We start from the raw sequence: 115,343 nt of genomic DNA, 5'->3' as shown, positions 1-115,343 counted from the left end.
AAATCAAATACATTGTTCAGGTATCGATATTCTGTCGGTGTAATTTCACCACTACGAAACCCTTCAGATAACGCCAGTCGAAGCTCGGCTTCACTGAGTGCTGCATCTTCTTCGGATACTTTTTTTTAGCCCAAAAAGCCCCGTAATGACACGTGAAGAACGACTGAGCACCCAATTCAGAGGATACGTTATTTTATAGAATACCGTAATCGGACGGGCAAAAAACAATGCCATCGGTTCGGCAATTTGTATGGCGAAGGTTTTGGGTACCAGTTCCCCAACGACCACCTCGAAATAGGTCAAAATCAGAAAAGCCAGCAAAAAGGAGAGCACTCCCGTTAGTCCAGCTGGAATATGCGCCAACACAAACAGGGGATGTAGCAGCTTCTCAACTGTAGATTCCCCTAACCAGCCTAGCGCCATTGAAGTTAATGTGGTTCCAAGCTGACAAGCGGATAAATACTCGTCGAGCCGAGACAGAATATTTTTAACAGCTTTCGCATTTTTGTTGCCCTCTGAGGCCAATTGGTTGATACGAGATACCCGAACACGGATAATGGAATACTCTGAGGCCACAAAAAAAGCTGTTAAAGTGATAAGTAAAATAACTAGAATGATATTTATCGTTTCCATAGCCCTCTCTTGCTCCGTTGATGCCGAAGCAAGAAGCACCCCCTTTGACATTCATTTTTGGTTGGAACCATAACATAAGTAATGATGTCCATAATCGTGTATTACCCAAAAATGACAAGGAATAGACTATGTATGTCTTTGTTAACGAATCGCCAGCGGACTCTTTTGCACGATATCTATCCATTGATCAGCTATTAACTGGTGCCCGACCGCTGTCGGATGAACCCCGTCATGCAGCCAATAGGAAGCGTCCGCCTTGGTAGCGGCCTCGTTCAACATGCTCTGGAGCGGCACAAATACGGCCCCATATTTGTCGGCAAGTTGACGTACAATACGCTGGTAGCCCGTTATTTTTTCTTGCCAAATGTCCCAGCGCGCCTCGGTAGCTCCTGTTTTCAAAATAAACGGCTCACACAGCACCAGCCCGGTATCAGGCATCACTTCACGCGTCTCCTCCAGCAGGTGGCAATAGGCTCGTTCAAATCGGTCCGTCACCCCGGACGGCTCCTGCTCCACGATCCGCCAGGCATCGTTCACTCCGATTAGAATACTGAGCAGGTTCGGCTGTAGGCTAAACGTGTCTTCATTCCAACGAGCATACAAATCCGAAACCCGATCCCCCGAAACACCCCGGTTTACAAATTCCGGTTGTGTAGCAGTCAGTCGACTCCCGAGTGTCCCAGCGATCAGATACACATAGCTCTGACCCAGCCAATGGTTCGCGTCCTCATTCCGTCCCCTTCCTCCGTCTGTAATGGAATCTCCTTGAAAAAGAATACGTGTGTGTCCTGTACTCGGCATTTTTCCACTGTCCCCCTTCACAATTTCCAATAATACCCTTATCATACCTCGTATTCTCCGAATTGGAAAGCGGTTTCAGAATTTGAGAGAGTTATAGCCATTATGCAGGTGGATGGTGCTTCCCACCGCTATTGCTTGTGCAGCACCATTCCACCTACTCCGTTTTTATGTTAATTTCTCGATTTCAGACCGCGCGGTACTTACACACCTCGCGAAAATTACAGCCGCCGCAGACCCTGCGTGAAGGCATCGGGGTAAAGAAAGACTCGGGCTTGGGTCGATTATAGTAATCATCATCGAGGCAGGACTTCATTTCCTCGATGTAACGTCCTACATTGCCAACTACCTTGTCGATATCCTCTGGTGTGGGGCGATATACTTCATGCTCTCCTGTCATCAAATACTCTACCCGTACCTCAATCTTCTCCAAAGGAAGCTGATAATGCTCCTGCACATAGGAAGCATACAAAAATAACTGGTCGGAGAAGTCGCCTTCCTTACCTGTTTTCCAATCTACAATAACCATGTCTCCGTTGTCTCTACGATAGAGCAAATCCATTTTGACATATACTTTTGTCTCATGTAGGAGCATCGTATCCCATTTTTCCACCTCAACGATTCGGGCCTGGCCCAGTTGCAGCTCACGCCAAACTGCGGTACGGTACAAATTGTGTACCACCGCGTGCTGTCGCTCCTTAATCCGTGCAATCCGTTCCGGAAGCACTTCATCATCGTAGTAAATTTCGGCCAGCATGACCCGATTTTTGGGATCTTGCAGCCATAGCTCACGGTGTAAGGATTCCTTGTAGCTGTCATTCAACATGCTCTTCATAGCGGTCTCCAGAAATGCTGTGCGCGGGACAGCCCCTTTTTCCATCCACCCACGTATGACCGATTCACACATTTGGTGCGTAATATTCCCGAATAAAATATATAAGTTGCTCAGTTGCTTAAGCCGATACAACGTAACTTGTTCTTCAGTGCCCTGTGCCGAATTCCAGCCATTATGCGAGCCGTAATAATGATAATAGTATTTGCGTAAGCATTCGTCGAACGTTTGGGCCCTTGATTGTGAATAGGACCAGGACGGATATATTGCCATGACAGGCCCTCCTTCATTAGAACTTCCATCTCTCTATTATAACGCATGCCTAAGCTGTATCGGCCATAAAAAGAACAAAGACTTTAACCCCTAGGTTAAAGTCTTCGATTCGATTAGTTAGTACACTAGCTACGAGTCCGTTCAGCATTGATCAATTCACTTACATTAACAGCACCATCCTCACGGACGTTGACAACGAGCACCGGAGTTCCCAGTATTCCGCTGATCCACTCCTTGTAATCCTCCACATGATCATTGGGAAGAATCGTCAAGATCACACCAGCAAAACCGCCACCATGTACCCTGCATGCGCTATCACCAATTGATTTTAAATACATTTCTGTTAAAGCCAGTGCAACCGATACATCTTGTTCCCGATCAATCCCACTCCTATATACGTTCTGTAGCCATTTCCAGGAAGAGTTGCCAGATTCGGTGACCAGCCTTAAGAAATCAGAAAAGCGTCCTTCCTGCAGCGATTTCACTTGCTCATCTACACGCTTGTTTTCTTCAAAAAAATGCAAAGCACGGAGCACTGCCCGATCCCCCGCTTTTTCCCTAACCATTTTGAGATTGGCGTACAGATTCTCGGGCATTAAGTCACGGCAAACAGAAGCGCCTAAAGACTGAGCCACAGCACGCATTTCGTTCGGCACCGCTGCGTAGTCATCCGTTAAATCAGCGTGATTTCCACCTGTATTTACAATAACCAGGGAATAGCCGTTTTGTTCAAAATTCCAATGGACTGGATTAATGATCGGTTCCTTGGGATTTTCAAAATCAATGGAAATCAAGCCGCCATATGCGCAAGCCATCTGATCGAGCAGCCCCGAAGGCTTGTTCCAATAGACATTCTCCGCATACTGACCAATTTTGGATTTAGCAACAGTATCTAATGCTCCCTCGTTATAAAAATGATTTAATATTGTGCATATCAACATTTCAAACGAAGCGGAAGAGCTTAATCCTGAAGCAGAGAATACATTACTCGATATATAAGCCTGAAATCCTCCGATGCGATACCCGAATTCAAGTAAACCAGCTGCAATGCCACGGATCAGCAGCATCGTACCATCATCCTCCGGTTTTGGTACCAAGTCGTTTAAATCAATGACGTATTTCGTTTGGTAGCCTTCAGAAAAGAAGGTAATAACAGGTTCTTCCACTCTAGCTGCTACAGCGATCGTATCAAGTGTAATACTGCCTGCCAGCACCTTCCCGTGGTTGTGGTCTGTATGATTCCCTCCAATTTCGCATCTCCCTGGAGCACTAAATAATTCAATATCCCCTACACCAAAATGCTCCTGATACGCCTGTATAAGTGATTGATATCTAGAGGTTTGCTCGGAAACTTGTTGTTGACCGTACATTCGAGCAAGCACCATCTGTCCCTCGCTGGAATTCAATAGCTCCATATCTTTCATCGTATATCCCCCTACTTGTATGTGTTTTCCACTCAGAATGATGCTTTAATTATCTCAATTTTTCCTGTGTAAAAGTATGGCACAATTTTAATCTGTAAGCGCTTATTTTAATCGCTTTTATGAGCATTTTACCAATATAACTAAAAAAGAACCAGCCCCTAATCCGGACTGGTTCCTGTATTTATACCTGATTCATTCCATGTAATAACCGTTAAGAAGAAGAAGGTGTACTTTGATTTCTTTTTAATCGCGTTTCAGTACATATTCTCCAGCATTGTTACGAGTTACAGTAGCGCCAAGTACCTCTGCAACAGATTTGAAAGGAACATACAATGTGCCATATTCATCCGTGTATGGAGCTTGTGGCAACGTCAATGTGCTTCCTTCCAGTACAGCCTGCTTGGAGCCGCTTTTCAGCTTAATCGTTTTACCAGTAATATCATCAATTACAGTTGTTTGTTTTGCAGCTGCATCCCATTTTAGTTCTGAGCTCAATTCACCTGTCAGTTCACGCAGTGGGATGAAGGCCGTACCTCCACGATTCTCCAAAACGTAGTAATCGTCTTTAGGATCGAAAATTGTTTCTACTTTTGTAATTTCCAAATCATTTTTTAAAATATTGTAGATCGGAGAATTTGCTTCAAAATTGCGCAGCGTCGCTCCTGGAGTTAATTCAGCTTGTGTATTCAAGTCAATAACGCCGTTAGAAAGATCTACTTTATCGGCCGTTACACTACCATTGACGTTCCAGGCTTGAGTCTCGGTCAGAATGGTAAAGGACTTCACCGGAAGATCGTCCACATCTGGCAACGCGACTGTCAAGTCTGTCAGCGCTTTGCGAACATTTCCTTTTTCATCAAAATACATGTCGTTTTTCAGCACCGTGTTGGCACTCAGGACTGTTTTGATTTCAGGTGCCTGTGCATACATAGTGCTGACTCCTACATCATACTGTGCCACAGCCAGGTCCAAATACTTTTTAACCTCAGTGTAAGCCTCGTTGACCAGCTTTTCTTTGTTTTCATTTAGTTCTGTTGTTACTTTATCACTACCCTCAATAGCTACGCCGGAAGCGATGGTTTTAGTCACATCAATAGCTTGGCCGATCAATTCTTTTAAGCCAGCTTCATCCTTGGCCAGATTTGTCAGGAACGGTTTTACCAATGCAACCAGTTCATCACCGCGCAGTTCTGTATGGAGACGGGTCAGTTTCACCTTGTCTTTTTCACCGTATACTTCTTCGGTTACAGATGTTGCAGAAATGGTCGAAGGGTTAGGAGCATGCTTAAGCATAAGTGCAGCGGCTGTTTTGGTCAGATCTCTCACGTCTTTGGAATATGCATAAGGATCAAACCCAGCAGGCAGACCGCTCAAACGCTCTTGCGAGTTCAGAGATATGTAATAAGGCTTTTTGGCACCTTCCAGGTGAATAGCCATACCTTGGCGATCCAAAGCAAGCTCAAATGGCAAATTATACTTATCAATGTGTAAAGTACCCTTGGCGGAAGCAACTTCCTCCGATTGTACCTTAGCTTCATCTACAGTCACCGAAATCGAATTAATCAAATCTACGATTTGTTGATCTCCTTGCGTGATTCCTTCTTTTGGAGTTAATTTAAGAGAAATTTTCTCCGTTGTCTGCTGGGATTTCACATCAAGTGTTCCCAATAAATTTTTACTTACATCAAATCCGCCTACTGCCTGGCAACCTGTCAAAGCTACCATTAACAGAATAAGAGGGACGGCAATCCATTTTTTTATATTCATATTAATCCCCTTTCAAGATATTTCCGTTATCTCTTCTATTATCTCAGTGTTAACACGCATTGTAAATGAGTAGAATAGAAAATAGAACTAGTTATTTAGGATCAATTTTCAGCCTGAAGCATCCGGTAAGCCAGGAGTGCCATCTCCAGACAGCGACGTTTGTCAGGGTCTGCCAAATTTCCCTCTACGATTTCATTAATTTTATCCAGTCGATTATAAAGAGTCTGCCTATGAATATACAAAACTCCGGCGGTATCACGCTTGGAGCCATGACATTGAAAGTAGGCATCCAGCGTATCCAGAAGCTGCATATGATGCTCACGATCATGCGCAATCAGCTCGCCCAAATGGTCCTGTACAAATTCTTGTAGAAAAGGAATGCGAGGCACTGCTTTCAACAATTGATAGATTCCGATGCTGTCGTAAAATAGCTGATCCTGCATGACCGGGACGCTTCGCGCGACTTCAATGACCTGATATGCCTCTTCAAAACTGCGGTCCGTCCCGGTCATGCGGTGCCTTACCTTACCAAAGCCTGCATGAATGCGCACTTTATCAAGCTGTCCTGCGGCATAGTTCTGAATATATTGGACCGTATGGGCCAGCACTTTTTTCATCTGCGCTTCGGAACGCAGCGTTAATTCCTCCTTGGCACAAAGGATGTAGCATTGACTTCCTTTCATCATCAACAGATTGTGCAACGCTTCTTTTTTCAACAGAGAACGAAGCAGCACTAATACATCCTGATTGATGGATTCCTTGCGCACCTGACTTGCGTCCTTGTCCTGATGCTCTACCTCGATGACTCCTGCCCAAAATAAATACCGACCCTTCGTTAACAATCGCAGTCCCATCCGGGTCTGGGCCTGTTCTTCATTGGGAAGCTGGCCGTTCAATACATCCTGAATCAGTTCATTTTGATTACGTAGCAATCGGTCTTCAAGAAACTGTGTTCTCAGTACCAATGTAGCGGCCGCCTTGGCTGTGTAATCAATGAGCAGCGACATTTCTTCCGTCGGCATTTCATTATGCAGTACCACACCTACAGCGGAAAACACCTGACCGAAGCATACAACAGGCTGAAACAAGACGGCAGTGGATTCATTTAGGTGAAACAGCAGGTGCCCTTCACGATCGGCAGTCATACTGGATTCCACTTCATTGGCATAAAAATCCGCAATATGGTCTGCCACATCCGGCTGGACGGAAGGCACGAATCGATTGGTATCAATGGAGGACATGTAGATGACCTGCCGGGCAGCGTAGTCATGGAGCACACGCAAGAGGGCATTCATATCGGTGCTGCGTAGGGTTTCCTGCTGAAGCTGACGTGAAAATCGCTCCAGATCTTTTAATAGTTCATGATGTCGGTTAATAAGTAGGGAGTGAATATCTTGTGTAATTTCAACAAAACGCACCGGCTGCTCAAATATGATGACCGGGAAGTGATGCCGTTCCGCCAGCTCCAGTATTTCAGAGGGGATCTCATGGATGCTCGTGCCCAGCTCCACACACAATCCTGCGGCTTCCGAGCGGATCAGCTGCTCCATATACTCGGCGCGCTCTTCCCCCTTCCGGATTAACCACAGGCCGGTCGTCAAAATCAGGTCATGACGGCTCACAAAGGGGGATACATTGGTGATTTCTAGCACATGAACCCAACCCACACGGCGATTTACGCCCTGTTCCCCCGCTGCCAGCTTCGCCCGCCGGAAAACAGGACGTTCCAGCACATCCGCAATGGTAAATGTTTTTTTACCTTTCATCGGCATTCTCCCTATGTGTATGTCTTTATGTCATTTTATATGACATATATTCATCAAAAAGTCGAGCCTTTAAGTCAGATAATCCGACAAAATGTATGATGCGAAGGAGTCGCACCCCTTGTAAACTGTACCTAATCTAACATGAATTGCATTTATCGGCTTGAGTCCATGTAACTAATCAGCAGGCTGCTTACAAATGATAGTGCAATTTTCTAAGCTCGTTTGGTCGCATCCAACAGTAAACCATAGCAGGGGGAGCTGCCCTAAAACACGTTCAACAAACATTGATTCTGCAGCGTAGCTGCCCTAGTGAACATGATCAACAAACATTGATTCTGCAGCGTAGCTGCCCTAGTGAACATGATCAACAAACATTGATTCTGCAGCGTAGCTGCCCTAAAAACAATTATTTGCCGTTGGATAACAATTATTTTTAGGAGAGGTGAAACGAATGAGAATTGGGATTCCAAAAGAGATTAAAAACAATGAAAATCGTGTCGCTCTGACACCTGCGGGTGCTGCTCAAATGATTCAACACGGACATCAAGTGTTTGTAGAAAGCCATGCAGGGGTTGAAAGTGGCTATACAGACGGAGATTATGCCACTGCGGGTGCGATCCTTGTTCAGCAAGCGGCAGATGTGTGGTCCCAGGCGGATATGATTATCAAAGTAAAAGAGCCGCTCCCCTCTGAATACAGGTATTTTCGACCAGGTTTGATTTTGTTCACCTATCTGCATCTGGCTGCCGAGCCCGCACTGGCCCGGGCTTTAACAGACAACGGCGTGGCCGCCATTTCCTATGAAACGCTAAATGTGGAAGGAAGCCTACCGTTGCTTACCCCCATGAGCGAGGTTGCAGGCCGAATGGCTGTACAAATCGGAGCACAGCTGTTGGAAAAACCAAAAGGCGGTAAAGGCATCCTACTGGCAGGTGTGCCAGGGGTCAAACGCGGTAAAGTAACTATTATTGGCGGAGGGGTGGTCGGCACCAATGCTGCCAAGGTCGCTATCGGTCTCGGCGCAGATGTTACATTGATCGATCTAAGCCTGCAAAGATTGCGCCAACTGGACGATATTTTTGGCAATCAGCTCCATACATTGGTGTCCACCCCTTCCAACATTGCTGAAGCCGTGGCGCAAAGTGATTTGCTGATCGGTGCTGTCCTGATCACTGGTGCCAAAGCCCCGCGGCTCGTAACAGAGGCCATGGTGCAGACAATGCAACCCGGTTCAGTGATCGTCGATGTCGCCATTGACCAAGGTGGCATTGTTGAGACGATTGACCACATCACGACACATGATCAGCCAACCTATGTAAAGCATGGCGTCATTCACTATGCAGTAGCGAACATGCCTGGCGCAGTACCACAAACCTCCACGCTCGCTCTGACGAACGCGACGCTCCCCTTTGCTCTCCAACTTGCGGATCTCGGTGTGCTAGAGGCACTTCGCAGAAGCAAGCCGCTGCTTAGCGGTACCAATGTCCTGAACGGACATATCACCTACGAAGCAGTCGCCCGTGATCTGGGGTATCCTTATGTTCCTGTGGAACAGGCATGGCAGACCAAAACCCTACAATAGAAAAGAAGCAGCACAAAGAACCATACACTTTTCCCAGTAAGGATTAAAGTGTATGGTTCTTTGTATGCTGCATCTACCAAACGTAGCCGCATTTTAGACGGCTTCTGACGAAAGGAACGTTTGGAGACGGCGATAAATATCCGTGATTTCTTCCAGCGACATGCGCACCAGTCCACTAGACGAAGGTGCCACAAATTCATGCATTTCGGGGATTAGCGGTTCAGGCTGAAATCCCCAATCCGCTTTGGATTTTTTACTATATTCGGTGTACACGCCTTTGCCGACAAAGCAAGCGACCTTCGGGCGGTATTCCATTAGCTTCGCATGCAGCTTCAGACGTCCTTCGGCGTATTCCTCACGGGTAATGTCCTCCACTCCTCTGGTAGGACGGGAGACAATGTTGGTAAAACCGAAACCCAGCTTTAGCAGCTCCCGATCTTCCGATGGATCGTATAAGCGAAGGGTCAAGCCAGCCCCCTCCAGTATGCGCCAAAAGCGGTTGCGCGGATTAGCGTAATGATGTCCTACCTCGCCGGATTTCAGACTGGGATTAAAGCCGATAAATACAACGGATAATCCATAGTCGAGATGATCATCTACCTCGTGTAGTTCTGTCTCTGGTTCTGTCATCGGGCCCCTCCTTCCTCAAACCATATCCAGCGGCTGCTTCCTCGTTGGCGGAGGAAAAGCCTCGTCTATTTGTTGAAGTTGTTCAGGGGTGAGCCGAATGCTTGCTGCCGCTGCATTTTCTCGTACATGCGATTCTTGTACCGCCTTGGGGATTGCCCACACATCACCGTCCCGTATAACCCATGCGAGTGCGATTTGCGATGGAGTTACTCCGTGGCTGGCAGCAATGTCTACCATAACGGGATGCTCCAGTAGTCCTCGTCGCAGGCGTCCACCTTGGGCAATCGGGCAATAGGCCATTACAGGCACCCCATGCGTACGGCTCCAAGGAAGCAGATCATATTCGATACCTCGCGAAGCCGCGTGATACAGCACTTGGTTGACAGCACAGGCTTTGCCATTACTCAGGCTCCAAAGCTCCTCCATATCGGATTTGTCGAGATTGGACACGCCCCAGTTGCGGATTTTGCCTTGCTCACGCAGTTTTTCCATACCTTGTATTGTCTCTTCTAGTGGAATATTCCCGCGCCAATGCAGCAGATACATGTCCACGTGTTCGGTTCCCATTCGGGTTAGGCTTGCTTCGCAGGCTTGAGCCAATCCTTGACGGTCCGCATGATGAGGGTAGGCTTTGCTGACAAGATACACATCGTCCCGGCGGCCTCGAATGGCCTCCCCGACGATCTCTTCTGCGCCGCCCTCCGCATACATTTCAGCCGTGTCTACTAGCGTCATCCCCAGCTCGAAGCCAAGTTGAAGCGCACGCACCTCCTCCTGCCGAAGCGAGGCTTTTTCGCCCATATACCACGTGCCCTGCCCGATGAGTGGTACTTCACGACCGTCCGCCCATGTAATCGCACTTCTCTTATGTTGACTCAACTACATTCCCTCCTTAGGAGCCTGGTGTCACAGGCTTGTCAAATACATGACTCTGCGTCCAGTGCTGACCACCATCCGAGGTGGTATATAGGATCGGGGCCTGCTCTGAATCCGAGAAAATAGCCCAGCCTTCCTTGGCATTGGCCATCCCGATTTGCTGACCGCCATAACCATCAAAGCCTTGTTTGCCATTGTTCCACGTCTTGCCTCCGTCATTGGTCCAACCAATCGTATTAGGCTTGTCACACGGTGCACAGTAGCCACCCATCAAAGCGGTACTGATGTTAACCGCATAGAGCATGCCTGGTGCTGTCCCTTCATTTTTGGCAACCTGATTGTCTTGCTGGCTAACACCTGGTGCAGGACCGCCGCCGGCAGTAGAATTCGCCAGTACAGTACGCCAGCTTTGTCCGCTATCAGCCGTATGCCAAAGCGAATACGACGTCTGATTCATCCCCGTATCTCCAACCAGCTCAATCCATGCGTTGCCCCGTCCTACCGATCGAATAGTTACTCCGTTCAGAGGCCCCTCGGTTGTCCGCGACATGACAGGAGTCCAATCTTGACCACCGTTAACGGTGTGCAAAATCTGGATCGAGCGATCTGTTTTCTGGGTTACTGCCCAGCCGTTTTGCCGATCATGAAAATATGGCTGTCCTACCATGTGGCTAGGCACAAGGAGCGAAGACCAGCTTTGTCCACCATCCTTGGTATATTGGTTGCCACTAAATCCTTCCTTGGATGATACAAAGTGTAAAAAGTCCGCTTGTCCTTGCTCAGGTACAGTCCCGACAGCTTCCCAATGCTTGCCGCCATCGTGAGTTGCCAGCAGTGAACCACTATCTTCCATAACAGCCCAGGCCTGCTCTCCATTCAAGGCAAAAATCTGTTGAACCGTACCTTTGCCTTGATACTGCACATTCCAAGCTGAACCGACTGAACCGGATGGAGCCGCGTCTGTTCGGGCAATCCATCCATTACCGCCGATCCAGCCAGATTGGCCGTCGATTAATCGAAGCGCGGTAATATTGTCCATGCGGACGTTCGCTATACTAGCATCTGTCTTCGTTTGCCCTCCTGTCTCCACTGCTCTGTCAGTGCTGGACGGGGATGTGCTGCTTTTGCCGTCAGAAGCAGTCTGCTGTTCCGGTGTATCTACAGTGGCTCCCGAATCATTGACTTGTGTCGATGCAGAATCCTTTGGTTTATTCTGAGCCGTTTGTCCTGTTTGTGATCCTGTTTCACAACCTGCTGCTACTATGGCTACGGCGAGTAAAAGCACCCAAACCGATGTTTTTTTCTTCATTTTTGTTCATCCCCTTAAGTTGTTGATATACTTGCTGCGCGGGTATTGTATTCACAGCAAAGCATATTCTATGTATTACCCTGCTGTATTGGTTTCACTCTTGCGGTGAATATACGATACTGACTGTATTCGAATCGTTATAGGATTACGAGTTTACAGGAACAAAGCCGCCTTTTTCAATGGCCTGAGTTCCTGCTTCGCTTTGCAGCCATTCGAGTAATCGTTGCATCGAAGCACGTGGCTTTTCGCCTTCGCGTGTAACTACAAACAGTTGGGCTGTGAATGGATATTGTTTCGAACGAATGTGTTCTTTGTCGGGCTCCACTCCATTAATAGATAAAAATTTGACCTCTTGACGATTATGCATCACATTTGCGAAATAATAAAATGAATAACCGAGCGCGTTGTGATCCTTGTCAAAATCAGCAATTGCATTAATCATCTCACCCATTATACCAATTCGGAGTTCCCGAGGCGGTTCAGCCATGTCCTGACCTTTCATCACTTTCTTCTGCATATATGTTTGGCTTCCTGAGTTTTCCTCCCGCTGATAAGCAACGATCGGCTGATTCTTGCCCCCTACTTCACGCCAGTTACGAATAGATCCTTCATATATGCTGCGCACCTGCTCCGAAGAAAGTCCGTTAACCGGATTGCCTTTATGAACGAGAAAAATAAACGCATCCCACCCGATAGGTGTAAGCTTCATTTGAATTCCCCGACTTTTCGCCAGGCGCAATTCCTCATCGGATGGACCCGCCACCAGTATCAGATCCGCCTTCTTTTCAATCAGATTGACATAAGCCTGATGTGTTGTGTTGAATCTCAGTTCGTGAGCCGCACGAACCTTGTTCATTCCGGTCAATTCATGCAGCATATCCTGTGCGAATGGAATGGCCGCTGTAGCGCCATCTACTACCGGAAAATCCCTCTCCGCAATGTACGGACGCTGAGGAAGCATGAGCGTAATCGTCAGCACAATGATGAGCGCAGCAGATATTGCAGCTACAACCCATTGCCATCTATGGTCCACCTTTCCGTGCTGGTCGGTCACCGCTGGATAGCGATCTACCCCAACACCGACTACCATGCCAGCTATGGGCAGCAGTGCGGTCAGCAGAAACCAGATTCCACCGAGCTGTGTATATGACCCCAATACTTCCAGTATAGGTTCCGCCCAAGCGTGATAGAGTGAAAAAAGCTCCCACGCTCCTCCAGATACTTCGGCAAGTTGGCCGCCAGATCCTCGTAGTCCTATAATCCACAACCACAGCCCGCATAATAAGGATGCTAGCCCAGTCAGCATCAGCAGAAGCTTATGCATATTGGACATATGCGCACTCAAAGCACCATAAGCTGCAAAAATGAGACCGACCAGCCATACATATAGCAGCAATATTACAACCACGGTTATATCCGTCACACCTTCATGCCTCAGCAAATACTGCACTTGAGGTGCTACAACCATACTCCAAATAATATTAAACATGACTGAAAACAATCCAAACATAAACGTACCGACCAGCCATGGCCAAAACCATGCTATCCGCACAGAATTGCCCTCTTTCGGCTTGCTTATAACTTCCTTTGGTTCAGACATGTACATCCCCCTATATCTTATAAATGAAATGAGTCTGTAAGCTATTGCTTCTTCATTGTACAATTATGGTAAAGATTAGTATACGAAAGGGTAGTAAAAATGACAAAAAGGCCTCCCCTACAGGATAGGCCTCTTTGGTATCGAATCTTCTCTATATCGCTCTGGCATGGATTAAAAAACGATGCTGCTTCACGTCCCAATAACCATCACGTTTAATATCCAAATACAGACTATACAGCTGTTCTATATATTTCTCTGGCTGGAAGTCTGCAATCTGCCATTCAATAACTTTTAAGTAATAGACAATCGCTCCAATATCGTAAAAGCGCTGGATCGGAAACTGTTCCCGCTGCTCTACGATTTCAAAACCATTACTTTTCAAACCTGCAATTGCTTGAGGAAGAGTCCAGTCCGCATACACGTAATCAGGTGCTCCCAAGCGGGCGTTAAGGCCTGCACAATCCAAGCCTCCTGCCTGTTGAGTCAAAAACGTACCTCCTGAACGCAAAATACGGTGCACTTCCGCTGGCGAAAATGACTCATGCTTGTTCAGCACAAGGTCGAACCCAGCATCGTCAAACGGAAGGGAATCGTCATCATGAATAGCCATCACGCGCACACCCAGCGGCTCCAATCTTTGCTTGGCGATAGGTACGTTCGGTGCATATGCCTCTGTCGCACATATGATCTCTGGAAAAGGGCGCAACTGCGACAAGAACTCTCCCCCGCCTGTTCCCATATCCAGCATCGCCTTCGAGGCATGCATCAACGCCAAAGCCTTGCTGGCATAAGACCAGTCCAAAGGCTCGCTCGCCACTCGTCCCGTGTCCGAAATGAATGAAAAATCCCATCCGGAAAATGACTGTTTATGATGATCCAACAACTGTAGAAATTCACGATCTTCTGTATATTTCATATTTTTTTGCTCCTCCACTATTGGACTGTACAATATTGAACTCTTCTCTCTGTATGTTCTACGTTGTATCACTCTGGTCTCTATTTATGTCCGTTCTAATGTGGAGGAGCTCTTGCCCGTCGATGAGGTTGTTATATGTCGTGTCCGAACCATCCCATGTTCATCTACCTCCGTCCATATTCCCTCTAAACCAGATACTGTCCCTCGTAGGAGCTTAAGGAACTGCCGGTAATGCCTTGGCAAGCTCCGGTGTCATATCGTTCGGAGTAAAATAGTAATAGCGTGTATGGGGATCTGAACTAAATAAAGGTTTGATCTTGACTTGAACCAAGTAAGTGCCTTTCGCCATATCTGGAGTATAGCTATTAGATCTACGCTTTTCCAGTACAGTGCTCCACAGCTTCGGATCTTCAATCGTTATTGCTTTGTGCTTTTGTTGAATGCTTCTAAATATTTTATAGTCTTCAATATATTGATTGGGTTGATAAGGCTCCATTTCCTGAGAAATAATAGGAACAGCCCGTATCGAAAAAATATCCTTGGAATCAATGATGACCTTATCCGCATACCCTTTTTGCTCTAGCCAATCTGTAAGCTTGTGATATGAAGCCGGCCAATTAAATGAAATTTCACGATGCCAGCTCGGTTCGTTATTGGTAGAGGATGACTCTTTATTTGTAATAGAAACATTCCCCAGAGGGTATCGATGTGATTGCATTTCGCTATAACTCATATTTAATACTTCTTCTCTGAGTACAGCTTCAAATTCACGAGTTTCTTTGGGATTGGTTAAAACCACTCGTCTTTCATTATCATCTACGGATTCGATATTGATCGTCTCTGCTTTTCCTTGCAGCTTATCCAGCTTGTATCTCACCGTTTTATAAGGCTCTGCTTCCATCACTTTAGTCAGTTCTGTCCGGAAAGGCTTCTCCGGGAATGTATAGCGGCGAGTCATGGTGGAACCATCATCCAAACGGTAGACTATGAATGCCGATTCGACGGCCAGGTTTTTGGACAACATTTTCTCGCCAGCTGCATGTGCACGTACGAGTTCTCGATGTAAATTCAGTACAGAGGCGATATAGGCCCTATCTTGGGAGTAATAAGCTTCTTTTTCTGCATCTCCCCCTAGAGGCTCCTCTTGCCCGACATAAACTTTTTCTACGGAGTGTGCTGTTGGAATCCGTCCCTCATAACCCAACCAACCTGAAATCGGGATATACAGTACCAGCCCCATGATCACACCGTAAACGACCATTTCCACCAAAGCACGAACACGCACAATTTGCCACGTCTTGCGGACGACCATTTCTACAACGATATAGCCTAAAATAGCTCCAAGTGCATACCCGAAAATCGACCAATTAGCTCCTCTTGTACCTGCATTATAAAAATAATCGCCTAGTACAAGCATGGCGCATAGTATAACCCCTGCCTTGAACAAAGGTTGAAAGAAAGAAAACGCTATAGCCTGAGTCGCCTTTTCGACCAAGCGTTTACGATACAAACCATAACTCAAGGCGACAAACAGCACAGAGATACCTAGATAGGCGAGTAGCTCCATGTAAGAAAAGGCGCGCTGTGGCAAGTTGTCCATAATGCGTACAAACGGCGATAAGTTTTCCCAAACATTATTATTGCTGCGAAACTCCGAGCCGTTAATATATTGAACAACGGTTTCTCGCACCCGCACATATCCGTATAAATTACGTTCCAGAAAACGCCCTATCATCATGAATAGAAACTGAGGCAATAGCAGCAAAACATACACTACTACGGTCTGTAGCAACGATTGTCCCACACAAATCCCTACAAACACAGTAAAAGTAAACAAGAAAATCGTAAGGACGGACACAACCAAAGCCCACGATCCAACGTCATTAATTTGAAAAATATAAGGCAGTTCGACTGACGTGTTAACCCAAGCAGTTACTCCCGCAGTCAGCCATACAGGTACAAGTAAAAGAACAAGACCGCTAATTAAATGTGACGTTAATAGATGCTCTCTACGCAAAGGTAGGCTATGATACAAATCGGATGGCCCCTGTCGCTGAACAAAACGAAGCAGCATCACACCTGCCAGCACGGGTACGGTCATTAAAATTAATTTTTGCAATTCATTACCCGAGTTTGTGCTATCGAACAAGCTTTTTAAAACCACTCGCGGTTGTTCATCACCAGTGCTCATAAACAATGGCAGCGGTACTGTAAACAGCAATCCTGCCAAGTACAATAGACCGATCCAGCCATGCTGTCTCAGGCATTGGCGAATTACGCCGCCGCTACAGAAGAATCGGTTGGATGTCATAACCTGCGTCCTCCATTTCATAAATGAAAATTTCTTCAAGCGTCAACGGCAGCAAATCGAACACATGCGGCTCATACGCTTCAATCGTTTCTGCAATCCGCTCTCGCTCACCCCGGATGATAAGCAGCAGAACACTGCCCCTCCGCTCCTTATGTACAACCGAAAGTTGGCCACAGACAGCTTCCTCATGCATGCTGTCCCGAAAGGCAACCTGCACCTTATGCGTATCGGATTTAAGGTCATCCACCTCTTTTTCCAACAGCATCCGACCTTGGTGCATAATGCCGACATGATCACACATGTCTTCAATCTCACGCAAATTATGAGATGAGATCACGACGGTCATCTCACGTGCTGCGGTTTCTTGGAACAAGAGATTTTTGATCATTCTACGCATCACGGGGTCCAGACCATCAATGGGTTCATCCAAAACCAGCAGCTCTGGCATGCAGCTCAAGGCAAGCAAAAAAGCGGCTTGGCGCTTCATCCCCTTGGAAAAACGGTGAAGTTTGCGCTTCGGGTCCAGCTTGAAAATCTCCGTAAGCTGTGTGTAGCGTTCTTCACTCCAACTTGGATAAATGGAGCGGTAAAACCGGGCCATCTGACGAATTGTCGCTTGCGGGAAAAAATAAGGGGTATCCGGCAAAAACAGAATGTGCTGCTTGGCTTCAGGCTGCTCATACACCGGCTGTCCACCGATTAGCACCTTACCAGTATCCGGCCGGTAAATCCCGGCAATGATTTTGAGCAAGGTCGTTTTCCCTGCCCCGTTCGAGCCCAGCAGTCCAAAAATGGAGCCCTTCTTTACCGTCAGGGCGAGCTGATCGACAGCCTTTTCTTCCGTAAATGTCTTTGTGACTTCCCTTAATTCAATCAAGGGACATCCCCCTTTCCTTTGTTTGCATAGCTTCCACGTATATGTCGTCCACTTCCTGCTGTGTAAAACCGAAATGGACAGCTTCGATCATCAGTTTTAACAATGCCGCCCGAATCTCATCCCGCTTTATTTGTTGCGGCTGCTGCTGGGTAGGCGTGACAAAGCTGCCTTTGCCCTGAACGGAATAAATATATCCTTCGCGTTCCAGCTCGCGATACGCTTTCTGAATCGTATTCGGATTCACCGTAAGTTGAGCGGACAATGCCCGTACAGAAGGCAATTGCTCATCCGGCTGAAGCGATCCGTACACGATCATTTCCTTAACCTTCTCCATAAGCTGTTCGTAGATCGGCTTACGGCTGCGGATATCCAGCTCGAACATGGACTTCCTCCTTTCAACACTGGCTCAAATTCATGTATACATGTTCAACTGTTCTAACTGTACTATCATTAATAGTACAGTTAGAACAGTTTGTCAATCTTTTCTTTGGACATTTCTTACAAAAAATAGCCGCGATGCAGAATGCATCACGGCTATTTCTTTTTAGCCTTCCTTTGAATCATAAGGCTGATCACGGCTTATATTCGCAAGTGTGTGCCCTTCCGGCAGTTTTAGATCCAGTTGGAACCGGAATGTTGCTCCTCTGGCCTCGTCACTATCTACACCAATGGAACCCCCCATTAGCTTGACCAGGTTTTTGCAGATGGACAAGCCAAGACCTGTCCCTCCATATTTCCGGTTCAGTGCCGGATGAAGCTGGGAAAAAGGCTGAAACAACAAATGCTGACGGTCTGCCGGGATGCCGATTCCAGTATCCGTTACACTAAACTCAATCAGGCATTTCTTTTTACGGCGGCTGTAAGCCTTTCTCTCCACAAAAATATTTACACGCCCTCGCTCCGTAAATTTGATCGCATTGCTCACCAAGTTCACCAATATCTGTCGGATACGCACATGATCACCGACTAGCATCCCTGGCATTTCCTGATCTACATGCCATTCTAGCTGGATTCCTTTTTCCATAGCCTGCGTCATAAATAGGTCAGCTACACTGCCAACCACATCCTCCAGCACAAAAGACTCATGCAGCAACGACATTTTGCCAGCTTCGATTTTGCTCAAATCCAGTATCTCATTCAATATCTGCATCAAAGCGTTGCTACTGCTGGTAATAATATCGATATAGCTACGCTGCTCCTCATCTAATTCCGTGTCTGCCAGTAATCCTGCCATGCCTATAATGCCGTTCATCGGTGTACGAAGCTCATGACTCATCACAGACAGGAATTCTGACTTGGCTCGATCGGCGCGTTCGGCAGACTCCTTGGCCCGAATAATCTCCTTTTCATTCGTCCTGTCTACAAAAACCATCACCGCTCCTTTTCGTTCGCCGTTATCCATCAAAGGGCTGATTCGATAGGAGGCCAGAAAACTGGACCCGTCTTTTTTCCAAAATACAGCTTCCTCTGCCTGATAAGAAGCGCCGCTGCGAATCGCTTGGAGAATAGAAGCCTGCTCGTCCGGAAAATGGCTGCCTATTTCGTCAGCATGGCGAATGACGTCTATACATGAACCGTTCAGCGGGTTGGCTGATCCTATGCCGAACATCTCAACAGCTGCCGGGTTCATAAAGCGGACATGTCCTTCGGTATTCAAACCCACAATTCCTTCGGATACTGCATTCAAAATAAGCGAATGTTCGTTACTGAGCTTTTCAATCTGAGCAATGTAGTTTTTAAGAGGGGTAACATTCTCTATAATCCCGTAACAGCCTACAATTTCTTCTTGCACGAAAATCGGGATATTCGTCATCTTGATGAATAGACGCTCCCCCTCCTTATGTATGAATTCCGATTCATAGGTTTGTGTCTCCCCCTGTTTGGCCATTTCGATATGTCGTTTGATTTTGTCCTGTTCCTCAGAGGAAGCCATGACAAGTATTTCAGCTCCAAGAAGCTCATCCCTCGTATAACCCGTAAGCTTCTCCAAACTCGGATTCACGCTCAAAATATGACCTTCCATATTCATGGCGCATATCCCGAGTGGATTATGCTGAAATAGTGACTTATAACGGTTTTCACTTTCACGAAGACGTTGCTCGATTTCCCGGTGCTCTGTAACATCCTGTATCATCCCGACTACTTGAACAGGCTTGCCTGCATGCTCGTCCATCTCAGCTTCCCAGATCGAGCGCAGTACCTTCTGTTCCCCATTGGGCAATACAATCCGGTAAAAGGTTTCTTCGTGAATTCCCTTTAAGATCACGTTGTTGATAATTTGCTTCATCCGTTCAGTATCTTCGGGATGAACTGCCTTCATGAAAGCGTCAATACTTGTTTCAACCGGCTTGACACGATAGCCAAATATGCTGCGAAATTCCTTGGAAAAATGCATAACATTGTTGACCAGATCCCAGTCCCATGAGCCGAACATCGCCAACTGTTGAGCTTTTGCCAGGTTCTCCTCGCTCTTCTGGCGCTCTGTGATATTTCGTCCGATGGATAGAACTCGCTTGATCTTGCCCTGTTCATCCCGAATAATACGGTACGATACTTCCAGCCACAAATAATGCCCGTCCTTATGACGTACACGCCGCTTCATGATGCCTGTTTCCTTGAACATTCCATGTACACGCATGTAATCGGCATCTTCGATATGGTAAAATTGAAGCCGTTTTTTGCCGAGCATTTCCTGCTTCGTATAGCCAAGGAGTTTTTCCACCGAAGGAGAAATATATTGAAGTATGCCGTCTGCCGTGCTGTAAGAGATGACATCCGGCGTATTTTCGGTAATCAACATGTACAAATCCTCATTGTCCGAAAGCACCTGCTCCATGTCCTTTTTCTCCGTGACATCCATTGCATACGCAATCAAATAAGATTGTTCGGTAGCCTCATCATCAAATATGGTTAATTCCAGCGATAGCCAGACAGTTGTTCCCCGTTTATGCTTCAAACGCAGCTCTGTCTTGTAGACTTGATCCGTAGCCTTTAGCCAACCTGCATAGGCCTCCCTCAGCCCTTGCTGATCCTGAGCCTCATTATACAAGAGATGGTAATATCGGATATCCAGTAATTCCTCCTGCTCATATCCGACCATTTTGCAAAAGGCGGGATTGACATAAAGACACTTCCCCTCCCTCGACAAAATCACGATTCCTGTCGGGGCATGATTATACATATGTTCCAGCAAAGGCAGTCGTTGAGCAGCAGAAAACAAATGAATCTCCTCCTCTATATGAAAGACATTAAAACATGTATGCACAAAAGATTGCCGATGCAGGTTCATCGGCAATCTCTAGATTATTTTTTTATACCACCCGGCTAAGAAAATGACGCAAAAATCGCTCAGCAGTGAGTTGCAATTGCCTTCTCTACCGAGATGTTGCTAAAAGTGGTTGTTGACCCCCACAGTAGATTAGTATTCTTTCTTCATTATACACAATTTGAATGCTTATTCCCTTGGTCATCGAATTCTTTATTTGAAGACGTTAAAAAAAAGGCTACAGCAGTTGTGCCGCAGCCCTTTTTCAAACAATTATCAGTTATTCAAGTGTATATATTCACCTATTCCTAAGGCTCGATTCCCCATACCAGCTTATCGTTGTGGAACAATGTTACTTTGTTCCATTCAGCATAAGAGGTTTTGGTTGGATCGAAGGAATAGTCATTGGATTCGTTCAGATTAGACCAGTCGCTATTGTTCATGCGGATCTGAATATCACCTGTTTGCGCTCCAGCAGCAAGCGTGCCGGCAGCAGCACTGAATCCAATTTCAATATAGTTGTCTTTAATGGTACGCAGCACGTTATCATTACCTACTTGCGCCCAGTCTACCGCAGATTGCAGCTCTTGGCTGCCATCTTTCGTGAAGTAATAGCGGATTTTAAGCTCGCTCAACTTCACTGGTGTTGTCCCTTTATTTTTGAGGTTAAAGAAAGGCTTGGCAGCGTTATTCGCTGGATCCGTGTCCCCAGCACGATACATTACAACCAGATCACCTGTTGGATCTGTAGGATTCGTTGGATCTGTCGGTGTACCTTTTGGCTCAGCGCTTACCGTTGCGGAATCCTTACTTGTTCCTTTCGCATTCGTAGCACTTACAACATAGAAGTAAGTTGTTCCGTTCGTCAGCCCCTTATCCGTGTACTCTCTTTCCGTTACAAGAGGCGCAACGGTTGTAAAAGGACCTGCTTCGCTAGTCGCGCGTTTTACCGTGTAACTCTCGGCACCAGTAGACGCATTCCAAGTCAGCGTTACTTGAGCATTGCCCACAACAGCCTTTAAGCCTGACGGTACAGCTGGAGCAGTAGGCGCTGGGTCTACACCACCAGTGGAAGGCACGATTGCAGGGTACGCATTTTGTACCAGCATTACAAACTGATCATGGAACCATGCTCCTGAAATAGGTGCATTCGGCAAAGCATCTGTTAATGTGCCATCCTTGGTTGTATAGGTAGGATCACACATACGGTCAAAGCCTTTACCCTCATCGTTCGGGATGAGTGAGCTGGAACCATCGGAATCCCCTGGAGGTTTCGCCCAGACATAGGCATCGATATGACCAGCTGGAGCCGTTTGTGGCGGCGTTCCCATACCTGCTCCGCTGTTATTACACCAGTTACCACGGTGTGAGCGTTTGTCTACACGACCGGAGTTTACATAGGAGTTAATATCATTGCCGACTGCGGAAGTCGGACGGTTAGGTCCTCCCCATCCATTACGGCCTGTATCAATTAACATACCGAGTGAGCTCGGCCAGCCTGCGCTGACAAAATCTCTATGCAAGGACTCTGCAAAATCCGATTCATCGAAATTAGGATTCCATTCGTAGTACTTGGACGATTTGATAGGCTGCCCACCGATATTCAGGTTTGGATCAGGCAAATTAGGTTCTGTCAGCGGTGAAGTATTGGCTGTATTCGTGATAAAGCCATCTACACTGGACAGACCTTTGCTCGTGTCTTTGAAAATAGTTGTAAACAGGGATACCGTTGCTGAACGGTTGTTATCCCAGCCTAACCAACCAGAGTGACCGATATCTACGTATTTGTACACGTTAGGAATCTCGTTCAGCTTATTCATTGTGTATTTAACACCAGCTTCGTAAATCCCTGTGGACTTGGCTTGCGCACATTTCGGATCATCCAGATTGGTTACCAGATTTGGCAAGCTATCCGGTTCAATGATCGCAACGATACGAATATCCTTATATTTGGGATTTGCAAAAATAGAAGCTATTTTGTCAATATAATCCTTTTTATAAGTTTCCAGACCTGCCTGGGTCAGCGGCAATTCACCATTGGAAGCCAAGGCATGACAATCCCGTCCGGGCAGATCATACACAATGAACTCCGCCGTAATCGGTGTGTTGCCTTTCTTTTGCGCCAATACTTGGTCTAAATGTGCCTCCAAGCCAAGCTTGCCTCCACCGCCGTTAATAGCGGCGATACGATCAAGCCAAACGGCTGTCGGGAATGTTTTGACCGTTTGCATTTTTGCCTTCAGATTCGCATCCGTAACCTTGGCAATCGATGTGTCGACACTAGCCGCATAATCAGGGCTAACGTATTTTGTCGCCCCTTGGTAAGGATTATCGACATGGGATTCTGCATGTATTTTATCCGTAAATCCTGCACCTGGTAGAAAGCTGCTTGCGACGAGTGATAGCGCAAAAGCATACTTCATTCCTTTACGAAGCACTTGCTTTGTTTTCAATTGCTTCACCTATCTTTCCGTAGATTTTGTTGAATCTTCCTATGTCGGCACCTGATTGTTATATGATTAAATGTGTGTTACGCCTACTCTCTCCCTAGAAAAAGTAGCGTTCATAGTTGCGAAAGGTAAGCGCTTTCTATTTGTTCATGCGCTCACATTTTTCCCCTTTTTGTCACCTCCTATGTTAGATTATAGTGAGCTGGAAATCTGCTGTAAATTGAATAAATTAAGGACTACAATTATTAATTCGGCATATGAATTGCCACACCGACGGTTCGGCATGGTCTCTCTTTTTTTGAGATTGGTTCTATCATTTGTTGAACTTCCCTGCTATGACAAGCCCTCAGGAGATTCAGAGTCGACAGTAAAAGTGTGGATTCATAAAAAACAAGACTGTATTCTTTAATTTCCGTCAGCCCAAATCGACAAGGATAAACTTTAGGCTGCTATCTACGCCAATCGTTAACCTATCGACAGCAAAAAAAGGATGTTTCAGGCCTACGACCATGAAAACACCCTTTTATTGTTGTTCAATCCCTCTCTGCTCATTAGCAGGTCCATGGAATGAGCGTTACTGCAATTGTACCAAATAGTTGTTACGCATTGCTGTTCTGTACTTTTTCGCGATCCTTGCCTTTGTCAGATTGTCCTGCGTTTTTATTGGCAGCATCCCGATCCAGCTGCATTTCTTCAACCGTCTTCACCTTAAGCCGTGCTGCTCCCTCATAAGGTCGGGTTGGAATCAGATCGTCTGTAGCCAAGCGTTGGCGCGCCTCGGCAATCGCTGCCCCGTATTGCGGCAACCATGCTTCCTGTGCCACCAGCATCTCATCGACCAGCTGCCAAATTTCTTTCGGATTACACACCGCGCCCACTAACGGGTCCATCATAAACGCTTGGCGTAGCAGCTTATCGTCTCCATGTACAGCCGCTTCAACAGCCAAACGCTGAACGGAAATACTAACATTGCACACGGCAGCAGGACCCAGCGGCAGTTCTCCAACTTGCGGCATAGAAATACCGTTCCGATCCACATATCCAGGAGCTTCAATAATCGCATCGTCCGGCAAGTTGGAAATTACACCGTTATTCACGACATTAAAGTGCCCCCGGTACACACGTCCTGTTTCCAGGCTTTCAATAATGTATGAACCGTGCTCTTCACCTCGATGCTCTGCCTTGTACTCCAATGGATCTTCCTTCATCCAGTTAGGGAAATCTGTTTCAAACCAGTTACGTCCTTCCGTACATACACGCAAATAGCCGCCTGTTTCTCCGTTGATCCAGTTGCCCAGATCAATCCAGTCCAGAATTTCATTCGGACGCTTCCGATACCAAGGCACATATTCACTGAGATGACCATTCGACTCTGTGCTGTAATAGCCAAAACGACGAAGCATATCGATGCGTACCTTTTCGGTGCGGCTAAATTCAGGATGTTGTTCAAAAGCCTCCAGCAGTCCGGCTGTTAGATCCTTACCCTTATGCGAGGCCTGAATGTACCATGTTTGGTGATTGATTCCGGCGCATACAATGTCCACATCCTGCTTCTCCAGACCGTACGCCTCGGCAATTTGGTGATGCCCATTCTGGACGCCGTGACATAGACCAACCGTACGCACGCCACCGTACTTGTTGCAGGCCCAGGTCATCATCGCCATTGGGTTCGAGTAGTTCAGCAGCAGCACATCCGGTGCACTTAGCTCGCGGATATCTTTGCAAATCTCCAGCATTTCAGCGATACCACGCTGGCCATACATGATGCCTCCTGCACATAATGTATCGCCCACGCATTGATCCACACCGTATTTTAGCGGAATATCCACATCGGTCGCAAAGGCTTCCAGACCGCCGACGCGGATTGTACAAATGACGTATTTGGCATCCTTTAGAGCTACCTTTCGATCCGTAGAGGACTGTATTTGTATGGACAACCCATTCTCACGAATATCCCTCTGACACAGTTCAGTAACCATATCCAGATTGTGCTGACTGATGTCCGTAAAAGCCACTTCAATATCGTTAAACTCCGGTACTGATAACAGATCTCGCAAAATTCCACGGGTAAAACCGATGCTTCCTGCTCCAATAAAAGCTACTTTAAATGACACGGCATTCAACCTCCGGTAATTAGAATTGTAATATACCGTCATTGTAGCAATATGCCTGTAGAAAGCGTTATCAAAATCATGACCAGATTCGTACTTAGGTGTCAAAAATCCTAACTTTCGCATCAACAGATGCTACTTGCCGTTGACGAAGCTGCGTGTGCTTCTCTTGTTTACTGTATAATGATTTGTGTCTCTAAATATTCCCAAAGGAGCAAGACATGTCAAACCGTAAATGGACATTTATCCTTATTCCCGTATTCCTGCTATTTGCCTGGCTGTTGTTTCAGTTCACTCTGTCTTCTCTTCAAATTCACCAATTTGCAGAACAATTGAAGACGGTTTCACCAAACGACGGGGGTTCCGATACAAAAGTGGTATTGATATCACAAGAGCTGGACAATTATTATTGGCGGTCCATTGAACAAGGAGCTCGAAAGGAAGCAGAGCAGTACGGTATGAGGCTCGATTATATCGGACCGGACCGCATTAATCCGTCCGAGCAGATCAAACTGCTGGATAAAGCGATCGCCGCCAAGGCAGATGCGATTCTGGTTCAAGGGATAAATGATCCAGAGTATCGACGATTAATCAACAAGGCTGCCGCACTCGGCATACCTGTCATCACGATCGATACGGATGAGCCGGACTCCCGAAGGCTGGCTTACGTCGGAACGGATAACGAAGGAGCAGGAAAACAGATGGGCATGCTGTTGGCGAAGGCCTCTGGGGAGCATGGCGATATTGGAGTTATGATCAGCAGCGAGCGCGTCGAGAATCAGCGGCTCAGGCTTGCGGGATTTCGTTCTGTGATCAGCCGCTATCCCAAGCTCCGCATTGTGGAGATTCGCTCCTCAAATATTTCACGGCTTCAGGCAGCCCAGCAAGCTCAGAACATGCTCACCCATTATCCGCAGATTCACTACATGGTCGGATTCAGTGCGCTGGACGGCCTTGGCATTCTGGAAGCCTCGGAGCGGCGCGGCGTGCGGAATTTGCAGATTTTCGCTTTTGACGATATGGCCGAGACGTTGAAAGCTATCAAACATCGCAAAATCGAGCTCACCCTTGTTCAACAGCCAATGGAAATGGGGGCTAAGGCTATAAAATTGCTGAATGTTTATCTAAAGGGACATGATCCCCAGGAATTAACATACACCAGGGTATATGAAGTGCATGCGGACACTCCCGACAACATGTCTGGAGATGACAGACGATGACGATCAGAACGAAGTTGCTTCTGTTCATCCCTCTTCTAGTTGTGTTCGCCAATATCATCGCTTACTTTGTATTCCAAAGCGGGAAGGTCGTCCAACAGAGCTACGATGAAATGCTTGGCCGAATTCTTCTCATCGAGCAAACCTCCGAATCGGCGGAGAGCAACTTAAATCTCCTCTATACCTATCTGCTCAATCCAAGAGACGATACGGGTGTGCAGGGCCCGACGGAATACCAATTGAAACAGCTGAAAGGCAGAATCCAGGAAGTCTCTGACTCGACCGATCCTTCTTTTGCCGAGGAGGACTACATGAATCTGTTAGCCACATTTCTTGAACAGAAGCAAGCTGCAGTTCTGGATGCAAAGGCACAAGATCCTCAATCGGCTTTTGAGCATTACATTGAAGCGGAGAAAACCGTCGGCTATATTCATGAGGAGGGCCAGCGACTGATCGATGCTGAACTGGCTTATTACCGGCCGCTCATCGAGAACATTCGGAACAAGAATGAGCAAATGAACGGATTGGGAGTGGCGTTGTTCGGCATGAACGCGCTGATGGGGGTTTTGCTTGCCATCTGGGTCTCGCGCAGCATTACGGGCCCTGTCGGCAGACTGGTCGGACTGGCGAAGCGAATCGCCACAGGTGATCTGAATATCGAGCCCCAACCGCGGCGAGATGACGAGCTAGGCGTATTGGCAGACGCCATTTTGCAAATGTCCGCTGATTTGAGCATCCTTATCGAAAAGGATAAACAGAGTCTGGAAATGCGGCGGCTTGTGAAAGAGCTAGAGCTTTTGGCTCTGCAAAATCAAATTAACCCGCACTTTTTGTTCAATACCTTAAATGTGCTCTCCAAACTGGCGATCCTGGAAGGGGCGGAGAAGACCAGCGACCTGATCGTTTCGCTGTCCAATCTATTACGGTACAGTCTGCAAAAGCTGGACAAACCCGTAACGCTCCAGGAAGAACTAGACCATATAAGCGAATACGTAACCATCCAGCAGGCGCGTTTCCGGGACAGAATTCGCTTTGATCTTCACTTTGACGCTTCCGTACTTCAGCAGCAAATTCCAGCCTTGACGATCCAGCCATTTATTGAAAACGCCTTTCTTCATGGTGTAGCTGATATGGAAAACGGAGCCATTATCACATTGACGCTGTCGAGAGCGGGCGAGGATGTGCAAATTGAAATTTCAGACAACGGAAAGGGTATGACGGAGGAAACCCGACTGTCCGTGCTCCGTTTAGAAGGTGGAGCTGAAAGCAGCAGTTCAACAGGACTTGGAATGCAAAACGTGTTTAGGCGGCTGCAATTGTTCTACGAAAAGGAAGGAATGGTTGAAATCCGAAGCCATATCGGATTAGGTACTACCATAACAATACGAATTCCAGTCAAGAAGGAGAGTGAGCAGACGAATGTATCGGTTGTTGATCGCGGATGACGAAGCTTTGGAGAGGGAAGGACTGGAATTGATAGTGGAACGGGCAATGCCGGGGGTATTTCGGTTTATTCATGCCGACAACGGCCGCATGGCGATCGAATGTGCGGAAGAGCACCGGCCTCATATTGCCATTCTGGATATTAATATGCCCGGAATTGACGGGCTTGGGGCGCTTCGTGAATTAAAGGAGCGTCTTCCTGATACCCGTTTCGTGCTCGTCACCGCCTATGATTATTTTGCTTATGCACGTGAGGCGCTTTCTTTGGGCGTAAAAGAATACATTCTGAAGCCAGCGAAGCGAGAACTAATCATCAGTACACTGAAACGACTGATTGAAGAAATTGAATGCGAGAAGCGAGCACGCACGGAAGAATTGGAGCTTAGGCACAAAATCTCACAGCTGATGCCGCTCGCAGAAAATGAGCTGGCTTTAATGCTTATGGTCGACCAGACGGTGGATTCGAGCGCTTCTCAACTGTCGGAATGGCTGGACTTTCCTCTTGATCAGGGAAGCGCCATCATTGCTGCCTTTGAAGGATATGCAGACGAGCAGGACAAAAAGAAAATTTACGATCATTTCCGAAGCTATGTAAAAACACATGGCCCCAATTCCATTGTGAGCTCCCTGATCGACCATCATGTGGCCACTTTTTTACAAAAGCCGCCTGCCACCAGCGAAAACGACTGGCAACAGCGGATTAAGCATCTTGTTCAACAGCTCTCCGAGCTGGCCCAGCAGCAATTTGGCATAAAGACAGCTATTGGAATCGGCTCGCTTCATAGCGGCGAGGAAGGACTTCGCAAGTCCTATTTCGAAGCCGTTTTTGCCTCCACCCTACGCAAGCGCGATGGAGGTTACTGCCACTTTGATGAACTGAAGTCGTCAGAGGCTGGAAACGCCTCTGTGCTTGCCGTCAAAGAGGAGAATGGAATGCTTCAGCAGACGTACGTCATGTCAGCATTACAACGGATACGCGAACAGCGGGAGGTTCAAACACTGACTATGCTGGGCAGAGCAAAGATGTATATCGAGGAACGGTTCAACGATGACCTTTCACTGGAAGAAGTGGCTGATTTCGTCCACTTGAATCCTCACTACTTCAGTAAAATTTTCAAACAGGAATATGGAGAAACGTTCATCGACTTCGTAACCAGGTTAAGGATTGATAAAGCTATTGCTTTAATTAAGGAGGGCAACCTTGCCCTGAAGGAAATCAGCTTTGAAGTGGGTTATAAGGACCCGAACTATTTTAGCCGTGTCTTTAAGAAGATAACGGGCGTTCCTCCCACGGAGTTCAAAGGTCAAAAATCGTAGAGCTTCGTCCATGCCGACCATCGGCATGGATTTTTTTAAGCTCGAATGACAAGGTAATGCTAGATTTAGCCCCTCCGTCTCCAATTCGGGAACTGAAGCCAAAATCGTGCGTGAAAAGGTCCGTTTATTGAAGACGATCACCGGCCTTTCTTTTATAAGCGCATGTTATACTTCTCCTCGAAGAACGGAATGAGGTTCTAGGAATCTGGAGGGGAGATGATCATATGGGAGTAATCATCCATAATGAAAGCGCTCAACAGAAAGCGCTTCAATCAGAAAAACCCAATATGCTTTTTGTGACGTTGGTATCCATCGTAGCTGCGCTTGGAGGCATACTGTTCGGTTTTGATATCGCGGTAGTTTCGGGAGCAGTTGAATTCCTACAGCAGCGTTTTTCGCTGAGCGAATTTCAGGTCGGTTGGGCAGTGTCGAGTCTGATTGTAGGGAGCATCACGGGTGCGGCTCTCTCCGGCTACATGAGTGAAAGGATCGGCAGAAAAAAGGTATTGCTGGCCGCCGGATTTTTATTTGTCATCGGCTCGATCTGCTCTGCAATTCAAGATACGTTCACCGGGTATGTTATCTTTCGTATGATCGGCGGCGTCGGCATAGGAATCACTTCCACCATTTGTCCGGTGTATAACGCGGAGATCGCTCCCGCCAAATACCGTGGCCGTTTGGTTGCTTTAAATCAGCTGGCGATCGTAACGGGTATTTTCCTCGTTTATTTTCAGAATTCGTGGATCGTCAGCCTGGGGGATGAAGCCTGGGGTGTCTCAACAGCCTGGCGCTGGATGTTCGGAGTGGGAGCTGTTCCGGGACTGATCTTTATGCTCCTGATGCTCTTCATACCCGAAAGCCCGAGATGGCTTATCAAAAAGAATCGGCCTTATGAAGCGCTGCCAATTCTGCTGAAAATTCACGGTGAAGAAGCCGCTAAACAGGAAGTACTTGATATCAAGGAATCGTTCAAAAATGAGAATGACTCATTGAAACAATTGTTCGCTCCCGGTATTCGGGTCGCTCTCTTTATCGGTATCATGCTCGCCATTATGCAGCATATTACCGGCATCAATGCCATTTTGTATTATGCACCGGTCATCTTTAAAGGAATGGGGCTCGGTACGGACGCTTCTTTGACCCAGACCATCTGGATCGGGTTGATCAATGTGTTGTTTACCATCGTATCCGTATGGCTGATCGACAAAGCGGGACGAAAAGTTCTACTAATGATCGGTACCTCGTTGATGACCCTCTGCTTGATCATTATTGGAGCCGCATTCAAAATGGGTCTAACCACTGGACCGCTCGTGCTCATCATGATATTGATCTACGTGGCCTCCTACGCTATATCACTTGGGCCAATCGTATGGGTCATGATCTCGGAGATCTTTCCGAACCGTATTCGCGGCAAAGCTGTCGCCATTGCTTCGATGGCATTATGGGCCGGCGATTATCTGGTCTCCCAGGCATTCCCCCCTCTGCTGAGTTCAGCTGGTCCGTCCAATACCTTCTGGATATTCGGAGCCATCTCGTTGTTCGTCGTAGTCTTTATATGGCGCAAGGTTCCCGAAACCAAGGGGAGATCGCTTGAACAGATGGAAAATATGTGGCTCGAAAAATGATCCAAACTCTAGCTCTCAAGAAGCCCGATACGTTTTATAATGCTTGAAATCACACGACCTCTGAATTCATACCGACCTAAATCGGTAATGGTTCAGAGGCTTCTTTTTTAGCTTCCACCCTCCTCCGCATAATTCCTCACATCGCGCTCGACGGCGGTGCGGTATTCAACAGGAGTTTTGCCTGTATGCTTTTTAAACAACATGTGGAAATACTGTCTGCTGGCGACGCCAACATAATCGGCAATTTCCTGAATGGGAATGTCCGTTTGCTGAAGCAGCATACAGGCCTTGTCCATTCGCAGCATCGTTAAATACGCGGTAAGCGTGAGCCCCGTATGTTTTTTGAAAATTCGATGCAAATACCCTGGGTGCAGATTGACGGCTGCGGCCATGTCCTTGACTGCAATATCCCGGTCATAGTTCAGATGGAGAAATTCAATGCATCGCTTGACGTACATATCCGTTTGCTGCGTATTGCTGCGCTCTGCCTCTTCCCGTAAACGTGCAATTCGTACAAGCAATTGCATAAAAAGCATTTCTGCCATGGCACCCGGCTGTTCTTTACGTTGATCCAGCTCCAGCACGAGACTTTTGAGCGCATAATATACCTCTTCCGGGTCTGATAGCACCAGATATGGGAATGGACGCGACATAAAGGCTGTGACTTCCTGCTCCTCCGCTGCTATTTGTTGGATAGATGGTCCTACCCTCACCCCTTCCTTAAAGCCAAACTCTACATTCAGCATCCGGCACGGTTGTTCTCCTTCCACCACCAACCGATGCGGGACGCCTGCATCCAGCATAATAAACTCGCCTTTGCGCAGCGTAATGCTTTCTTCCGTATTCTTTCCGGTTTGTACATCTATCCTGCACAAGCCAGAAATCATATACATAATTTCAGTGGAATGATGATCGTGGTAAGACATCGTATAGTCACGCCATTGCTTGTAATAGTAAGCAAAAAAACGGGGAATATAATCCCCGTCCCGCAGTCCTGGCTCAAACAGACTTCCGTTCATCCCCGCACCTCCGCAAAATAAATCAGGCTAATATGGCAAAGTATATGTACCCGTTCTATTTTCACAGTTTAGCAGACTGAGCCTTGTTGTTCTATGGCGTCCACCTGTCTTAAATAGAGGATTCATCACTTTCTGAACTTAGATACTGAACCAGCATCCCTACAAATCGGTTAGCAATGTTTATATCCTGAATTTTGTTATTCGATTCGTCATTGGAAGTTAGACTCATTTTCTGGAGTAAACCCATCATAGAGGTAAAGACAAAATGAGCAGTCTGTAAAGGTTCAGCATCCGACTTTAAGGATCCATCTTGGATTCCAGCTTCCAGAGCATCTATCAGGAAATGTCGTTCCTTTCCTTGGTTAACAAAATGTTTATATCGTTCTTTGAGTTCTTCATTTGAATCATAACCTTCGTAATGCAGGTCGAATAACAGAATAAACTTGATATATTCCGGGTGTCGCCCCGCATAATCAATCCATGCATCAAGCATCGAAGTAAGCATCTGCTTACCATTCATTTCGGCTGTAGGTGCTCTTCTAACAAATTCAGTCATGCTCTCAAGGATCTCCATTTGGACCTCAAAAACTATTTCATTCATGGACTGAAAATGCTTATAGAATGTAACCCGACTCACACCAGCCACATGGCATACATCCTTAATATTCACTTTGAGAAAGCTCTGCTTCATAAAAAGTTCCTTCGCAGCCGCAATGAGTTCTTCCCGATTTTTGTTTTTCAAGTTCTGGTGCCAGTTCTCAGTCATTAGCAACCATCCGTTTCTCATTTTTTGATGTTTGAAAGGTTAAGAAAAGGGCAGATGCAAGGATAAGTGCACCAAAAATATAAGGAATATGAATGTGTTTGTCAAACAACAAACCCGCTAAAATAGGCCCCAATATACTGCCTAGGCTGGTATACGTCGTATTCAGTCCGGCGGCATATCCTTGACGATCTCCAGCCGAGTTGGCAATCATTGTACTTACTGTGGGCCTTAAGAAGGCATTAAAAGCAAAGAACAGAGCCGATACCACCAGCAGATAACCTAAATTGATCTTAATAAGCATGAACAGTAAAGCAATGGCTGTCATGATCAAAGAGAGGCGTATAAGCTTCATCTCGCCAAGTCTCTTGATGAGGTAATCAAGCAGCCATACCTGCACCACGATGCCTATTATGGCACCAACCGTAATGATCATTGAGATTTTAGTGGCATCAAAACCGTATTTTTGTTCCACAAAAAGAGCATACACCGTTTCGTAATTCATCAAGCCTAATGTCATGATCAATATAAGGAGAAGATAACGAAAATAGGACGTTCGAAATGAATTCAGAATTTGCTTTCGAATCGGCTCCCTACGGACCCGTTGGCCAACGGGTTTTCGTTGTTCCTTGGGCAGTGTCTCTGGCATATACAAGCTAAGCAGAGTTGCTACAAGTCCAAGTCCACCAGCAAAAAAATAAGGCACCCTAATGCCCAACTCAGCGATCATACCGCCTAACCCCGGACCAAGCACCATCCCCAAATTCATGGAAGCACCCAAGTACCCCATTCCTTTAGCGCGAGTTTCAGGAGTGGTAATATCAGCGACATAGGCCATATTGGAAGGAACCATTAATCCAATACCTATCCCTCCAATAAACCGAGCAATATATAGAAGGGGCAATGTCGTAGATACAGCAAACATGAGATCCGAAATGACGGTTAAAAACAGACCGGTGATGATCATTGATTTACGCCCGTATCTATCCGATAGCTGTCCACCTAGAGGTGAAAAAATAAACTGTGCTGCTCCAAAAGCGGCAATAAGATACCCCGCAGCAGCTCCCGCCGCATTAAATTGTTTCAAATATTCAGGCAGAATGGGAATCACCATGCCTTGACCCAATAAAGCAATAAACAGATTCAGCATCAAAATGAAAAGCGGAAATGTAGCAGACTTAGGTAAGCTGCTCATGTTTGTAACCCCCTCCAATGGTTTACATTTTGTAATCCTTTACTATGTGTAAACCATATTAGTTGAATTAGGGGGCTTTGTAAATAAAAATACACACCTAGTTGAGCCAAGCTAATATGGCATCTAATGCTGTGATTCCATCGTAAAGCATGATGGCGACCTTCATCATGACATCTCTCCTTTGATATGGCCTTTTATTCTTGCACTCCAATACTAACGTACATATACGGGGTATGGGTATATTTTAATGTTGCGTTTCCATACAAAAGACATACTTAAAAAGGCCACCCCACGGTAGCCCATTTTAAGTATGCCTGTAAATCTGTTGATCAAGCCAGCTTATGAGCTTTGTTTTCTCAACTGACCATAATATAAATTACTGTAAAAGCCTTTGTGAGCCAGCAACTCCTCATGAGAACCTTGCTCCTCCAAACGACCGTCCTTTAAGACCAAAATCCGGTCAGCCTGACGAATGGTATTCAACCGATGTGCAATGACGAAACTTGTTCGCCCCTGCATGAGCCGTTCCAGTCCTTCTTGAATTTTCATCTCGGTGATGGTGTCAATGCTGCTGGTCGCCTCGTCGAGTACCAGAATGGAAGGGTTGGCCAAAATCGCACGAGCAATCGCCAGCAACTGCTTTTGCCCTTGACTGATGCCGCTACCGTTCGCTTCCAGCACCTTGTCGTACCCGTCCTTCATCCGCATGATAAAGGAGTGGGCGTTGGCCAGTTTCGATGCTTGTTCAACCTCCTCATCAGTGGCATCCAGCCTGCCGAAGCGGATATTTTCACGAATGGTCCCCTGAAACAGGAAGGTGTCCTGTAGCACAAACGCCATACGGGAGCGCAAGCTTTCACGCTCTATGGTCGTAATGTCACGCCCGTCCAGCGTAATCGTTCCCTTGTCTGGGCTATAGAATCTGGAAAGGAGCTGGATCAGTGTCGTTTTTCCTGCCCCGGTCGGACCGACGAGCGCGATCATTTCACCAGGTTTAGCTTCAAAAGAGATGGCTTCCAGCGTAGCGTTTCCCTCATCATAACCGAAGAAAACATCCGTAAACTGTACAGCTCCCTCCACATGCTTCACCTTTACTGCGCCGCGTTCATCCTTGGACTCTTCGTCTTCGTCCAATATTTCAAATACGCGCTCAGCTCCGGCAATGGCGGACAACAGTGTATTCCACTGGTTAGCCAAATCGTTCAGCGGTCTAGTGAACTGACGAGCATATTCTACAAATACGATAATCGTCCCTATCGTAATCGAGCCGCGAATGGCTAAAATCCCGCCGATCCCTGCTACAATAGCAAAGCTGAGATTATTCAGTCCGTTCATCAGCTTGGGGATAAAGCCTGAAATCGTTTGTGCCCAGAAACCCGACAGCCGAATACGGTCATTACGCTCACGAAAACCACGGATGACTCTCTTCTCCTGTGAAAATGCCTTGATAATCTGCTGACCGGACAGGGTTTCTTCAATGTATCCGTTCAGTTCGCCCAAGTTCTTCTGCCGTTCCTTATATAAAGGCCCGGTGCGGCGTGTAATCCAGCGCATCCCGGCTGCCATTAATGGCACCACGATAAAGGTTAGCAGGGTCATCAGCGGGCTTAACCACAGCATCACAGTAAGTGTACCGATTAGCGTCAATATGCTCGAAAAAATCTGAATGGCCGAGCTGTTCAGCGTAGAACTGACATTTTCGATATCATTGGTCAGACGACTCATGATCTCTCCCTGCTGACGTTTGCCGTAGAAAGGAATGGGGAGTCGATGCAAATGTGAAAACAGATCGAAACGCATGCGGTACACCGTCTCTTGGGCAATCTCGATCATCCAGATATTTTGCAGCCAGGAGGTCAGCGAGTTCAGCAGATATACAGCCCCTAATCCGACGAGAAAATAAATCCACGTGCGTCCACCCGGCCCTTCGAGAAAATCATCCACCGCTACACCGACCAGATATGGAGCCAGCAGCGACAGCCCGGAGCTGAGCAACACCATGAACAGGACCAGCATTAGCTTGGCCTTACGACGGGCCAGATAAGCCCATATTCGCCCTACCGTGCCAGACCAGTTCTTCGCTTTGGCCTTGCGTCGTCCTTCAGCGCCAGCCGGGTTTCGCAGCACACCGGATTCCGGCGTAGGCTGACGGAACGGTTCAATGAGTTCCTTGAGCATGCGACTCCTCCTTTCCGTATTGTGATTCATAGATACGTCGATACAGTTCTGAGCTATTCATGAGATGTTCATGGTCTCCACTAGCTATCAGGCGCCCTTCATCCAGCAGTAATATCTGATCTGCTGATGCAGTTGAACTGATCTTCTGCGTGATGAGAAATGTCGTACAGGACAGGCCGTCGAGTGCATTCAATAATGCTGTTTCCGTCCCCACATCCAGCGCACTTGTGCTGTCGTCCAGAATCAGCACTGCCGGCTGGCGCACCAGTGCGCGGGCAATCGACAGCCGCTGCTTCTGTCCGCCGGACAGATTAACACCACGCTGTCCGAGCATGGTGTCATAGCCTTGTGGCAAGCGTTCAATCATAGGATGGATTTGTGCCATGCGCGCGGCTTCCTGAATCTGCTCCAGACTGGCATGCTCCAGCCCCCAGGCAATATTATCCCGAATCGAGCCGGTAAATAGCAGCACCTCTTGGGGGACATAGCCAATCGCCTCACGTAGTATGGAGCCATCCATTTGACGAGCGTCCTTTCCGTCAAAGCGTACATGACCTGCATCTTCTTCATATAGACGTGTAATCAACTGTACAAGTGAGGATTTGCCCGAACCAGTAGCTCCCATAATAGCGATTCGCTCACCCGGTCGTGCCTTAAAGGATATGTCCTTTAATACAGCCAAATCACTGCCCGGATAATGAAAGCTCACCCGATCCATTTCCACCTGTCCCTCAATCCGTGTATCCTGTGTTGGAACACCCTTCAGCTCTCTCCCCTCTTCATTAGGTGTTTCCAAAACCTCACGAATCCGCCCTGTAGATGCAGTAGCCCGGGAAAATACCACAACGATACCGGATAAAGCAGACAAAGCTCCAATCGTCCGCAGGGAATAATTAACGACTGCAACCACCTGTCCTACACTGGCATCTCCAGTGGAAATTTGACCGCGCCCAAACCAAAGTACTGCAATAATCCCTGCATTCATCGTAAACAAAATGAACGGCATCGTCGTTTCTGTCCAGCGTAGAGCGGACACCGTCCCTTTCATCAATTCACTTCCGTAATGCGCAAAACGTTCAATTTCATGTCGCATCCGTACAAAAACCCGGATAAGCCGAATGCCTGTCAGATTCTCCTGAATTACTCCATTAACGTCATCCAAGCGTCGCTGGACACTTTTAAACAAAGTGACAGTCCTCCGCATCATTACCAGCACAAATACGAACAGCACTGGGGCCATAACCGCCAGTAGCAGCCCAAGCCTAAAATGGACAACCAGAGCCATCACAATACTGCCGATCACCACCAGCGGAACTCGTGTCATAAATCGCAGGCTCATAAACACCGTATCTTGTACTTGCGTAACATCTCCCGTCAGGCGCGTAATCAGCGACGAAGTAGCAAACCGTTTGAACACCGGATAAGAAAAGGATTGCACCTTTTGATATAGCTTTTCCCGCACATCATAGCCAAAACCCTGACTTGCATGTGAAGCAAAAAAGGAGCTGGATATCCCTGCCATAAAAGCGATAACGGCACTGCCCACCAGTACACCGCCCCATAACCAGACGACGGGCAAATCCTGCTGTCGAATGCCCTCATCTATGATTTTGGAGATCAAATACGGCTGCGATAACTCTACCGTCAATTCCAGCAACATCATCACGAGCGCCGCGATAGCTGGAACCCGATATTTTCTTAGAAAAGTGAACATCATCCTCACAAGCATTCCTCCAATGGCCCATAGCCGTCCTTCCAGATCAGCATCTAATGGTTGTATGAATCCAAATCTGCTGTAACACCATGTATACGCACTTGATATAGCACTATATTTTATTATACCCCCCTGAAGGTTTTCGTTTAACCAGCAAATTGCAGGCTCCGGCTAAAAAAGACGCAAAAAAGAGAGCTCGTAAAATACAGCTCTCCTTCTGACATAAGAAATTCATATCACATTTTCTCGATCCTTACATGTTGGTAAAAAGCCTGCCCTCCAAATACATTGATACCAAAATGCCCTTCGGCAAATGTATCATCTTCCAAGTCCATTACCTGTTCGTTATCAATCTCTATACGAAGGCGTAATCCCTCTGCTTGGATTTTAATATGATAGGTTACTCCCGGCAGTACAAATCTTGGAACCTTGGCCAGCACTTGCTGCTCCTCAAATCGCCCCTCTTTTTTATAAAAAAGACGAATGGATTTCATGTTCGGGTCCAAATTCAAATAATAGCCACTCGCCCCGTCAGCATTGGCACGAAAAATCATGGACCCAGCGCTCCCATTTCCATACAGCTTCATATCAGCCTCATACGTAAAATCTTTCGCCTGCTCAGAAGCCATATAATTCGCATCGCTAATATAGCTTCCGCGCATACCATCCGTCGTCACCATCCAGCGGGATGCGGAGACATCCGGCACCCAACCTGAAAGGTTGGTATAAAACATCCCGCCATGCACAGTGACAGAGGTACTTGCTCTTACCGTATCTCCTGGGATGGAGGCTGTAACAACGGCTTCTCCAAGGGAAAGTGCCTCAACGATCGCGCTACCCTCATTTGACACGATCACCTTGACGACTGCCGGATGGCTGGATTCCCAATTCAGCAAATGTCCTTTTCTCCCGGAATGGTCCTCCACACTCGCATACAGACGTTTGGACTGTCCTTCCGCAAGCTCCAGCTGAGTGTAATCCATCATCAGTCTGATGGGTGAAGCCTCTGTAACCCTCCAGCTATTGCGTAGCGCATACACTCGAAGAGAAACAACTTTTACTTCACCACCTTGGGTATAGAAGCTCATCCCTCTACGCGCCGAATCTGGAAAAATGAGATCAGAAAATACGACTTCCCCATGATTACCAAACACCTCAACTGAGGATTCGTCCACAAATATACGCATTTGAATCCGATTCCCGACGGGTGCCAGTGATGCTTCATGAAACGTTGAAAACAGGGGAGAGAAATCGGCAAGCCCTGAATCAGCACGGTTTACAAACATCTGTTGTACATCTGTTTTATAGCCGACTGCAGTTCTTTGCTCACCGCCTTCCCGTACGTAAAATCCAAAAGTCGATGCCATCCCAACGGAAGGGAATTCGAACTCTGCTTCAATCTCATAGGCCCCCGCATTCAAGCCTTCCAGTATATTCGGAGAAGATTCCGTGATACTCTCATGGTCTAGTGAAAATAAATGGGAACGTAGCGAAGTCAGTTCGGATATCGGATGCTGTATTAAGCGGATGCCTTCATGGGTTGTTTTTAGCGATAACTCTCTTGGGATGCTGAACTGCCCCTTCCAGGGTGAAGTTGGGAAGCTGAACGGGTAGTCCCAATTCGTCATCCATGCCAGCATGATACGCCGCCCGCCGAGTACATTGGAGAAGGACATCGAGGCATAGAATTCCTTGCCCCAATCGGTTTTCAACACCTTCCCCGGCGGAAGATCATTTTGAAATTTGCCATCAGATGTCAGTTCACCGATAAAATATTCCGCATCCGAGCCTTGAGTGTTCGTGCTGGCTCCAGTACTAATCATTAGCACCCATTTAGAGGTGTTGCTCTTGTCTACCGCGAGCGGGAATAGATCCGGGCACTCCCATACCCCACCCCGTATATAATCGCCATAGCCAAAATTATCCGTCCAGCTCCAATCTAATAGGTTGGCGGAGGTAAAGAAGCGGATATGGTCACCTCCCGACACGACCATAATCCAGCGCTGATGCGCTTCATCCCATACCACTTTCGGATCACGAAAATCCCAGTTGCCAGGATCGTTTTCATTTTGGCCCGGATTCTCAATTACAATTGAATTGTTTTCGGGGTATTGCCATGTCCGTCCCCGGTCTGTGCTGTAAGCAAGGCCAATTCTCTGGTTTCCCTTGGGTTGATCGGGATTATAGGAGGTGTAATATGCAATCAGCCCTTTTCCGCCATAGTCGCTGAACAAGCCGGAAGTATTGGTGAGATCAGCTACAGCCGAGCCAGACCAGATATGGCCCAAATCATTCCACTTTAATGCCAAGGGAAGCCTTTTCCAATCCAGCAAATCCAGACTGACCGCATGTGCCCATTGTCCACCATCCTGATGAAACAGGTGATATTCTCCCTCGAAATATACTAATCCGTTCGGATCGCTGGCCGAGCCTCTGACAGGGGAATAATGATACTGCGGGCGATATTTTTCTGTATAGTAATTCGAGACGGAGGTAAGGTAGATATCCTGAAAATAAGCCGTACCCCCAGTTGCCTTCATACCTATAAAACCACTGGAGTAACTGTTATCCACGATGTCAATCGCCGCAGGTGTGTAGCCATCTACAAACACGCAAATCCGCTCTCCGTGTGTAATGATTTCCAGACTGTGTTTACTGCCCGATGTATCCGGATACGTCATCGCCGAGCTTGTAATCAAAGTTCCGTTCGCTTTTCTCAGATGTATCCGGATCTGATGATTCTCTCCTTGCACAGAAGCAATATAGCCCTCTGTTCCCACCTGATTCCCTCTGAAAAATAGTCCTGCTTCCATTCCCGGTTGGGAAGGGTTCAGCGTCACACTGCCTTCCAGCACCAGGTCAGCAGCTGCGGTATCGTATATTTTGAGCGCACCTTCCATACTTGTTTCCTCGGCCCTCTGCCCTTTGAGGTCAGGTTGCCATTTTCCACGGTTCAAGAGCGGTTCACCTATATTCGTATCCATATCACTGACTTGAATGTTCTGAAATAATGCCGCCCCATTCCAGACATTCAGTCCCAAATATCCTGATGCATACGTCGTATCGACCACATCTATAATCGGGCGATATCCTTCATCCCAGTACACTTTAAGCTGCGAGCCTTCTACCTTTACCTTGAGATGATAAATATCTCCTTTTTGTAATTCTACTGGCCGTTCCTCTTTGAGTCTTTCGATATCCCCGGTAGCATCGCGTAACCGTAATAATCCGGCAGCTGGCACGATTTGAAGCATATAGGAAGACCATCCATCCTCACTGGAACGGAATACTAGGGTAGCGTCTGCCTGTATGTCTGTGACCATCACATCCGCTTCAAAAGTAAAATCCTGCGATGTAGTTCCAGACATAGCCATCACATTTTCCTGTGGCTCTGACCTCAACAAAAGTCCCTGGATGTTATTTTCTATGTGTCCCTGCCCTTTAATCTGCCAGTTCGTCAAATTCGTGCGCGTGTTTGTGAGCTCTATTCTCATCGCCAATTCCCTACCCTCCAGTACGGATTACGAAGAAAATTCATTTCAGCGCATAAAGCTCCAGTGAAAATACAGTTACCTGCTCTTCCGCTGAGAATATTTCAAGACCCTTAGCTTCTGCATCAGGAAATATTAAATCGGTAATGGCTACCTGTCCGCGATCGAAAAACACTTCGATAGACGAGCGATCTACATAGATACGGATGTCCATGCGATCCGGTAAGATTGTTAATGAGGTCCCATGTTTGCCTGCAAAGTCTTCATGAAAATCCGAGCGACCTGACTGTGTCCGGTCCACGTATACTTCCTGCGTGGCGGAAGTATACCCGACGAGTGTCTCTTGTCCATCCGCTACCCGCACTTTAAAGCCAAAGTCTCCAGTGGTTGCAAATTCAGCCACAAGTTCGTAGCAATCCAGCTGCAAGGAAGACAATGCGTTCCGCACTTCCTCCCAAGATGGTTCTGTGAGTGACAGGACAGGGGCTCTTAATCCCTCCAGTTCCCGAACAGGGCGCTGAACAAGCGCAACTGTGCCCTTTCTCGTTTCCAGTGCGAGTTCTCGCGGAATGGACATGGCACCTCTCCAGCGCTCCGTCGGTGTCTGATTGGCATATCTCCAGTTGCTCATCCAGCCCATAAACAGGCGTCGTCCGTCCTCTGCCGGGATATCCGACCAACACACACCTGCGTAGTTATCTCTGCCATAATCGAGCCAGCGGACTTTTTCACTTTCCGCATCTGCCACAAATGTCGTCCCATCAAATTCACCCGTAAAATACTGTGTTCTAGACCCTTCCCGAATCCCCGGGGTATCGCCAATGCTTACGAGCATAACCCACTTCACCTGTTCGCGTTTCTCATCAACATATAGCGGAAATAAATCCGGGCATTCCCACACCGCATCATGACTACCAATACCGTGTCCAAATTCACTGGCAAAAGTCCATTCCTTCAGATTCGGAGAATGATAGATTCGAATCGTCTGACCGCAGGCCAGCACCATCACCCACTGCTCTGTAGACTTATGCCAAAACACTTTCGGGTCCCGAAAATCAACGCAGTGCTCATCCTCCAGTACCGGGTTGCCCGCATATTTAATCCAGCTTTCACCTGAATCTGTACTATAGGCGAGGCTCTGGTATTGGCGTATCTGATCCGTGTTTGGAAGCGAATAATGATGAGTGAAAATAGCTACCAAACCCGGCTTGCCTTCAAAAAAACCGGACGTATCCCGCTCATCCACCACGGCGCTCCCGGAAAAAATCGTCCCTAGACCATCCGGCTCCAAAGCAATCGGCTGCTCCTCCCAGTTCACCAAGTCAGTACTGACCGCATGCCCCCAATGCATAGGACCCCACGTTGTGCCGAATGGATGATGCTGATAAAACAAATGATAACGTCCTTCAAAATAAACCATTCCGTTCGGATCATTCATCCATCCGTTTTTCGGTGAAAAGTGATAGGATGGGCGGTATTTCTCTTGCCTAACAACGTTCATATACTCCATCTCCCTCAAAAAAAGAATCATTTACTTGCGCTTCTGTCATAGCCCGCTTGCTTAATTTGCAACCATTCCTGTAATCCCAGACTGTTCAGCTCCTGCAAATATTCCGGCCACTCCTCTTCGACCTTACCGTTCTGGTACCATTCCGTACGTTTACGGAGAACATAGGCGAATAGATCGGTTTCAATGGTCGATAATCGATCCAGCTCATCGATAGAGAAAAATACTTTAGGATAATTATGATCCGCTTGCATATGGGGAACCATCACCTTTTTGAGCAACCCCAATCGCCATGTCGCATCTTCTGGCTGGGTTGTGTATTTTCCGTAGTATTCATCCAATACAGCTAACGGACCGCCGATGTTCGTCTTTTGTCTGATTTCCACCGGAGCCGAGCCTTCCAGCGGCAGATGCTTCAACATTCCCTTTGCCGCATCATACTCAAAAATATTTTTCTGCTTGGTATCCCCGTAAGTTCCCCAATTGTTCTGTATGGATTGGATCGGATCATACAGCTGGTCAATCCACTTGGCAGTCGCCTCCAGCTTCTTATTAGCACTGGTGATCACCATGCGCCCGCGATCGAAGCCGATGCCATTCGTCCGTGTAACATTCACATGTCCATCCGGTCCAGCCAGCGGCGGCATGAGATCGTATTTTTTATTCGGGCCTGTAATATTGGCCTTATCCCATGTAAAGTACAGACCATAGCGGTGATCCTTCCCTTTGGCCAGATAGGTGTTCCAATCCTGCTGGGAAGACTCTATGTCCACCAGCTCTTCCTTATATAAATCATGGATATATTTGACGGCTTCCTTATATCCGTTATCCGCTGCTGTAAAAACGACTTTCCCATCGTTCGTCACTACTGTATGATCCCAGTTCTCTCCCAGCCCAAAGGCCCCGTATAAAAAGGCCAAATCCTCGCCGCCAGGCTTATCTATAAACGATAATGGAATCTCATCCGCCTGCCCGTTGCCGTTGGGGTCCTTTGTTTTAAAGGCAATTAGGACCTGCTTCAGCTCTTCGGTCGTTGTTGGCATGGACAAGCCCAGCTTGTTCAGCCACTCCACATTAATCCACGGCAAATCATCCACGGACTGGATCGCTTCTTTTCCTGTTCCCAATTCTTCAATCCACGGAAAGGAATAAATATGTCCATCCGGCGCAGTCAACATAGCTTTATATTCCGGTGATTGCTCCAATACCTTTTTAAAATTCGGCATATGCTGTTCAATCAAATCCTCCACTGGAATAATGACACCGTCTTTGGCTAGCTTGAGCAAGTCATAATCCGAGTAACCCGCGTCAAACACTGCATCCGGCAAATCGCCGCTGGCAATGGCCAGATTCCTTTTTTCTACAAACTGGTCACTGGTAAAGTTTTTCCAACGAATATGAATACCCGTTTTTTCTTCCAGCCGTTTGTTAATCAGCTTGTCGTTCGGATCTGCCGGAGCAAGTGGTGAGCTTTGAGTTAAAAAGTTGAGTGTCACTTTTCCATTCACATCTGTTGCATCGCTCTCATTAGAAGAATTGCTGCTGCCGCAGCCGGAAAGAACTAAGATCGCCGCCAGTGCGGCAAATGAGGCAGTTTTGACTGTTTTCATCTGGATGACCTCCATCGGATAAAGGTAAAATACACGTGTAGCAAATGAAGTGTGCGGCATCTTTTATTTTAAGGAGCCGACCATAACGCCCTTTTCAAAATACTTTTGGAAAAAAGGATACATCACAAGTAGTGGAAGACTGGAGATGACAATCGATGAATATTTAATCATTTCCGAAAGACGCTTCAGTTCCGCCATTGCTAATTGATCACTAATCATGCCAGGCATCGTCTGATTTTGGATCAAGATGGATCTCAGCACCAATTGAAGCGGATGCAGCTGTGCATTATCCAGATAAATCATGGCATCAAAATAAGAATTCCACTGACCGACAAAGGCATATAGCGCAATGACAAAGATAATGGGTTTGGATAGCGGCAGGACAATTCTAAAAAATATCGTCCAGTCTGAGGCTCCGTCCACGTTGGCGGCCTCTTTTAATTCATTAGGTACACCTTTAAAGAACGTTCGTGCCAGAATCAGATCCCACACATTGATTGCACCGGGAAGAAGAATAGCCCATACGGTATCCAGCATCCCTAAATTTTTGACCAACAAATAGGTTGGAATCAGACCTCCACTGAAAAACATGGTGATGATAAACAATGTCATAAAGAAATTCCGCCCTACCAAGCTGTTCACCGATAAGGCATAGCCAGCGCAAATCGAAACCGTCACAGAGATCAAGGCAAAGCATGAAGAATAGAACACCGAATTGGCAAACCCACGGAGCATCGCCGGGTTGGACAAAATTTTCCGATATCCCTCCACACTCCAATCCGAAATACGGAAGGATAGCCCTTTGCTTAACAAAACGGTCGGGTCCATAAACGAAGCAATCACGATATAACCCAAGGGAACTACAATAATCAAAACAGCTAAAGTGAGCACAATGTAATTCACACCTAGGATGAAGCGGTCCAGATTGGAATGTTTGACATGCATAAAGAGGCTCCTTTCCTAATAAAGCCCTTCTCCCTCATTGAGCTTCTTGACGATAAAGTTAACGGTCAGCAGCAAAACCACATTAATCACCGAATTAAACAGCCCGACCGCCGCAGAATAAGCATAATTGCCGGATTGCAAGCCGACTTTATACACATAGGTAGGAATAATTTCAGAAGTAGGCAAATTCATGGATGTCTGCATAAGATACGCTTTCTCAAACCCAATCGACATAATTCCTCCTGCTGCCAAGATAAAAACAATCGCCATAATCGGTTTAATCGTCGGCAAATCAATATGCCATATGCGCTGAAGCAGGTTGGCTCCGTCCAGACTTGCTGCATTATGCAGCTCAGGATCAACATTAGCGAGCGCAGCTACATAAATGATTGAAGACCACCCCGCCCCCTGCCAAATTCCAGACAGGATATAAATCCAGCGAAAATATTCAGGCTCTGTCATAAAGATCACAGGGTTGCCGGTCACCGATGCAATGATTTGATTCAAAGGTCCGGTCGGAGACAAGAAAATAAACAACATACCCACAATGACAACAACTGAAATAAAATTAGGGGCGTACAACACAAGCTGGATATTCTTTTTCAATCCCGCCTTGCGGATTTGATTCAGCATGACCGCTAACAGGATTGGTACAGGAAACCCGAGTACAAGTCCATAGAAGCTCAGTTTCAGCGTATTAAAGAAGATATCTGTAAAATTGGGTGATTCTAAAAATTTAGTGAAGTACTTTAGTCCAACCCAGTCACTTCCCCATATCCCTTTAAGCGGGCTAAAATCCTTGAATGCAATAATGGCCCCATACATCGGAACATACTTAAAAAGAATCGTAAGAATCAGTGCAGGCGCCAGCAGTACGTAAAGAAAATAGTTTTTGCGAATATAGTCTAGCTTGCTGCGAATGGACCTTTGCTCCCCCAGTGCGGCATGTCTCTGAGCTGCCTTAGCCAAGTTTGCCATTTGCGTTCCCCCCATCTGTAATAACCGTCTGTACAAGACAACTGAAAAGGCTTACATTTTTCATCTTCAATTTACCAAATCAAATTATCATTCGTCAATAACTTTTGTAAAATATTTTATTTACATTTGACCAAAATATTATTGTCATTCTGAGCTTTTGTAACAAAAACAAAAATAATCATCCCCTATGATCCAAATCTGAAAGTTCCCCATTAACAATGATCGCTTCACTTATTCGACCCTAATGTACCCTCTCTGTTTCAATGAGCATTTTTTTTATCCAGCTTATACAAATTTGAATTTCAGTTCATTTTTCGATCTGATAAAGATAAATACAGGCTATTAAATAAACTTTACAAATGTAAAAATATTTTATACATTTGTAATCTCAACATTGCTATTTTATGCGAACTATTATACATTTAGGATACATTTTAGGTTTGAACGGAAAGCTGGCAGAGGCAACTGTACCTCTCAGGCAATCCATTTATTAAGTGAAGGTGGAACCTGTCTATGAAGAAAGAAAAAGTCACCATTCAAGACATTGCTGACGCTTTGGGAATCTCCCGAAACACCGCATCCAAAGCCATTAACGGTAGTGAGAGCATCCCGGTTGATACTCGGAACAAGGTCATAAAAAAAGCGATCGAGCTCAAATATAAGCAATTTGCCTATGTGGAAACAGACAGCATCATCCCTAAGAACCAAGGTAACATTGCTCTGTTCACATGCAATCTGCCGAACAGCTCGCATTTTGGCTCCTTTCTAATCAGTGGGCTGGAAAAAAGAATAAGTGCAGAAGGTTATAATTTGTCGATTCATATTGTGCGGGAAAACGAAATCCAAGCGGGAACACTGCCTAATAATTTTGAAGCCTCTAAGGTTGACGGAATCATTTGTATTGAAATGTTCGATCCACAGTATAGTGAGCTCGTTACGAGTTTGGGACTGCCTACAATCTTTATTGATTGCTCGGTGGACATTTTTTGTCCTGATTTGAAAGCGGATTTATTGTTGATGGAAAACGAACATAGCGTTTATTCTGTTACCAAAAGCCTGATTGATCGTGGATTTACGCGGATCGGTTTTGTTGGGGATTATAAACATTGCAAAAGCTTCAACGAGCGGTGGGTTGGATATAACCGTGCTTTAATCGAAGCAGGCCAAAGTGTGGATTTATCTTGCTGCATCGTTGATCAGGACCGAAATTTTTTCTCCGAATCGGATTGGATGGATAAACAATTAGAGGGCATGAGCGTGCTTCCATCTGCGTTCGTGTGCGCCAATGATTTTATCGCCGTCAGTGTCATGAAAGCGCTCAAAAACAAAAACTTGAAAATTCCCGAAGATATTGCTGTGTTTGGGTTTGATAACGCTCCTGAATCCCGGATTGTAGAGCCTCATTTATCCACCGTGCATATCTACAACAACGAGATGGGGATTACGGCGGCTGAGATGCTATTGGCGCGAGTCAAAGATCCTTCCAGGCCTTATCAGATTACGCATATCAGAACTGAGCCGATATTTAGAGAATCGACTCCTTTACAAATAGAAAAGTAAAAGAGGGGGTCTGGCGACGCTCCGCGAACGGAACGTTGCTCCAATCGCTGTTGTATCCGGATTTTATTGAATAGCTTTGTGGTAAAAATCCGGATACAAAGGCGACCGCTGACGCTTTTTCGCAATCGTTCCGTTCTCTCCGCTACTTTCAGCAAATTTGCTATTTTAGAGATGTTCTAAAACCAGAAACACCAACCATGGATAGAATCGTCTAAACTCTTAAACTTTAAGAATACAAAATGGCAAGCCTCTGATGATTTAGAGGCTTGCCATTTTACTAAGTCTATTAACTAATGGATGGGGTGCTACAGTTTTAGTCTCCGGCTAATCGTTTATAGATCCTCTGCTGGAACTACAGGAACTACTGGGGCTGCTGGCTCTTCCTCTATTTTCTTCGCTTCTGCCTCCGCTCCATCAACTTTCGTTTCATCGATGCTCGTTTCTTCAACTTTCATTTCATCGACTTCTTTTTCATCTACCTCCGTTGCATCTACCTCATCCGCTTCGTCACTGCTCTCTTCATTCATCAAGGCTCTTGGTGTATAGAGCTTGGGAATCGGCACGTTCGCCCAATTCATATCGGATGCAAAGTAAAAGCTCGTGTAGGACGGCTGGTTATAGCCGGTATTTTGACGCGCCACATCCGCACGATACTGCGGGTCATGCATCAACGTGTACAATTTATGCGTTGTAGGCTCGGTGCTCAAATAGATACGAATCGCAGAGCTATCCGCTGTACGGACAAGCATTTCCTCGCGCCAATCTCCGAAAATGTCAGCTACCAACGATGGCGTTCCCTTGGTATAATTGTTCGTTTTGGTACCTGATGCGGTGAGTAATGTGCCTCGTTTCCAATCTTCAATGGTTGGGGTTACATCGATCGCCCCGTTCACGATTTGTGTGGTCATATCAGCCGCCCATTTGATACTCATATTGGTACCCGGCATCTTGGTATCCAATTGTTTGCCCGCAGCGGTCCACAAGCCTATGGCCCAAGTCTCCAGTCCTCGCTGATCCGGGTCTATGTCACCGACCATCCCCCGACCTGTATCCTTACCGGAATACCCACCGTAGATGACTTCACCCGTTTTGGCATCCCGCAGCGAATAACCATAAGGGGCATAGGTGCCGCCTTCATGCACCATAAAGATTTCTTTTCCTGGCCGATCAGGGTCAATATCGGTCACATGCAGCGCGTCACCGTGTCCCAATCTGGCGGTTTGGCCCGGAATTGCGCTTTCAGGAGGCATAACATCAAATGAACTGTACAACAGGCTGCCATCATGGTCGATCGTGGCGGAGCCATATACAATTTCGTCTTTGCCGTCTCCATCCACGTCTGCGGCACTCAGCGAATGCGCTCCTTGTGTAGTCAAGGTGCCGAATTTCGGGTCCGTTCCATCCCGTCCGTGCGGACTATCATTAAACGGATTGGTCATCGGTGCCCAGCCACTGTCCACCATCCAATGTTTTTGGAGATGGCGACCATCCCACGTATAAGTGACCAAGGTGGAACGCGTATAATAGCCGCGTGCAAATACGGCGTATGGTTTGCGTCCATCCAGATATGCTACTCCTGCCAGAAAACGATCCACACGGTTAGCAGGTTCAATCCGGGCCATAGCGTAGTCTCCCCACATAAGTCCATCATCATGGCGCTCTGGCTCATAGCGAATCGTCTCCAGCTCGGTACCTGTTTTTCCTTTGAAAATGGTCAAATACTCTGGTCCATCCACAATGAAGCCTTCAAATTCTCTCAGCTTGTTTTTGTCACTCCGCGCAGGAGCATACACATCCATAAAGTAATCGGTCAGGCTTTCCGCATCCTTGCGGGATAACGGGTAGTTATACTTTGGAGCAATACCAAAGCATTCCTCCAGCGTAGCAGGCCACTGCCCCTTCACCACTTCTTCATGCTTCGTCCAGTTCATGAACATATTCACTACATGCTCATAATAATCCGTACGACTCAAACGATAATCGTCCTTATGTGTAATTCCAGCTTTGCGATCCTCACGGGGCAGGGTAATATATTTTTCTTTTTTAGGCTTGCCCTTCTTGTCAAAAGTAATCGTTTTGGTCCCCGGAGCCGTCTTGAACAACAGCTCGGCTTTGCCATCGCCGTCAAAGTCATACACCATCATTTGTGTATAATGGGCACCTGAGCGAATATTCACACCGAGATCAATCCGATACAGCAGCTTGCCCTCGAACGTATACGCATCGACATACGTATTTCCGGTATAACCCTTCTGAGATACATCTTTGGAGTTGGATGGGTCCCATTTTACAAAAAATTCATATTGTCCGTCTCCGTCCACATCCCCCACACTCATATCGTTGGCCGAATAAGTATAGGATTCACCTGCGGGTGTTACGCTATCAGCAGGCTTTTGCAGAGGAAGCTCATAATAACCCTGCTGCCATGGCTTCACTTTGGCACTGCGATCCTTTTCTTTCCCTTTAACGACTGAAGCGACCCTGTACACCGCATTTCCGGTTCCTTCCTTATCCAGATAATTGGTGCTGTCCGTCACCGTCGCGATTTTCTTGCCATCACGGTATACGTTAAAGTCTACTCCTGTCAGCCCTGTTGAACTGTAGCCATTCACTTCCTGGGCCAATAACCGCCAGCTTAAAAATACACCCTCTTGCGTCGCCGCAGCTACCAGACCGCGATCCAGCTTTTCCAGCTGAATGCTGCCACTACGGTTTTGTTCTACTGCGATTGCTGATTCTGCCTGCAGCGTGGGTTCGGATAAGTCTTCCGCAGCCACTCCTCCAGTCGTGCCCGTCATCGCCAGCATTGCTGCCAACGCGGCGGTCAAGGTTCCCTTTTGCCATGCGCCTTTCCTTTGAGCCATCCAATTCGTCCTCCTCAATTGTATTGTGATGACAAGCAAATACAGAAAATGATTGCGCTTACATAATTTAAATTTCCTTATTATTATAGTTTTGCTGTTCCCCCAAACGCGTTTAAATATCCGAGTATTTCTCTACACAAATCCGTGTTGTTATCCGTTTCTATTGAAATGACCCCATTAGCCCGTTTAAAACGTTCCATTTTGTGAGTCGACCATGTTAGTTGAAGTGAGAATATCCGAATATCATAAAATGATAAAATGAACGAGCTGTGATCAAACATACATACCTATCAAGGTTCCACAAAAATGATGTCACAAAATGACCCGTTGCGATTGTTATATAGACATAAATACAAGGAGGTGAGCTCTTGCAGGCAACCATCCCCGGGGATACACAGGACAAATACAGCCAGATTGAGCTGGCCATAGAACGTATCAAGGCTGGTGAACAGCAGGCTTATGAAATCATTATTCGGCAATTCGAGCGTCAGATGTACACCTACTGCTTTTATATTTTGAAGAATCATGAAGCCACAGAGGACGCGGTTCAGGACATTTTTATCAGAGCTTATGAGCATCTTCATCAATACAGCAGACAGACCAGCTTCTCGGCATGGCTATACAAGATAGCCTATCATCACTTAATGAATATCAAAAGGAAACACAGCCGCTGGCTCAAACTGGTTCAGCAGGTCAAGGAACAAGAGTCCATCGCCCAAGTATCACCTTATATAAGTGTGATTGAAGAGCTGCTGACTTATCTTACCCCAGAAGAACGTCATATTCTGCTACTGAAGGCTGTCGAGCAATACAGCTTTGAGGAAATTAGCAGCATCATGGGCTTAAAGTCGGCAACCATCCGCAAAAAATATGAGCGGCTTCGGCGCAAGCTGCTGGACCACAGAAGCAAAGGAGGACTTGTTAATGGACAAACATCTAACACCACCTTATGAGCGTGAAATGGACCCGTTGGAAAATTGGATCCATGAATCTGTCATGCCCAGAGGCAGTATGAGTGATCAAATTATGAAGGAGATTGAAAATAGAGCCATACAAAGAAAGACGACGAACCCAAAGTTTGCAAAACGGGCTGTCCTGGCGGCATCCGTAGTTGGCATATTAGGGGCAGGAGTGGTAGGCGCCGGGTTTGTATCACCCACGATGGCGGCCACACTCAAGCAAATTCCCGGAATTGGCAGTATTTTTTATGGATTGAGCTCGGATGAAATTCAGACTGCTGTAGATAAGGGCATTCTCAGTCATCCTAATGAAAGTGTGACGCATGACGGAATTACGCTGACATTAAGCGATGTTCTGTATGACGGTACACGCCTGTCCTTTTCCATTGAGCGTCAAGGCGAGAATATGCCGGAAGGCTCTATAAGTCCTTATGTACCTATGGATGCTGAAAGTAGTGGTAATGATGAATGGTTAAAAGCCCATCAAGTGCCCGAGAAGGATCAGCCTAAGGGCTACTTTAAGCATCCAGAAGTACAGATTAATGGAAAAAAGGTTGACTCTCAACAATTCATATACGGTGATGATCCGCATAAAAAGAATTCCGTCGTGGGGGAATTCATGCAGTTGGGCTCTTTGCCGGACGAGTTTGTGTTGACGGTTAAAACTTCGATGACAGGTATCAACGAGCCCTATGAATTCAAAGTTCCGGTGAAAATCGACAACACCATGATTGTGGTCCAACCGAATGAGACGAAGACCAGCAATAACTTCAGCTATACCGTGAAGGAGCTGAAATCCACCTCAACAACGACTCGTCTAGTGCTGGACAGTACAGGTGAAGTGCCTGCTTCTCAGGAGCAGACGGGAGAGTATGCGCCAACGATGATGTATTACGATATTGCAGATGATCAGGGCAACATTCTAGAGCAGCGCAAATTCGGTTATTTCCACAGCAAGCCTAAGATAAAATATCATGTGGATGAGCTGTACGATGCTCTCAAGCCGAATACGAAATACGTAACGATTAAGCCGTTCACTTTGACCGTCAAGCCTACCGACTGGAGCATTGTGGGACAAGTGAATGACAAGGTTGGCAACGAAGTGAAGAAAGGCGACAAAACGTATATCAAAGAACTGGAAATGAAAATCCCTGTGCCAGCCCAATAACATCAATGCAAGAGTAAGCAAGCCTGGATGAGAATCCAGGCTTGCTTATTTGGCTCGCTTTACATTAACCCGTCCCTTCTCCTGCTTATTCAACTGTTTTTTACTGGTTATACAAGCAAAGGATAAGTTTAGGTTATCTTTAATTTGTATATTTCCCAATTAGTGAGGGACAAATGAACGAAAATCATCCCGGCTGGACTGGTCTGCATGATAAAACACGACATCTCCATCCTGTAAATGAAAGGTGTGTCCGTACGGGTCCTTTATCTCTCTACGATATCCCTCCAGTTGCCATTGGTTCAAAAGCGGGCCATTAATATATTGCAAATGTGGATGCTTGGTGTCCCCCTGACGGAGTGATTCCAAATTAAAGTGAACCACTATAAAGCCTGTCTTCTTGAATATATCTGTATGCTCGTTTAGCTCCTGACGGTGACTGACCTCGTGCAAATCCGTCCCTTTGGTAACGGCGTACACATCAGCAGGCAGACTATACTCGCCATACCAGCGCTGAATCGCCGCATTCGCACGATCGGCATCAACCCCCTCCGGCAGGTCCGTCTTTGGACCGATCAAGGTACGCACAGCAGCAGGCAGTACTAGCCAGTCGTAGCGTCCAACCCAGGTCTTGCTGCGTGTAATACGCTGGACATACAGCGCCACATAATGTTCCAGCATTAACTGACTTCGCTCTGCTTCACTCAGTCCATGTTGATATTGGTAGGCTGCTGTATCCTGCATTTCCTCCATAGGGACATTGCGTAGCCGTTCATTCAAAATAACATATCGCTTTTCCCGGTCCTCTGCCGATCCTACACGGATAAATTTTCGGCTACCTGCATGTGTATACAAATCCACCTCTTCCCGCTGTCGCCCATCTTTGCTCACCCAATAAAATGAAGGGGTAATGCGAATTCCATCCTGTGCGCCGAACATATTGCCTTTGGTTTTGAGGTCAAACTTGAAATGGTAGCCTGTCTTGACCGCCACATTTGCGTAACCTTCATGTGGGTGACTACCTGGGCGAACAGGCAATGTGAAGGGCTGCGTGTTCCCTCTGGGCAACCCGTCAATATTGCCAAGCCCTGTCCAATAGGACAGGCCGCTATGCATTGGGCTTCCTTTTTGCTGCCGAAATACTCGCTCCCAATGGTAATCAGCAATATCCGTGATATGAAAATCATACATCCGTCCGATGACTTCAATATTCACCACATCATTGGCAACATGATGGGCGATATCCGTGTTAGCATGGCGCTGTTCGGTAAATACATCCGGTGCATTTTCGGCAATGGTGCGGAACTCAACTGTATAATTCCCCTCATCGACCCATACGGGTAAATAAAAGTCTGTGTCCAACTGCAGCACCGGAATGTCGATCCAGGTACCTCGCGGATAAAAATGCGTCTTTCCTTGGTCGTACACATCGAACGGAAAGCGCACCTGCTTGGTTCGTACATATTTGGCATACTCCCGATCACCATAGCCGGGAATATTCAAATGCGGACCTGCTGTTGAAATCGTCACTCGAAAAGGACGCTCCAAAATAAGTGCCGATCGCCCCTTCGTAGGTTGGGTTTTCTGATTATGAGCAGCATCATCCGATACTTTAGACAGATTCACTATGGGAGTGTGGACAGTCACCGTATTGACTCCCTGTATCGGCAACGTTTTATCCGCACCTCCATTGATATTTCCTTTGAGAATAGCGTAAATGATGTCACCACTGCTGGGCGTGTTGGGCTTATTGATCTTATGCTTATCAATCACATGATTCGGACTGTACAGCACATCGGCCCCAATCGCTCCGGAAGAGGGAATCACACCTGGTTTAGGGCCATTTACCTTGACGCGCTCTGGATTCATAATGATCTTGTTTTCAAAGGTCAAAGTATCGTTCTCCACTTCGATTTCCTTAACTACCTCCTCTGCCTTAGATTTCAGTACACTGCGATCATCAGGCACACTGGGCTTGCTGCTGCCGCCATTTTTGCTGCGACTACCTCCGTCCACTGTGCCTGGTGCAGGGGGCGGATAAAAGTTACCCTGGGTCGCCGCAATATAAGAAGGGGGAGTATAGGATTGCGGACGCAGGGTGATTGCTTCATTGGGTAACGCATAGTTTCGGAGTGTAGCCTCCTTGATGCCATATACCTCCAAATTGTCTATCTTCCAATAGGAGTACGGACGGACGATTTGGTAAGTATAAGTTCGCTTCACAGTCTCATTCCGCCGAGACTTTTTCTTAGGCCGCCAGGTCAACCGATATTCCCGTTTTACGTTCACCGTATATGTACACTGACCCGTCATGTTCACAAACTTATGTTGAAAAAGGTATCTCTTGGCTTGTACATGACCGTACAGGCTTTCAGAGGTAGGAATACCTTTGGATACGTCAAATCGTTCCCGACCACGCTGGTCCGCTTTGATCACGGCAGATACTACTGGGTCCAGTTCGGCGGTTTCCAGGCGCAACCCTGGAACGGGACGGGAGCAGACAACACCTTTCGTTGGCTGTTCATGATCTTGACAATCTGAGGGCGCTCCCTCTCGGCTTTCTCCAGGCTTAGGACAGCCCTGAGCTTCTTTGTAATACAAGTAAGCGGTAAACTGCTCAAAAGAACCGTCATAAGTAAATCCAGGCACAATTCCCGGCAAAATATCTCCGCTTGGCGGTTTACCTGTCGTGCTTTTCTTGTAACCCACATACTCATATTTCGGGTTGGTCGGCGGGGTGAAATCATACGGTTGATTAGGTTTTAGCTCATCTTCTATTGGTGTAAATACGTTGTTAAGTGACTTTCCGTCAGTTGTAAAATGCTTGACGATGAGCGCGCTCTCTAGTTCGATTTTGAATAGAATGGGCTGGTAGATGCGCCAAGCTTCTACTTCTTTGGCACAGGTAGGACAGCTCTCTTCTTTTATATTTTCTGCTTGAACTTCTGGATTCAACCTTATGTTTACTGTAATCGGAATAATCGTGGTATCCGTACCAAGCCCCTGTTTCTGGAAAGGACGAACATCCTTATCATAATCTGTGCCTTTACTCATCGAGTAGGCATATTGTTCGTAGTTATCAGAACGGGATTCTCTAAAGTATTCTGGGTGATTCTCATTGTCTTTTTTTGTATACAGGCTTGCTGTAACTGCCTTGATTTTACGACCCGGAAAACTAAATTTATAGGTGAATGTGGCTTCACCCTGCATGTTCTTATAAGGTTCCTTACCGCCGTCTGTAACCCATTTACCCGCGGTATTCTTCCACATATCGAAGTACATCATGCCGACAAAGTAACGGTCATTCTTGTCTGCAAAGTAGGACAACGGTGTAATTTCCGTATCGGCTACTGCCTTATTTGTGAGGAAAGAAAAAGGTGGGAACTGCAACAGTAGCAGTACCCCCACCAGCAATACGGCCAGAATGCGTTGCGCCTTCTTCATGCGCTTAATTACCTTTCCATGGGTTGACCATCATCGGAATATACTCCCTTGACGCTAATCCGAATGCAATACATTCAATGTCTTGGAGTTTAAAAGATTTATAATTTTTTATGCCTTGAAAGAGTTCGTCTCCAGACGAATAAATTGGGTAATAGATCATCTTTGTACCATCCCCATTGTCTTTTGTCATTGCTCTAAAAGGAGCGCGAAGACGGGTATCATTGTATTTGGTAATGAAAAAAATGCTGCCTGCTGTAGACTTCGTTTTTACCCTTATTTGGAGATATGGTACGCCGCTATGCGCCGTGTAAGGTTCAACAGAATAAATATCGTTCAGTAGCTTAATAGGCAAGTCAGATGGTTTGAAGATCACTACTTTATCGTATGGCTTACCTGCAACATCATTAATGAGGTTTGGTATAGTGTTAATCGCTTTTTTATACGGCTCAATACTAACTGCCTGATGCCCCGTATCCTCCAAAGCAGCGATTTCCTTCTTCCCAATCCAGACCCAGCGGCTGACCTTATCCCATTCTACCGTCTGTCCCAAACCCTCACTCACTAACCGCAGCGGCACAAAAGTACGGTTTTGCTTCAAGATAATCTTCGTTTCATACGTTTTCGTTTGCCCATCCACGGTAGCGGTGTTTTGCCCCACTGTCATATTAACAGCATGTGCATCATTATTAATCGACACAGCTAATTGGCCGCCTGTTTTCTCCCAGCCTACCTTAGCTCCCAATGCCTCGGATACAAACCGGATTGGAACCATGACATAATCATTACCATCCTGAAAAGGTTTGGCATCCGGGAATTGTATTTTTTTCGCATTTAATAAGACTTCAATGGGTTTGGTGCTACTTGCCGCCTCCGTCATTGGAATCGTACTTGCCCCGCCCCATAGCAACGTGACTGCGGTCAAACTCAACACCCATTTTTTCATACTCATCTCTCGATCCCCTTTGTCTGCTTAAACTTATAAACTATGTATATCAACTCTAATCTCATAAACTCATCGCATCCCCACTTTCGGAAAATAATGGATACAACTTATATATTATAGGGTTTCCCAATTACAAAATCTATAAGAAAAATAACTAATATAACTACTCTAAAAATCATTTCCTATGAGAAATCTCCCGCTCTAAATCATAGAATTGCCTCCTTATATAGCTTATATTTCTGCAAAATCTCATCAAAAAAGGGCTGCCTCTCCCCTCAGAAGGAAGAAACAGCCCGTGTGCTTCACGCGCAAAAACTATGAATATATCAGTTCATATCCTATGGATTATTCCAGCATCATCCAATATTTCTTACATTCTAAATCATTACTGATTAAAAATCAAACGTTACTTTTTTCTCACGAAATAGCTCAAAAAATTATCCATGTGCACCTGGACTCCCAGCTTGATATAGCTGCTCATACACATCCTTGTTAACCATCCTCAGCCCAAACAATCTGCGGATACGCTGTCCAGGCTTGGCTTTGAAGGTCACTGTGGCTATATCCTTACCCTCCAGATATGCAGCCGGGATAGCGGCATTCACGTTGTAAAACTTGTCAGCCTCATCAAAGCCTTCACTAAAATGCTCAAGCAGATGACCGTTAATCCAAATATCAAAATCACAGTTTGGCATTTCCAGCGTAGCCGTATAGGTGATAACCAGCAGTATTGGAGCAATCGGATCTGTCTTCAAATCGAAAGAGAACCAGCCGTCAATTCCCGCATTCCGGTAAGGTCGGTTATTCACATATCCGGTGCGAGTCGAAGCATCTCCCTGAAAGTTGTGATCCCGCTCCGGCTGCATTTCTCCGGGTTGGGCAAAGTCAATCGTGCACTGCTCCAGAATCGCCAGCTTTTCGCGTGCTGCTGTGTATTCCTTTTCCGCCTCCTGCCATGCTTCCTTCGTAAAAATGTCCCAATAGACTGAATAGGTACGGTCATGCATTTTATACAGCGGAGACAGTTCCACATCTCGGGGATGCCCTGTATTTAAGGTACGGAATGTATTCGTTTTGCCCTCCACGGGCTGTATCCAATGATCCAGTTCTTCTGTTGGAGGGATGAATACCGGGGTATAGAGGAACTCTTTAGCTTTAGGATCTTCTAAGGGTCCCAGATCACCTGCCAGCACCAGCGGTCCATACATAACAGCCGCCCGATCCGGGTTATCTGGCATCTGCTCCAGTCTGAGCGACATCGGAATTGTCACCTCAACAACATCACCATCAAGCCAGGTTCTAGCGATAGAGACAAAGCTGCCCGGTTCTGATTCAACCGACTGTTCCTTGCCGTTTACACAGATAGTGATCCCTTTTTCAGCCCAATAAGGATAGCGGATGAGCAGCATAAAGGGTGCAGGTTGATCGCATTGAATTTCCAGCGTGGTATGATCCGTGTCTGGATAGGACGTAGTTTGTTTTAGCGTAACACCTGTGTCTTTCCATGCCAGCGTAGAAGCAATGAACTGATTGACATACAACTTATCGTGATCGTGAAAATATATGCCGCTACCGTAGCTCGCATGGTTTTCCATCCCTGTGCCCACACAGCATGTAAAATCATCAAATTTACTTTCAAAATGCTTGTGCCCGCCCATGGCCAGCGACAGAAAATACGTAACACCCCCGTGAACCGGGTCCTGAGAAGCCAAAATATGATTGAATAAACCTCGCTCATAAAAGTCCGCTTCCTTGGCAGAAACATTCCACTGAAACAGGTGATTAGTCAGCTTGAGCATGTTATAGGTGTTGCATGTCTCCGTCGTATGCGGTCCGATGCGATCATTCAAGCCATCCGGCGCTCCAAAATATTCTCCAAAGCTATTGCCGCCAATGACATACGAATGATGATCCACCACCCGCTCCCAAAAAAATTCTACCGTCTTCCGACGCTTCGTGTCATTCGTGAGCTCATATTCCTTGGCAAGCCCGATTAGCTTCGGAATCTGTGTATTGGCATGAATGCCTTGTAAACAATCCTCCTGTGAGCTAAGCGGGTCCAGCACCAGCTTGTGCCAGAAGCACTCAGCCAGCCGCAAGTAGCGCTCTTCCCCGGTATCCGCATACAAATCCGCCAATACCTCATTCATGCCTCCATATTCGCAAAACATCATCTGCTGCATCTGCTCATCGCTCATCGGCTTCAAAATTCCTTCGAGCCAGTCCGCCAGTTTGCGCTCTACACCTAATGCCTTGTCACAGTCTGTCAAATGATACGCATCACGCAAACCAGCGAATAACTTGTGTAGTGTATACAAAGGAGCCCAGGCACCGTTCAGGTCAAAGCCCTTCGAACGAATATTTCCAGCAGATACCTCTTCAAAAAGTTCCTTTCCCCCAGGAATGCCAGATACATATCCGTCCCCATGCGCCGCCTGGCAAACATCCAGTTCATCCGTAATGTAATGTGCAATTTCCTTAAAACGCTCATCGCTGGTCGAAGCAAACATCATGGAGCAAGCGGACAAATAATGTCCCAGCGTATGACCGGAAATAGTCATCGCTTCCCAGCCTTCATATTGAGGCGCTTTGGGCGCAAGCCCGGCATATTCCCGAAAACGCGCCAGCAGACGATCAGGCTCAAGCTCCAACAGATAAGATCGGTTCAGCTCCATCGCCTGTTTGAAGGGACCTTCAGCCAATACCACCTCGTTCAGTGCGAACGGTGCTGCTTTCATATGGGCCTTTGCTTTAAGAGTCATCTTCCGTTCCTCCTTTAAGGCGAATTTGGGGTAAAAAACGCATATCCAACCTAACGAGCCGTTACGCGCCGCTCCCAGAAGAGATTAGCCCCCACTGCTGGTACAGCTGCGTTCTCGCTTCTGTAATGCCGGGATGAAATTGAATTAGCGCATGTTTCCGTGCAAAATGAACCTCACGGATCGCCTCCTGCACCCGTTGTTCCCCGCCTGCTCCGCCAAGTCCAGCAGCATGGATCATGGAAGCGGCTGCTAATCGCCCTTGAGCCATGGCGACCAGCCCGCTTTCGATGCCGGTAATATTGCCGGCAACGTACAGCCCTTTGAGCGAGGTTTCCATTCGCTCACCATGCAGTGGAACATGCCCACCCAGCTCAGGGCTGTACACGAATTTGCACCCAGCTACCGCCGCCAGCTCGGCGAGCGGATACAAGCCGCCGCTCAGCGCCACGAAGTCGGCGGGTTCGACGCGCTCGCTGCCAGCAATCGGCGAGCCGTCCGGTTTAACGTGGACCAGGGTCACGGATTCGACCCGGTCCTGCCCGTTGACGGACTGCACTGCTGTCCGCAAACGGATCGGGATATCCCACAGACGGAAGCCTCTGTGGGGATAGCAGCGCGCGATGAGCTTCTCCATCCGCATCGTCGCTGCCAGCTTGCCGCCGACGCGCATCCAGGCGGCAGGCGCCAACCCCGACAGCTGAAGCAGCAGCTTCGCGGAGGCTGTCGGATCTGCCGCTGCACCAGCCAGCGGACCCGCGCACGGCAGTGTAATCGCCGCCACCTTTACCCCGGCGACGGACAGCTCGCGGGCAATCGCCATCGACAATACGTTCATGCCTACAATAATGCCGCGCTCTCCCGGCTTGACGTAATGAACATTGGTCAGCACCTGCGCAGCCCCGATGGACATTACACCCGGTAACGTCCAACCATCCAGCGGAACGGGAATCTCAGCCGCTCCGGTTGCCAGCAATACGTACTCAGCCGTGAGCAATCCACAGGAAGTGGAAATTTCCCACGTTGTCGTATATTCCATGCCATGTACAGAAACGCCACAGCGAATGTCCACCCCAAGCTCCGCGCAACGGGTAATCAGCTCATCCGAAACATGCTTTCCGATCCACCAGCCTTGACTGCCTTCCTCATGATATTGCCCGGGCATACGTCCACCCGGCTCAGTAAACTCATCCAGTACCGTGACTGGCAATCCTTGTTCAGCAGCCGATGCCGCTGCAGACAGTCCGGCCGGACCTGCGCCAATGACGATGAGATGTGCCATTTTATTCATGTCACAATTCTCCCTGTGATTTCATTCGAAAGCTGCCGTCCGGTTTCCACCACCATACCTTCTTCCAGCTTGGTCAGACAGGAACGAACCGTACCAAACGGATGAACCGTCAGACGGCATTCGTTGCAGTGCCCAATAGCACAGTATACGCCCCTGGCCGTACCGGATTCCTCATGCCTTCTCAGCAAACGGACACCGCTGGCGAGGAGCGCTGCCGCTAGTGGTTCTCCAGCCAATCCCTGCATGGGACGACCATCAAACATGAAAGATACTTGCCGCCGCTCTGGCTTGGGTCCCAAAATCGGATGATTTACGATACGTGCACGGCTCATAGGGAACCTCCTTCTGCCAGCTGACCGAACGTTACGGGACGCACCGGGGGCCTTTGAGATAACAACTCCGCCTCCCGGCGGGCAGCAGGAACCTGATTGTAAAACCATGATTCCACTAATTGTCGGCATACCCTGCCCTGGCATGCCCCCATGGTCACCCGCGTAGCCATTTTAAGCTGGCGAACAGTATCCACACCCATGCGGCAAGCCTGCTCCATCTGTACAATACTCACTTCTTCACATCGACACACAAGCACATGGCCTGACGCACCAAACGTTTTTGATTGCACACCCGGAGATTCAGCATACTGGTTTTCTGCATACTGGGTCTTTTCCCCCTGCACTTCCGTCCCATCCGTATCACTTCGTCCCGTCGCGCGTTTACGCATAGCTGATCGCACAGGTTTTAATCGCTGAATAAAAATCCAGCGCCGCCTGACCCTGTTCCCGGGTATGTGAGCTTGACTGCTTCAGACCACCGAACGGAGACTGATACTCAACTCCCGCCGTCTCCTGATTAACCCGTACCATTCCCGCGTCCGCTTCATCCAGAAACCGATGAGCAAGCCGCAAATCGCGGGTGAACAGGGAAGCGCTTAACCCATAAATAGAATCATTGCACAGCCGAATCGCATCCTCAAAGTCGTCGGCCTGTATGACACTGATGACTGGGCCAAAAACCTCCTCCTGAATCAAGGTGTGGGACGAATCCAGACCAGCCGCCAGCAGTGGACGCACATAATAACCGTTATCTGTCCCGGCGGCGGCTCCACCTTCCGCCAAAATATCAGCTTCCCGGCGAGCTAGCGATACATAGGACATGACCTTCTCGTACTGACTCTTGGATGCCACAGGTCCGAGATACGCACCGGGGTCAAGCGCTGGAGCGATCTGGATTTTTTCCACCACTTGGCGTAAAGCTTCTGTGAACGTCTCATAGGCAGACCGTTCTACAATCACCCGGCTGGTGGCCGTGCATTTTTGTCCGGCTGATCGAAAGGCACCGCTGGCAATCATCGCCACCGCCTGCGACACATCCGCGTCCTTCAGCACCACGGCAGCATTTTTGCCGCCCATCTCAGTCTGGTATTTGATGTTCCGACGTGCACACCGTTCAGCAATGCCCAAACCTGTAGCGGTAGAACCCGTGAAGCTGACCGCCTCCAATGCTGGATGCTCCAGTAGGGCATCGCCTATACGACTCCCCTGCCCAATGACGAGATTCAGTACGCCGGGTGGAAGCTGCACCGCCTCGAATAGCTCAGCGATCCGTACTGCGGTTAATGAAGCATGTTCGGCAGGCTTCCAAATGACCGTATTGCCACACAAGAGTGCAGGAGCGATTTTCCACAGCGGAATCGCTACCGGAAAATTCCACGGCGTTATGACAGCCGTTACCCCCAGCGGGATACGCTTCGTGTATTGGAGTACTCCCAACTCATTCGAAGGAATGACTGTACCGATGGAACGTACACCCTCTGCCGCATAATATCGAAGCAGATGAACACCTCGCATCACCTCTCCTCGCATCTCGGTAATCGGCTTGCCCATTTCTCTGCTGGCCAGCTCAGCCAATTCAGGTGCGGCTGTTTCCAACAACCCGGCTGCTTTGAACAAGTAAGCTCCCCGTGCTGCCGGGCTTAATGCTGCCCATCCTGCCTGTGCCAGTCGTGCTGCTTCCCCGGCCTGGGCAATATCACGCTCATTGGAGAAATGGACGACCCCCACTTCTTCCTGCAACGCCGAAGGATTACGAACCACCATCTCCTCGCCGGAAGGGCTCAGCCACTCACCGCCAATCCAATTTCGGCTCTCCATCGTCTTTACCCCCATTCAAGATGAAACCCCGCTCGGGCGAACTGCCACCTCAAAAGCTTCACGAATCCGGTCATATTCCGCCTGTGGCAACGCAAGTCTGGGCGGCCGTGTCGGACCGACCGGGAATCCAGCCAGCTCCATCATATATTTGATGGACTGCACCAATTGCGGACTGGCATCGTAGTGGAACAGCGGCAATAGTCTGCGATACAATGCGGACGCTTCCGCCAAATTTCCCGCCTGCGCAAGCCGGAACAACTCTACTCCTTCTTTTGGTAACGCATTAGGTACCCCCGAAATCCAGCCTGTCGCGCCGAACAATGCTCCCTCCATCGCCAGATTATCTACTCCGACCATGACCTCCAGCTCTGTCTGGTCCAAAATAGCGTGAATACGCCGTACATCCCCGGAAAATTCCTTGACTGCTACAATATTCTCAATGTGTGACAAGTCCGCAAGAATATCCGGGGTCAGGTCAACCTTGTAATCATGGGGGTTGTTATACGCAATGATCGGCAGGCCCACCTCCGACAACGCTTCATAGTGAGTCGTTACCTCATGGGGCAATGGATTATAATTAATGGGCGGCAACGCCATGACACCCGCTGCCCCGGCATCCTTGGCATGCTGCACCCAATGTACCGCCTGTTTAGTGGATGGAGCAGCCGAGCCGACTACAACAGGAACACGTCCCGCCGCAGCGTCAATGACCGTATGCACCACCTGCGATCGTTCCTCTGGAGACAAAGCAGCATACTCTCCCAGCGATCCCGTAGGTACCAGTCCGCTAATACCGCTTGCAATCAGATGCTCGCACAGCTCGGTCAGACGCTTATGGTCAACCTCCAGCTCTGTCGTGAACGGTGTAACCAAGGCCACATATACACCTTCAAAACGTGCCATATGCTCACCTACCCTCTCCCATTTTTATTTACTTATTTAAATGATGCAAAATGCTCACATCAGCAAAAATCCTTCTCTCAGCGGGTCGTCAGGGTCCAGCACAAATTGATGATGTCCCGTCACCCAAGCCGAGCCTGTAATTTGCGGAATCACGGCCGGATAAGGACCTACCTGCGTCTCGCCCACAATTTCAGCCCGAAACATGGAGCCTGTGATGCTTTCATGCACAAACGGCTCGTGCAAGCCCAGCTTTCCCTTGGCGTGCAGCACCGCTACCTTGGCCGAGGTTCCTGTGCCACAAGGAGAGCGATCGATACCGCCTGGCGGAATGACGACAACATTGCGACAATCGGCCTGTGAAGCCACGGGTTCTCCGTAAAATTCAATATGCGTCAATCCTTGAATAATGGGATTTTCAGGATGTACTACCTCAACAGCAGCATTCACTGCCTCCCGAATCTGTACCGCTGTTCGTACAATTTTTGCTCCATTGCTCTGATCCAGGACAAGACCGATGGAGGCCGCCTCTATAATGCCGTAAAAGTTGCCTCCATAGGCAATATCAAGAGTAACTCGACCGATGTCCTCTACCTGAACCTCCACCTCACGGCGGTACACAAAGGAAGGAATATTGGTGAACGTTACTTGTTTCACCTTGCCCTCATCTATATCCAGCCGTACTTGAACCGGGCCTGCCGGAGTGTCCAGCAATATAGATTTTTTATCCGCAGCAATCAGGCCACCTTCCACCAGTGCCGTGCAGACGCCAATCGTATCGTGACCACACATCGGCAAATAGCCGCCTGTTTCTATAAAGACCACACCCATATCTGCAGTTGGATGACAAGGCTCTGTTAAAATGCAGCCTGACATCACCTCATGACCACGCGGCTCAAACATCAGCAGACGGCGAAAATCATCATGGTGCGCTGCCATATAAGTCATCTTTTCCAGCATGGTATGCCCTACCAGCTTAGGCGCGCCGTGGATGACTGTCCGCGTCGGATTGCCTCCCGTATGAGTATCAATCGTAGTAATTCTGCCCGCTGCACTCATCCAGTTACCTCCCCGTGAATATCGTGGCTGGTAAAAGCCTCTCCGAATCGGTCATAACGCAGCGGCTCTACCGGAATACAAGTGGGTTCGCCGCGTACCATTTCGGTCACCAGCTTACCCGTAACCGCCGCCAGGCTAATACCATCTCCTTCATGGCCTGAAGCGATAAATAGCCCCGGTACTTCATCCACTGCGGATATGATGGGCAAATGATCAGGGGTCCATGGACGCAAACCCGTATACGCTCTCATCAGCGGCACATTGGCTAAGGCAGGAAAAAAGCGAATGGCTCTGCGGGCGATTAAGCGAATCACCTGCTGATCGACACCTGTATCCATACCGACAAACTGACGGCTGCTGCCAATCAAAATGTTCTGGGATGCGGTGGGCTCAAATACCAGCGCTACACCGTATTTTTCATAAACCTCATCTACACTCCGCTGACCTCCGAACTTGCTCATCAGATAACCGAACTCCATCACCTTGCGGTTTCCGATCGAAGGCATTCGGGCAGACACCAGTATATGTCCTTTGCGCGGTATAATCGGAAGGTCCAAACCTAGCGAATGACCGATGCTGCGTGTCCATACACCTGCGGCCAACACTACTGCATCAGCATGGATCACACCGTTTGGCGTCTCCACTCCGCAGGCGTTTCCCCTTTCGTCCTTGAGAATCGACTGTATCGGCATGCGCGGTAATAATCTGGCTCCCATCCGACGCGCGGCCCTGGCCAGTGCATACGTCATCTGCACCGGATTTACAGTAGAATCTGTCTTACACTCCAGTCCGCCCGGCAAATCTTTGGCTAGATACGGCCATTCCTCTTGCAAATCCTGCTGATCCAGCATGCGAAACGGAAGCCCTTCCTGCTGCTGGCGGGTAACCCATAGCTCTGCGGCCTGCATCTCCTGGTCATTTTCACAGACCAGAATACTTCCAGGCGCACGATACTCAAATTCATCTTCCAGTTCCTTAGCCATCTCTGCCACCAGCTTCTGTGATAACAGTGACATCCGACTGTCAAATCCGGGCTCTTTGTCGATTGCCAATATATTTCCATCACATCGGGAAGAAGTACCTCCAGCAATTTCCCCTCGTTCAGCCAGCACGACCTTCATACCAGATTTAGCTGCATAATAAGCGATGGCTGTACCGATGATTCCACCGCCTACAATGACCAGATCCCCCGCATCGTGTTTCATTCGTTTTCCCTCCCTTCAACCGTTTCCAAATGAACGGAAAACAATCCGGCGGCTTGCCCCAAAGCTCTATTTGGCAAGTTGCTTTATAGTCATACAGCCCCATCCAAGTTCAGTCAGGACATTCGGGACAGCCGCCTCTTGGGGGCATTCATTACAGCTTGATCGTAAAGCTTTGCGTGACAGGCTTGCTTAGCTCGTCATAATCCCGCAGCTGCACGGTGAATGTATACGTCTTGTTGGCTGCTCCGCTGTCTGCATTTCCGCTAATCGTTCCTGTAAAGCGGTCTAGTGTAAAGCCTGTGGGCAGTTGACCGCCGGTCACCGTCCAATCGTAAAATGGTACGCCTCCCTTGGCTTCCAGCTTCGCCGTGTATGTCTTTCCTTTGACGGGTGCTGGCAGTTGCTTTGTTATGATTTCTGGCGCGAGGAAAGGAGTCAGGTCCTTGCGCAGCGGCCAGCCTGCCTTTTCTGCTACAAGCAGCGAAAGCTTCGTGTTCATCCAGCGCCGGGTCGGGAACAGGTGGCGCCAGCCTCCATTTTGTCCGCTCAATCTATCGACCTCTGCAAGCTCTCCAGAGAGATGATAGCTGTCGTCCAATGCAGCCGGTCTGTGCTGATAGGCCATAATATCCGGGTCATTGCCAGCCGCTTCCTTCAGCGCCTTGACGCCTGGGAACGTGTCGCTGAATACAATTGCATGACCGAATTCGTGCATGATCAGCCCGTGCACATCCGTCACCTTGGACAGATCGGATTGATACCATTCTTCATCGTCTACCGATGTGAATGGAATGGCATCATCATAGAAATCCAGGATCAGACTATAGGAACGGTTTAAGTTCCCTGGGACGGTCATACCGTTACGTGTATGATAATTGCCATTCGCTGCCGGAAAGCCCGTAGAATACGGCCCATTTAGCCCCCTCATAAATACCCACATGCCTTTGTAGGGTTTGTTATTCGTCACCTGTATTTCATTTTGCCAATCATCTCCCGGCAGATGGTTTACTTCCGCATTGGCAGGAACCTCATCAAACGGCTTCAGATCAAAGAAATAGAACCAGTCCTTCACTGCCAGCTCTGCGGCTTTTTTGGTAGCCGCGTCATTGAAATAAGGCTTGATCGTATCGAATCTGTAGTCAAAGTGGAGGGGGATTGTGGGTTCTTCATTATCGTCCTGATCCAGCACACGAATCGGAATAGACTGAGTGGTTGTGTGGCCGTTATTTTCGGCAACGGACATAGACAATGTATAGTTCTCTATTTCACCGTTTCCTCCAATCCGGTCAGGATGAATAGCCAGCCGGAAATCCTTTTCCTCCTGTGCATTGGCAAAAGTCAGCGTTTTGCTTGCTCCTTGCGCCGACAGCGTACTTGGCAAATCCATCATCAGTCGGGATGTGCCTTGCGCTTTTAACGTAACGGTTAACGGAAAAGCGGCATTGGCAGGCGGCTTCACTTTTAGCTTCACATATGGGTTCGCCAGATACCCTTGCCAATCGACCAGATCTATACCATAGTCGTTCACCGTCCGGCTAAAGATGTCGATGACTTTTACATCCGATTCTGCCTCGGCATAAGCCTGTTGAGCCGGAAGAACTGGTGTCAAAGCCACGATGAGAGAAGTTGCCAGTGTGGTAAGCCATACTTTGGTTTTCCTTTTACGCGTGTTCATTTGATCCCTCCATCTCGTTTATTGGAATTATTTTCAAGCCATGGATAGTTATCTATAACGCCAGTGTGTTTTATAACAAAAGCAGCTCCTTGGGCGAGGCAGTCAGTACCTGGGCACCGTCATCTGTGATCAGTACATCGTCCTCAATCCGAACTCCGCCGAAGTCTGGAATATAAATGCCCGGTTCCACGGTAATGACATGTCCCGGTACAAGCACAGATTGGCTCTCACGGGACAGTCGCACCTGTTCATGAATCTCCAAACCAAAGCCGTGGCCCAATCCGTGACCAAACTGTTCTCCATAGCCATAGGAGGCAATCACATTCCGCCCCAGACTGTCTCCCTCCCGACCGCTCATGCCAGGGCGAAGTCCTGCAATCGTCGTCATATTCGCTTCCAGCACAATAGCATACAGTTCCTCGTGCCGTTCTGATGGATTTCCGACGAATACGGTACGCGTAATATCAGACAGATAACCACGCACATTTGCGCCAAAATCCATCGTGACAAACTCGTTCTGACCAATTTCCTTGTCACTGGCCAGTCCGTGGGGCAGGGCCGAGCGTTCACCTGAAGCAACAATGAACGCAAAACCGCCTGATTCCGCGCCTGCGAGCCGGAGCTGATATTCCAGTTCCGCCGCAATCCGCCGCTCTGTAACTCCAGGCTGAATATAATTCAGCACTTCCGTAAAGGCGGCATCGGTAATGCGCGCAGCTTCACGGATGGTGTGAATCTCTTCCTCGTCCTTCACGTCACGCAGCCGTTCAATTACATCCTCCGTTGGCACGTATTTCAACGATCCTAGTGCGGCTTGAAGCTGTCCTGACTGTTGAAGTGAGACATGCCGACTCTCTAGACCCAGTCTACGAACACCCAATTTACTTGTGAGGTCAGCGATGGTCTGGAAGATTTGTGCCTCATGCCGAATAACTGAATATTCTGCTGCCTGATCTGTTGCCTGCAACATATAGCGGAAATCCGTCACCAACAAAGCCTCTTCCTGCGTAACGAGCGCAATTCCGGCGGAGCCTGTAAATCCGGTCATATATCGTCGATTGGGTCCATGTGTAATAAGTAGTGCATCTACCCCTAGAGCCGGGAATTCCGAGCGTAACCGAGCCAGTCTGCCTGGAACACCCTGTAACCGTTTTGCTGAACCGTTGGGTTTATCCAAAGCTACATCAGCCTCCTTCTAGCCTTTAATCCCTGTCAGTGTGATGCCTTCAATAAAATAGCGTTGTCCGATAAAAAATATCAGGACGATCGGAGCCAAAATCGTGCTGGATGCCGCCATCAGGTAAGGCCAATTGGTATTGTTCAATCCCCGAAAAGTCGCCAGCCCCAGCGCCAGTGTAAAATGCTTTTCGTCACTCAAATAAATAATCGGGCCCAAAAAGTCGTTCCACACATCAATAAAGGTAAATATCCCGATCACGATCAATGCAGGCGAAGATAAAGGAATAATGACGCGCCATAATACAGTTAGCGGTGTACCTCCATCCATATAAGCGGCTTCGTCCAGATCGCGCGGAATCGTCAGCATAAATTGTCGCATCAGAAAGATGTTGAACGCCCCTCCACCAAACCATGCAGGAACAATCAGCGGCAGAAATGTATTCAACCCGCCCAGTTCACGCCACATGACGAAAGTAGGTATGAGCGTCACCGCATAAGGCAGCATCATCGATCCGATCAGCAGAGAAAAAATCAGATTACGTCCAGGCCAGCGCAGGCGGGCAAAGGTAAACGCCGACACAATCGAGGTCATCATTACTCCTGCCAGCACACACACCTCAATGATGAACGTATTCAGAAAATACCTGCCGAACGGTACCGAAGTCAGTGCTTCTGGGTAATTGCTCCATTGAAAAGGAGAGGGTATCCACTCTGGCGGGAATACGAAAATTTGCGATGTTCCCATCAGAGAGCTACGAATGAGCCATACAAATGGCAACAGCATTAAAACACTGCCTATCATTAAAACGATATACAGTACGATGCGACTGATTTGGAATGGTTTGGAACGGGCGGCGGTAGCAGGACTTCGGGAGCGTTCAGGCTGTGGAAGTGGATGTTGCGGTGTGTCTGAAGGTTTGACAGAAGAAGTAACCTGATTCATGAGCGTTCCCCCCCTTCATAGTGAACCCACTTTTTGGACGTGGAGAAAATCAGAACAGTTAGGACCATAATGACGAAAAATAAGATCCAGGCCAGCGCTGAGGCGTAGCCGATTTTCGTCTCCGTAAAGGCTGTACGCCACAGGTAGAACACATAGAACAGGGTTGAATTGTTAGGTCCCCCGTTTGTCATGACATACGCCTGATTGAATGCCTGAAAGGTGCTAATTAAAGACATAACCAAATTGAAGAAGATGGTTGGTGTCATCGAGGGAATCGTAATATGGAAAAATTTATGCAGTCTATTGCCGCCGTCTACCTCAGCTGCTTCATACAGATGGGTGGGCACTGACTGAAGTCCCGCCAAAAAGATAATGACCGTATTCCCGATCCCCCAGGTGCTCATCATGATCAGCGAGGGTATTGCAGTGTTCTCGTCATAAATCCATTTGCTCCCCGGCAGGCCAACACTCTCCAGCAGCGAGTTCAACAGACCAAAATCTGGGTTGAACATCCACAACCACAGCATCGTGTTGGCAATACTCGGCACAATGGTAGGCAAATAATAAATCGTGCGGAACACCGACAAACCTTTTACCTTTTGATTTAATAGCAGTGCAATGATAAAAGCTGCCGCCAAGCCTAGAGGTACGCTGCCCAGTGCATAATACGTGGTCACGAACATGGATTGGGAAAAGGTAGTATCCTCGGTCAAAATGGTTCGGTAATTATCCAATCCAATAAAGGTCATCTGTCCACCAATCGTCCAATCGGTCAAGCTGAATACGAACGATGCCACAATCGGTCCAATCGTAAATATCATTAATCCCAGGATGGCAGGCAGCGCGAATAGCAGACCCCAGTTTCGCTCCATGCGCATCATTCCTGATTTTGGTCGCTTCATGGGCCGTTCTCCTTTCGCAGCTGTCCTGCCGCATTATTCATCCGGGTACACTCCTTGAAGTAGTGGCTGAATAATGGGTTCCAGTTCATCCAGCGCCTGCTGCGGCGTCTTCTTGTTCGTCCAGATTAGATCCAGCCCTGGGGTCAGCTTGGAACCAATATCAGGCCAGTTGCGAAGGGTCGAAGTTGACGGCTTGATCGCATAATCTCTGGCATACTCAATGCCAGCCTGCTGAAATTCCGGTGGATGTGCTGCATTATTCGTCCACGACTGGATGGCCTGCTCGTCGGTATAATATTTTTCTTCGATAGGCATCCATAGACCGGACTTGAACAGATCCACCTTTTCAGGATTGTTATGGTACAAATAAAATTCGAGCGCTTCTTTCGGGTGCTTGGTGCTCTGGAAAATAACTGTGGCCCCCGCAACGATCATCGTTTTGGGCTCTTTAAGCTTCGGCAAAACGCCGATACTCCATTGCAGCTGCTTGTTGTTTGAAAAATCGAGCAGGGACCATGTTCCGTCTACCACCATAGCCACCTTTTTGGTCTGGAGCCGAATCGTATTGGACGGCATGTCCTGCTGTTGGATCAAATCAGGAGAAACATGCTCCTTGAAAACCAGATCTTGCAGCTTCTGAAACACCTCTACCGACTCAGGGCGGTTCAGAGTATACTTCTTGCCTGTTTCGTCGGTTAAACCTCCGCCATTGCTTGCTAAGAGCGGCCCCCAGGAGCTGCGGTCGTTGCCAAAGGCAAAGCCGTATTGCACAATATTTTTCGGATCAAATCCGCTGTCTCCCGGATGCTTGCCATTCTGATCCTTGGTCAGCTTTTTGGCAATCTCCAGAAATTCATCCCATGTCCACGCTTTTTCAGGATCAGCCGGAGGAACGGGTACCCCTGCTTCTGTAAACAACTCCTTGTTATAAAATAGCTGCATCACTTCCAAAGCAGTGTAATTACCGATAGACTTGCCGGGTTCGCTGTAAAGATAGGAGGATTTGAGCTTGTTTTTTAATTCGGGATATTCGTCATAATAGGAGGATAAATCTAGGAGTCTACCTTCACTTGCCCATTTCATCGTGAGCGAATCGCCCAGGTAGGCGATATCAGGAAGCTGATTGGCAGCCATTAAAGTGTTAATTTTCGTGGTGTAGTCACCAGGAACATGCTCGCCCTTCACCCGAATGTTCGGATGGGATGCATTAAAGCTTTGAATCATCTTTTCCATCGCCTGCTTCTCGTCATTGCTCCCCCAGTACATAAACTTGAGTTCGACCGCATTGGGATTAGCCGGTTCGCCAGCGCTACCACTGCACGCCGTCAGCCCTGTCAGCATCGCCGTCATCACCAGAGCCATCCATGTCCGTAACCTTCGTTTTCGCAAATCAACCGGCCCCTTCCTGAACTGGTTTCTCCTTACAAGCCTATTATGCGCTGAGAGCCCGAAGCCGACCACCTAACGACTCCAGACTCTCTTTGTTTTGGTATGATTTTTTTAACAGCGCGTTTACAAAAATGTTTTGCGGAATTCCGTTGGCGTTAATCCAGTATGCTTTTTAAAGGCAATACTAAAGTAGTTCGTATCTGCGAAGCCCACAGCCTCCGCCACCTCTGCTACCTTGCGATTCGGGTCCAACAGCAATTCCCGGGCTCGCTCGAAGCGCACACGCGTCTGGTACTCAGCGAAGCTTTCACCTGTAACCTGCTTAAAACGGGCACTCAAATACTTGGGACTCATATTCATGTACGCTGCAAGACGGTTCAATCCGCCATCCTCCTGAAGGTGCTCACGAATCCATTCCTTGGCCCGTTGGAATTTGCGCGGAATCCCCTTTTCACGCGATTCCCGCACTTGGCGACCCACCCGGACAAAATAGCGTGATACATAATCAATCATCTCAGGTCCGTGCCGCAATCGGGACAGTTCCAATAATGGGTCCTGCTGCTGTATGGAGGTGTGTCCTTCGGATGCATCGCTCTGAACAATACGCATAACGAACAGAACAAGCTGAGTAACGATCATTTTCACCTGATTGACAGGCAAGCCCGCTAATTGTCCAGACCATTCCTGCAAAATCGCATGTACGGCAGCATCATTGCCAGCACGAATTTCTGTAATCATGAGCAGTTCCTTCTCCAGCAAATGACTACTGTTCGGCTCAGCCGCCTGAATGCTCTCGAAGGGGATGATCTGGCTATAGCCCACCCACCCCCGATGCTCCACAGCCTGTACTGCTTCCTCATATGCTTCAGGAAGCTGCTCCATCCGTTGTACGGGACGGCTAATCCCGATGGACATCCCCTGGCTCAATCGTTCCTGCACCGCCTGACGAATCTGCCGGGCCGTCTGCTCCGCTGCCCTGCAAGATGCCGCCGCCAGCAGTACAACACGCCGATCACGGGAAACCGCCGCACCATGCGCCTTCGTCCCGGCTGCTGCCGCAGCCTCCCAAGCCAACTCGGCGAATACATGCGTGCTCTTATTGGTGGAACTCTGCGACTCGCTAGGAGCGGATGCTACCTGCTGCGAGGCCTCCTCCAGCTCACAGCACAGCACAGTATAAGGCGGTCTGCTCGTCTCGCCGAAAAATCCCAGCCCGTCCATCTCCTGAACGACCTCGGCTGCGGGGCGCCGCTGCTGGAGCAGATCCAGCAGCAAGTGCTCCCTGTACAATGGCTCCAATGAACGATGACGGTGAATAGCTTCCTCCTCGCTTCTACGCCATTGCGCAATGCGATCCTCAGCCCGTCTCAGAGCCGCTTCAAAGTCTTCGCTTGTCACTGGCTTGAGTAAATAATCAACCGCTTGAAGCGAAACGGCCTGACGAATATACGTCATGGATTCGTACCCTGTCAGGAATAACAGCGGGGTCTGCTGATCCTTTTCCCGAATGGTTTTGGCTATGTCCAGCCCACTCATATCCGGTAAATTAATATCCAGTAAAATCATGTCCGGTCGCCGCTCTGTATACAACCGTAATGCCGTTGCGCCGTTCTCCGCCATATCACTGACTTCCACTGACAGGCCACTTTCCGCCACCATCAGCCTCAGTCCTTCCCGAATATGATATTCGTCGTCCACAATCAGCAGCCGGTACATGCCATCTCCCCTTTCTTATTCGGTTCGAATGGGTGCCAGTAAGGTAACCGAGGTGTACTGACCCAACTCGGTTGTCACAGACAGACCATATTGGGGACCATAATGCCGAAGACGTTCATGTACATTGCGGAGTCCAAAGCCAATCGCACTCCCCCGCTCGGCATCTAGCGATTTCCGAATATCGTCCAGACGCTCGGCTCCAATACCGCCCCCATCATCACTGACCGTTAAACGCAAAGCATCGCCTTCCCTCGCACCGGATAACATAATATAGCCGCGGTCGGTACGCCCTTTCAAACCGTGGTAAATGGCATTTTCAACGAGTGGCTGGAGAATCAGCTTGGGTACGTAAAACCCGCAAATATCCTCCTCGACTTCGCATATCCACTCGAACGAATTCCGAAACCTAAACTGCTGTACCTTTACATAGGCGCTTACATGCTCGACTTCCTGTCCCAAACTGATTTGCTCTCGACCATAACTTAGCGAAATGCGAAAGCATTTACCGAAGGCACCAATCACCTCTGCCATATCCCGCTGCCCATTCGCCAGCGCCATTCCCTTCAGTGACTCCAGTGTGTTGTACAGAAAATGCGGATTAATCTGCGCCTGAAGCGCGCGAAACTCGGCCTGTTTGCGCGACAGCAACGCTTCGTATACTTGTCCGTACAGCTCATGATTTTTTTGCATCATATGAAGAAATCGCTCCCCGATCTGCCCTACCTCATCCTTAGGGTTAAATACAACGGAAGCAGGAGCTTCAGGAGCTTGGGCTGAGGCCGTGGTGGTCACACTCCCATCCACCGCCATTAATCGGCTCAATTGAAGCAGGGGGCGACGAATCGTGTCACTTAGCTGATAAGACAGCATCCAGCCCAACACCAGTGCAATCAAAAAGGTCCAGATGGTCCAGGCCCCAATTTGTCGCGCATCCTCGAATAACACGGACTGATCGACTTTTTGTAGGAGTGTCCATTGTCCCTCGTTTAACGGTCCGTAGGAAATCATCGTCTGGCGGCCGTTCCATGTTCTCCAGTCCTTCGTAAGCACAGGTCTATCCACAGCGGATTTGGCGATTTGTCGCAATAGCGATAGGTCCGCAATGCTCTGCTCCGGCAATCGGTATACAGGCTCGCCCTCCTGATCGAGCACCCACATCTGGGTATTGCTGTCTGTTTCATGAAAAGCAAGCCCACGAAACAGACTGGCCTTGTCGATTTCCAACAGCAAAAATCCAAGCGGCTCATAATCTCCAATCGTTTTTCGCAGCAGCTTCCCGACGTATATACGATCCTCCGCCATCCCGCGCCCTGATTCAAACGGCGGATGAGCCATCCACATCATAGGTTGCTCGGCGAGCAGACGGCGGTAGTACACACGTGCTTCCTTTAATGTAGGAAGGCCGCCAAAACGGACCGAAACATTCCCTTGATAGAGAGAATGCTTGAGTCCGCCATTGGCGGCATAGATGAGCGAGGACGTGATATACGGCTTGGTCTGGGTTTGCGTACGAACGACCATGCTGAGTGTTTCGTCGTTCCGCAAGTATTCATAATCATCTTCTGGCTTGGTCTCCAGTGTGGACTGCACATCAGGATTGCTGAGAATGGCGTTGGTTAGATCATTCAAATCGGAGAGTGTCGCATTAACGTAATTTTCACTCATTTGCCGGGACTGCATTGCCAGTGCTTCTGACTTCTCACCAAGAGAATGGGCCGCAATCCGGTAAAAGGTAAAGGTCAGCACTACCATCGGAATGACGGTCAGTACCAGCGTCAATACGATAAATTTCCCACGGATCGTAGGAATCCCGGCGAACTTTTGACGCCCTCTGCCCCCCATTCATCGGCCTCCCTTACACATAAGCGGGAAGCCATGTCCCGTGCGCTGCAATCAGGTCGTCACACAGAGAAACGATATCATCCATGGATAACTCAGCTGAAGTGTGCGGGTCCAGCATGGCGGCGTGATAAATATGTTCTTTTTTCCCCGTAATCGCAGCTTCAATCGTTAATAGTTGGGTGTTGATATTCGTTCGGTTCAGTGCAGCACATTGGGGCGGCAAGTCACCCACAAAGGTCGGCGTAACCCCATTACGATTCACCAGGCAGGGCACCTCCACACAGGCTTCCTTCGGCAAATTGGTAATCAAGCCTGTATTCATCACATTACCGCCAATGGCAAAAGGCTGATTGGTTTCAATTGCCTCAAATATATAAGAAGCATATTCGTTCGACCGTTCATGGCGCAGATCCTGATTGCCCAAAAGTTCTTCACGCATCGTCTCCCAGCGTTCAATCTGGCTTACGCAGCGGCGCGGATATTCATCCAAAGGAATATTGAACCGTTCAATCAGCTCCGGATATGTCCGTTTGATAAAATACGGATGATACTCTGCGTTATGCTCGGACGATTCCGTAATGTAATAGCCGAATTTCAGCATCATTTCAAAGCGCACCATATCATGATGCTTTTCCTGCTGCTTGGCGGCAGCCCGTTGTTTAATCTCAGGATACAAATCCACCCCGTCCTTGCTCACTTCGAGCAGCCATGCCATATGATTGATACCTGCAATTTTCGCCTTTACCCCTGCCTGCTCCAGTCCAAGACTTTTGAACAACTCCGGTATACACGCCTGTACGCTATGACACAGCCCTACTGTCCGGACACCGCCGTGTACGTTCATTACATTCGTCAACACAGCCATCGGATTTGTATAGTTGAGGAACAGTGCTTCCGGGCACACCTCGCGCACGTCTGCCGCAAAATCGAGCATCACCGGAATCGTTCTTAAATTGCGGAAAATACCGCCAATACCAACCGTATCAGCAATCGTTTGGCGCAGTCCGTATTTTTTGGGAATCTCAAAATCTGTAATCGTACACGGATCATAACCGCCCACCTGGATGGCATTTACTACATAGGCCGCTCCACGCAGTGCTTCCTTGCGGTCAGTGTAGGAGCGGATCACACAGGTACTCCCCGTTGTTTTTTTCAAATTGGATAAAATATTTTCCGAATCCTTCAGCCTAACAGGGTCAATATCGAACAACGCCAGTTCAAAGCCCTGCAAAGCAGGTGTCAACATACAATCGCCAAGCACATTTTTAGCAAACACCGTACTGCCTGCACCCAGAAATGTAATCTTGCTCATACTATGTCCCCCATTCACATTTTGTTCGCAGCTGTGCACCTCAAATGCAAGGATACCCATCGCCCCTCTCCCCCTTTGCAGGAAGAAAGTGACGATGGGAAAGATTAGCCATGACTATGCGTTGTTGCCTCTCATTCAGGATACTCCCACTGATTTAGCTGGCTGATAAGCCGAGACGGTAAGACAGATGTTGCCGGGGATGTCGTAGTTGGCGGGGTTACTGAAGTCTCCGGGCTAATCGGAGTTACCGGTGAAGCCACTGCCCCTGCCTCAATCACAGTCACCTTGGCCATTGCCTTTAACTCTGTCCCATCCACTTTGCCCTTCAATTCAAACGAACCTGGAGCAGCATATTGTGCAGGGTCTATATCCTCCCATTCCACAGCCACCCATTTGGTGGAGCCTTCTCCATACGTAGCTTCCACTACGCTTGGCAGTTCAGGTTTTTCACCGACATGAGTTGTTACATTCACCTCTTTTAACGCAGTGATGTTCTCAGTTGCCGTCAGACTCTGTGCTGTACCGGAGGCCAGACCTGCCACCTCGTTTGCATTCAAAGCGCGGCTATAGATCCGGAATTCATCCACCAGACCATTGAAATACGGATCAGGGTACTGGGACTTACCGATAAAATTATTTTTCGTCTGTCCCAGACTGGTTGGATTCAAGGTCAGGTTGGTATTGCGTCCCACTTCTTTCCCATCCACGTACAAAATACCTGTGGAGCCCGAAAGCGTGACCGCAACATGCTTCCATACGCCTGTCGGCAATACAGGGGCATCAATCGTCTGTTCCTGTCCTTGCCCGTTACCCTGATTCGTAATGGCAAATAGCATCCGGTTCCCGGCTTTAGGGGTCAGGAACATATATTCATTGGTCCCGGAGCCGAAGTCAAAAATCCGCACATAATCGCTCAGGCTGTTCGCCTTGACCCAGCCGGATACGGTCAATTGCTGTGCCCGGCTGACAATCCCCGCCGGAAGCTGCACATAGCTGTCCTTGCCGTTCAGGCTGACAGCGTTGCCTCTTTTCCCCGCAGCCCATGCCGCAGTTCCCTTAACGGTAGCATCATTGCCGCTTTCCGATGAATCCGCAGCAACAGCACCGCTGGCTTCGTCGAACTTGTAAACTGCAAGCTGTTCAGGTAACGGTGCCGCCGGTTCAGCTATCACAGTTACTTTAGCCTCCCCTGATAACTGGGAATCGCTGGCTGTCAGCTTGAATATATACGTTCCTGGCTCGGAAACATCCACTTTCGTACGTATTGATGTTTTGCTGCTGAATGTGACCTTCGCGTTCTGTGGTCCTTCAACCAGACTCCACTCGCTAGTCACCTTTCCTTGCGGAAGCCCATCATCTGTAGCCGTACCTTTCAGAATAATCTGATCCGGCAGCTTCACCTTGGAATCTTTGCCTGCATCAACGACAGGTGCTTTGTTGGGATCTGGTGTGGTTGGTGTCAGCTCTACCGTATAGGAGGATGCTGTACCAATTTCCAATTTAAGCTTATTGGTTGGTGCATACGCATTAAACTTGCCTTGCGATTGTCCCCCCACTTTAACCAGGTACGTTCCTTTCTTTAAACCATCAAATGTAACGTACGTAGAATGAGCTTGACCCGGCGTTTGATTTTTCAATTGAAGCCATACATTATCCTTGGATGTTGCCAGCTTGGCTTCAGTATACTGATCCTTTTCCAGCTCGATATACAGCTTTTCCGTGATCAAATTGACCCGTTTGAACAAACCGTCCAGCGGCTTGATCGTATACACGTTACCGCTTTTGCTCACCTCTGCACCGTAACCCGTCAATCCGAATATCGGATCAACCGCGATATCCGCGCTTAAGGTTTTAAGTGCACCGAACAATCCGAGGTCAGCCTCACCGCTCATGCCGCGCCAGCCGTTAAAGAGCGGGACATTTTTACCGCCACCAGTGCCGTTTGTTCCGTTATTGCCTTTTTCCGCTTGATACGTCCATGCGACCGCCCCGATGTTCTCAGGGTCCGAGCTGATTTGCCCGGAGTTAATCGCTCCGACATTGGCAATTTTGGCAGCATAGGACAGACGTTGTTGCTCCTCGCGATGATTGTCCTCATGATGACGAATCCAGTCATCCATCGCATATCCCGCAAGTGAAGTCGTGTACTGGAAGTTAAACCAGTTCTCCCCGGTAATCGTCACCGGATCGGTATAGTAGTACCATACAGGCATATGGCCGCGTGATGCACGAGTTTTGGCATTGATTTTACCCATCATTTCCAGGGCTTTACTTTGCTCGCCCTCTGTATCTATATTCTGCTTGGCTAACGTATATACAGCCTCTTCGCCTGTATTGTCGTAGCTATATTCAGAACCGTAAGGATACTTTGTATTTTTAAAATTGTTATACTTACGATCCATTTTTTCCTTGAGATCATTCGCTTCATCATCATAGCCCTCATCATGCAGGGCCTGAATAATATCCGGTGTGGTCAGCTCACCCATCAAACCTGTTTCCCAGTTGTACGCAACGGGTCCTTCATACAATGCTTTGAAAATGTTATAGGCCCGCAGCAAATAGGTTTCCTTCGGATGCTTGTAAGTGACGAGATCCGGGTATTCCTTGGCAATCTTATACATACTGAAATACGTGTTGTATACATGCGGGTAGGCATATCCCCGGTAGGTCGGTGTATCATTTGGCTCCGGCATCAGGAAATCATGAATTAAATAATCCTCATGATGTCCATTCATCAAATTCGTCCAGATCGCCGTCTCCAAATAATCGTCCACAGCCCGCACTTCTTTGGCGACTGGAGAAAGCGTGTTTTTCTCAGCCAGGAACTGTCCGTGGGTCAGACCCCAATCGTCCCCCCAGCCCCAATAGCCGTTAAAAATATTGCGTTTGGATTTGGTATGCATCATCCAATCGTCAAATACCTTATCGCGTAAATCACCTGGTACGTTCCACTGGGTTTTGTCTACCATAAAGGTAGCGTGCCGTTGCAGCGCCTGATCAATCGGCTCGATGGCATAGAATTGCAAAACCGTTTTGCTGCCATTTCCGTATTCCACCGTAATGAAATTCGGGCCCAGCTTAGTAAATTTCAGTTCATAAATGTGGTGTCCTCCGGCCTTGCTATCCGTCTGCGGAATAACGGTTCCGTCTGGATAGGTCACCTTGTTGATCGTTTGCTTGGTACGCAGATCCACCTTCGCCTTTTGGTTCGTAGGCACAATCATGCCTGGTACGACAGTAGTATCCACCAAGTTTTCTTGATACAACGTATCCTTTACATCATGCTCGTCCTTCACCGCCAGAAACTTGAAGCCATAGTTTTTGCTTTGTCCGGGATTCAGGATCAGGCTTGTGTTGGGTAAATATCCACGGTTGGTGGACTTGATCACATTGGAATGAATATAAAATACATTCAATCCCTCCAGCCATTTGCCTTCGTTGGCCGGATTCCAGGCCCACTTGCTGCCCGGATGCTCCTCATCTCGCCAATGATCTTGATACTCAAAACCAGCACCTGTGGTGGAATCAGGAATCAGTAGCAGCGAAGAACCAATGCCGCTCGGACGCCCAGCTGTAATATAGGAGCCGTTATTGCCGACAAAGGAATGCGTCACGACTCTCGTTTCGTAAATCGCATCACCATAGGTCCACTGCTCATTAAAAGGTAAAGGCAATCCAAAATCGCCAATCTCTAATTTTTTGCCACTCGTATTCTGTACCTGTATGTTCCACAGCACCGAACCATTCGACTCCGCCGAATAGGTTTCAATGACCTTAAAATTACGTATGCCTTCTGCATTATTTGAGTTCTCATACGTGACCGTAACACGGTTGCCGCTGGTCGTAATCTTACGTGCGTCTGCCGACTTATTTGTCCACGCCTTCGTCCAGCTACCTTCATCCAGTCGGTACGTGAACATCAGCTCCCCTAGCCACTGATGATCTGCCGTGTTCTGCTCAGGTGTCACCGATGCGTTCATGACATATTCCGTCGGAAAAGCATCTCCTTTGATACGAATAGATGAAATTTCCCCATGCTCTCCTGTCTGAATCGTCAGCTTGTCATTGGATAGCTCATGGGCCTCTGCCGTATGCGCCCCAAACAACACAGACGCTGTGGTTAAAAACAAAAACGCCGCCAATATTCCCTTAAATTTCATCAACACGGCCTCCTTTTTGATCTCGGGGTCCTGATTTGCTTGCCAATCACCTGAAGTCTCTTCATTTCGCCGCAACCTCCTTGGAAATGTAAGCGCTACAACTCTATTGTACAAAGCCTTGTCCATTGGTAAAATCAACATTTTCAACCGATTTATATAGGATTTCAACCTAATCGTGTCGTGGGATTATATATTCAATAACAATTTAGAGTAAACGCAAACCTAATTAAAACCGCCCATCCAATAATGGATGGGCGGTTTTTTTACATACTACTTTCCTGCTCCTTGATCACCTGCTCAATTCCCAACAAAATCAGCTTTAATCCGAACTCGAACGCTCTGTCGGTTCCCATCAGCTCGAACAGCCCATTTTTGAACATCCGCCGGAATAGTCCTACTTCTGTCTCACTCATGGAATCCAGAAGGTGAACCATCTCTTCACCCGGAAGTGCTCCCTTGTCCTTATCCTTAAGGAGCGCGGAGACATTACGTTCATGCTGATAATCGTCCAGGACGAAGTAGGAGACATAGTTCACAAGCGTTGTAACCACTTGCATTTTCTGCTCTTGCTCAAGCGGCGCCGACTCCACGCAGAGCAGCATACGGTTGGTGAACCGGATGATGTCCGGTTCGTGGGGCAGCGTCATCATCATGAGCTGCGTGGAGCAGGGGTACCGATACAGTACACTCCGCATCGTTACCGCCAGCTCCCTCAGTTGCTCCTTCCAGTCCCCCTCGGAATGAAACTCCTCCAGAATCGTTTTCGATACCTGGTTGGCCAGACGCTGATAGAGATTCTGCTTGCTTTTGAAGTACCAATATAGAGAGGGAGCCTGAATTCCCAGCCGATCGGCCAATCGTCTCAAGCTGAATTTCTCGATACCATCCTCCCCTAGAAGCTCCCACGAAGCTTCTAAGATCTTATCTTCCGAAATCTGAGGTTGCTGCTTTTTCATCGGTTATCCGCCCTTTAATCTAACAGTGTAAGTTTATTCTTTACAGATTTATTAATTCATGATAACATCTAACACTGTAAGGTTCAATCTAACGGTGTTAGATTAGGCCAAATAAATAAAGAAAGCAGTGACTCGCATGGATGCAGAAAACCTCCATTACTTTGAAAAAGCACCGATCGCTAAAGCCGTAGCTCACTTCGCTGTACCGATGATGCTAGGTACGTCAATGAGTGTCATCTATTCCATCTTAAATGCCTATTTCCTTGGCACTCTCCACAATACCGCCATGTTAACCGCACTCGCACTAACCTTGCCGTTATTCGCGGCCATTATGGCGATAGGAAATTTGGTTGGCATCGGCAGCGGTGCATTTATCTCCCGATTGCTGGGAGAGAAAAAGTATGCTGATGTAAAGAATGTGTCTTCATTCGCCTTTTACAGCAGTTTAGTTCTCGGTCTTATCTTGATGGCCCTTGGTCTCCCGTTGATCGATTCACTCGTTCAGGGTCTGGGGGCGACACCTGACTCCTTCGGCTTCACGAAGGACTATGTCACGATTATGCTTATAGGTTCGCCATTCGTCGTATTATTCTTCACACTGGAGAATATCGTGCGCTCGGAGGGTGCTGCAATTACGTCGATGATCGGCATGATACTCAGTGTTGTCGTGAATATTATTCTCGATGCGCTGGTCATCTTCGTTTTCCATTGGGGCGTGATCGGCGTTGCGTCAGCTACGGTTATTTCTAATGTGGTTGCGAGTATATTCTACGCCTTCCATATGGGATATAAGAGTCAATTTTTAACCATCTCCATAAAATGGTTCAAGGCTACCAAGGATATTCTGAGCAATGTATTCAAAATCGGAGTTCCCGTGTTTATTATGAGTCTCTTTATGGGTGCAATGTCACTCGTCTTTAACCATTTTCTTGTCGAGTATGGGGATCAGGCCATAGCGGCTTACGGAATTTCCTCACGTTTATTACAATTTCCTGAGTTTATTTTGATGGGCTTATGCGAGGGTGTTGTACCATTGATTGCCTTTAGTTTTACAGCGAATAAATTACGAATGAAACAAACCATTGGATTTACAATCAAAGCGATTTTGGCCTTGGCAGTCGTGTTTGGCATCATCGTCTATCTGATTTCCGACCATCTAATTGGTTTATTTACCAATGACCCGCAATTAATTGTAATGGGCAGCTACATTCTGCATGTGACCTTCTTATCCTTGTTCATTACGGGGATGACCACGTTGTTTACGGGGATTTTCCAAGCAACGGCGCAGGGAACCGCTGCGTTTATTATGTCCGTCATACAGGGAATTACTCTGATCCCCGTGCTATACATTGCCAATCGAATGAGTGGCTTCCACGGGGTGGTCTGGTCGCTCGTCATTGCGGATGCCGTCGCGTTCCTTGTTGGAACTATTATGCTGTATGTGCTGCGGAACAGATTGCAGCCAGAGCTGGATCATTTAGTACAGTAGAAAACATATAACATGCAAGAAGGCAGGATAAGGACATTAACCGATCCTGTCTTTTTAGATTCCGCCGCTACTTAGCGTGGTAGATAAAAAAGCCCTGAATATCAATCATCCATTTTTAATTTTTTGTAGGCTAATGGTGTCATGTTCATCGCTTTTCTGAATCTTTCTATAAAATAGCTGGTACTGTTAAATCCAACCTTATAGGCAACTTCTGTAACGTTAGATTCTGCTTGTTGCAATAAGACTAAGCTTTTTTGAATCCGATAATCCATTACATAATTCAACGGAGTTACCTTTAAAATTCGTTTGAAATATCGGCAGCACTCCGAACGACTCAATTGACCAGCTTTTGCAATATCATCTAATGTGACTTTTTCAGCATAATGTATATAGATCCAGTTTAACATTTGTTTGATCCGTTGATTCTTTACCATTTCCACCTGGTCGTATTCTAATGGAAAACCATTCATGACTAGGTTTTTCCAAATTAATGTTAAATACATCGTAATATCGATTTCATAGTATGGAGATTTATGTTGAATACATTGATTAATCTTCAACATGGCATCTAAAATGTTTTTCCCCCAAAGCTCGTTAGAATCTATGTATACATAAGGTAAATTTGTCGCTTGAATGTAAGGAGCTACGTAAGGTGTGTAAAGCTCTTGTGATAAAACGAAATGAGGAGAAACATTTAAACAGACATAGACGCAACCCGATTGATTCTGATCTTCCGCCATATGTAGGCAGCCACTATTTATAAATAACCCATCACCTTGTCGTACGATTCGTTTATCCTCATTTATTTGGAAGATCGCCTCCCCTTTTACAACCAGAACAAATTGAATTTCATCATGCCAATGAAGTGGTATGTATCCATGTATATTTTGGCTAATCGTTGTTTCATAACATGCAACCGGTAGTACGACCGTCCGATGCTCGGTTAGTTCTTTTAGGTTTTGGCCAATTATGAAATCTTTTATTTGCAAATCATCACGACCTCAATATATTTATATTTTAACATCAAATTCAGGTATAATTTAAAATTTTTTTCACCTATTATAACACTATTATTATATTTCAAGGTGGAGAACATTCATGGATAAATCAGCTAGAAAAACAGGATTATTTCTTGTTACCACAGGAGCTATATTTTGGGGAATCAGTGGGACCGTTGCAAAAAAACTTTTTCAACAAATCGATGTAAATTGGCTTGTAACAACACGTTTGCTCATTGCTGGTGTTTTACTCTTGGCCCTTCAATTTTTAATAAAAGACCGTACACAAATATGGGGTGTGTGGAAAAATAGAAGGACTGCTTTCCAACTCGTTGTCTACGGTTTGGTTGGTATGCTGTCAGTTCAATATACGTATATGGCATCGATCCAACGAGGTAATGCTGCTGTTGCGACACTATTACAGTATTTAGCACCTATAATGATTATCATTTATTTAATTCTGCGAAAGCACACTGTCTTCACACGAAAGGATCTGTCAGCGATTTTGCTGGCTTTAGTGGGTTGTTTCTTCTTGTTAACAAACGGCTCCATTTCTCAGCTATCCGTTCCGACGGTCGCAATCGTTTGGGGGATCTTATCAGCAATAGCCCTAGCTTTTTATACCCTATACGCAATACCTCTTCTGAAGCAATACGATTCCCTAGTTATTGTGGGTTGGGCGATGGTCATCGGCGGTTTTGGACTAAGCTTGGTCCATCCACCTTGGCAGATAGACTTTCAAAGCTTGTCACTAGAAACCATTTTATATCTAGCGTTCGTGATCATATTCGGCACAATGATCGCATTTTGGTTCTATATAGAAAGCTTACAGAGTCTTTCACCAAAAGAAACAAGCTTTCTAAGTAGTCTGGAACCTCTAGCTGCTGTTCTAACAACTGTGTTTTGGTTAAAAGAGCCTTTTGGTTTTTTTCAATGGGTAGGTGTAATATGTATCATCGGACTGATATTGTTATTGGCATTCAATAAAAAGCCTTCTTCAAATAACCAATCAAAAGAAGATATCCCGCTCTCAGAGTAAGCTAAGCTTATGGAGAGGCATTAGGATAAAGCTGCTCCTTAATGGAGAAAACGGCAGCCGTTTTTATGGCTGCCGTTTCATTATATTTATGAATCTACTGTTTGAGGTGTTGAGCTCGTTAGATAATACATCGAACGTTAGTTTTTATTTTGAGGTGGTTGCTTAATCATAAAAGGCACATTTTCTACTCCAACCATTCGTACATACGTAAACAATTGACCTTTATGGTGAATCTCATGGTCTTTCGCCATGGATAGCCAGAAGCTCCCAGTGCCGAGAAAGTTCCTAAATTCAATCTCCTGTTCTAGCTGTTGAGCATTTAATTCCTTCAATTCTCGGATTGTTTCCTCCGTCAATTGATCGACGATGTTGCGTACATCGGCTATTGTGTGATATTCGTCTATTTTTGTCGGTGGAGTGAAGGTACCATTTTTTACGGTATCCACGAACATTTTCATAGAACTGGCTATGTGAACGATTAGGGAACCCATGGGCATCGCATTGTCCCAAGGCTTAAAGTCAATATGCTCATCAGGAATGACTTCAACCAATTCTTGCAACACCGATCTGTGCCTTAGCCATTCCTGAAGATATTGAGCTACTACAGACATGCTACCAGCCTCCAAAATTTAGTAGTTTTCTAAGATAATAATTCTATACTTGCAACCAATTACCTTCTTTTATGAAAAGGACACAGATGAAAAAGGAACGATTTGTCATCCAATAGGCGTTCCATCAGGTAGTTTAATATCTGGTTTCAATAAAACCACGTCCCCACTCTCGGGAATACCTCCAAGGACTAATACCTCTGAATTAAAGCCTGCTATCCGCCGAGGAGGAAAGTTGACTACAGCTATGATTTGTTCTCCTATAATCTCTTCCGCCACATATCTTTTTGTAATTTGTGCACTCGATTTTTTTATTCCAATATCTTGTCCAAAATCGATTTCAAGCTTAATAGCAGGTACTTTAGCTTCTGCAAAAAACTCAGCGTTAATTATGGTTCCAACCCGAACATCGAGTTTCAAAAAATCATCAATCGTTGCCATGTAAGTATTCTCCTCATTATTTTCTTAAATTTCACGATAAACCGTAAACAATTTTAATATTTTGCAACCGCAAACTTTAGCGATTTTGCCCAAAAATACATCCCCATACCGAACAAAGTCATGATTCCACCTATGAATTGAAATGCAGACATGATTTCTCCCAAGAATAAGTAGGCGAGAAGGATGGCGAGAACAGGCTCTCCAATAATACCCACTGACACCGTAGTTGCCCCCATTGACTTCAACAGCAGATTAAAAATATATTGACCAAAAATAGTTGGAATTACTGCAAGTAATAAGAAATACGTCCAATCCGACGAGTCATATTCGATCAAGGAATAATGATTCACCAAATTGTAGACTAGCAGGACACTGCCGCCAAGAAAAAAGACAATCACACTATAAAAATTTGCACTTATTTTGTGGCTTACCTTCTGTCCTGCTATCATATAAGCCGAAACCAAGATTGTTCCTAATAGGGATAACCCATCCCCGATTAATGCCCCTTTCGACGTCCCTATGTCTCCCCAAGCTATAATGATTGAACCGATAAGAGCAGCGATCAAGCAAAAAATAGTGAATAGGTTTACTCGTTCTCTGAACATAAAGTATGAACCAATCATTACGAATAAAGGCTGTAATGATAAGATGACCATGGAGCTCGCAACTGAGGTATATACCAAAGATTCCATCCAGAATAAGAAATGTAACCCGAGAAAAAGACCAGCCAAGAAAACGGTACCCCAATCTCTTTTGGTCATATCTGAGGTACCGAGCATTTTCCAGGGTACAAAAGGAAGCATTAATATGACTGACATATACAATCTATACATTCCAGCCACGGAGGTTGGAGTATGTGAAGATTTTATCATGATGGAAGAGACGGAAACCGACAAAATACTGATGAACAGTAAAAAATACGGATTCAAAGATAGCGATGTTTTATTTATTTTCATAATGACCCTCTCAGATGTTTTTGACCCCTTGTCTGTGCACAGAACAATTGAATAATAAACTGAACTGAGTATAATAATATCACCGCTTTTATTTATTTTGTGTAAGTATATCTTTCATTTATATAGGAATATCGTCATAAGAAAGGAATCTTTCTTCAATGGAAAAACAACTGCACGAGACCATTCTCTATCCCGATGTTTCATTTCCATACATCATGTACACCCATTCGGTTCATGAAAGTATTCCTAAAGGTAGAGGATTTAACGATTTACATTGGCATGAAGAACTACAGATCACTTTGGTTACTAAGGGGAAACTTGTTATACAAGTGAACGGGATTGATCATGAATTAGACACAGGTCAAGCTATTTTAATTAATAAGGGTGTTCTTCACGTGACTACCCAGCTTTCACATCACGGTCAATATGTCAGCTTTAATTTTCCAGAGAAGCTGTTGGCCTTTTATGCGGATAGTGCGATGGAAAAAAACTATGTACTGCCTTATACAAACTCTTCCTTACTGTCACTAGTAATTAAAGGAGATGCTGAATGGCAAATTCAAATACTACAAATGCTGTGGGATATGAAACAGAAGTTTGATATGAAAAAAAGTTGGGGATGGGAATATGAAGTAGCCATCAAAACAGCACAATTATGGTTCATCTTAATATCTAATATTTCGCTTTCTTCTGAGGAAGCACCTAAATACGTGAAAATACAACAGGAAAGACTTCAATTGATGCTTAGCTTTATCCATCAAAACTACTTCAACAACATAACCCTGCAAGAAATTGCCGATATAGCACATTTAAGTGTTTCAGAGTGCACTCGTAGTTTTAAGAGGACCATTCATATGACACCTTACGACTACTTGATTAAATACCGCATCAAGAAAAGCAGTGAATTACTAACCTCAACACAATATACCATCACTGAAATAGCCCACAGAGCGGGCTTCAATCACGTAAATCACTTCATTCAGTCGTTTAAAAAACATTATAATAAAACACCTAAAGAATTCCGCAAATTAAGAAATGAATTCATGAATTAAGAAATGAACTAGCCAGTGTCAGCTTTTATTGCAACCTAACAACTGCAAAAAAGGGAGATGGCGCTTTGCCATCTCCTTTCTCTTATTCCTACTCACACTTCCTGCTTAAAAACATATTACATGCACAGTGGTCGGTGAGCGAAGCGGGCAGAATTGTTCTGAAGAAGCGGAGCGTTCGCCTTTGCAACGGGATTTTAACCTTACCAGGTGTCATATAAATGAAAAAATCCCGTTGCAACAGCGATCGGAAGAACAATCTGCACGCGCAGCGCCTCCCCTGGAAAGAACTATGTTTTTAAGCCTCCACCCGATTCAAAAACACCTTCGTCCGCTCCAACTGCGGATTGCCAAAAATCTGCTCCGGTGTACCGGATTCCGCAATTTCTCCATTGTCCATAAAAATGACGCGATCCGCCACATCTCTCGCGAAATTCATTTCGTGGGTCACGATGACCATTGTCATATGCTCTTCAGCCAGCTTTTTGATTACTCGCAGCACCTCGCCTGTCAACTCAGGATCAAGGGCCGAGGTTGGCTCGTCAAACAGTAAAATATCAGGGTTCATCATCATTGCCCGGGCAATCGCTACACGCTGCTTCTGTCCCCCCGACAATCGGGACGGATACGCATCCGCTTTATCCGCCAAGCCGACTTTAGCCAGCAACTCGGCGCTTTGGCGTCGCAGCTCAGCCTTGCTCACCTTTTTCACCAGCTTTGGAGCCAGTTCCAGATTATCCTGCACCGTCAAATGAGGGAAGAGGTTAAAATGCTGAAACACCATGCCCATTCCGGTAGTAATGCTCTTAATGTCGCCTGCCGGAGCATAGTGACCATTTTCCACCAGTGCTTTATCATGGATGCGGATCGTCCCACCCGTCACATCTTCCAGGTGTACCAAACTACGGAGCATGGTACTTTTCCCTGAGCCTGAAGGACCGATGACAGCTACAACCTCGCCCGCTTTAACATTAAAGCTCACTCTTTTCAGAACGTCGAGTTGGCCGAACGATTTTTTCAAATCGGTTACTTCTATTGCGTTTGTGTTCATATCCGACATTCCTTTTACTCAAATTTAAAGCGTTTTTCCAGCGCTCTGAAGAATATGGTAAGCACCAAAGCCATCAACAAATAAATAACGGCCGCTACAACATAAGGCACAATCGTAAAATCGCGGTTTACAGCTGTATTAGCAAAATGCAGAAGTTCCGGTACCGCTACCGCATACAGCAGAGCTGTATCCTTCACCAAGGTCGTCGCCTCATTGGTTACCGCAGGCAAAGCAATCCGTACCATTTGCGGCACAATGACTCTAATCAGCGTTTGCGACTTACTCAAGCCCAGCACTTGCGAAGCTTCGTATTGCCCTTTATCAATCGACAACATTCCGCCTCTAAAAATTTCTGCAAAATACGCCGCATAATTCAGTACAAATGCCAGTACCGCAGCCGTTGTACGGTCCAGTACCAGATATTCCCCAATGACAGGCAACATCGGTAGACCAAAACAAAAGAACAATAATTGCAGCAATAGCGGCGTGCCTCTTATAACATAAATGTACGTGTGCATCAGCCAGGCAATAGGTTTAAACCGACTTTTGGCCAGCAGTGTAACGATAAACCCCAGCGGAATAGACAAGATGAGCGTAATGAAAAATAAAATAACCGTCATCTGTGCCCCTTCAAGCATAGGCTTCATAATTCGTAAAATATATTCCATACTCATAACCTTCGACTCCTAAACCCTTAGTTCATTACACTACATATTAATTTAATACTTTATCTTCACCGAACCATTTTTTTGAAATCTCAGCTGCTTTTCCGTTCTTGTGTAGCTCATCCAAAGCAGATTGTAGCTGCGTCAACAGCTCTTCATTCCCTTTTTTCACGCCGATGCCGTATTCCTCAGGGGCCAGTGATTCATCAAGCAGCTTATACGTCCCTTGTTCCTTGGACATATAATACTTGGCAACAACCTCATCAATGACAACTGCATCCAGGCGACCAGTTTTCAAGTCTGTCAAAGCGAGAACGTTGTCCGGGTACTCGGACACTGACTTCAATTTACTTTTAATCGGATTCGCATCCAATGCATCGGCTGCTGAGGACAACGTCTGGAGTCCCACCGTTTTGCCCGCCAGATCAGCCAGCTTGGAAAGACTGGAGGTAGCTGGAACAACAATGACCTGACTGTTTTTCAAATATGGCTTCGTGAACAGTACTTTTTCCTTACGCTCATCTGTAATGGTGTATCCATTCCAAATGAGATCAATACGTCCACTGTTCAGCTCGGATTCTTTGGCAGACCAGTCAATCGGCTGGAATTCCACTTGCTTGCCCATTTGTTCCCCTGCCGCCTTCGCATAATCAATATCAAAACCGGTCAGCTCATTATTTTCATCTCTAAAGCCCATCGGCGCGAATTTATCATCAATTCCAATAATCAACTTGCTGCTATCCTTAGCGCCGGAACATCCGGCCAACACGATCATAATCAACCCAATCATCATCGTAAACATGGCTGCTTTTCTCATCTTATTCCCCTCCAACAATGGTGACCCCCGTATTCAAAAACAGGTGGCAAACGCTTTAGTTCGTTAACACGTTATCAGAGTATCATCATAACATACCGCAGGATACTCGTCGAGAGGAATCAGCGGAATCTTAGCCTTATAAACATGGAAAACTTGTGACGAAAATTTGACCTGTGTTCTATAATGTAAAACCTTACCTTGACATGTTACCTTATCCGTTTTATCATTTCCTAGTATTCTTATATACTTTTATTTATTTCGAAGATTCAGCAGCAATAGAATGTAAATCAGCTTGATAGACAGGAGAAATAAAGTCCCATGTACATTTTAAAACGTCTTTTCACGATGCTCATTACGTTATGGATTATCGTCACTTTAACGTTTATTATCATGCACATCATTCCGGGAGATCCATTCTCGAACGATTCCAAGACGATTCCGGAGGCCGTATTGCAAAACATGCGTGCTAGGTACAATCTGGACAAGCCGCTCGCTGTGCAGTATGTGTTGTATCTCAAAAATCTCCTCGTGCTGGATATGGGGCCGTCTATTCAATCGAAAACGACTGACGTAAATATGCTTATCGCCAGAGGCTTTCCACCTTCTGCACTGCTGGGTATTCAATCCATCGTGGTTGCGATTATAGCCGGTATTGCGCTTGGAACATTGGCTGCTTTACACCATAATCGACCACTGGATTATATTTCGATGTTTATCGCCATTGTGGGTATTTCCATACCCAGCTTCATATTGGCACCACTGTTAATCAAGTATGTTGCCGTCAAATGGCATCTGCTTCCGGTCGCCTCATGGGGAACCTGGCAGCATACGGTGCTTCCATCGCTAGCTCTCGCTGTTTCACCTCTTGCTGTTATCGCCCGTTTTATGCGGACAAGTATGCTGGAAGTCATGCATGAGGAATACATACGCACCGCCAAAGCGAAAGGATTGTCCTCTTGGGCAGTAGTCATTCGTCACGGACTACGCAATGCATTGATTCCGGTGCTGTCCTTTATCGGACCGCTATTCGCTTCCGTGATTACAGGTACCTTTGTCGTCGAAAAAATATTCGCCATTCCCGGCATCGGTAAATATTTTGTAGACAGTATCTTTAACCGGGATTATCCAGTCATTATGGGTACGACCATTTTCTACAGTGCCATTCTGGTCGTCACCTTATTTTTAATTGATATTTCCTATCGCCTTGTCGATCCACGAATCAAATTAGTCAGCAAAGGAGATTAACATGAAAGCAGCACCTACTGTCGAAAAGGACAGCCTTTTTAGTCTTGTAGACCGCAGCCAGATGCCCACCCCCGCGTTGACCAGACCCCAAGAGTCACCATGGCGGGATCGGCTTCGCAGACTTTTTAACAACAAGCTTGCTCTGTTGGGGCTTTCCCTACTTATCATCATTATTGTGCTGGCGATTGTCGGACCTTCCATGGTTCCTTATGCTCCGAGTGACCAGTCCCTTTTGAAGACGAATCTCTCTCCTTCGAAAGAGCATTGGTTTGGCACGGATGATCTGGGCAGGGACGTATGGGCACGGACATGGGCCGGAGCTAGAATTTCACTTATGATTGGTTTTGCTGCTGCTGCCATTGATTTAGTGCTTGGCATTCTCGTCGGCTGTGTAGCTGGTTATTGTGCAGGCCATGGTAAAATGGGCGACCGAATCGACAATGTCCTGATGCGAATTATTGAGATTTTGTACAGCATTCCTTATCTGCTGGTCATCATTCTGCTGCTCGTCATTATGAAGCCCGGCCTGCTCACGATGATTATTGCTTTATCTATTACTGGATGGGTCGGCATGGCACGGGTAGTACGTGGGCAAATCCTACAGCTCAAGCAGCAGGAATATGTACTGGCAGCCCGTAGCCTGGGAACATCTCATTCACGCATCATTTTCAGGCATCTACTGCCGAATGCAGCAGCAATCATTATCGTAAATTTGACGTTCACTATTCCGTCGGCTATTTTTGCCGAATCGTTCCTGAGTTTTCTTGGTCTGGGGATTCAGTCTCCTTCGGCCAGTTGGGGGACGATGGCTAACGATTCGCTCGGCGTTATTTTAAGTGGTCAATGGTGGCGTCTATTCTTCCCCGGTCTGATGATATCGCTCACCATGCTGGCGTTTAACACACTTGGAGACGGGCTTCAGGATGCACTTGACCCGCGTTCACAGCATTAAAAACACAGATATCCAAATTGGACAAGGAGGGGTGTCAACATGATCCGCAGCTTCTCGCCTAACCGCAGAAAAAACGGCAGTTCCTTTATGGAAGTGCGCACACGCGGCATACCTGCCGGAAAGGAGGTTGAATAAATCCCGGCTGATCGTTTCGCTCTCTATATATTACTGATTTGAAATCGCTTTGGGATTTAAACACAACGTTCAAATAACTAACCATAATAATGGAGGAAAACCACGATGAAAAAAATGCATTGGATGACGATCATCTTACTTTTAGCCGTAACGGCTTTGGCAGGATGCTCTGGCACTGCAGACAAGACAGCAAGCAACGACTCGTCCGCTGCGTCTCAAGCAGATGTCCCGCAAGAAATTACAGCCAATCTGGCAGGTGGCGAGCCTTATACACTGGACCCTGCTTTCGCCTCAGATACAACGTCCTATTTTGTCATTGATAACCTGTATGAAGGGCTGTATACATACGACAAAGCCGGTAAAATCGTAGAAGGTGCTGCCAGCAAAGTAGACGTGTCTCCTGACGGTAAAACATACACCTTTACCATTCGTGACGGCGCAAAATGGTCGAATGGTGACCCGCTGACAGCTAAGGATTTTGAATACTCCTGGAAACGGGTACTGAATCCGAAAACGGCTGCTTATGATCCTTCTGCCCTCTACTACATCAAAGGTGCCGAAGCGTACAACACAGGCAAAGGTAAAATTGAAGACGTAGGTGTTACGGCTAAAGATGATAAGACGCTTGTCGTTGAGCTAAAATCACCGCTGAGCTTCTTCCCTACGATTGCTGTCGGTCACGCCTATTTACCTGTGAACCAAGCTGTTGTAGAGAAAAGCGACAAATGGGCAGCTGAAGCTAACACGATTGTCGGCAACGGCGCGTATGTAGCCAAGGAATGGAAACATAACGAACAAATTACGCTGACGAAAAACGATCAATACTGGAACAAAGATGCCATTACGATGGCAACGATTAACTTCAAAATGGTGCAAGACTCCACAACCTATTATCAAATGTACAAAACAGGTGATTTGGATCTGATCCTGAGCCTTCCTGTAGATACACTGGATCAGGAAAAGAGCAGCAAGGAATTCCTGTCGCACCCATCTTTTAGTGTGTACACGTATTCTTTCAACGTAAAACAAAAGCCGTTTGACAATAAAAAAATCAGACAGGCCATTGCCTACGCCATCGACCGTGAAGCACTGGCTACCAACGTAACCAAAGGTGGCGAGACTCCGGCATACGGCTATGTTCCATACGGAACAACAACACCGTCCGGCAAGGACTTCCGTGATGAAGCGCCGAAAAAATACTATGAGTTTGATGCAGCAAAAGCAAAACAATTGCTGGCCGAAGGTCTGAAAGAAGAAGGTTTGACCAAGCTGCCTCCGATCACTTTCAAATACAACACATCGGACAAGCATAAAAAAGTAGCTGAAGCCATTCAGGAAATGCTGAAAACGAACCTGGGCGTTGAAGTGACGCTGGAGAATCAGGAATGGAAAACATACATTGATACCTTTAAACAAAAGAACTTCCAGATTGCCCGTATGGGCTGGGAAGGAAACTTCCTTGATCCGCTTGGCGTATTGGGACACTATACTTCCAAAAATTCGAACAACTTTACCAACTGGAGCAACCCGGAGTATGACAAGCTGATCGAATCCTCAACCTTTGAGCTTGATCCGGCAAAACGTTTTGAACAGCTTCACCAGGCGGAAGACGTATTGATGGAAGATCTGCCGATTATTCCGATCCAGTTCTCTGCGGACACCGCATTAATTAGTCCTAAAATTCAAGGCATCGTATTCGATGCTCGTTCGAACCCGGATCTCCGTTTTGCAAAACGGGTCGAAAAATAATGATTTTACGTTTCGGGATCACTACCCTGATGGTCGGTACCTTAGGATTTCTATCCGCCGCACCCCATCTCGTGTACGGTCGTGAAAACCTGGCTACCGCGAATCTGCTATTTCTGTTAGGATTGCTAGGCTTGGTAATCGGTGCAATCTTCCATGTCCTGCAAAGTGGCTTTCTCACCCTCTTTCTGCGGGGATTTGCCGACATCGGGCAGTTGTTCATTCGTCAATCCAAGGCATTGCAGGAGGAAAATGAACGTTTGCGTTCCGATGAATCTCTGTCAGCCTGGAAAACATCCATGTTCCGCCACCTCAAGGTATATACTTCGGGGTGCGGAACGGGACTTATATTTTGCTCGATAGTATTAATGGGGATGAGTTAGGGGGATGAGGAGCTTTCTTGCAGTTGGTGGGCGCTGCACGTGCAGATTGTTCTTCCGAACGCTTCGCTTCACCAGAACAATTCTGCCGGCTCCGCTAACAACCGCCATAATGCTTCTATCGTTTTAGAGATTTGTAAGATGAAAAGAGAGAGTTCCGCAAAGCGTTTGCTAGCGGAACTCTCTCTTCTTGCATTTTTTATATTAAACTTTGAAAAAAGTCTCATAGTACAATACTTAGTAGCCTTAATAAATATGCTTTTCCTTCGCTTCTTGCAGCCATGACGGGAACTCGTTAAGCAATAATTCGTACAATTGATTGTCTTCCATAGATTCGATATCTTGTATTTGAAAGAAGTTGGCATTATCTACCACACGACCTTCTATGTTGTCGAGCTTCTTTAACACACCAAAATCGGATTCACCCACACCGATAAATTGCCAGAAAATTGGCTCTCCTGATGAATCAATAACTGCGTTGTCAATATTGTCCCCTTTGCCACGCTTCACACCGCCATCATTAATAAAAATAACAAAAGCCGGATCTGAAGAGGGTTCTTCCTTGGTGTACTTGGCTATGACATCGCGCATCACTGGAGGCTCATCATTTCGACCAAACTTGGGTAAATAATCATTGGACAAAATATGTTTTTCCACATAGTTGTCAACGTCATTTTCGGTAACGGATGGCAACCGTGAAAAACGGTGATCATAGACCCACACATCCAGTACACCATCATCATCCAAAGAACTCGCTACAGCAACAATTCGCTCCAACACTTTTTGAACGATCCCATTTTTGTACAAACTTCTCATAGATCCTGAAATATCGAGCACTAATCCAACTCTCGCGGTCACATTCGTTAGATTCTTTTTAGTTAGTACCAATTGCGCATTCTTTTTAAGTAAAGAAATACCGCTCATGTTCCCCACGCTCCTCTATGCTGTTTTCACTAGTCCATTTAACCTACCATCTGCGTCGTCGCTCGTCGCCACTTAGAGGAAAGTCGCTCAATTCTCCGAGTTGGTCATGTGCAGCCTTATAAATGCGGAGGATCGCTTGCACCTTGTTAAAATCATTGTCTTCCGGACCGAATCCTTCCATATACATCCTTTGGATAATGTTTTGGAAAAAATCCATACGCTCGCGGATGGAATCCTGTTCGATTTGCAGCACATCTTCAAAGCTGTGTGTCTCAGCAAATTCAGACAGCTCATCAAAATCCTGTTCCTGATATCGCTCTCCCCGAGTTTCGGGATTGAGATCAATAGAGGTACGCAGGGTTGACAATAAAATATTTTCCCGTGCCAGCATGACATGAAAATCTTTGTTCTTAAACAGATCCGTAACGATCAGACGGCACATTTCCTTGTTTTGCAGCAGAATCCCATCAAAGGGATGTAGCGTCCACACACCGTAGTTAAAAAATAAATTAAAATTGAAGCTGCTGCTCCCATACTGATATACAATGTTGATTTTCGATTCATCGATGATTTCAAATGAAAATTCCAGCATGCATTCTCCTTTGGGATTCCAATATTTAACTCTATCCTATCAGAAAATGCATGATTTTCAATAAAAAATTTTATTTCACAGTTTCATTTAACTCCACAATAGAGTCTGCTTTTTCACTACTGGCAGCCACGAGTAAAAAGACAATCACACACCCCAAAATAAAGGACATCATACGCTCATTCTCTCCTTTGTCATTTCGCTTTTTAAGAGTTTATGCACGAGAATGCTATATATGTTCATCATGTCCTTTATGCTCCGCTGCCAAACCAAAGAAAGACGCCTTTGGGAATCACCCTGGCGTCTTTTTTCATAGATTATTGTGTTATTGAATATTAGTTATCAGTTCAAAAACGAACTTAGCCCCTCAGAAGAATGGTTGTCCTTCAGTGGTTTGGATTGTTCTTTCCCTTCGATGCCCAAACGCTGGCTAAGATTGGCATTGATTGCTGTCATTTTACTTGTATAATCGTGGCAACTTTCAATAATTCGACGGTTCGATTTTTCAGACAGATCCAAAGCAGATACCAAATCACCAATCGCCTGATTCACAGCCTCCAATGACATAGAAGGCTTGCTAAGCAGATCCGTTGTTCTCTCAGTCGTCGTTTTGAGAAGCTTCGCATTTTCCTTGAATTGATCCTCAATCGTACGGTTAGTCGCATCAACGGCCGAAATAATTTTATCTTGATCCGCCAGTGCCATCGCGATCATAGCCGATACGGTGATCAGATTCGATGTTTTATCAATCGCATTATTAACAGAATCAATCAGTTTATCATTGTTATCATTAATAATATCCGTTGCTGCAATCGCCTGATTGTATAACAAAATCATTTCAGTCATCGACTGTGTGCGAGTAACCACTTTGCGCAATCCCCGCTCCAGATGAGGCTTACGATTTTCATTTTCCGGCTTGGCAATCTCGGTTTCGAACAGCTCTTTCAAGCGATTACCAAAGGCAATTTTCGTCTGTAAATTGTAGATTTCTTCAATGGAAGCCTTCTTCAACTGTCTCATGCTGACAATATTCTCTTCCAGATTATCCTTACCATCTCTCAAGGCAGTAATGATTTTCTCGATGTTCGTCTTCACCGACTGATACTTGTAGATATAGTTTTTCAACGGGCTTTTACGCAGGAGCTTGCCAAAAAAACCTACATCTTTACTCTGCTGGAGCGTTTCGCATTCATCCCGGAGTTTTAAGATCATATTTGAAACCTCAGCCCGATCACCGGACATGAGGTCGTTTACCGGACGATCCAACATTTTAAGGGTTTGTCCCGCCCGTTCCTGCGTTTTAACCCCCAGCTTGCCAATGTCATCCATTAAGGTATCCAGACTCATAACATCGCTTTGCGATACCTTTTGAATCAGCTGTGAAGCCTCCTCAGTCACCTTTTGTTCATCTTCTTTTTTCAATTCAGCCCATGGGGTCGCCATGATGCTAACCTCCTATTCTGAAAACAACTGTTGCCCAAGGCTAATAGTGTTTTTCAGAGCAGCTATGCTGCTGATTTTTTATTCTATTAAAATAACCTACAATTCGGAGCTGCTGTACCGCTGGTGAATAAGCTCTGCTTTGCTCTGTAATTCCATCAGGTCCTTATGCTCCACCGTGGATACAATTACAGATATTTTGCTATCTACATCTCGCAATCCGTTTAGTAGCGTCCTGCGGTTGGTCCGTTTCGCGTCGCCACTGAGACGAAGAAACGGGTTAATCAGTCCATTCAAGTCCTTCAAAATCAATCGCCGAACCGTGTGATTCACTTCACTATTGTTCAATTCATGCAAAAGCGGGATGACCCGCTGCAAACGTGCAAATAGAGCCAGCGCCTTCTCGACAATCTCGTTATCAAGCGCATCTTTCTGTCCCTCGGAGATCACCATATCCTCCAGTACTTCCAAATACTCCATGACCTGAGCAAATTCACTGCTCACCTGATCCGGCAAACGTGCTTGTCCTGTTATAGACTCTCGCGGTGCGGCGATTTCCTTTTTATGTTGCTGTGCCTGATCAGCCTGCTCCTGCATCACCGGAATCACGGAACCGGTCAGATTAGGACGAGGATGGCGAACAGCCATGACAGCACTGTATCCTCCGATACAAATGATCGGGATTGCCAGACACACAAACAACGGCAACCAATAACTTAGTAAAAGCGCAATCAGGTAGCTGACCACAGCAATCGTGGCACCCCACATTTTAGAAGTCATAGCTTATACCTCCTGACGTAAACCCTTACCATATTGTAGAAAACAATATTTGCCTATGTCAATGTAAGGATTTGCGTATCGTGATTGGCTGCTCGATATGACTGGCTAGAATGTCGTATTGCGGGTGTAGTGGACCGATTTCATAACCCAAAGCCGATTTCACCGCCAGATAAGGAAAATTGATACCTGACAAGCACGATACATGAAGTCCTCCAGACATCCGCGGATTGATCTCTAGCAACTTGGCCTGCTCGCCGTTATATTTCACTTGAATGTTATAATTGTACGGAATGTGATACGCCTCAGCGACCTTCTCTGCCACCTTCAACAGCTCAGGATGCTGCTCCAGCAGCCGTAATCGTCCTCCTGCCTTCCTACGCGGAACAGCTGCTAACAATTTTCCGTTTCGGTCAGCCAAGCAGTCGATACTGTATTCGTATCCCTCCAGCAGTTCCATCACCATCAAATTGGGAAACGTCTCTGTGGAAGACAATACGCGATAGGCCTCCTCGAACGAAATATGATTCAGTGCATGGCCGAACAGTTCCTCCAGCGGATCACGTTTATTATCAATGATACGAAAGCCCATTCCACCTTCTGCATTACATGGCTTGAAACACACCTTGTGCCCAAGCGCTATTAATGACTCGTAAGCCTGTTTAAACTGCTCGGCATTACTGGCAATGGCATAATCGGGAATGGTGACAATATCCTTTTGACGAATAGATTCATAAAAAAGATCCTTCTCCATCAATTGCTCCAGCAGTTCGGTATCCCGGCACACCATTACTTCTGTACCAATATCGTCGAACAAATAAAGATGCTTGCTAATATCGAGCATATTCCACCGCGGAATAAAGATATCAATTTCATGGCGTCTGCAAAAATCAGCACAAAACTGTGCATACTCCACACCGCTCGTGCGCGGCTCAACTTCAGCTACATCACTGGCCTGTAGTGCCATGTGCTGCGGATCAGAGTGTGTGGCATAGATCTCGAACGGAATACCGTCCTCATTGTTACGAATAGCATTCATATAATGATACACCACCGAAAACCAGCGGTTAAAATACACTTTCACCTTCTTCACAGCGCCACGTCCCCTATTAGTTTAATCATGAAGTACGAGCCGCTGACACGCTCCCGTGCACTTCATAGACATATTCCATAATTTCATCCGCTGCATAAACCCCCGACACTTCCGTAAATCGGTAATTGACCTCCAGCTTATCCCGCAGCTGTTCCCGGTACAATTCACCATGACGCGGGGCGATCGCATAGTCGGCATAATCAAGCAGACAACGGTCCAGTAAAGAGTCACCGGATGCAACCACAACTCCCCCATTGGTGAGGTTACGGATATGCGCCACGGCTGCCTGTTTATTCACGGCCGCAGGCACCAGATATACTTTGCGCCCTTGAATGGATACCTCCCAGCCCATTTCATGCATCATCCGCCCCTTCTCCAGCACCTGTTCCAGCGGCATCCGATCCCGTTCAATTACAAAAGCATAAAATAGTTCATCGCAAAAACGCTCGTTTACGACCCAGTCTTCATGAAGAACCTGTCCGAACACCTGGCGTGCCTCTTCCGCATGAGCACCATCGCGGCGTACTTGTTCGTGAATACGTCGATTCCACTCTCGGTCCACCTCGCCTCCGACAATGATGTTTCCGCCATTACTCGTCACGGCATAGGCGGGAACCAGCTCCGTCTGAAACACGGTGATTCGTCTATACTGTTCCATGGTCCGAGTTGTCACAGGCATAAACATGACATCAGCCGGTAGTGTCTTGAGCCATTGCAAAGCTTGTGCAGAAATAAAGGCCGACGTCGCCCCATCGATCTGTTCCGCAGGCAACAGACCAGGGGACTCCAGCGGTACACCAAGCGAGCGTTTGGAGTAAATCAGCGTCTGATCCAGGTCACTGGCGTAGATCATTCTTGTCCCCCCTTGAGCGGCTTGATGATTCCGCAACAGGAATAGGTCAATCCTTCAAATACCTCAACAGGCACTCCACGATCCTTGGCCAGCAGCATAATATGCTGAAGATTCGGATTATCTTCACGGTCAATCAGAATTTTCCATGGCACCCTGCGGAGCAGTACGCGAGTCGTCTCCCCCACTCCCGGCTTGACCAGATTAATATCCCGAATCCCAAATGCCTGCTGAATCGCCTCAATATCCCGTAAGCCCTGCCACGTCACGACAGGCGGATTCAATGTCATCTGTTCCGCATAGGCAGCCGCCGTTTCAGCCACGGCTTGAAAATAACCGGACACCGTATCCACAAACGTATTGGATTGATCCACCGACCGCCAGGATTCATAAAATTTAGCCCCATGAAAATCGTCCGGACCTATCAGATCATCGCGTAATACCGTCCGGCTCATCAGACCTGATACGGTTGAATTCAGACAAGCGCTCGGGATCAAATAATCTTCTCGTGTACCAAAGGTCTCCGAGCAGCTGCCCGGATCGGCCAGCACCGCCAGATCATCATTTAGGCGCAGCCCGTAATCTGCATTCATCTCACGGCAGGCCTCGATCAACACCTGACGAATGGCGCCTTTCCCCGTCCAGCCATCGACAAACTGAAGTTCAATCCCCAGCCCATGCTGCTGTAGAATGTACAAAATAGCATTCCGGTCAATGCCTTTGCCACGAATAATAGAAATACTGTAATGCGGCAAGGATACGCCATATTTCCAGTCAATATAACGCTTGATCAGGATACCAATAGGCGTCCCTGCTCTGGCAAGAGAAACAATCGCCGTGTTCAATCCTCTTTTTCTCACAATCATCTCAGCCACAGAAGCTGCCGCTAATGCAACCTTTTCGGCAGATTGGGCAAGCGTGTCGTGAAACAATCCAATATACTCTGCTGTGGGCTGGTATTCCACTGGCAGCATTTCTGAATAATGGACGCCTGACTGTATCGCTTCTTCCCGATCCTCCGTCCCTTTTTCCAACGCAACCCGGCTCAAATCCTTTAATAAAAAAGTGACATCCGAGGCAGGATAACTGCCTAGCGGTACGGGCGGATGAATGTTCTTCTGCTGTATTTGCTCCATAAGTGCTTGCTTCATATCCGCGCTCCTTTACTCTCCTGCCTAGTTAAACCATTAAAATAAACGACATGCACTTTATCACAACCCAGACGGCTCAATGCCTCCAACATGGGCTTCATTCGCTCTGGGTCCGACTCTCTTTCCAGCAAAACGAATATTTCGTCATACTGACCTGGCTCTACATTATAAATAAAATTGCGTACCGTACTGTCCTCAGGTGAGGGATAGGTCACACCACTTGCGACGCCATACCCTTCTTCTCTATGGGGATACACCGGGCTGCGTGTGGTGGACTGATAATATACGTTCGGGCCTAACTCCGCTGCAATCCGCATTGGAATGTACATGAATTCCCCCGTACCCATTACCAGTGTTCGTTGTCCTGAACGAAGTTGGTTCAGTCGTTCAGCTGTGTACGCGATTTCTGCATCCAGCGCTGAGTTGTCAGCGGATTGTAGACCAAACCGGCCAGTATATTTAAGATAAGGAGCTGTATTGGCGTACCCGTCGGTAGATATGGAGGTGTGTGATATCCGCTCAAAAGCGGAAGCATCCTCTTCAAAACAGCGGGCAATTGTTCCAGACAAATCCTTATTAATCTCTGCGCTGCTAGTGGCTGCATGCTCTGCGTTCCCGGCCTGTCCGGCATATTCTGTGTGGTCCAGTATCGGTGCTCCCTGTATTTCTATCTTTCCTTTGAGCAAACTTAGAGGCGTAATCCTAATACCTAGCTCAGCTTCCAGATCGGCAAAAGCCTGCTCATCGCTGTCTGTCCGCCAGTCCAATAACGAAGCTATCACATATTGTTTGCGCGGAAAATGCTCCTGAATATCCCGTATAATATTAAGCGTTGTTTTTCCTGTCGTAATCTCATCATCTACCAGCACAATGGGTTCATCTCCAGCAAAAGCATCCTCATTCAGTGCATAACAACGATGATCAACAGCATGAGAATGCTCTTCTTCAAACCGAATAATAGGCCGAAGGCCCGGAATATCCTCGCGTGTCGTATGAATATACGTGGCACCGCCATCAAACAACCGATACATGCTGTGTCCCAGTGCTGTAGCGGTCTCGGCAAAACCAACAAATTTAATCGGTTCTGGAAAAGAAAAAGCCAAACGCTCATCCATCAGCTTTTGATAAGCCTTTTTTGCATAATTCGGGTCAAGGAGTCCTCTCACGGCCTCTCCAATCAGTTTATCCATCTGTTGTCCTGACTGTGGGACAAGCTCTTTATATAGCAGGATCGCCAGTGCCGCCCCACTTAACAGAGAGGTGTATGGATTTACCGGAATATGCTTGCCCAGCACCTTGCTGACAAACAAAAACGAACGCTTTTTGTTGACCCGTGCCGCCATTGCAAACAGCTTGTCCACAGGAAGACGGAATGGATTATGAGTCTCCGTAATTTTAACGCTGAACTGCTCCAGAATTGGCAGCAGATGTGTTTTCGTGGTTGGGTAAGAGACTGACAAAATGTTGTTGTTCATGTAACACCCCGTATACTTTAGATCTATTTATAATACGATAAGCCCAATTCAAATGAGGCTTAATTTCATTCATTTTGTTGGCATAGGTGCTCTTGAATACACCTAGGCTACCGTCGTTACGTTCAACAATTTCAAGTGCATCCATATACTCTTCATGGGTCACCGCATACATGGCCTGTACCGGCTTAATGTGGGACGGGTGAATGATCGTTTTGCCAATAATCCCATTCTCTTTATCCATCATGACTTCGCGAATCAGTCCGTCCACTGCATCTGAGATGAAGTCCATTCGCAAGTGGCGTCCCGGCTTCCCAAATGCGTCTTCGAAGGGCGATACTCTTAATTGAGGTTTAAAGATACGTTCTCGGTGAGAGAAATACTCCCATACAGGACCGGAAACAACATAATCCGAGTCCACGCGTCCGAACAAGTTAATAATATCTGCGATGCAATCCCGAATGACGGCAATTTCATAAATCGTAATATCCGGGCTGCGTCTCAGCCCATACAGACTGGAGAAATCGGTGGCCCCAATTCGTACATTCAGCACATATTCCTGAACCTCGTCCAAAATTTCTTTAATCGCCAGCAGTTCTTTCCAACGAGTTTCCCGATAAATAATTTTAGAGCTTTCGAGAATCGGCAATCCATACAACACAGGCGTACGGCTTGCGTCTCCTGCCCCTGTATGCATAGTCCGGTTATATTCAGCAATGAGTGCAAAATACGCCCGTCCATTATCAGAAGAGAACTTGGGGAGGACAAAGCCCGTGAGCAGCGCCAGGGTTTCTCCCAAACTGTTCAGCAGTCGTTCCAGCTGTTCCACAGAGCGCACACGTACAAACAGCAAAGGTAATTGCTGTTCACTCATCATCCCTGTCCGTACATAGGACAATAGTAGAAGCAGTTGCTGTGCCAGCGATTCTTCGGCCTGTTCGACCTGCTGATCCCCTATAGCATCCTCCAAGTCCAGAATGACTGTGGTTAGTCCTTCATGCTTTCCATTTTTGATCTCTTGCGCTACTTCCGAGCGGGTTGCCGGCATGTACAAAGCCGCTCCTATGGCATAAGCCAATATATTTTTGGGTGAACGGTTATGAAACTCCATCGGTGGAGTACAGAAGATCGCTTCTACTTCCTCAGAGGTTAAATCATTAAAATATTTCAGGGCCCTTCCCCTCCTCTTGCTCTATCTCGCCTGACTGAAGCCCTGTGCCTCGGGTATAAAAGAAATCCCCCCTTAGTTTCAGGAGGGATTTCGCTATACTTTGTACATTAAGCCTCTTTGTCGGCCTTTTTCTTTCTTTTCGCCGAGCTAAGAATCATTGTGCCTACAAAGACGGCAATCAAAATGCCGAAGAATAATACTTGCGACATATGAAAGCCAAAAGCAGCAGCCAACATTTTACCCCCAATAATGGCGATCATAATAAAGGCTGTCTGTTCCAGTTCCGGAAATTTATCAATGAGCTTGAGGAACACTTGTGCAACACCACGCATCATCAGAACGCCGAGTATACCACCCAGGAACAGAACCCATACTTTCTCGCTCACACCAAAAGCGGCAATGACACTGTCAATACTGAAGGCAATATCCATCAGTTCGACCATTAATACGGTTTTCCAGAAAGAAGTAGGTTTGTTTTTCACTTCCCCATCACCCTCGGACTTGAATAAGCCCTTGTAAGCGATGTAGAGCAGATAAGCCGCACCCAGCACCTTAATCAGCGTGAACTTAATCAGGAAGGTACCCAAGCCGATGGCCAGAAACCTGAATATATACGCACCTAAAATCCCGTAAAATAAGGCTCTCTTCTGCTGCTCTTTTGGTAAATGCTTAACCATAACTGCGAGAACCAAGGCGTTATCCGCCGACAAAAGACCTTCCAGCAAAATGAGAGTTCCAATAATCCCCCAACTCACCGGGTCAGTAAGCGTACCTACCACATCACTCCATGAAAAGAAATGCCCGTAGTTCTCGCTGATATTTTTAAATAAATCATTCAACATGAAAAGAGTGCCTCCGATAATTCAATTTATTTACTACCCTGCGTCCAGCGCATGCCCCAGTTATATGCCTGATCCATTTCACGATGACCGCCATAAAACTGTACGAGTCTCTCAATACTAAACGTTTCATCGTTCACATTTTGGATCATTGCAATCGCACACATCCCTTTGCGATTGTCATGTTCATTCATATGAACGATAATGTCTGGCCCGTCCTTCTGGTACAGCGTGACTACCCCGTCTGCTTGTGACCAGTTCGTGACTCCTTCATAAATGAAGGTAAACACCAAAATTCGCTTAATTTCAGAAATTTTAGCCCCATTAATACGGAGATTTTCCCCTGTTTTCACAGAGCCCGTACGGTCGTCACCATCCAGAGCAATGTACGGGAAGCGATTTAGAGAACCGAAAACTTCCCCAAGCGCCTGAACGACACCTTTATCCCCGTTCTTCATCTCATACAAGCAGCCCAGATCCAGATCGACACCCTTGGAGCCACGACTGAAAAAGCCTTTGCTCTGCTGTACCTGATTCCAGTTCAGATTGATTAGGATTTCACCTAATCCGCCTGAGCCCTTTTTCAGATTAATGGTGTCGCCCTTTTTCTTCAGCTCAATTTTCCGCAGATTCAGATTTACCGGAGTTGCAGATGGCTCTGGCTTTGGAACAGGAGGTGCAGGCGGCGGTGTGGGTACTGGTCGAGGTGCTGGAGGTGGTGTAGGCACCGGCACCGGAGGGGCCGGATTATTTTCCACTTCAATGCCGAAATTTTCACACAACGCATCCAATCCACCGGAAAAACCTGCGCCTATCGCATTAAATTTCCACTCACCGTTATGGCGGTACAGCTCGCCTATTACAATGGCCGTCTCGACTGTAAAGCCACTATCCAAATTAAATCGTAAAACCTCTCCACTTATCGGATGAGCAAAACGTATAAATCCGCCTTGAACCTGTCCAAAATTTTGCCGTTTCTGATCCGCATCATATATGGTCAGTGTAAACGCAATCTTCTCGATATGGGAAGGTATTCTGGTTAGGTCCAGGGAAAATTGTTTCTTGTCACCAAACTGTTGTCCATCTGAATAGGTGATAAAAGGTGTAGTCGGATTATTGTAAAAGATCAGATCCTCATCGCCTGATACTTTCCCTCCAGGGCCCAGCAAAAATGCAGAAGTATCAAGTTCCAGAGCCGTTGAGGACTCCCAACCGATCCCTATGTTGACATGGCTCAGGCCCGGATTCGTTTTGGTCAAATCCACCTTCTGCCCCTTTACTACGATAACAGCCATGATTGTGTCACCTTTCTGTCCGTTTGTCGTGTTCAGCGTACGCCCTTCAATGGCTTAAAAAGAAAGGGGTAGCGCCCTTTGGACACCACCCCCATGTGGATATTATTGAGCGTCCAAGCCATAGTTTTTAGCAAGCGCACCCAATCCACCAGCAAAACCACTACCGATAGCCTGGAATTTCCAGTCTGCATTGTGACGGTAAAATTCACAGAATACCACAGCTGTTTCGGTGGAGAAATCCTCTCCCAAATCGTAGCGCAACACTTCACGATCCGTTGCCGCATCTACCACACGTACAAAGGCATTGGACACTTGTCCAAAGTTTTGCGCACGTGCCTCATAGTCATAAATCGTAACTGTAATTCCGATACGATGGATATTTGCAGGAATCTTTGCAAAATCAATAATAATTTGCTCGTCATCCCCGTCGCCCTCACCTGTGCGGTTATCGCCTGTATGAGTAACAGCACCCGCTCCACCTGTTGGGTTATTGTAGAATACAAAATCGTCAGCTGCCTTCGCTTTACCATCCTCATATAGCAGGAAAGCCGAAGCATCCAAGTCAAATTCTGCGCCGCCACTATATTTATTGGTATCCCAGCCAAGACCTACGACAACACGAGTCAAGCCTGGATTCGTTTTGGTCAGATCAATACGTTGTCCTTTGGAAAGACTAATCGTCATACTGCATACCTGCCTTCTTTGTGTAGATTTTTTAAGCTAAGCCGTAATCACGTGTCAAGCCCGCAAGACCATCCTGGTAACCGCTGCCAATGGCATTGAACTTCCACTCACCGCTATGGCGATACAGCTCGCCTACCACGACGCCTGTTTCGATCGAAAAATCTTCTCCCAGATCAAAGCGAACCAATTCTTCGTTGTTTGCCTCATTTACGATACGCGCGTAGGCACGGGACACTTGTCCAAAGTTTTGGCTGCGTTCTTGTGCATCATAGATCGTAATCGTAAAAGCGATTTTTTCTACGTTAGCAGGTACATTGCTCAGATCAACTTTAATTTGCTCGTCATCTCCGTCACCTTCACCTGTGCGGTTATCTCCGGTATGAACGACAGAACCGTTCTCGTTTTGTGGATTATTAAAGAAGACGAAGTTCTTTTCCGTTTCCACTTTGCCGTCCGCATTCGCCAAAAATACGGATACGTCCAAGTCAAAATCTTTACCGCCATCGTACTTATTGGTGTCCCAGCCGAGACCAACCGTGATTTTGGACAAGCCTGGGTTTGTTTTCGTCAAATCGATTTTTTGACCTTTAGATAAGTTAATTGCCATGAGTAAGTACCCCGTTTCTCATTAGTTTTGTATGAGCAATCTAAAATTACATATAACGCTGAGCCAGCACATCAATATGTACGGCATGGGTGCCTGCACCGATTGCAGCAAACTTCCATTCGTCGTTATGGCGATAGAGTTCTCCGCAGATCAGTGCAGTCATTCCCTCAAAATTATCAGATAAATTAAACGTCACCAGTTCCTTAGAATTAGCACCGTCCAGAATGCGGATATACGCTTTCTCGATCATGCCGAAATCCTGTTTCCGGTTTACGCAATCATATATATTCACAACAACAAGCACTTTATCGACATTGGCCGGAATCCGTGCCAGGTCAATCATAATTTGTTCATCATCGCCGTCACCTTCTCCGGTCAGATTATCACCGGAATGCACGACTGAGCCGCACGGGCTTTTTTTATTATGGAAGCATACTACATTGTCAGATTGAGTTAGTTTCCCGTTGGCATCCAGCAAAATGGCAGAAGCATCACAATCAATATTGGGTTGCTTCTTGAAACCAAAAAATCCTTTGGACTGCACGGGGTCCCATCCCAATCCGGCTATAACCTTGGTTAGTCCTGTGTTTCCCTTGGTCAAATCAATTTTCTGGCCCTTGACCAGATTAATTACAGCCACTGATTAACACACCTCCCTTCCATAAAATTTACAGACTAAATTCAGACGGATTCAAACCAAGCGCACCACAAATCTCAGCAACAATCCGTTGCTCATTGGCATCAAAGTCACCGTCAGCTGCACCAATGGCACTGCATACGCCGACGACAAGTCGACCTACTTCAGGCTTGCCTTTCAATTTACTAATCGCTTTCAATGCTTCCTGTTTGCCGATTTCAGGTGAAAATTCAAAGTTTGCTACATAGTGATTGAAACGGTTGATGACCTCACCCATATCAAACACTTTCAATTCCTCACTGATATTTATGTATCCGGCCATTTTTGTTTTTTCTTCCGGACTAATAGTACCGTCTGCAAATGCCACTAATGCACAACCTGCAACAACAGCTTCCATAAAATCTTTGTTCTTAAATTTCTTAACCTGGTCGCCCAGTCCTTTTTTAGTTGTATTCAACCAATTTTTAAATGTACTCATATTTCCCTCCACAATTACGTATTTGGGTATAATCTATCCTAGTTAATTTCTTCCTTTACTATAACCTGAATTACGATCTTATTCTACAATAATATACAAAAATGCGGTAAATCCGATCTACCTTTTGTAGGTATCCTCTCTATCTTTAGCCCTATATTCTGTCGAAAGTATCTCTTCCATTATCACCCATTTGATAGCGCAAATGCAAGTTTGTAGAATGGTAGACTTCTATGGATATGCAACAAAATACAGTTGCTATTCTACATATACGGTTTTGCTAAGGTAAACGTTGCACATACTTGCGGATCACAGCATACAAAAATAGCGTCGACCAAATTTAGGACGACGCTATTTTCACTTCAATCTATTAGGTTCGGTCGTATATAGCTACTCTTTTAATTCCGAAGCTGAAAACCTCTATCTAATGTAGGATATCTCTTTCACGTTGTTTAAACAAGTGACACACGCAGTCTACCCATCTTGCATTTTATTAATAGTCTGTAAGCAACTCTGTTTTAGCTTTTTCAATTGCTTCGTCACGGCTCTGCACTTGCATTTTTGAGTATATGGTCGAAATATAGTTTCGAACCGTTCCTTCAGACAAGTGAACCTTGCTTGCAATTGCTTTATAACGGTGTCCTTCAGTTAAACAATGCAGAATTTCCAACTCCCGCTCTGTCAGTCCATAAGGATTCTTCATCGTCCCTGTCATTTGCTGAAACAATGTACTTGCTACTTCTTGGGTTATCATCGTTCCTCCGTGATGCACTAGCCGTATTGTATTAGCCAGCTCTCTTGGATCAATTGATTTTAGTACATAACCTTCAGCACCCAAAGCAAGTGATTTCGTAGCATACGAAATGTCATCAAAGGTGGTGATCATAATTACACGTGTGTTAGGCCAGCTTTCTTTAATTAGCTTCGTCGCAGTAATACCGTCCATCTGGGGCATATGTACATCCATTAATACAACGTCTGGCGGGTCGCTGGCACATTGATCTACAGCAACGTTTCCGTCTTCCGCCGTTTGAATTCGAAAATCAGGTTCGTTTTTGAGCAACAGGCCTAAACTGTCCCGAATGAGTAGTTGATCATCCACCAACAATACCTTGATCTCTGGATTACTAACATCTGTATCCTGAAGCAATGGTATAGAACAGGTCACAATCGTTCCTTCGCCTTCTTTGGAATGAAGGTATAGCTTGCCTTGAAGAGACGAAAGCCGCTCTTTCATTCCTGAAAGACCAAACCCGAACTTAATTTCGTCACTTCCCTTCCCATTGTCCTGCACCTGCAAAATGATCTGGTTACGGTCGTAGTGAAGAAGCACCTGAATAGAATTGGCATGCCCATGTCGGCTGGCATTAGTCAATAATTCTTGTAAACAGCGGTATAAGGTCAGTTTTGACTGTTTTATGACAGGAAGCGGCTCCCCCATCGTTCTGAACACAACTCGAATGGCAGTATTCTTTTTAAATTCATTAATGATATTTAGCAAGGATAGATCCAAAGATGGATCCTCCTCCATAGGGTCCATCTGATGAACTTGCTTTCGGATATCTTCGAGCCCTGTGCGACCAAGTTGAAGAACAGACTGCAATCTTTCAGTCCCCTCTTCAGAAGAGATATAAGGACGTAATGTTTCCATACCTAAGATAATGGAAGTGAATGTATGACCAATCGAGTCATGCAGCTCGCGAGCCATGCGGTATCTTTCTTCCAATAGTGTCATTTGTTCAACCTGAGTCGAATACTGCTCCAGGGTTTGATACTGCTTTTTTATTAATTCGAGTTTTTGTTTGATCCGATCTATAGAACGAAATGCCATTTGTAATCCGAAACCAATACCGTATACAAACGAAGCATCCACTAGGTTCTGGAATACGTCTTCTATCGTCCAATGAAACGCCCCTCTTCCTCCCAGGCAAAACATCACCAACGCAAGAGGAAAAGTTACCGCATGTGAACGGCCACGGCTATAAAACGAAATCGTAAAAACAGCTGGCAGAAATAGTCGGACAAGCTCATATTGATGAGCAAATAGCAAAGAAATTCCACCCACTAGAAATACTTCCGCCAACAAATACCAGCGGTAATGAATTCGATCAATGAACAAAGGTATTGAATAGCAAACGAGAACAGAGATAAATACAACAGTGAAAGGGAAAGATGGGCGGTCTTGATACGATAGCAAAACAAAGCAAATCAACCACAAGATTCGGAATACAGCAACAATCCATTCCTGCCAAGACCAGCGCATATTGCATCCAAGCATGTAAGTACCCCATTCTTCTTAAATTAAGGTAATTTTTTCAATCTTTTCACATCATAACAAGGTCATGACATTTTGTCACTAGGGAGTATGACTGCACTCCTGATACTTTATAGACAATCAAACTGTTGGCGGGGAGGGAATCGTTGTTGTCACTATTACAGATTCGTAATTTAAGTAAAAAGATTGGAAAGAAAACCATTGTTGAAGGACTGTCCTTGGATGTAAAGGCGGGGGAAATCATGGGTCTTGTTGGCCCAAATGGAGCGGGCAAGACGACCACTATTCGGATGATCGTGGGGTTAAGTTCAAAATCGGGAGGCCAGGTATTTATCCACGGCCAAGATATTGATCGCTCCTTTGAAAAGGCAATGAGACATGTTGGAGTTATCGTCGAAAATCCAGATCTGTACAAATATTTATCCGGCTATGACAATCTGATTCATTTCTCAAGAATGTCTCCAGGGGTTTCTTCGGAACGTATTCAGGAAGTAATCTCGCTCGTCGGACTTGAGGACAGCATTGATAAGAAAGTGGGAACTTACTCTCTAGGAATGAAGCAGCGACTGGGATTAGCCGTTGTACTGGCCCATAAGCCTTCCTTACTTGTGCTTGATGAGCCTACCAATGGTTTAGACCCAGCAGGAATAAGAGAACTTCGGGAACATTTAATCAATCTGTCTCAAAAAGAAGGCGTTGGTGTTCTTATTTCTAGCCATCTTATGGCTGAAATGGAACTGATGTGTGATCAGGTAGCGATTTTAAATAAGGGAAAACTGATTGGTATCCATAATGTAGCTGAGATGATGGATAATCGGCTTGCTCCTGTTCGGTTTGAAGTAGACAGACCCGAATTGGCTCTTCCTGTATTCCAGTCCATGCTGGCGGGGAAAGAAATTATTGCAGATCAACAAACTCTACAAGTTGACATTACAAAGGATCAAATTCCGGGTATTACAAAGAAACTTATGGATACGGGGGTGAACATATACAGCGTTCAGATTACGAAACAGACACTGGAGGATAAATTCATTGAAATCACAGGGGGAATTGAAAAGTGATTCAGTTAATTCGTAATGAAAACATGAAGATTTATAAGCGTAAACGTACCTGGCTTATCATCATACTGCTTATTTTGTATGTATTAATCCAGATGGCTAATTTAAAAAGTTCTGGTATGACTGAGTACAATGAAGGATGGAAAACACTCTTACAGCATGAAAATTCAAAGCTAACGAGAGATGCAGCAAAGTCAGACGCTCTACCCATTGAGAAAAAAATGGCAGCAGAAAAAATTTTGATGAATCAGTATTATTTGGACCATAACATCGCTCCTCAATCCAATGCTTGGAGTTTTACAGTGAGCCAATCCAGAAATTTAATTGTAGGTATCTCTCTTTTAGCTCTTATCGTGGCTGGCGATATTGTAGCCTCTGAGTTTTCTGCCGGTACAATCAAATTTTTACTGACACGTTCAGCTACACGCTCAAAAATTTATTTTTCTAAATATATTGCAACTCTCTTGTTTGGAATATTTTTGGTTTTGCTTACTTTTCTGGCTGCCATATTTTTCGGTGGATTAATGTTTGGCTTTAAGGGGATCGGCGATCCCTACTTCTTCGTCAAGGATCAAACCATTCAGCAGGCAGATATGATTCAAGCCTTGTTAGGAGGGTTTTTATTTAATATACCTTTTATGGTTATCGTGTTGACATTTGCATTTATGATTTCTGCAGCATTTCGCAGTGTTACATTTTCTATTGTGTTCTCTATGCTGGCAGCTATAGCAGGATTCGTCCTGAGTATCACCATGAATGGATGGCCTTGGACAAAATACTTTGTGTTTTCCAGTACAGATCTCAATCCTTATTTTTTTGGAACGACGCCAGTGGAAGGAATGACCTTGGGCTTCTCACTGTTCCTCCTTCTACTTCATCTGGTCGCTATGCATCTCGTTTCATATCCTATTTTTACAAAACGGGATGTAATCTAAATCTATACTAACTATTCTGAAACGGAGTGATTGTAATGAAATGGCTCACTACTTTAGTGATGATCTCAATGTTACTGTTAATTGCAGCCTGTTCATCCAAACCTGCAACATCTTTAAACAAGGAACTTGAATTATCATCTGCCGGTATTTCCAGCTTAGTTCTAGATAATAGCAACGGTCAAATTGAAGTTGTCGGAAACAAGAATACAGATAAAATACAAGCCAGTGTCGTTGCTAATGGCAGCAACATGGATAAGCTAAAATTAAGTCTGGAGGGAAAAGATGGTGTAGCTACTCTTAATACTTTTTTCGAGGGCCAATTCATGTCAACAGGTCCCCAAACAGTTGATGTCAAGCTAACCATTCCGGAAAAAATGAAACTAGAAATTAAACATCCACATAGAGATGGAGATATTCAAGTAACGAATTTAGCCTCGGATGTAAGCATTGAAAATGTGAATGGTAATATCACGCTTAAAGAAATCGGTGGAGCCATTGATTTAACCAACAGAGATGGTGGGATTACTATTCAAAATAGCTCATCTGATGTCAATATTGAAAATGTAAACGGACATATTCAAGCAGATAAAATAGGGGGTACTGCATATATTGAGTTAGGTGACGGCTCTCTGGATATTGATCAAGTTGCAAAAGATGTTGTCATTATTCAGAGCGGCAATGGAAAAGTAAGCATCGGTGATGTGA

88 protein-coding genes and 1 pseudogene (2 of these 89 running past the window's edge) are annotated in these 115,343 nt (G+C 46.7%); 18 read left to right on the top strand and 71 right to left on the bottom strand.

Annotated elements, in window-relative coordinates; translation table 11 throughout:
* From C400_RS28665 to C400_RS0106285, 6 genes and pseudogenes are all read right to left on the bottom strand, one after another.
* Window positions 1–633, bottom strand: a pseudogene (locus C400_RS28665) (hemolysin family protein); it reaches 712 nt to the left of the window's first position.
* A 141-nt stretch (window positions 634–774) separates the two neighbouring features.
* Window positions 775–1,479 (bottom strand): SGNH/GDSL hydrolase family protein, encoded by a 705-nt coding sequence (locus C400_RS0106305; RefSeq protein ID WP_017426366.1) that lies wholly within the window; start codon window positions 1,477–1,479, stop codon window positions 775–777.
* Window positions 1,480–1,618: 139 nt separating this feature from the next.
* Window positions 1,619–2,536: a PD-(D/E)XK nuclease family protein gene (locus C400_RS0106300; RefSeq protein ID WP_017426365.1), complete on the bottom strand. Its 918-nt coding sequence runs from the start codon at window positions 2,534–2,536 to the stop codon at window positions 1,619–1,621.
* Window positions 2,537–2,661: 125 nt separating this feature from the next.
* Window positions 2,662–3,960 carry a galactokinase gene (locus C400_RS0106295; protein WP_017426364.1) on the bottom strand — a complete coding sequence of 433 codons (1,299 nt, stop codon included), beginning with the start codon at window positions 3,958–3,960 and terminating at the stop codon, window positions 2,662–2,664.
* A gap of 243 nt (window positions 3,961–4,203) precedes the next feature.
* A complete protein-coding gene (locus C400_RS0106290; protein ID WP_017426363.1) occupies window positions 4,204–5,727 on the bottom strand; it encodes a copper amine oxidase N-terminal domain-containing protein in 1,524 nt (507 codons plus the stop codon).
* Window positions 5,728–5,828: 101 nt separating this feature from the next.
* The gene (locus C400_RS0106285; protein WP_017426362.1) at window positions 5,829–7,493 is read right to left on the bottom strand and encodes a PucR family transcriptional regulator; all 1,665 of its coding nucleotides are present in this window, start codon (window positions 7,491–7,493) and stop codon (window positions 5,829–5,831) included.
* Between the two features lie 451 nt (window positions 7,494–7,944).
* Between C400_RS0106285 and ald the strand changes: the two genes are divergently transcribed.
* A complete protein-coding gene (gene ald, locus C400_RS0106280) occupies window positions 7,945–9,075 on the top strand; it encodes an alanine dehydrogenase (protein ID WP_017426361.1) in 1,131 nt (376 codons plus the stop codon).
* A 93-nt stretch (window positions 9,076–9,168) separates the two neighbouring features.
* Here ald and C400_RS0106275 read toward each other — a convergent pair whose 3' ends face one another.
* The 11 genes from C400_RS0106275 to C400_RS0106225 form a co-directional block, all read right to left on the bottom strand.
* Complete coding sequence (locus tag C400_RS0106275) at window positions 9,169–9,705, bottom strand: mismatch-specific DNA-glycosylase (RefSeq protein WP_017426360.1); 537 nt, start codon at window positions 9,703–9,705, stop codon at window positions 9,169–9,171.
* A 15-nt stretch (window positions 9,706–9,720) separates the two neighbouring features.
* A complete protein-coding gene (locus C400_RS0106270; protein WP_017426359.1) occupies window positions 9,721–10,584 on the bottom strand; it encodes an aldo/keto reductase in 864 nt (287 codons plus the stop codon).
* A 13-nt stretch (window positions 10,585–10,597) separates the two neighbouring features.
* Entirely contained in the window at window positions 10,598–11,890 is a 1,293-nt protein-coding gene (locus C400_RS0106265; RefSeq protein WP_017426358.1) for a hypothetical protein, read from the bottom strand.
* Window positions 11,891–12,035: 145 nt separating this feature from the next.
* Window positions 12,036–13,490: a PstS family phosphate ABC transporter substrate-binding protein gene (locus C400_RS0106260; RefSeq protein ID WP_017426357.1), complete on the bottom strand. Its 1,455-nt coding sequence runs from the start codon at window positions 13,488–13,490 to the stop codon at window positions 12,036–12,038.
* Window positions 13,491–13,641: 151 nt separating this feature from the next.
* The gene (locus C400_RS0106255) at window positions 13,642–14,406 is read right to left on the bottom strand and encodes a class I SAM-dependent methyltransferase (RefSeq protein WP_016821393.1); all 765 of its coding nucleotides are present in this window, start codon (window positions 14,404–14,406) and stop codon (window positions 13,642–13,644) included.
* Window positions 14,407–14,620: 214 nt separating this feature from the next.
* A complete protein-coding gene (locus tag C400_RS0106250; protein WP_017426356.1) occupies window positions 14,621–16,717 on the bottom strand; it encodes a DUF6449 domain-containing protein in 2,097 nt (698 codons plus the stop codon).
* Window positions 16,692–17,594: an ABC transporter ATP-binding protein gene (locus C400_RS0106245; RefSeq protein ID WP_016821395.1), complete on the bottom strand. Its 903-nt coding sequence runs from the start codon at window positions 17,592–17,594 to the stop codon at window positions 16,692–16,694. The genes C400_RS0106250 and C400_RS0106245 overlap by 26 nt, the downstream gene beginning before the upstream one ends.
* Window positions 17,587–17,976: a GntR family transcriptional regulator gene (locus tag C400_RS0106240; RefSeq protein ID WP_016821396.1), complete on the bottom strand. Its 390-nt coding sequence runs from the start codon at window positions 17,974–17,976 to the stop codon at window positions 17,587–17,589. The genes C400_RS0106245 and C400_RS0106240 overlap by 8 nt, the downstream gene beginning before the upstream one ends.
* A 162-nt stretch (window positions 17,977–18,138) precedes the next feature.
* The gene (locus tag C400_RS0106235; RefSeq protein ID WP_017426355.1) at window positions 18,139–20,814 is read right to left on the bottom strand and encodes a PAS domain S-box protein; all 2,676 of its coding nucleotides are present in this window, start codon (window positions 20,812–20,814) and stop codon (window positions 18,139–18,141) included.
* A gap of 353 nt (window positions 20,815–21,167) precedes the next feature.
* Complete coding sequence (locus C400_RS0106230) at window positions 21,168–23,321, bottom strand: glycoside hydrolase family 6 protein (protein WP_016821398.1); 2,154 nt, start codon at window positions 23,319–23,321, stop codon at window positions 21,168–21,170.
* A gap of 587 nt (window positions 23,322–23,908) precedes the next feature.
* Window positions 23,909–25,423 (bottom strand): alpha-glucosidase/alpha-galactosidase, encoded by a 1,515-nt coding sequence (locus tag C400_RS0106225; RefSeq protein WP_016821399.1) that lies wholly within the window; start codon window positions 25,421–25,423, stop codon window positions 23,909–23,911.
* A gap of 218 nt (window positions 25,424–25,641) precedes the next feature.
* Between C400_RS0106225 and C400_RS0106220 the strand changes: the two genes are divergently transcribed.
* The 4 genes from C400_RS0106220 to C400_RS0106205 all read left to right on the top strand — a co-directional run bounded on the left by C400_RS0106220 (window position 25,642) and on the right by C400_RS0106205 (window position 31,022).
* The gene (locus C400_RS0106220; protein WP_017426354.1) at window positions 25,642–26,640 is read left to right on the top strand and encodes a substrate-binding domain-containing protein; all 999 of its coding nucleotides are present in this window, start codon (window positions 25,642–25,644) and stop codon (window positions 26,638–26,640) included.
* Window positions 26,637–28,082: a sensor histidine kinase gene (locus C400_RS0106215; protein WP_017426353.1), complete on the top strand. Its 1,446-nt coding sequence runs from the start codon at window positions 26,637–26,639 to the stop codon at window positions 28,080–28,082. Before C400_RS0106220 ends, C400_RS0106215 begins: the two co-directional genes overlap by 4 nt.
* Complete coding sequence (locus C400_RS0106210; protein WP_017426352.1) at window positions 28,057–29,397, top strand: AraC family transcriptional regulator; 1,341 nt, start codon at window positions 28,057–28,059, stop codon at window positions 29,395–29,397. Before C400_RS0106215 ends, C400_RS0106210 begins: the two co-directional genes overlap by 26 nt.
* Before the next feature lie 224 nt (window positions 29,398–29,621).
* Window positions 29,622–31,022 carry a sugar porter family MFS transporter gene (locus tag C400_RS0106205; RefSeq protein ID WP_016821403.1) on the top strand — a complete coding sequence of 467 codons (1,401 nt, stop codon included), beginning with the start codon at window positions 29,622–29,624 and terminating at the stop codon, window positions 31,020–31,022.
* 107 nt (window positions 31,023–31,129) lie between these two features.
* On the opposite strand, the gene C400_RS0106200 is transcribed toward C400_RS0106205, so the two are convergent.
* The 10 genes from C400_RS0106200 to C400_RS0106155 all read right to left on the bottom strand — a co-directional run bounded on the left by C400_RS0106200 (window position 31,130) and on the right by C400_RS0106155 (window position 46,422).
* Window positions 31,130–32,041, bottom strand: coding sequence for an AraC family transcriptional regulator (locus C400_RS0106200; RefSeq protein ID WP_016821404.1), 912 nt, complete (start codon window positions 32,039–32,041; stop codon window positions 31,130–31,132).
* A 109-nt stretch (window positions 32,042–32,150) separates the two neighbouring features.
* A complete protein-coding gene (locus C400_RS0106195; protein ID WP_017426351.1) occupies window positions 32,151–32,807 on the bottom strand; it encodes a TetR/AcrR family transcriptional regulator in 657 nt (218 codons plus the stop codon).
* Complete coding sequence (locus C400_RS0106190; RefSeq protein WP_017426350.1) at window positions 32,800–33,999, bottom strand: MFS transporter; 1,200 nt, start codon at window positions 33,997–33,999, stop codon at window positions 32,800–32,802. The genes C400_RS0106195 and C400_RS0106190 overlap by 8 nt, the downstream gene beginning before the upstream one ends.
* 339 nt (window positions 34,000–34,338) lie before the next feature.
* Window positions 34,339–36,177: an ABC transporter ATP-binding protein gene (locus C400_RS0106185; RefSeq protein WP_017426349.1), complete on the bottom strand. Its 1,839-nt coding sequence runs from the start codon at window positions 36,175–36,177 to the stop codon at window positions 34,339–34,341.
* Window positions 36,158–37,894, bottom strand: coding sequence for an ABC transporter ATP-binding protein (locus C400_RS0106180; RefSeq protein ID WP_017426348.1), 1,737 nt, complete (start codon window positions 37,892–37,894; stop codon window positions 36,158–36,160). The genes C400_RS0106185 and C400_RS0106180 overlap by 20 nt, the downstream gene beginning before the upstream one ends.
* 233 nt (window positions 37,895–38,127) lie before the next feature.
* Complete coding sequence (locus C400_RS0106175; protein ID WP_038978142.1) at window positions 38,128–41,385, bottom strand: GH32 C-terminal domain-containing protein; 3,258 nt, start codon at window positions 41,383–41,385, stop codon at window positions 38,128–38,130.
* A gap of 40 nt (window positions 41,386–41,425) precedes the next feature.
* On the bottom strand, window positions 41,426–42,883 hold the full coding sequence (locus tag C400_RS0106170) for a glycoside hydrolase family 32 protein (protein WP_026065383.1): 1,458 nt from the start codon (window positions 42,881–42,883) through the stop codon (window positions 41,426–41,428).
* Between the two features lie 26 nt (window positions 42,884–42,909).
* Window positions 42,910–44,499 carry an ABC transporter substrate-binding protein gene (locus tag C400_RS0106165; RefSeq protein ID WP_017426345.1) on the bottom strand — a complete coding sequence of 530 codons (1,590 nt, stop codon included), beginning with the start codon at window positions 44,497–44,499 and terminating at the stop codon, window positions 42,910–42,912.
* A gap of 63 nt (window positions 44,500–44,562) precedes the next feature.
* Window positions 44,563–45,444, bottom strand: coding sequence for a carbohydrate ABC transporter permease (locus C400_RS0106160; RefSeq protein WP_013369666.1), 882 nt, complete (start codon window positions 45,442–45,444; stop codon window positions 44,563–44,565).
* Between the two features lie 15 nt (window positions 45,445–45,459).
* On the bottom strand, window positions 45,460–46,422 hold the full coding sequence (locus C400_RS0106155) for an ABC transporter permease (RefSeq protein WP_016821412.1): 963 nt from the start codon (window positions 46,420–46,422) through the stop codon (window positions 45,460–45,462).
* 513 nt (window positions 46,423–46,935) lie between these two features.
* Between C400_RS0106155 and C400_RS0106150 the strand changes: the two genes are divergently transcribed.
* Entirely contained in the window at window positions 46,936–47,982 is a 1,047-nt protein-coding gene (locus tag C400_RS0106150; protein WP_017426344.1) for a substrate-binding domain-containing protein, read from the top strand.
* A gap of 332 nt (window positions 47,983–48,314) precedes the next feature.
* On the opposite strand, the gene C400_RS0106145 is transcribed toward C400_RS0106150, so the two are convergent.
* Entirely contained in the window at window positions 48,315–50,846 is a 2,532-nt protein-coding gene (locus C400_RS0106145; RefSeq protein WP_017426343.1) for a rhamnogalacturonan lyase, read from the bottom strand.
* Between the two features lie 368 nt (window positions 50,847–51,214).
* Between C400_RS0106145 and C400_RS0106140 the strand changes: the two genes are divergently transcribed.
* Window positions 51,215–51,799, top strand: a complete 585-nt coding sequence (locus C400_RS0106140) for an RNA polymerase sigma factor (RefSeq protein WP_017426342.1) — start codon at window positions 51,215–51,217, stop codon at window positions 51,797–51,799.
* A complete protein-coding gene (locus C400_RS0106135) occupies window positions 51,771–52,973 on the top strand; it encodes a DUF4179 domain-containing protein (protein WP_017426341.1) in 1,203 nt (400 codons plus the stop codon). Before C400_RS0106140 ends, C400_RS0106135 begins: the two co-directional genes overlap by 29 nt.
* Window positions 52,974–53,132: 159 nt before the next feature.
* Here the strand turns inward: C400_RS0106135 and C400_RS0106130 are convergent, their stop codons facing one another.
* From C400_RS0106130 to C400_RS0106035, 20 genes are all read right to left on the bottom strand, one after another.
* On the bottom strand, window positions 53,133–56,414 hold the full coding sequence (locus tag C400_RS0106130) for a DUF5704 domain-containing protein (protein ID WP_017426340.1): 3,282 nt from the start codon (window positions 56,412–56,414) through the stop codon (window positions 53,133–53,135).
* Window positions 56,415–56,418: 4 nt separating this feature from the next.
* Window positions 56,419–57,363: a stalk domain-containing protein gene (locus C400_RS0106125; RefSeq protein WP_017426339.1), complete on the bottom strand. Its 945-nt coding sequence runs from the start codon at window positions 57,361–57,363 to the stop codon at window positions 56,419–56,421.
* A gap of 431 nt (window positions 57,364–57,794) precedes the next feature.
* Window positions 57,795–60,119 (bottom strand): glycoside hydrolase family 127 protein, encoded by a 2,325-nt coding sequence (locus C400_RS0106120; RefSeq protein ID WP_017426338.1) that lies wholly within the window; start codon window positions 60,117–60,119, stop codon window positions 57,795–57,797.
* Window positions 60,120–60,180: 61 nt separating this feature from the next.
* On the bottom strand, window positions 60,181–61,407 hold the full coding sequence (locus C400_RS0106115; RefSeq protein ID WP_017426337.1) for an NAD(P)/FAD-dependent oxidoreductase: 1,227 nt from the start codon (window positions 61,405–61,407) through the stop codon (window positions 60,181–60,183).
* Entirely contained in the window at window positions 61,404–61,739 is a 336-nt protein-coding gene (locus C400_RS0106110; protein ID WP_017426336.1) for a (2Fe-2S)-binding protein, read from the bottom strand. The genes C400_RS0106115 and C400_RS0106110 overlap by 4 nt, the downstream gene beginning before the upstream one ends.
* Complete coding sequence (locus tag C400_RS0106105) at window positions 61,736–62,128, bottom strand: (2Fe-2S)-binding protein (protein ID WP_017426335.1); 393 nt, start codon at window positions 62,126–62,128, stop codon at window positions 61,736–61,738. The genes C400_RS0106110 and C400_RS0106105 overlap by 4 nt, the downstream gene beginning before the upstream one ends.
* Entirely contained in the window at window positions 62,121–63,557 is a 1,437-nt protein-coding gene (locus C400_RS0106100; RefSeq protein WP_017426334.1) for an aldehyde dehydrogenase family protein, read from the bottom strand. The genes C400_RS0106105 and C400_RS0106100 overlap by 8 nt, the downstream gene beginning before the upstream one ends.
* A 15-nt stretch (window positions 63,558–63,572) precedes the next feature.
* Window positions 63,573–64,460 (bottom strand): dihydrodipicolinate synthase family protein, encoded by an 888-nt coding sequence (locus C400_RS0106095; RefSeq protein WP_017426333.1) that lies wholly within the window; start codon window positions 64,458–64,460, stop codon window positions 63,573–63,575.
* A gap of 54 nt (window positions 64,461–64,514) precedes the next feature.
* Window positions 64,515–65,516: a proline racemase family protein gene (locus C400_RS0106090; RefSeq protein WP_017426332.1), complete on the bottom strand. Its 1,002-nt coding sequence runs from the start codon at window positions 65,514–65,516 to the stop codon at window positions 64,515–64,517.
* Complete coding sequence (locus tag C400_RS0106085) at window positions 65,513–66,721, bottom strand: NAD(P)/FAD-dependent oxidoreductase (RefSeq protein WP_017426331.1); 1,209 nt, start codon at window positions 66,719–66,721, stop codon at window positions 65,513–65,515. Before C400_RS0106085 ends, C400_RS0106090 begins: the two co-directional genes overlap by 4 nt.
* 151 nt (window positions 66,722–66,872) lie before the next feature.
* A complete protein-coding gene (locus C400_RS0106080; protein ID WP_017426330.1) occupies window positions 66,873–68,396 on the bottom strand; it encodes an Ig domain-containing protein in 1,524 nt (507 codons plus the stop codon).
* Between the two features lie 70 nt (window positions 68,397–68,466).
* On the bottom strand, window positions 68,467–69,573 hold the full coding sequence (locus tag C400_RS0106075; RefSeq protein WP_017426329.1) for a M24 family metallopeptidase: 1,107 nt from the start codon (window positions 69,571–69,573) through the stop codon (window positions 68,467–68,469).
* Window positions 69,574–69,591: 18 nt separating this feature from the next.
* The gene (locus C400_RS0106070) at window positions 69,592–70,518 is read right to left on the bottom strand and encodes a carbohydrate ABC transporter permease (protein ID WP_016821430.1); all 927 of its coding nucleotides are present in this window, start codon (window positions 70,516–70,518) and stop codon (window positions 69,592–69,594) included.
* The gene (locus C400_RS0106065; RefSeq protein WP_017426328.1) at window positions 70,515–71,420 is read right to left on the bottom strand and encodes a carbohydrate ABC transporter permease; all 906 of its coding nucleotides are present in this window, start codon (window positions 71,418–71,420) and stop codon (window positions 70,515–70,517) included. The genes C400_RS0106070 and C400_RS0106065 overlap by 4 nt, the downstream gene beginning before the upstream one ends.
* Before the next feature lie 33 nt (window positions 71,421–71,453).
* Window positions 71,454–72,809 (bottom strand): ABC transporter substrate-binding protein, encoded by a 1,356-nt coding sequence (locus C400_RS0106060; protein WP_231124954.1) that lies wholly within the window; start codon window positions 72,807–72,809, stop codon window positions 71,454–71,456.
* Window positions 72,810–72,932: 123 nt separating this feature from the next.
* Window positions 72,933–74,525: a response regulator gene (locus tag C400_RS0106055; RefSeq protein ID WP_017426326.1), complete on the bottom strand. Its 1,593-nt coding sequence runs from the start codon at window positions 74,523–74,525 to the stop codon at window positions 72,933–72,935.
* Between the two features lie 15 nt (window positions 74,526–74,540).
* Window positions 74,541–76,367 (bottom strand): sensor histidine kinase, encoded by a 1,827-nt coding sequence (locus C400_RS0106050; protein ID WP_017426325.1) that lies wholly within the window; start codon window positions 76,365–76,367, stop codon window positions 74,541–74,543.
* Between the two features lie 13 nt (window positions 76,368–76,380).
* Complete coding sequence (locus tag C400_RS0106045; RefSeq protein ID WP_026065381.1) at window positions 76,381–77,679, bottom strand: alpha-glucosidase/alpha-galactosidase; 1,299 nt, start codon at window positions 77,677–77,679, stop codon at window positions 76,381–76,383.
* Window positions 77,680–77,810: 131 nt separating this feature from the next.
* A complete protein-coding gene (locus C400_RS0106040; RefSeq protein WP_017426323.1) occupies window positions 77,811–81,839 on the bottom strand; it encodes a DUF5695 domain-containing protein in 4,029 nt (1,342 codons plus the stop codon).
* A 263-nt stretch (window positions 81,840–82,102) separates the two neighbouring features.
* Complete coding sequence (locus tag C400_RS0106035) at window positions 82,103–82,795, bottom strand: TetR/AcrR family transcriptional regulator (protein ID WP_016821438.1); 693 nt, start codon at window positions 82,793–82,795, stop codon at window positions 82,103–82,105.
* A 136-nt stretch (window positions 82,796–82,931) separates the two neighbouring features.
* Here C400_RS0106035 and C400_RS0106030 point away from each other — a divergent pair, with 136 nt between their 5' ends.
* Window positions 82,932–84,284, top strand: a complete 1,353-nt coding sequence (locus C400_RS0106030) for an MATE family efflux transporter (RefSeq protein ID WP_017426322.1) — start codon at window positions 82,932–82,934, stop codon at window positions 84,282–84,284.
* 101 nt (window positions 84,285–84,385) lie between these two features.
* Here the strand turns inward: C400_RS0106030 and C400_RS0106025 are convergent, their stop codons facing one another.
* Window positions 84,386–85,273, bottom strand: coding sequence for an AraC family transcriptional regulator (locus C400_RS0106025; protein ID WP_017426321.1), 888 nt, complete (start codon window positions 85,271–85,273; stop codon window positions 84,386–84,388).
* 109 nt (window positions 85,274–85,382) lie between these two features.
* Here C400_RS0106025 and C400_RS0106020 point away from each other — a divergent pair, with 109 nt between their 5' ends.
* Window positions 85,383–86,321: an EamA family transporter gene (locus tag C400_RS0106020; RefSeq protein ID WP_017426320.1), complete on the top strand. Its 939-nt coding sequence runs from the start codon at window positions 85,383–85,385 to the stop codon at window positions 86,319–86,321.
* Between the two features lie 137 nt (window positions 86,322–86,458).
* Here C400_RS0106020 and C400_RS0106015 read toward each other — a convergent pair whose 3' ends face one another.
* From C400_RS0106015 to C400_RS28390, 3 genes are all read right to left on the bottom strand, one after another.
* Window positions 86,459–86,932 (bottom strand): DinB family protein, encoded by a 474-nt coding sequence (locus tag C400_RS0106015; RefSeq protein ID WP_017426319.1) that lies wholly within the window; start codon window positions 86,930–86,932, stop codon window positions 86,459–86,461.
* A gap of 105 nt (window positions 86,933–87,037) precedes the next feature.
* Window positions 87,038–87,370, bottom strand: a complete 333-nt coding sequence (gene csaA, locus C400_RS0106010; protein WP_016821443.1) for a chaperone CsaA — start codon at window positions 87,368–87,370, stop codon at window positions 87,038–87,040.
* A 53-nt stretch (window positions 87,371–87,423) separates the two neighbouring features.
* Window positions 87,424–88,242 carry a DMT family transporter gene (locus C400_RS28390; RefSeq protein WP_235193679.1) on the bottom strand — a complete coding sequence of 273 codons (819 nt, stop codon included), beginning with the start codon at window positions 88,240–88,242 and terminating at the stop codon, window positions 87,424–87,426.
* Window positions 88,243–88,484: 242 nt separating this feature from the next.
* On the opposite strand from C400_RS28390, the gene C400_RS0106000 reads away from it, so the two are divergent.
* The gene (locus C400_RS0106000) at window positions 88,485–89,378 is read left to right on the top strand and encodes an AraC family transcriptional regulator (RefSeq protein WP_016821445.1); all 894 of its coding nucleotides are present in this window, start codon (window positions 88,485–88,487) and stop codon (window positions 89,376–89,378) included.
* A 295-nt stretch (window positions 89,379–89,673) separates the two neighbouring features.
* Here the strand turns inward: C400_RS0106000 and C400_RS0105995 are convergent, their stop codons facing one another.
* From C400_RS0105995 to C400_RS0105985, 3 genes are read right to left on the bottom strand one after another with little or no spacing between them, the layout of a single operon-like run.
* A complete protein-coding gene (locus C400_RS0105995) occupies window positions 89,674–90,426 on the bottom strand; it encodes an amino acid ABC transporter ATP-binding protein (RefSeq protein ID WP_017426316.1) in 753 nt (250 codons plus the stop codon).
* 14 nt (window positions 90,427–90,440) lie between these two features.
* Entirely contained in the window at window positions 90,441–91,100 is a 660-nt protein-coding gene (locus C400_RS0105990) for an amino acid ABC transporter permease (RefSeq protein WP_017426315.1), read from the bottom strand.
* Between the two features lie 40 nt (window positions 91,101–91,140).
* Window positions 91,141–91,908, bottom strand: a complete 768-nt coding sequence (locus C400_RS0105985; RefSeq protein ID WP_016821455.1) for an amino acid ABC transporter substrate-binding protein — start codon at window positions 91,906–91,908, stop codon at window positions 91,141–91,143.
* A 318-nt stretch (window positions 91,909–92,226) separates the two neighbouring features.
* Between C400_RS0105985 and C400_RS0105980 the strand changes: the two genes are divergently transcribed.
* The 4 genes from C400_RS0105980 (at window position 92,227) to C400_RS0105960 (ending at window position 96,369) form a co-directional block, all read left to right on the top strand.
* Entirely contained in the window at window positions 92,227–93,153 is a 927-nt protein-coding gene (locus C400_RS0105980) for an ABC transporter permease (RefSeq protein WP_016821456.1), read from the top strand.
* A 1-nt stretch (window position 93,154) separates the two neighbouring features.
* Entirely contained in the window at window positions 93,155–94,105 is a 951-nt protein-coding gene (locus C400_RS0105975; RefSeq protein WP_016821457.1) for an ABC transporter permease, read from the top strand.
* 240 nt (window positions 94,106–94,345) lie between these two features.
* Window positions 94,346–95,989, top strand: coding sequence for a peptide ABC transporter substrate-binding protein (locus C400_RS0105965; protein ID WP_017426313.1), 1,644 nt, complete (start codon window positions 94,346–94,348; stop codon window positions 95,987–95,989).
* 29 nt (window positions 95,990–96,018) lie between these two features.
* Complete coding sequence (locus C400_RS0105960; protein ID WP_232795322.1) at window positions 96,019–96,369, top strand: DUF3899 domain-containing protein; 351 nt, start codon at window positions 96,019–96,021, stop codon at window positions 96,367–96,369.
* Between the two features lie 243 nt (window positions 96,370–96,612).
* Here the strand turns inward: C400_RS0105960 and C400_RS0105955 are convergent, their stop codons facing one another.
* The 16 genes from C400_RS0105955 to C400_RS0105875 form a co-directional block, all read right to left on the bottom strand.
* Window positions 96,613–97,290: a vWA domain-containing protein gene (locus C400_RS0105955; RefSeq protein ID WP_017426311.1), complete on the bottom strand. Its 678-nt coding sequence runs from the start codon at window positions 97,288–97,290 to the stop codon at window positions 96,613–96,615.
* Between the two features lie 43 nt (window positions 97,291–97,333).
* On the bottom strand, window positions 97,334–97,882 hold the full coding sequence (locus tag C400_RS0105950) for a hypothetical protein (RefSeq protein ID WP_016821461.1): 549 nt from the start codon (window positions 97,880–97,882) through the stop codon (window positions 97,334–97,336).
* Window positions 97,883–98,221: 339 nt separating this feature from the next.
* The gene (locus tag C400_RS0105940; RefSeq protein ID WP_016821463.1) at window positions 98,222–99,322 is read right to left on the bottom strand and encodes a toxic anion resistance protein; all 1,101 of its coding nucleotides are present in this window, start codon (window positions 99,320–99,322) and stop codon (window positions 98,222–98,224) included.
* Window positions 99,323–99,418: 96 nt separating this feature from the next.
* A complete protein-coding gene (locus C400_RS0105935; RefSeq protein WP_017426310.1) occupies window positions 99,419–100,099 on the bottom strand; it encodes a hypothetical protein in 681 nt (226 codons plus the stop codon).
* Between the two features lie 58 nt (window positions 100,100–100,157).
* Entirely contained in the window at window positions 100,158–101,189 is a 1,032-nt protein-coding gene (locus tag C400_RS0105930) for an ATP-grasp domain-containing protein (protein ID WP_017426309.1), read from the bottom strand.
* Between the two features lie 25 nt (window positions 101,190–101,214).
* A complete protein-coding gene (locus C400_RS0105925) occupies window positions 101,215–102,042 on the bottom strand; it encodes an HAD family hydrolase (protein WP_017426308.1) in 828 nt (275 codons plus the stop codon).
* The gene (locus C400_RS0105920) at window positions 102,039–103,190 is read right to left on the bottom strand and encodes a cysteine protease StiP family protein (RefSeq protein ID WP_017426307.1); all 1,152 of its coding nucleotides are present in this window, start codon (window positions 103,188–103,190) and stop codon (window positions 102,039–102,041) included. The genes C400_RS0105925 and C400_RS0105920 overlap by 4 nt, the downstream gene beginning before the upstream one ends.
* Window positions 103,187–104,665, bottom strand: a complete 1,479-nt coding sequence (locus C400_RS0105915; RefSeq protein ID WP_017426306.1) for a phosphoribosyltransferase family protein — start codon at window positions 104,663–104,665, stop codon at window positions 103,187–103,189. The genes C400_RS0105920 and C400_RS0105915 overlap by 4 nt, the downstream gene beginning before the upstream one ends.
* A complete protein-coding gene (locus C400_RS0105910) occupies window positions 104,586–105,773 on the bottom strand; it encodes an HpcH/HpaI aldolase/citrate lyase family protein (protein WP_017426305.1) in 1,188 nt (395 codons plus the stop codon). The genes C400_RS0105915 and C400_RS0105910 overlap by 80 nt, the downstream gene beginning before the upstream one ends.
* Before the next feature lie 167 nt (window positions 105,774–105,940).
* Entirely contained in the window at window positions 105,941–106,675 is a 735-nt protein-coding gene (locus C400_RS0105905; protein ID WP_013369621.1) for a TerC family protein, read from the bottom strand.
* A 26-nt stretch (window positions 106,676–106,701) separates the two neighbouring features.
* The gene (locus C400_RS0105900; RefSeq protein ID WP_017426304.1) at window positions 106,702–107,967 is read right to left on the bottom strand and encodes a TerD family protein; all 1,266 of its coding nucleotides are present in this window, start codon (window positions 107,965–107,967) and stop codon (window positions 106,702–106,704) included.
* Window positions 107,968–108,069: 102 nt separating this feature from the next.
* Entirely contained in the window at window positions 108,070–108,651 is a 582-nt protein-coding gene (locus C400_RS0105895) for a TerD family protein (RefSeq protein ID WP_013369619.1), read from the bottom strand.
* Between the two features lie 31 nt (window positions 108,652–108,682).
* On the bottom strand, window positions 108,683–109,258 hold the full coding sequence (locus C400_RS0105890; RefSeq protein WP_016821472.1) for a TerD family protein: 576 nt from the start codon (window positions 109,256–109,258) through the stop codon (window positions 108,683–108,685).
* Between the two features lie 46 nt (window positions 109,259–109,304).
* Window positions 109,305–109,898, bottom strand: a complete 594-nt coding sequence (locus C400_RS0105885) for a TerD family protein (RefSeq protein ID WP_017426303.1) — start codon at window positions 109,896–109,898, stop codon at window positions 109,305–109,307.
* Between the two features lie 28 nt (window positions 109,899–109,926).
* A complete protein-coding gene (locus tag C400_RS0105880) occupies window positions 109,927–110,373 on the bottom strand; it encodes a tellurite resistance TerB family protein (RefSeq protein WP_017426302.1) in 447 nt (148 codons plus the stop codon).
* Window positions 110,374–110,863: 490 nt separating this feature from the next.
* The gene (locus tag C400_RS0105875) at window positions 110,864–112,633 is read right to left on the bottom strand and encodes a hybrid sensor histidine kinase/response regulator transcription factor (protein ID WP_232795321.1); all 1,770 of its coding nucleotides are present in this window, start codon (window positions 112,631–112,633) and stop codon (window positions 110,864–110,866) included.
* Between the two features lie 161 nt (window positions 112,634–112,794).
* Between C400_RS0105875 and C400_RS0105870 the strand changes: the two genes are divergently transcribed.
* The 3 genes in view from C400_RS0105870 to C400_RS0105860 are tightly spaced (at most 35 nt apart) and all read left to right on the top strand, a layout consistent with a single transcriptional unit that may run on beyond the window.
* The gene (locus tag C400_RS0105870) at window positions 112,795–113,706 is read left to right on the top strand and encodes an ABC transporter ATP-binding protein (protein WP_017426300.1); all 912 of its coding nucleotides are present in this window, start codon (window positions 112,795–112,797) and stop codon (window positions 113,704–113,706) included.
* The gene (locus tag C400_RS0105865; protein ID WP_017426299.1) at window positions 113,703–114,638 is read left to right on the top strand and encodes an ABC transporter permease; all 936 of its coding nucleotides are present in this window, start codon (window positions 113,703–113,705) and stop codon (window positions 114,636–114,638) included. The genes C400_RS0105870 and C400_RS0105865 overlap by 4 nt, the downstream gene beginning before the upstream one ends.
* A 35-nt stretch (window positions 114,639–114,673) precedes the next feature.
* Window positions 114,674–115,343, top strand: the 5' portion of a protein-coding gene (locus tag C400_RS0105860) for a DUF4097 family beta strand repeat-containing protein (protein WP_017426298.1). The gene runs 29 nt beyond the window's last position; the window shows 670 of its 699 coding nt (coding positions 1–670); the start codon lies at window positions 114,674–114,676; its stop codon lies beyond the right edge, outside the window.

Source organism: Paenibacillus sp. ICGEB2008, assembly GCF_000307675.1.
Lineage (GTDB): Bacteria > Bacillota > Bacilli > Paenibacillales > Paenibacillaceae > Paenibacillus > Paenibacillus polymyxa.
Note: the sequence above shows the minus strand (reverse complement) of the source record. Positions and strands in the feature narration are given on the sequence as shown.

Bases quoted from the DNA above. Each gene is read 5' to 3' on its own strand.
- C400_RS0105895 (WP_013369619.1), bottom strand. From the start codon at position 108,651: ATGACGATTAGTCTTTCCAAAGGACAACGTATTGATCTGACCAAAACG.
- C400_RS0106300 (WP_017426365.1), bottom strand. From the start codon at position 2,536: ATGGCAATATATCCGTCCTGGTCCTATTCACAATCAAGGGCCCAAACG.
- C400_RS0106050 (WP_017426325.1), bottom strand. From the start codon at position 76,367: ATGGGGGGCAGAGGGCGTCAAAAGTTCGCCGGGATTCCTACGATCCGT.
- C400_RS0105990 (WP_017426315.1), bottom strand. From the start codon at position 91,100: ATGAGTATGGAATATATTTTACGAATTATGAAGCCTATGCTTGAAGGG.
- C400_RS0106020 (WP_017426320.1), top strand. From the start codon at position 85,383: ATGGATAAATCAGCTAGAAAAACAGGATTATTTCTTGTTACCACAGGA.
- C400_RS0106295 (WP_017426364.1), bottom strand. From the start codon at position 3,960: ATGAAAGATATGGAGCTATTGAATTCCAGCGAGGGACAGATGGTGCTT.
- C400_RS0105955 (WP_017426311.1), bottom strand. From the start codon at position 97,290: ATGAGCGGTATTTCTTTACTTAAAAAGAATGCGCAATTGGTACTAACT.
- C400_RS0106035 (WP_016821438.1), bottom strand. From the start codon at position 82,795: ATGAAAAAGCAGCAACCTCAGATTTCGGAAGATAAGATCTTAGAAGCT.
- C400_RS0105950 (WP_016821461.1), bottom strand. From the start codon at position 97,882: ATGCTGGAATTTTCATTTGAAATCATCGATGAATCGAAAATCAACATT.
- C400_RS0106205 (WP_016821403.1), top strand. From the start codon at position 29,622: ATGGGAGTAATCATCCATAATGAAAGCGCTCAACAGAAAGCGCTTCAA.
- C400_RS0106150 (WP_017426344.1), top strand. From the start codon at position 46,936: ATGAAGAAAGAAAAAGTCACCATTCAAGACATTGCTGACGCTTTGGGA.
- C400_RS0105960 (WP_232795322.1), top strand. From the start codon at position 96,019: ATGGTCGGTACCTTAGGATTTCTATCCGCCGCACCCCATCTCGTGTAC.
- C400_RS0105935 (WP_017426310.1), bottom strand. From the start codon at position 100,099: ATGACTTCTAAAATGTGGGGTGCCACGATTGCTGTGGTCAGCTACCTG.
- C400_RS0106275 (WP_017426360.1), bottom strand. From the start codon at position 9,705: ATGACAGAACCAGAGACAGAACTACACGAGGTAGATGATCATCTCGAC.
- C400_RS0106190 (WP_017426350.1), bottom strand. From the start codon at position 33,999: ATGAGCAGCTTACCTAAGTCTGCTACATTTCCGCTTTTCATTTTGATG.
- C400_RS0105900 (WP_017426304.1), bottom strand. From the start codon at position 107,967: ATGGCTGTTATCGTAGTAAAGGGGCAGAAGGTGGATTTGACCAAAACG.
- C400_RS0105925 (WP_017426308.1), bottom strand. From the start codon at position 102,042: ATGATCTACGCCAGTGACCTGGATCAGACGCTGATTTACTCCAAACGC.
- C400_RS0106195 (WP_017426351.1), bottom strand. From the start codon at position 32,807: ATGACTGAGAACTGGCACCAGAACTTGAAAAACAAAAATCGGGAAGAA.
- C400_RS0106135 (WP_017426341.1), top strand. From the start codon at position 51,771: ATGGACAAACATCTAACACCACCTTATGAGCGTGAAATGGACCCGTTG.
- C400_RS0105975 (WP_016821457.1), top strand. From the start codon at position 93,155: ATGAAAGCAGCACCTACTGTCGAAAAGGACAGCCTTTTTAGTCTTGTA.
- C400_RS0106145 (WP_017426343.1), bottom strand. From the start codon at position 50,846: ATGGCTCAAAGGAAAGGCGCATGGCAAAAGGGAACCTTGACCGCCGCG.
- C400_RS0106175 (WP_038978142.1), bottom strand. From the start codon at position 41,385: ATGAGAATAGAGCTCACAAACACGCGCACGAATTTGACGAACTGGCAG.
- C400_RS0105875 (WP_232795321.1), bottom strand. From the start codon at position 112,633: ATGCGCTGGTCTTGGCAGGAATGGATTGTTGCTGTATTCCGAATCTTG.
- C400_RS0105920 (WP_017426307.1), bottom strand. From the start codon at position 103,190: ATGAAGCAAGCACTTATGGAGCAAATACAGCAGAAGAACATTCATCCG.
- C400_RS0106250 (WP_017426356.1), bottom strand. From the start codon at position 16,717: ATGACATCCAACCGATTCTTCTGTAGCGGCGGCGTAATTCGCCAATGC.
- C400_RS0105995 (WP_017426316.1), bottom strand. From the start codon at position 90,426: ATGAACACAAACGCAATAGAAGTAACCGATTTGAAAAAATCGTTCGGC.
- C400_RS0106055 (WP_017426326.1), bottom strand. From the start codon at position 74,525: ATGTACCGGCTGCTGATTGTGGACGACGAATATCATATTCGGGAAGGA.
- C400_RS0106105 (WP_017426335.1), bottom strand. From the start codon at position 62,128: ATGCGTAAACGCGCGACGGGACGAAGTGATACGGATGGGACGGAAGTG.
- C400_RS0105910 (WP_017426305.1), bottom strand. From the start codon at position 105,773: ATGGAGTTTCATAACCGTTCACCCAAAAATATATTGGCTTATGCCATA.
- C400_RS0106120 (WP_017426338.1), bottom strand. From the start codon at position 60,119: ATGACTCTTAAAGCAAAGGCCCATATGAAAGCAGCACCGTTCGCACTG.
- C400_RS0106240 (WP_016821396.1), bottom strand. From the start codon at position 17,976: ATGTTCGAGCTGGATATCCGCAGCCGTAAGCCGATCTACGAACAGCTT.
- C400_RS0106080 (WP_017426330.1), bottom strand. From the start codon at position 68,396: ATGAACACGCGTAAAAGGAAAACCAAAGTATGGCTTACCACACTGGCA.
- C400_RS0106030 (WP_017426322.1), top strand. From the start codon at position 82,932: ATGGATGCAGAAAACCTCCATTACTTTGAAAAAGCACCGATCGCTAAA.
- C400_RS0105940 (WP_016821463.1), bottom strand. From the start codon at position 99,322: ATGGCGACCCCATGGGCTGAATTGAAAAAAGAAGATGAACAAAAGGTG.
- C400_RS0105915 (WP_017426306.1), bottom strand. From the start codon at position 104,665: ATGAACAACAACATTTTGTCAGTCTCTTACCCAACCACGAAAACACAT.
- C400_RS0106130 (WP_017426340.1), bottom strand. From the start codon at position 56,414: ATGAAGAAGGCGCAACGCATTCTGGCCGTATTGCTGGTGGGGGTACTG.
- C400_RS0106165 (WP_017426345.1), bottom strand. From the start codon at position 44,499: ATGAAAACAGTCAAAACTGCCTCATTTGCCGCACTGGCGGCGATCTTA.
- C400_RS0105880 (WP_017426302.1), bottom strand. From the start codon at position 110,373: ATGAGTACATTTAAAAATTGGTTGAATACAACTAAAAAAGGACTGGGC.
- C400_RS0106220 (WP_017426354.1), top strand. From the start codon at position 25,642: ATGTCAAACCGTAAATGGACATTTATCCTTATTCCCGTATTCCTGCTA.
- C400_RS0106185 (WP_017426349.1), bottom strand. From the start codon at position 36,177: ATGCTCAAGGAACTCATTGAACCGTTCCGTCAGCCTACGCCGGAATCC.
- csaA (WP_016821443.1), bottom strand. From the start codon at position 87,370: ATGGCAACGATTGATGATTTTTTGAAACTCGATGTTCGGGTTGGAACC.
- C400_RS0106255 (WP_016821393.1), bottom strand. From the start codon at position 14,406: ATGAAATATACAGAAGATCGTGAATTTCTACAGTTGTTGGATCATCAT.
- C400_RS0106285 (WP_017426362.1), bottom strand. From the start codon at position 7,493: ATGAAAGGTAAAAAAACATTTACCATTGCGGATGTGCTGGAACGTCCT.
- C400_RS28390 (WP_235193679.1), bottom strand. From the start codon at position 88,242: ATGATAAAATCTTCACATACTCCAACCTCCGTGGCTGGAATGTATAGA.
- C400_RS0106215 (WP_017426353.1), top strand. From the start codon at position 26,637: ATGACGATCAGAACGAAGTTGCTTCTGTTCATCCCTCTTCTAGTTGTG.
- C400_RS0106200 (WP_016821404.1), bottom strand. From the start codon at position 32,041: ATGAACGGAAGTCTGTTTGAGCCAGGACTGCGGGACGGGGATTATATT.
- C400_RS0106015 (WP_017426319.1), bottom strand. From the start codon at position 86,932: ATGTCTGTAGTAGCTCAATATCTTCAGGAATGGCTAAGGCACAGATCG.
- C400_RS0106155 (WP_016821412.1), bottom strand. From the start codon at position 46,422: ATGGCAAACTTGGCTAAGGCAGCTCAGAGACATGCCGCACTGGGGGAG.
- C400_RS0106045 (WP_026065381.1), bottom strand. From the start codon at position 77,679: ATGAGCAAGATTACATTTCTGGGTGCAGGCAGTACGGTGTTTGCTAAA.
- C400_RS0105965 (WP_017426313.1), top strand. From the start codon at position 94,346: ATGAAAAAAATGCATTGGATGACGATCATCTTACTTTTAGCCGTAACG.
- C400_RS0105890 (WP_016821472.1), bottom strand. From the start codon at position 109,258: ATGGCAATTAACTTATCTAAAGGTCAAAAAATCGATTTGACGAAAACA.
- C400_RS0106290 (WP_017426363.1), bottom strand. From the start codon at position 5,727: ATGAATATAAAAAAATGGATTGCCGTCCCTCTTATTCTGTTAATGGTA.
- C400_RS0106160 (WP_013369666.1), bottom strand. From the start codon at position 45,444: ATGCATGTCAAACATTCCAATCTGGACCGCTTCATCCTAGGTGTGAAT.
- C400_RS0106100 (WP_017426334.1), bottom strand. From the start codon at position 63,557: ATGGAGAGCCGAAATTGGATTGGCGGTGAGTGGCTGAGCCCTTCCGGC.
- C400_RS0106260 (WP_017426357.1), bottom strand. From the start codon at position 13,490: ATGTCTGAACCAAAGGAAGTTATAAGCAAGCCGAAAGAGGGCAATTCT.
- C400_RS0106115 (WP_017426337.1), bottom strand. From the start codon at position 61,407: ATGAATAAAATGGCACATCTCATCGTCATTGGCGCAGGTCCGGCCGGA.
- C400_RS0106095 (WP_017426333.1), bottom strand. From the start codon at position 64,460: ATGGCACGTTTTGAAGGTGTATATGTGGCCTTGGTTACACCGTTCACG.
- C400_RS0106040 (WP_017426323.1), bottom strand. From the start codon at position 81,839: ATGAAATTTAAGGGAATATTGGCGGCGTTTTTGTTTTTAACCACAGCG.
- C400_RS0106180 (WP_017426348.1), bottom strand. From the start codon at position 37,894: ATGATGTTCACTTTTCTAAGAAAATATCGGGTTCCAGCTATCGCGGCG.
- C400_RS0106090 (WP_017426332.1), bottom strand. From the start codon at position 65,516: ATGAGTGCAGCGGGCAGAATTACTACGATTGATACTCATACGGGAGGC.
- C400_RS0106305 (WP_017426366.1), bottom strand. From the start codon at position 1,479: ATGATAAGGGTATTATTGGAAATTGTGAAGGGGGACAGTGGAAAAATG.
- C400_RS0106125 (WP_017426339.1), bottom strand. From the start codon at position 57,363: ATGAGTATGAAAAAATGGGTGTTGAGTTTGACCGCAGTCACGTTGCTA.
- C400_RS0106070 (WP_016821430.1), bottom strand. From the start codon at position 70,518: ATGAATCAGGTTACTTCTTCTGTCAAACCTTCAGACACACCGCAACAT.
- C400_RS0106065 (WP_017426328.1), bottom strand. From the start codon at position 71,420: ATGAAGCGACCAAAATCAGGAATGATGCGCATGGAGCGAAACTGGGGT.
- C400_RS0106210 (WP_017426352.1), top strand. From the start codon at position 28,057: ATGTATCGGTTGTTGATCGCGGATGACGAAGCTTTGGAGAGGGAAGGA.
- C400_RS0105980 (WP_016821456.1), top strand. From the start codon at position 92,227: ATGTACATTTTAAAACGTCTTTTCACGATGCTCATTACGTTATGGATT.
- C400_RS0106170 (WP_026065383.1), bottom strand. From the start codon at position 42,883: ATGAACGTTGTTAGGCAAGAGAAATACCGCCCATCCTATCACTTTTCA.
- C400_RS0106085 (WP_017426331.1), bottom strand. From the start codon at position 66,721: ATGAAACACGATGCGGGGGATCTGGTCATTGTAGGCGGTGGAATCATC.
- C400_RS0105985 (WP_016821455.1), bottom strand. From the start codon at position 91,908: ATGAGAAAAGCAGCCATGTTTACGATGATGATTGGGTTGATTATGATC.
- C400_RS0106000 (WP_016821445.1), top strand. From the start codon at position 88,485: ATGGAAAAACAACTGCACGAGACCATTCTCTATCCCGATGTTTCATTT.
- ald (WP_017426361.1), top strand. From the start codon at position 7,945: ATGAGAATTGGGATTCCAAAAGAGATTAAAAACAATGAAAATCGTGTC.
- C400_RS0106110 (WP_017426336.1), bottom strand. From the start codon at position 61,739: ATGAGCCGTGCACGTATCGTAAATCATCCGATTTTGGGACCCAAGCCA.
- C400_RS0105905 (WP_013369621.1), bottom strand. From the start codon at position 106,675: ATGTTGAATGATTTATTTAAAAATATCAGCGAGAACTACGGGCATTTC.
- C400_RS0106265 (WP_017426358.1), bottom strand. From the start codon at position 11,890: ATGAAGAAAAAAACATCGGTTTGGGTGCTTTTACTCGCCGTAGCCATA.